Raw genomic sequence first — 109457 nt, forward strand, 5'->3', positions numbered from 1 at the left:
GAAACGCGTGTTTCCGGTCCATCTGCGTGCCCATGGCCATCACGACCAGCACCGGCACCGCCCAGATTGTCGACATGGCGTAGAAGAATTTGGTGAGGTAGGCGGGTGACACGATCACCGCGACCTGAACCGCCGCCACATTCAGCTGGAAGGCGGCGACGATGATCGGCCAACGCCGGCTGCTCAACATCGAAATGATGATCTTGAACAGCAGCGAGGCGCATTCGATCGCCAGGATCGTGCGGATCAGCACCGCCTCCGGCCGGATGGTCAGGACCGCCGTCTGGGCCAGGATGAACCCTGCCCAGACGCCGACGATGCTCCAGCGCCCGGTCGCGCCGCCATAGCGCACCACGAAGATCGAGGTGGCGATCAGCGCGATCGTATAAGCGAGGAAGATCTGCACGATCCTGCCTTCCGGTCCGGTCGCGTCAGGCGACCAGGCGCAGGGCGTCGGCCTGCTTTTCTTCCAGCGCGCTCCACGGGCTGTAGCAGCCGTCGGCGCGTTCGGCCTGGTTGGTCTTCATGCGGATCTTGGTCGCTTCCAGATGGGCGCCCAGCAGCTGCTCGCGGCTCTGCATCATCGTGTCGATGCAGCCATGGAAGCGCTTGAACAGCTTCTGTCCCTGTTCGGGGGCCAGGCCGATGGTGCGGGCGGTGTCGATCATGTCGGCGCTCATCCGCAGCGTATGGGCCAGAACATCGTCCAGCTTCACATAGGCATCGCGGACCTGGCCGCTCAGGTTGAAGAAGGTGTCGTCCGACATGTGCATTTCGCTCTTGGCGGCGCGCTCAGCGCGGCGGGCATTGGACATGGCAAGGCTCCCTTTTCAGGCCAGCGCTCGCTGGCCCATCAGATGGTTGGATTGTTGGAGACCGTCAGCCAAACAGATGATTGAGCCAATATCCCATCGTGATCAGCGCAGCCAGGGAACCCCCTGCCCATAACGCGACCCGGAAGATGGTCGTCAGGATCTGCCATCGATTCAGCCCATGCGGTTCCCCTCCCATGGTTGCCAGAATCCGGTTACCCAATTGGCGCAAGCGACCCTTTTCCTGCCGCTCTGCATCAGCCGGGATGTCGCCGGTCCGGGTCGGCCTGCTTGGTGCCGACGCCTCCTTCTCACCCGCCATCGCCGGTTCAACAAGCGGCTCCGGCTTTAATTCAAATTGCTTGAATTGCGCGTTTTTCTCGGCCTCCACCAATATCCGGGCGGCTTCGCGTCGATCCTTGGCGCCCAGCGCCACGGTCGCGCGATAGACATATTGGTCGACCGTGCCGGGGGTCAGCGATGTACGCTGCGCGATCTGCTTGGAGGTATAGCCCTGTGCCACCAGCCGCAGGCATGCCCGCTGATTATCGTCCAGACTGGCAACCGCATTCGACATTCCAACCCCTCTGATCGCCCACAGGGAATCATGCCCCGGAACGGATGTAAACTTCTTCTATGATCAATTTTTTATGATGCCGGCCAAGCCATTGATTTATATCAGATACACTTCATCCATATCGGTGAGACGAAAAAGGCGACGCCTGTGGGCATCGCCTGTTTCCGTTACGGAATCCAGTCATGACATGACTCGATCCGCAATAGCTGCAATCGGGAACCCGGATAGCGCCCCGAAAGGCGCCGTCTACAGTTCCAGGCCGATCAGCGTGCCGCTGCCGATCCGGTCGACATAGCGCTTGCCATCGACCTCCAGCCAGTCCGGCGTCACTTCCAGCCGGCGCCCGTTGATCGTAGTCCGCAGATGCTCGACCGCGATCCGGTTGCGCGCAACGATACGCAAAACGCACAATCCGTCGCCCCGCGCCGCCATCATCGAATAGCGGTCGCCGCGCAACAGGAAATGCCAGCTGCCGTCATGCGGCTTCCATTCATTGCCATCGATCACCTGCATCGGCGTGCCGTCGGCCGCGCCCAGCCTGACGCTGATCCGCGTCGCCCCCATGGATCGGCGCGGCGGCGCGAAGATCAGGATCGGTTCGCCGTCCAGAGTGATGGGAATCGGCGTATCGCGCAGCAGTCGCGATCCACCGACGATGAGTTGTGGCAATTCGTTAGAGAAAGGCAGGCGATCGCGCGCGAAATGGCGCTGGCGCACCACCGGATTGGCATGGAAGCTGTGGACCTGATTCGCGGTCAGCCGCCCCTCTTCCACCAGTCCATGACAGGTCGGGCAGAGCAGCGTCGCCCCCGGCCCGTCTGGCAGCCCCAGATAACGATAGATGGTGACCCCGCAGCGCACGCAGGCAAAGCCGCAGGACTGCCGAATCTCGGCCCGCTGATCGGCCGTCAGTTCCGGCAACAGCGGCATTACGCGCAAACCCACCATCAAGGCGCCCCCTTTTTCCCGCCGTCCGCCTGATGCGGATCGACGTTGCTTGTTCCTGGCGTCCTCGTGCGGGTGGAAAGCTCTGCCGGCCCCTGGGCTCCTATTGGTTAAAATAAATGCGCCCAAGTCAAGGGCCTAGACATTATGTTCGACAAGAAAATGGCAGATTTCGTGCGCTTTCCGTGCGCACCGCCCCTGCCCGAGCGTTCAGCGCTGGGGCAGCAGGTCCAGGTTGCGGGCTGCCGCAATCGCCCGAATCCGGCCCGGTCGCGGCATGTTGCGGATCGCGATTTCCGCTACGTCACCGGCGCTGAACAGCTCGACATTGCCGACGTCGAACAGCCGCTGGCCGAAGGTCTGCGTGATCCGCACGCTGCGGATGCTGGACAGCGCGATCTCGGTCCGCTGCTTGGCCAGCAAGCCACGTTCCAGCAGCACCTCGCGCTCGCTCAGCGCCAGCCGCTCGCCCTTGTGCATCACCCACCACACGCCGATCGCCAGGATACCGACCACCGAAACCAGCAGCAGCAGGAACAGGAAGGGATGCGCCCGGACCATCGCCGGATGCTCGTCATACAGCCATGCTTCGCTCACGCCGCCTCCTTCATCTGGCTTCCGCGGTTTTTCACCATGCCCCCGGCGCGGCGTCAAGGCGTCGTCCGCCGCCCCCTGCGCAACCACCATGGTTAACCAAAAATTTCCCAATATTTACTAGCGATAGCCTCCGATTGGGGATGAATCATGGCCTATAGCCTGCATGATATTGGTGACGAAGATCGGGATCGGTCCGGCCATTGGCTGAATGACAAGCAGGATCAGCGCCGCGCCATCGTGCCGCTGCGCCTCATCCTCATCGCCCTGTTGATGGGGGCACTGCTGCTGGTCCTGATGCGCCATGTGCTGCCCGCCACGTCGGCGCCAGCCACGCCGGCAGCCGAAGCTCCCGCCACCATTTCCGTCCGCTTTGCCGCCTGTGACGATCTGGATGGCCAGGCCTGCGTCCTTGCCACCGACGCCTATGCCTATCAGGGCCGCCGCTACCATCTCGCCGACATCAGCGCACCGCGACTCGAGGGCGCCACCTGCCCGCAGGAAGCCGCCCTTGCCCGCGCCGGCCGCACCGCGTTGCAGGGCATGATGAATGGCGGCAGCTTCGAAGCCCATGCCGATTCCGCCGACAGTGATCCGACCGCCCGCATCCTGCTCCGTGACGGCGTCTCGCTGGGCCAGCTCCTCATCCTCAAACGCTATGCCCGCCCCTGGTCGGCCAAGCCAATCAACTGGTGCGCGGCCGGCTAAGGCCGCGATCCCGCACGGGGGACAAAAGACGGGACGTTCCAGATTGGGACCGACAGCGCCCGTATCCGCCATTTGCGCATTGCGCGTTAACCAAGAAAATATCCCATTCGTTGCTCGATCATTGCTATGAAGCATCATGGTCGAAACGAAGCCGAAACGGACAAGGCTGAGGGAGCTGGACGCGTTGCGCGGCATCGGCGCCTTGTGCGTGCTGGTCTTCCATTATTCGACCCGCTTCCATGAGCTGTTCCCGCAGGCCAGCCATGTGCCCTTCAGCTTCCCCGGCGGCAATTACCGCGTGCTGCTGTTCTTCACCATTTCCGGCTTTGCGATCTTCTTCACGCTGGACCGGATTGGCACGGTCGCCGACTTCATCGTCAACCGCTTCGCCCGCCTCTATCCCGCCTATCTGGTGGCGATGCTGGTGACGCTGTCGATCGAATATCTGGCGCAGGCGACCCAGTTGCTGGTCGGCCCCTTTGCGATTCTCGCCAATCTGACGATGCTCCAGGGCTTTGCCTTCATTCCCGAAGTGGACGGCGCCTATTGGACGCTGACGGTGGAGATCGCCTTCTATTTCTGCATGGTCTCGATCTGGAAATGGATCGGCCTGCGGCATCTGGAACCGACGCTGGTGGTCTGGCTGATCCTGCGCTGGGTGATGCAGCTCTGGCCCGATATCGTGCCCGAACGGGTCGTGATGCTGCTGGTGCTGCGCTATACGCCCTTCTTCATCATCGGCATGCTGGCCTACCGCATCTGGGCGGGACAGCGCAGCTGGCAGCAACAGGCGCCCTATGCCGCGCTGGCGCTGCTATCGATCGCGACCATGGAAACATGGGACGTCACGATTGTCGGTCTTGTGCTGATGGCGACCTTCGCAGCGCTGATCCGCAACCATCTGCGCTTCCTGGCGATCCGGCCGCTCGTCTGGATGGGTGGAATCAGCTACAGCTTCTACCTGATCCACCAGCATGTCGGCTTCGTCGTCATGCTGGAAATCGCCAGGGCCGGCTATAGTCCCTGGATCGGCTTTGCCGCTGCCTTCCTCGTCGCGCTGACGCTCGGCACGCTCATCAACCGCCTGGTCGAGCGACCGGCGGGAGAGATCATCCTGCGCTGGTGGAAGAAGCGGCGACGGGAGCCAGGCCCGCTTGCGGAGATTGCGCCGAGCGGATGAGGGCGCTGCCGCAGCGGCAGCGCCCCCTCGTCATCAGGGCTGCGCGACCGGTGCCGCCGCCGCAGCATTGTCGGGCAGGCCGCCCAGCTGCGTCACCAGCTTTGTATAAGCGTCGAGATAGGCGAGCACGATCACCTGGCCGATCTCGGTATTCTGATAGCCACCGCCACCGGCGCCGGCAAAACCGCCCCACCAGCTCGACCCGCCGCTGGCGTTGAAGCTCAGGTCCGACTTGCGGGCATAGCCTTCGGTCAGCGCCTCTTCCTCGGTGGTGCGGGCATTGACGACCGAGAGGGTGACATTGGCCTCGCTCTTCTTGACGTTGATGCCGCCGGCGATCCGGCCCCAGGTGCTGCCACCCATGAAGCCGCCGAGCACGCCGCCCAGCGAATTGCCGCCGCTGTTGCGGTTGGAGGAGACGATATCCGGCTCCAGGAAATAATCCGCCGCCTTCACCTGGCCACGGCCCAGATTGCTGTTCGCCTGCAACTCGCCATTGTCAGCCATGGCGCGTTCCATGTTGCGGCTCGCCATCGACCGGCCGCGATTGACGAGGCCGAAGCAGCCCGACTGCTGCACGAAGATCTTCAGGATCGCCTCGGGGCTGCCCAGATTGAGTTCGCGCCACCACTGATTGTCGGGCTCGACGATCGCGACGGTGCCAAGGCGGCGGGTGCAGCGCGGGATCTCCGCCTGCTTTCGCGACTGTTCCTGACGGGCCGACGAACCCTTTTCGGCGGCCATCGCCATCGGCGCGGCCGAACCAAGGCAGACCGCAGCCGCAGTCAGCATCTTCAATACACGCATTTTCAAAAACCCCGTTTCCTGTCTGGTCGAGAGAAATTGGTGCGCCCCGGATATTTTTCTGGAACGTAACACAGCCGCAGGGGGCTTCCAAGCAAAGGGGGTTAATGACGATGCTTGTCATCGCACGGCAATTTCGCATGCCATGCACTACGTGATCCTGCTGACAGCGCCCGCAACTGCTGCTATCGGGCGCCGATGACCGACCTGTCCCATATCCGAAACTTTTCGATCATTGCGCATATCGACCATGGCAAGTCGACGCTGGCCGATCGCCTGATCCAGCGCACCGGCGGCCTGACCGACCGTGAGATGAGCGCGCAAGTCCTTGATAACATGGACATCGAAAAGGAGCGCGGGATCACCATCAAGGCGCAGACCGTGCGCCTGGACTATACCGCCAAGAATGGCGAGACCTATGAGCTCAATCTCATGGACACGCCGGGTCATGTCGACTTCGCCTATGAAGTGTCGCGGTCGCTGGCCGCGTGCGAGGGCGCGCTGCTGGTCGTCGACGCCGCGCAGGGCGTGGAAGCGCAGACGCTGGCCAACGTCTATCAGTCGATCGAGCATGATCATGAGATCGTGCCGGTGCTGAACAAGATCGACCTGCCCGCCGCCGAGCCGGAAAAGGTGCGCGCGGAAATCGAGGAAGTAATCGGTCTCGACGCGTCGGAAGCGGTGCTGGCGAGCGCCAAGTCCGGCATCGGCATCGACGACATCCTGGAAGCGATCGTCACCAAGATCCCGGCGCCCAAGGGCGACCGCAACGCCCCGCTGGAAGCGATGCTGGTCGACAGCTGGTACGACCCCTATCTGGGCGTCGTCATCCTGGTGCGCGTCGTCAACGGCGTGATCAAGAAGGGCCAGGCGATCAAGTTCATGATCGGCGGCACCGAACATCTGATCGACCGTGTCGGCTGCATGCGCCCCAAGATCGAGGCGCTGCCAGAACTCGCCGCCGGCGAGATCGGCTTCATCACCGCCCAGATCAAGGAAATCGCCCAGACCCGCGTCGGCGATACCATCACGACCGTGAAGAATGGCGCCGCCAAGCCACTGCCCGGCTTCAAGGAAGTGCAGCCGGTGGTATTCTGTGGCCTGTTCCCAGTCGACGCCAATGATTTCGAGAAGCTGCGCGAGTCGATCTCGAAGCTGCGTCTCAACGACGCCAGCTTCTCGTTCGAGATGGAAACTTCGGCCGCGCTCGGCTTCGGCTTCCGCTGCGGCTTCCTGGGCCTGCTGCATCTGGAAATCATCCAGGAGCGGCTGAGCCGCGAATATGATCTGGACCTGATCACGACGGCACCGTCGGTCGTCTATGACATGCACATGAAGGATGGTCGCACCCTTCACCTGCACAACCCGGCCGACATGCCCGATCCCAACCATATCGAGATGATCGAGGAGCCCTGGATCGAGGCCGTGATCTATTGCCCCGACGAGTATCTCGGTTCGATCCTGAAACTGTGCCAGGACCGTCGCGGTATCCAGAAGAACCTCACCTATGTCGGCGGCCGCGCCCAGGTGACCTATGAACTGCCGCTCAACGAAGTGGTGTTCGATTTCTATGATCGCCTGAAGAGCATCAGCCGTGGCTATGCCAGCTTCGACTATCACCAGATCGGCACGCGTGAGGGCGACCTCGTCAAGATGAGCATCCTCGTCAACAACGAGCCGGTCGATGCGCTGTCGATGATCGTCCACCGCTCGGCCGCCGAAGCGCGCGGCCGCCACATGTGCGAGCGCCTCAAGGATCTGATCCCGCGCCACCTGTTCAAGATCCCGATCCAGGCGGCGATCGGCGGCAAGGTGATCGCGCGCGAGACGATCGCAGCGATGCGCAAGGACGTCACGGCGAAATGCTATGGCGGCGACATCACCCGCAAGAAGAAGCTGCTGGAGAAGCAGAAGGAAGGCAAGAAGCGGATGCGCGAATATGGCAGCGTCCAGATTCCGCAGGAAGCCTTCATCGCCGCCCTGCGCATGGGCGACGAGAATTAGGATAGGCGCCGGCGGGCGGGATCGTCCGCTGCCCAAACATGACATCGCCCATGATCCGCTATGGGATCATGGGCGATTTTCGTTTCATTCTGCCTTGTACAGTGATCCTGTCAGTCGGCGACCTTGAACCGAGTGCCGACGAATAGCCCCACGGCGAAATGTGTATCCTCTCCGGCAAAGGCGCGGCCGAACAATTTTGCGCCGGCGTGCAGTCCCTCCGTGGCGCTGGTGACGAAACTGATCGGCACGTCATATTCCAGCCGGTCCCTGGAGAAATTCCAGCTCGCCTTCGGCGCGATGCCGAGCGGCAACTTGATATTGCTCATGTCCCAGCGGAATTCGGCGCCGAGCTTCACGAACCAGTTCTTGTCCAGCGGCGCGAGGTTGGTGGTAACGCAGTGCGTGGTTCGATCGTCCTGATCGGGAGTCGGGCAGACAATCTGATCTTTGTTGTCATCAGCGATGGATAGTTCCTCCCCCATTTCCAGCAAGGCGGCGAGCCGGAAGGGGCGGCGATTATCGACGCCCTCGGGCCGACGCTTGCCCAGCAGCACGCCGGCGCTCCCTCCGATCGACCAGGGCGTCCCATCGGTCTTTCGCGATTTTATCCCCAGGGGCTCGTCCGCCTTCAGATAATCGGGATCGAGGCTGGCGAGATCACGATATTCGTCCGATGCATGACCGATGCTCGCCGTGATGGTCCAGTCCCACAGCGGATCAGGTACACCCCATAGCGCATTGGACAAAGCTTCCATCCCGGCTGCCGACTTGACGCCTGTCAGCATCGATTGTGGGGACGTGCAGTTCGCCTTTGCCTGACTGAGATCCGTTTCGGCGTTGAGCCTGTCTGCGGCGTCGACCACTGCCGGCGGCGGCTGAAGTCGCTGGTCGTGTGTGTAAGCCGTGGCCGTGACTTCGCGCTGGCAGATGGCCGTTATGATGGCGGCCGCGTCATACAGGGCCTGATCCATTTCCGCGCGGCTGCGTCGGCGCGAATAGGCGCGGCTATAGGAAATCTTGAACTTGGCATCGTTGCCAAAGCCGTCGGACGATCGAAGGACGGCATCACCGTCCTTCAGCTTGGCTGACAGCTCGAACGCCAGTTGGTCCGTCATGGGCCGATCACCAACGATTTCGCCGTTCACCCGGAACAGCTTCTTAGCATTGATTGGCCAGCTATATTTCAGCGCAACGCGTGAACCGCCCTCTGCCATCGTGAGTTGCCCAGCTAAGCCGATGCTGCTGACGTCGCGCTCCAACGGTGCTGTTGGAATCGCTTCCAGGACCCGCACATCATATGCGCGCCGAGCCGCCAGGAAGTCGGCGCTAGCTTTATTGGGACGGTCAAAGAATCGCTCTGTATCGAACTGCGGTGCCGGTGGGATAATGGGCGGTGGCACGGGTATGAACGCAGCAAGCTCCTTGCGGGTCTTGGCCAGGGCGTCGCGTGCTGCAACCGCGTTTCGATCGGCGACGTCGGCTGCGGCCATGTCCTTTTTCAGTTGCGCCTCTACCTCATTCCGAAACTCGACGGATTGCGAGGACGCTGACTGCCCGGCTGCCTTCAACCGATCGTTCAGGATGTCCAGAAAGGCCTTTGTCGCTTCCGCCTTCTTGCGCGCTTCCAAGGCATCGGTTTCGGCCTTGGTGGCGGCCGTTTCCGCACGCGCTAACCCATCGGAGAGGTGGTCCTTGGATGGCCGCATATGGGATATGGCCTGTCCATATATGGGTGCTGCGGCCAGAGTTCCGGACAGTCCGGTAATGGCCAGTAAAAATTTCGTCCTCCGCATCGTCATCCCCCTGATAATATAACGATATCGAAACGATATATTCTTCCCTGTTCGAGGCAATCATTCTTAATGAGCGACCAACATCAGCCGGTGGGGCGATATATTGGGAACAATGGGCAAATCGCGCAGGATTTGCTTGCGGCGGGCGCGATATGTCCGGGGGCAGGTAGCGGGGGGCCGCTTAATTGCCCGCCAGCGCGCGCCGTCGCCGGATTTCCTCAAGGACGCGTTCAACCGCAGCGATGGCCGCGGGGCTGCCGGGGCCGCTATTGAGATCCGGCGTGGGGGCCTTGCGACCGGCATGCGCCGGCGACAATGGAGTGAAGCGGTCGGGCGCGCGGCACCGCAGCAGGAACATCAGCAACCGGTCATTATAGACCCGCCGGGTGCCGACCAGCTTGCCATAGCTGTAGACCGGTACTTCGACGCCATGGATGGCGCGCTCCATGGCGATATCCTCCAGTCGGCGCACGCCCTGGTCGAGTGCGGCCTGCCAGGCGGCGGCAAAGGAGTCCGCGTTGCGCGCGCGGCGCAACTGATAGGCGGAGACGGTCGATTTGCCGGCCTGGGCGGCGGCATGGGTGACCGAGCCGGAATCGGCCAGCGCTGCGATGAAGATATGTTGTCGCGCCACGGTCCAGCCATCGTGCCGACCGCGCCGGGGGACCGGCTGGAAATCGGTCAGGGCGTTGGCCTGGGTTGGGGCAGCGGCCGCAGCATCAGGCGATGGCGGCCAGGGCGGAGGGGGTGAGGGGATCGAGTTCATAGCGGCAAATATAACCTATATGGTTATATGTAGGACAGCCCTTAACGCGCGCCAGTCGATCGGCCGGTTCGACCAGGGCCGGGCATGATATTTGAGGATCGGACGCTGACCGAGCGAGACGCCGTCGCGGACAAGGATGCGGGCATCCGGATCGCTGTCGGCCGGGGCCAGATGGGCGACGAGAACCAAGCATCTTCCATCGGGTTGGAGGTCATCGGGCTTCCACTCCGATTTGCTATTGCCTGCCGGCGCGGTCGCGCGTCAGCCCTTGCTTTCGGCCGCCCGCTTATACCCGTCGAGTTGCTCCACCAGCACCTTGTCGACGATCGGTGCGATCGGCGCCAGGCCACCGCGCATATAACCGCCCACCGAATAGGTCAGCGTTACCTGGCTGCCGCCGGGTGCGGCCGCAATGGCGAAGTCCAGCACGCCGGTCACCGCTTCGCTCTGCAGTGGCCCCAGAGCCCCGCTCAGCCGCAATCGCTGGCCCGGCGCGGCGTAGATGACCCGCGCATGTTCGATGCTGCCAGAGACCCCCTTTCCGTTCTTGTCGGGAAGGGTCTCGCAGAAGCAGCCCCCGGCCTTCGCCTCCAGCACCATGTTGCGCGCATCGCCGCTATAGGTGTGTGCGCTGTTCCACCAGCGCCCCGGCTCCGCCAGCAGCGCATAGGCCGCGTCGGGCGCCAGCGCCACGTCCACGCTCGCCTGCACGACAAAGCCGGCATCGCTGCTGGCCACCACCCCACCCTGTCCGGGCGCGGCCGCCAGCGCCATGCCGGCGCCTGTCAGTATCGATTTGATTGGATAGGCCATGTCCCCTCCCCGCCTTGTCGCCGGGGAGGGAGAATAGCTCAGGCCGGAACGCCGTCCAAGATGGCGACGATCGCGCCGCTGACATCGTTCATGTCGGCCATGCCGTCGACGCGGCTGACGATGCCGCGCGCTTCGTAGATCGGCAGGATCGGTGCGGTCTTGGCGCGATATTCGGCCATGCGGGTCCGCACCGTTTCCTCATTGTCGTCGGGACGACGCTTGAATTCGTGCCCGCCGCACTTGTCGCACGTACCCTCGACCTTGGGCTGCTTGAAGGCATCATGATAGCCTTCGCCGCAGGTCGCGCAGGTGAAGCGGCCGGTAATGCGCTCGACCAGCGCATCCTCGTCCACTTCCAGCTCGATCACATGATCGAGCGTGCGGCCGCGATCGGCCAGGATGGTGTCGAGCGAATGGGCCTGGGCCTCGGTCCGCGGATAGCCGTCGAAGATCACGCCGGTATCGGCCGCCAGCGCATCAAGCGCTTCGCCGATGATGCCCGAGACGACCTCGTCCGGCACCAGCGAACCCGATTCCATCAGCGCCTTGGCCTGCAGGCCGACCGGAGTCCCCGCCTTGACCGCAGCCCGCAGCATGTCGCCGGTCGACAGCTGAACCATGCCACGGCTGTCGACGAGCCGCGTGGCCTGGGTGCCCTTGCCGGCACCCGGAGGACCAAGCAGAATGATATTCATTGCGCGCATTCTCCCCTTGTACTTGCGCTTGCCTGTCTGCGCCCCCTTAGCGCAGACGGCCCTTCAGCTTCGCCTTCTTGATCAGATCCCCATATTGATGGGCAAGCAGATGGCTCTGGATCTGGGTCACGGTATCGACCGTAACATTGACGACGATCAGCAGGCTAGTCCCACCAAGGTAGAAGGGAATTCCCGCCCGGGCGATGGCAAATTCCGGCACCAGACAGATGAAGGCCAGGTAGGCGGCGCCGATCACGGTGATCCGGGTCAGGACATAATCGAGATAATTCTCGGTATTCTTGCCCGGACGGATGCCCGGAATGAAGCCGCCATTGCGCTTCAGATTGTCGGCCGTCTCTTCCGGATTGAACACCACGGCGGTGTAGAAGAAGCAGAAGAAGACGATGCCCAGGCCATAAAGGCCCATATAGAAGGGGCTGCCGTGCGACAGATACTGGTTGATGGTCAGCACGATGCTGCTCCAGCGGCTGTCATCGTCCGCCTTCACGCCCATGAACTGCGAGATGGTCAGCGGCAGCAGCAGCAGCGAGCTGGCGAAGATCGGCGGGATCACGCCGGCGGTGTTGACCTTCAGCGGCAGATGGCTGCGATCGGCCTGCATCAGGCCCTGGCGCGTCTGGCGCTTGGGATACTGGATCAGCACCCGGCGCTGCGCCCGTTCCATGAAGCAGATGAAGGCAATCAGACCAAAGCCCAGCACCACGACCAGGAAAATGACCAGGCCCGAGATCGAGCCTTCGCTGCCCGACTTGAACAGGTTGCTCAGCGTCACCGGCAGCTGCGCGACGATACCGGCCATGATGATCAGCGAGGTGCCGTTGCCGATGCCGCGCGAGGTGATCTGCTCACCCAGCCACAGCAGGAACATGGTGCCGCCGATCAGCGAGATGATCGCCGAGACGACGAACAGCATGCCGGGGTCCACGACCACGCCCTGCGCCTGCCAGTTGGCGGCGGCGGCATAGCCCTGCACGGCGGTCAGGCCGACGGTGCCATAACGGGTATATTGGTTCAGCTTCTTGCGGCCGCTCTCGCCTTCCTTCTTGATCGCCGCGAGCTGCGGCGAGAGGGAGGCGGCCAGCTGCACCACGATCGACGCGGTGATATAGGGCATGATGCCGAGCGTGATGAGGCTCGCGCGCGACAACGCACCACCCGAGAAGGTGTTGAAGATGTCGAGGATGCCACCGGCCGACTTCTGCGACCAGGCCGCGAGCGCGGTGGGATCGATACCCGGCAGCGGCACGAAGCTGAGGAAGCGGAAGACGATCAGCGCGCCGAGGGTGAACCACAGGCGCTTCTTGAGGTCGGTCGCCTGGCTGAACTTCGCGAGGCTGAGATTGGATGCGAGCTGGTCGGCTCTCGATGCCATTGTGGCTGCCCTTCAAATCATTCTTGCCGGAGCCATCGGGCTCCGTGGCGGAATCGCTACCCCCTTAGCGGGGCGGGAAGACCATGTCGAACGGGAGTTGCCGCCGTTGCGACGAACATATGCTCCCCCCGATACACATAGCCCCGCCAACCCATATCGGGCAGCGGGGCCGTGCTTGCAAGTCTCGGGCGAGACTTAGGCCTTGGCGGCCTTCTTGGCGGCAAGGGCGGTGCCCTTCTTCGCCTTGGCCTTCTCGGCTGCCGGGACGACTTCGATCACGTCCAGCTTGCCACCGGCCTTGGCGACCGCTTCGACGGCGCTCTTCGAGGCACCGGCGACCAGGAAGCTGACCTTGGCGGTCAGTTCGCCCTTGGCGAGAACGCGGACGCCATCCTTGCCACCACGGGCCAGGTTGGCTGCCTTGAGCGCAGCATGGTCGATGACGGCAGCGGCGTCCAGCTTGCCGGCGTCGATCGCGGCCTGCACTTCACCCAGGTTCACGATCGCATAATCGTTGGCGAAGATGTTGTTGAAGCCGCGCTTCGGGATGCGCATGTGGAGCGGCATCTGGCCACCCTCGAAGCCGTTGATGCTGACGCCCGAGCGTGCCTTGGCACCCTTCTGGCCGCGACCGGCGGTCTTACCCTTGCCCGAGCCGATACCGCGGCCGACGCGCATACGACCCTTGCGGGCACCGGCATTGTCGTTGATTTCGTTCAGTTTCATGTTCGCACTCGCTTTCGCTTTTGTCGCGCTGATCCCGTGCGGGATCATCTAAAGGAAGCGCCCGGTAGCGCTTCCGCTGAAAAAACGAAAGAGGGGTTTCCCCCTCTTTCGCTTCATTTCGTCGGATCGAAACGGCTTAGCCCTCGACCACTTCCACCATGTGGGGGAGCTTCTTGATGGCACCGCGGACTTCCGCCGTGTCTTCCAGCTCGACCACGCGATGCATCTTGCCAAGGCCCAGGCCGATCAGAATCTTCTTCTGGCTTTCGGGGCGACGGATCGGCGAACCGATCTGCTTGATCTTGATCTTCGCCATGTCAGTTACTCCGCAATCGCTTCGGCGTCAGCCTGCGCGACTTCGGCCGAGGCACCACCGCGACGCAGAAGGTCAGCGACCTTCTTGCCACGACGCTGCGCCACCGACTTGGGGCTGGTCTGCTCGCCCAGCGCCGCGAAGGTCGCACGGATCATGTTGTAGGGGTTCGAGGTGCCGTTCGACTTGGTCACGACGTCAGCGACGCCGAGGCTTTCGAACACGGCGCGCATCGGACCGCCGGCGATGATGCCGGTACCGGCCGGAGCCGAACGGACAGTCACCTTGCCAGCACCGAAGTGGCCGAGGCCGTCATGGTGCAGGGTGCGGCCTTCCTTCAGCGGAACGCGAACCATGGCCTTCTTGGCCGAAGCGGTCGCCTTGCTGATGGCTTCAGGCACTTCGCGCGCCTTGCCATGACCGAAACCGGCGCGGCCCTTGCCGTCGCCGACGACGACCAGAGCAGCGAAACCGAAGCGCTTACCGCCCTTGACGGTCTTCGAGACGCGGTTGATGTGAACCAGCTTCTCGATCAGCTCTTCGCCCTGTTCCTCGTCACGGTTGCCGCCACGGCGGTCGTCGCGACGGCCACGGCCGCCACGCTCGCCACGGTTGCGGTCACCGCCACGGCCACGGCCACGGCCGGGACCACGACCTTCGGTCTGAGCCTCGGCACCCTCGACGGGCGCGACGACTTCGTTGGTGTTTTCGTCAGCCATGATCAGAACTCCAGCCCGCCTTCACGGGCGGCATCGGCCAGCGCCTTGACGCGGCCATGGAACAGGAAGCCACCGCGGTCGAACACGACCTTGGTGACGCCGGCCGCCGTAGCAGCGGCAGCGACGCGCTTGCCGACATCGGCAGCGGCTTCGGAAGAGGCGCCGGTCTTGCCCAGAGCCTTCGAGCCAACATCCTTGTCCAGGGTCGAAGCGGCGGCGACGGTGGTACCGGCGACGTCGTCGATGATCTGGGCGTAGATGTGACGGCCCGAACGATGGACGCTGAGGCGCGGGCGGGTGCCCGAAACAGCCTTGAGCGCGGTGCGAACGCGGCGACGACGCCGCGCGAAGAGGGAAAGCTTAGCCATCTTACTTCTTCTTCCCTTCCTTGCGGAAGATGAATTCGCCGGCGTACTTGATACCCTTGCCCTTATAGGGTTCGGGCTTGCGCCAGCGGCGGATCTCGGCGGCGACCTGGCCTACCTGCTGCTTGTCGATGCCGCTGATCTCGACCGTGGTGTTATCCGGGGTCTTGATCTCGATGCCTTCCGGAATCTCGAAATCGACGTCGTGGCTGTAGCCGAGCTGCAACTTCAGGGTCTTGCCCTGCGAGTTCGCACGGTAGCCGACACCGGTGATCAGCAGCTTCTTCGAGAAGCCCTGGGTCACGCCGGTGATCAGGTTCTGGATCAGGGTACGCTGCATGCCCCAGAAAGCGCGAGCGCGCTTGCCGTTGTTGGCGGGCTTTACAGCGATGCTGCCTTCTTCGACGGTGTAGGTCACTTCGTCGGCCAGCGGCATGGCGAGGGTGCCCTTGGGGCCCTTCACCGACAGCTGACCGTCAGCGATCGACGCGGTCACGCCCGCAGGCACGGTGACCGGCTTCTTGCCAGTGCGGCTCATCAGAACACCTCCGCCAGCACTTCGCCGCCGACATTCTGTTCACGCGCTTCGGCGTCGGACAGAACGCCCTTGGGCGTCGAGACAATGGTGATGCCCAGGCCGTTGCGGATCACCGGCAGTTCCTTGGAACCGGAATAGACGCGGCGACCAGGCTTGGACACGCGGGCAACATGCTTGATCGCAGGCTGGCCCTCGAAATACTTCAGCTCGATGCGCAGGCCGGGGTGATTGCCGAGGGTTTCCTCGGAATAACCACGGATATAGCCTTCGCGCTGCAGCACGTCGAGCACGCGGGCACGGAGCTTGCTGGCGGGGGACACAACGCTGTCCTTCTTCGCCTGCTGCCCGTTACGGATGCGGGTGAGCATATCACCCAGGGGATCGGTCAATGCCATCTCAAATGATCCTTACCAGCTCGACTTGGTGACGCCGGGGATCAGGCCCTTGTTGGCCAGATCACGCAGCTGCACGCGGCAGAGACGGAATTTGCGGTAGTAAGCGCGCGGGCGGCCCGTCAGTTCGCAGCGGTTGCGAATGCGGGTCGGGTTGCCGTTGCGGGGGACTTCCGCCATCTTCAGACGCGCAATCAGACGCTCGGTGTCGTCGAGAGCGGTATCGGCTGCGATCGCCTTGAGCTTCGCATAGCGGCCGGCATACTTCTTCACCAGCTTCTTGCGGCGCTCGTTCTTGTTGATCGAACTCAGTTTCGCCATGACTTAAGTTCTCTTCCTTAGCTTAAGCGTTGGGAGAGAAGCGGGGCCTGTTAGGCCGCCTGCTTCTCTTCAATCGGGAAGGGGAAGCCGAAGAGGCGCAGCAGTTCGCGCGCTTCGTCGTCAGTCTTCGCCGTGGTGGTCACGATGATGTCCATGCCACGCACCTTGTCGATGCGGTCATAGTTGATCTCGGGGAAGATGATCTGCTCCTTGATGCCGAAGGCATAGTTGCCACGGCCGTCGAAGCTCTTCGGGTTGAGACCACGGAAGTCGCGCACGCGCGGCAGGGCAATGTTGATCAGGCGATCAAGGAATTCATACATGCGCTCGCGGCGCAGCGTGACCTTGGCACCGATCGGCATGCCTTCACGCAGCTTGAACTGCGCGATCGACTTCTTCGCCTTGGTGATGACCGGCTTCTGGCCGGCGATCAGTTCCATTTCCTCGGCGGCCGAAGTGACCTTCTTCTTGTCCTGCGTGGCTTCACCGACGCCCATGTTGAGCGTGATCTTCTCGATCTTCGGGATTTCCATCACATTCTTGTAGCCGAACTTCTCGACCATCGCCTTCACGATGGCGTCGTCGTAGATCGACTTCGAGCGCGGAATATACTTGTCGGCCATTACAGCACCTCACCGGACTTGACGGCGACGCGGACCTTCTTGCCGTCGCGGTCCTCGAAACGGACGCGGGTCGGCTTGCCATCCTTGTCGGCGACAGCGACATTCGAAATGTGCATCGGGGCCGGCTTGCGGTCGATGCCACCCTGCGGGTTCGACTGGTCGGGCTTGCGATGCTTCGCATGCACGTTGATGCCTTCGACCAGGACCTTGTCGTCCTTGGGCATCACCTGGAGGACGGCGCCGGTACGGCCCTTGTCCTTGCCAGCCAGGACGACAACCTTGTCGCCCTTCTTGATCTTAGCAGCGCTCATTACAGCACCTCGGGAGCGAGCGAGATGATCTTCATGTGCTTCTTGGCGCGCAGCTCGCGAACGACCGGGCCAAAGATACGGGTGCCGATCGGCTCCTCGTTCTTGTTGATAAGCACAGCGGCATTGCCGTCGAAGCGAATCACGCTGCCATCAGCGCGACGCACGTCCTTGGCGGTGCGCACGATGACGGCGCGATGCACGTCACCCTTCTTCACCTTACCGCGCGGAGCAGCTTCCTTGACGGAGACGACAATGATGTCGCCCACGCCGGCGAAACGCCGCTTCGAGCCGCCCAGCACCTTGATGCACTGGACGCGCTTGGCGCCGCTGTTGTCCGCGACGTCAAGATTGGATTGCATCTGGATCATGGATCCGGTTCCTTCTTATTTGGCCTACCGGGACTATCCCGGCGGTTCCGAATTTCGTGAGTCGACCCGGTGAATCGAAATGCACGAAGCGCGGGCCTGTACCTCCTCCCGAAGGAAAAGGCCAGCCCCGCGTCCGAACTTTTTCGACTCTAGAGTCGGTGACTGCCCTTAGGCCGCCGATTCCGGCGACTTGTGGGTGTCCACACGCTCGATGACCTTCCAGGTCTTGAGCTTGGAAATCGGAGCGGTCTCTTCGATACGGACCGTTTCGCCTTCCTTGTAGACATTGCCCTCGTCATGGGCATGGTACTTCTTCGACCGGCGGATGATCTTGCCGTAGAGCGCATGCTTAACCTTGCGCTCCACGCGAACCACCACCGTCTTGTCGGTCTTGTCGGAAACCACCGTTCCCGTCAGCACGCGCTTGGGCATCGTGTGTTTCCTTTACTTCGCGGCCGAGCGCGAACGCTCGGTCTGCAGGGTCTTGATCTGCGCGATCGAACGACGGACTTCACGAACGCGGCTGGGCTTTTCCAGCTGGTTGGTGGCCGCCTGGAAACGCAGATTGAACTGCTCGCGCTTCAGGTTGTTCAGCTCGGTCGACAGCTCGTCGTCCGACTTGGTCTTGAGGTCTGCAACGTTGGCCACAGCTTAACCCTCCAGGTGCGAGGTGTCGCCGAGGCGGGCAACGACCTTCGTCTTGATGGGCAGCTTCATCGCGGCGCGCGAGAAGGCCTCTGCTGCGAGCGGACCGGGAACGCCGTCCAGTTCGAACAGGATACGGCCGGGAGCGACGCGAGCCGCCCAATATTCGACCGAACCCTTGCCCTTGCCCTGGCGGACTTCAGCCGGCTTCTTGGTGACCGGAACGTCGGGGAACACGCGGATCCACAGACGACCCTGACGGCGCAGGTGGCGCTGGATCGCGCGGCGAGCCGCTTCGATCTGGCGCGCGGTGATCCGCTCGGGCTCCAGAGCCTTGAGACCATAGGCGCCGAAGTTCAGCGCAGTGCCGCCCTTCGCATCGCCCTTGATCCGACCCTTGAAGGTCTTGCGGAACTTCATCTTCTTCGGTTGCAGCATGACGCTATTACCTTCTTATTCTCAGCGCGCCGGGCGCACGCCGGAGGTCTGAGCCTCCAGCATCAGCCGGTCGGTAGCCATCGGATCATGGCCGAGGATCTCGCCCTTGAAGATCCAGACCTTGATGCCGCAAACGCCATAGGCGGTGTGCGCCGTGGCTTCAGCATAGTCGACGTTCGCACGCAGGGTGTGCAGCGGAACGCGGCCTTCACGATACCATTCGACACGCGCGATCTCCGCGCCGCCCAGACGGCCGCCGCAGGTGATCTTGATGCCTTCGGCGCCCAGACGGAGAGCCGACTGCACCGCACGCTTCATGGCGCGACGGAAGGCAACGCGGCGTTCCAGCTGGTCGGCGATGCCCTGTGCGACGAGCTTCGAATCGATTTCCGGCTTGCGGATTTCGACGATGTTCAGCGACACGTCCGACGAGGTGAAGGCACCCAGCTTCTTGCGAAGCTTTTCGATGTCTGCACCCTTCTTGCCGATGATGACACCGGGACGGGCAGCGTAGATCGACACGCGGCACAGCTTGGCCGGACGCTCGATCACGACCTTCGAGATCGCGGCCTGCGGCAGGTTCTTCATGATGTACTGGCGGATCTTGAGATCTTCCAGCAGCAGGCGACCATAGTCGGCGCCTTCGGCGAACCAGCGGCTGTCCCAGGTACGGTTGATCTGCAGACGCAGACCGATCGGGTTGCTCTTGTGACCCATGTGCTTACGCCTCCGCTTCTTCGCCAGCTTCACGCACGACGATGCGCACGCGGCTGAAGGGCTTGAGGATCCGGGTCGACTTGCCGCGGCCGCGAGCGTGGAAGCGCTTCAGGGTGAAGCTCTTGCCCACCGATGCTTCCGCGACGACCAGGGCGTCGACGTCCAGATTGTGGTTGTTTTCCGCATTGGCGATGGCCGAAGCCAGCACCTTGCGCACGTCGACAGCCATCGCCTTCTTCGAGAAGGCGAGGATGTTGAGCGCGTCCTCGACCTTGCGGCCGCGGATCAGCGTGGCGACCAGGTTCAGCTTCTGGGCCGAACCACGGATCTGCGTGCCGACGGCGAGCGCTTCATTGTCGGCGACGCGACGGGGAGCCTTTTCCTTGCTCATTAGCGCTTGCCCTTCTTGTCGGCAGCGTGACCGGGGAAGAAGCGGGTCGGAGCGAATTCGCCCAGCTTGTGACCCACCATATCCTCGTTCACGAGAACCGGAACATGCTTGCGGCCGTTATAGACGTTGAACGTCAGGCCAACGAACTGCGGCAGGATGGTCGAACGGCGCGACCAGGTCTTGATCGGACCCGAGCGGCCATTGCTTTCCTGCGCGACTTCCGCCTTCTTCAGAAGGCTGAGGTCCACGAACGGACCTTTCCAGACGGAACGAGCCATCTCGCTTACCTCTTCTTCTTCGCGTGGCGGCTACGGATGATGAACTTGTCCGTTGCCTTGTTGTGACGGGTGCGCGCACCCTTGGTCGGCTTGCCCCACGGGGTGACCGGGTGACGGCCGCCCGAGGTCCGGCCTTCACCACCACCATGCGGGTGATCGACCGGGTTCTTCGCAACACCGCGCGTCAGAGGACGGATGCCGTTCCAACGGTTGCGGCCAGCCTTGGCAAGGTTGGTGTTGCCATTGTCGGGGTTCGACACGGCGCCAACGGTGCCCATGCAGTCCGAACGGATGTAGCGCTGCTCACCCGACGACAGACGCACCATGACCATGCCACGGTCGCGACCGACCAGCTGGGCATAGGTGCCTGCCGAACGGCAGAGCTGCGCGCCCTTGCCCGGCTTCATCTCGATGTTGTGGATGATCGTGCCGACCGGCATCTGACCCAGTTCCATCGCATTGCCCGGCTTCACGTCGGTCTTCTTGCCCGCGATGACCTTGTCACCGGGAGCCAGACGCTGCGGCGCAATGATGTACGCCTGCGTGCCGTCGGGATAGTTGACCAGCGCGATGAAGGCGGTGCGGTTGGGGTCATATTCCAGACGCTCGACCGTACCTTCAACGTCCCACAGGCGACGCTTGAAGTCGATGATACGATAGCGCTGCTTGTGACCGCCACCGATACCACGCGAAGTGACATGGCCCTTGTTGTTACGACCACCGGTCTTGCGCTTGCCTTCGGTCAGCGCCTTGACGGGCTTGCCCTTGTGCAGGCTCGACTTGTCGACGAGGATCAGGCCGCGCTGGGCCGGGCTCGTCGGATTATAGTGCTTGAGTGCCATCTATCTCGCCTCAAATACCGGTGGTGACGTCGATGGACTGACCTTCGGCCAGCGTGACGATCGCCTTCTTCACGTCGTTGCGCTTGTAGGGCTTGCCCTTCCAGCGCTTGACCTTGCCCTTCTGCACCAGCGTGTTGACCGCCTTGACGGTCACGCCGAACAGCGCCTCGACGGCAGCCTTGATCTCAGGCTTGGATGCGTCGTTGGCGACCTGGAAAACAACGGCGTTGTTTTCCGAGAGAAGGGTCGACTTCTCGGTGATGACCGGCGCAACAACGACGTCGAAGTGACGGTTGTCCACGGTCGCGGCTTCTTTCTTAGCCATTGAAACGGGCCTCCAGCTTTTCGACCGCGGCGCGGGTGAGCACCAGCGAGTCGGCCTTCAGGATGTCGTAGACGTTGGCACCAACGGCCGGCAGCAGGTTGACGCCGACGATGTTGGCCGAAGCCTTGGCGAAGCTGACGTTCACGGCGTCGCCGTCGATGAACAGAACCTTGTTCAGGTTCAGCTTGGCCAGGTTGGCGACCAGCGCCTTGGTCTTGCCTTCGGCAACGTCGAGATTGTCGAGAATGATCAGCGAACCATCCTTGACCTTCGACGACAGCGCCATCTTCAGACCCAGCGCGCGAACCTTCTTGTTCAGCGAGGGGTTGAAGTCGCGGACGCGGGCACCGTGAGCCTTACCACCGCCGATGAAGACGGGAGCGCGGCGATCGCCGTGACGAGCGGTACCGCCGCCCTTCTGGCGACCGAACTTCTTGCCGGTGCGGGCGACATCCGAACGCTCGCGCGTGCCGCGGGCAGTGCCACGACGCTTTTCGAGCTGCCAGGTGACGACGCGGTGCAGAATGTCGGCGCGGGGCTCGAGGCCGAAAACGGCATCGTTGAGCTCCAGCTCACCGGCAACTGCGGCGTCGAGGGTCTGTACATTGACCTTCATGGTTTAGCCCTCCTGGCCTTCGGTCGCTTCGGGAGCGGCCGCTTCCGCGGGCGTCTCGGCCGGCGCGGCATTGCTGTTTGCAGCCTGCTTCAGACTGGCGGGATAGGGCGCGTCGGCGTGACGGGGAACCTTCACGGCGTCGCTGACGGTCAGCCAGGTGCCCTTGGCGCCCGGAACCGAACCCTTGACGAACAGCAGACCACGCTCGACGTCCGTGCGGACGATCTCGAGATTCTGCTGGGTCCGCTCACGATCACCCATGTGACCGGCCATCTTCTTGTTCTTGAAGACGCGGCCCGGATCCTGACGGTTACCGGTCGAACCATGCGCACGGTGGCTGATCGACACGCCGTGGGTGGCGCGCATACCGCCGAAGCCCCAGCGCTTCATAGCACCGGCAAAGCCCTTACCCTGGGTGTGACCGGCAACGTCGACCAGCTGGCCAGCGACGAAGTGGTCAGCGGCGATTTCGGCGCCGACGTCGAGGAGCGCATCCTCGGCGACGCGGAATTCGACCAGACGCGCCTTGGGTTCAACTTCCGCCTTGGCGAAGTGACCGCGCTGCGGCTTGGCGACATTCTTGGCCTTGGCAACGCCAGCGCCCAGCTGAAGGGCGACATAACCGTCGCGCTCGACTTCCTTACGTGCGACGACCTGCGTACCCTCAAGGCTGAGGACCGTGACGGGGACGTGACGTCCGTCGTCCTGGAACAGGCGGGTCATCCCGACTTTCTTAGCGATCACGCCAGTGCGCATCACTGATTACTCCCATAGAGGCCCGCCATAGCAGCGGGCGTATCCAACGAAAAAACCGCTCAGCATCTCTGCTTCGCGGCCCAACCCAATGTATAGATCACCCCGTCCGGGTTGGATGCCGATCCCTCTCGGGAAAGGCGACGGGGGACCAGGACCACGCGCCTTGGCCGGTTCACCGGCGGGCCGTGCGGTATCCCTTGTGTCGTTTGAGCTTCCGCCTCTCCAGAGAAGAGGAACAGAATACCCGATACCCCGCCTACCTTGCGGAAGGCGGGGACTTGCCGACCTTAGGCCAGCTTGATTTCGACGTTCACGCCGGCAGCCAGGTCCAGCTTCATCAGCGCGTCGACCGTCTGCGGCGTCGGCTGCACAATGTCAAGCATACGCTTGTAGGTGCGGACTTCGAACTGCTCGCGCGACTTCTTGTCGATGTGCGGACCACGGTTGACCGTGAACTTTTCGATGCGCGTCGGAAGAGGAATCGGACCGCGAATGAGGGCGCCGGTGCGGCGGGCGGTTTCGGCGATGTCGCCGGTCGCCTGATCGAGCACGCGATGATCGAACGCCTTGAGGCGAATGCGGATGTTGCTGTCCATTGTTCCTGTACCGATGCGAAAGAGCCAATAACCAGCGCATTTTCATGAATCAGCCGGAGCAGCCGTTGATTTACAAAAACACGCCAACAAAAAAATATCCGCCCCGTTTTGCCCTTCTAGCTCATTCGAGCCGGAGAAAGGCGATCCGGGGCGGGTAAAAAACTTCAGCGGCGCGAATCGGGCGATTCGCGCCGCTGCGGTCCTATATTACTTCGAGATCGTGCCGACAACCCCTGCGCCGACGGTACGACCGCCTTCACGGATTGCGAAGCGCAGACCCGAGTCCATGGCGATCGGAGCGATCAGCTTGACGCCGAGCTTCACGTTGTCGCCAGGCATGACCATCTCGGTGCCCTCGGGGAGGATCACTTCGCCGGTCACGTCGGTGGTGCGGAAGTAGAACTGCGGACGATAGTTCGCGAAGAACGGGGTGTGACGGCCGCCTTCTTCCTTCGACAGCACGTAGACTTCGGCGTCGAATTCAGTGTGCGGGGTGACCGAACCGGGCTTGGCCAGAACCTGACCACGCTCAACTTCTTCACGGCCCACGCCACGGATCAGCGCACCGATGTTGTCGCCGGCCTGACCCTGGTCGAGCAGCTTGCGGAACATTTCGACGCCGGTGACGGTGGTCTTCTTGGTGGGCTTGATGCCGACGATTTCGACTTCTTCACCAACCTTGACGATGCCGGTTTCGACGCGGCCGGTCACGACGGTACCACGACCCGAGATCGAGAACACGTCTTCGATCGGCATCAGGAAGGGCTTGTCGACCGGACGGTCGGGCTGCGGGATCCAGCTGTCGACGGCAGCCATCAGCTTCAGAACGGCGTCGTGGCCGATTTCCGGGGTCTTGTCCTGCAGGGCAGCGACAGCCGAACCGGCGATGACGGGGATGTTGTCGCCATCGAAGTCGTACGAGCTCAGCAGCTCGCGGATTTCCAGCTCGACCAGCTCGAGGATTTCGGCGTCGTCGACCAGGTCAACCTTGTTCATGAACACGACGAGCTGCGGCACGCCGACCTGCTTGGCGAGCAGGATGTGCTCACGGGTCTGCGGCATCGGGCCGTCGGTGGCCGAAACGACCAGGATCGCGCCGTCCATCTGGGCGGCACCGGTGATCATGTTCTTGACGTAGTCAGCGTGACCCGGGCAGTCGACGTGCGCGTAGTGACGGGCTTCGGTCTCATATTCGACGTGGGCGGTCGAGATGGTGATGCCGCGCTCGCGCTCTTCGGGAGCCTTGTCGATGTTGTCGTACGAGGTGAAGGTCGCACCGCCGGTTTCGGCGAGAACCTTGGTGATCGCCGCGGTCAGCGAGGTCTTACCATGGTCAACGTGACCGATGGTGCCGATGTTGCAGTGCGGCTTATTCCGCTCAAACTTAGCCTTAGCCATTTTATCCTACCTTCTAATCAAAATCAGCTTGGGTCTGACCGCTCGGCCGCGCCTCGCGAAGGCGCGTCCATAGCAGCATATTCACAGATTACCAGCCCCTATCCGAGCCGATTGCACGGCCCGGACAGGGAAACTCGTCAGGCCATCTTCGCCTTGACTTCGTCCGCAACATTCTGCGGCACTTCGTCATAGTGCGAGAAGATCATCGAGTAGTTCGCGCGGCCCTGGGTGAAGGAACGCAGCGAGTTCACATAGCCGAACATGTTGGCCAGCGGGACCATCGCCTCGACCACCTGCGCGTTGCCGCGCGTATCGGTGCCCTGGATCTGACCACGACGGCTGTTCATGTCGCCGATGACGTCGCCCAGATATTCTTCCGGGGTCACGACTTCGACCTTCATGACCGGCTCGAGCAGGGTGATGCCCGACTTCTGCGCCGCTTCGCGCATTGCGGCGCGGCCGGTGATTTCGAACGCCAGCGCCGACGAGTCGACGTCATGGTACGCACCGTCATAGAGCAGCACTTCGAAGTCGATGATCGGGAAGCCGATCAGCGAACCGGTGGCAGCGGTTTCGCGCATGCCCTTTTCGATCGCGGGGATATATTCCTTGGGAATGTTACCGCCCTTGATCTCGTCCTTGAAGACGAAGCCCGAACCACGCTCGCCGGGGGTCAGCTTGACCTTGATACGGCCGAACTGACCGGTACCGCCCGACTGCTTCTTGTGGGTGTAGTCGACGTCGACGGCCTTCTTGAGATACTCGCGATAGGCCACCTGCGGCGCACCGACATTCGCCTCGACCTTGAACTCGCGCTTCATGCGGTCGACCAGGATTTCGAGGTGAAGTTCGCCCATGCCCTTGATGATGGTCTGACCCGATTCGTGATCGGTCGAGACGCGGAACGAGGGATCTTCGGCGGCCAGGCGGTTGAGGGCGACGCCCATCTTTTCCTGGTCGGCCTTGGTCTTGGGCTCCACCGACAGCTCGATGACCGGCTCGGGGAATTCCATCCGCTCCAGGATGATCGGCTGGCGCTCGGCGCACAGCGTATCACCGGTGGTGGTTTCCTTCATGCCGGCCAGCGCGACGATGTCGCCGGCATAGGCGGTGTCGATGTCTTCACGGCTGTTCGCATGCATGAGGAGCATACGGCCGATCTTTTCCTTCTTGTCCTTCACCGAGTTCAGGTAGGTGCCCTTGGTCAGGGTGCCCGAATAGATGCGCAGGAAGGTCAGCGAGCCGACGAACGGGTCGTTCATGATCTTGAACGCCAGGCCCGAGAAGGGCGCGTCGTCCGAGGTCGGACGGCTGTCGGGGGTTTCGCCATCCATCTTGACGCCCTGGACGTCTTCGATGTCGAGCGGGCTCGGCAGATAGTCGACGACGGCGTCGAGCAGCGGCTGAACGCCCTTGTTCTTGAACGCCGAACCGCACAGCACCGGCACGAAGGCGTGACCCAGCGTACCCTTGCGGATCAGCTTCTTGAGGGTCGCGGTGTCGGGCAGATTGCCTTCCAGATAGGCTTCCATCGCGGCATCGTCCTGCTCGACGGCAAGCTCGATCAGCTTTTCGCGATATTCGGCAGCCTTGTCGGCGAGGTCGGCCGGAATTTCTTCATAGTAGAATTCGGCGCCCAGGCTCTCATCCTTCCAGATGATCGCGCGGTTCTCGACCAGGTCGACCAGGCCCTTGAAGTCCGACTCTGCGCCGATGGGCAGATACAGGACGGCCGGGGTCGCGCCCAGACGGTCGATGATCGTCTGCACGCAATAATAGAAGTCGGCACCGGTGCGGTCGAGCTTGTTGATGAAGCACATCCGCGGAACCTTGTACTTGTCCGCCTGGCGCCACACGGTTTCCGACTGCGGCTCAACGCCGGCAACGCCGTCGAACGCGGCAACCGCACCGTCGAGCACGCGCAGCGAGCGTTCGACTTCGATGGTGAAGTCGACGTGGCCGGGGGTGTCGATGATGTTCAGGCGGTGGTCGTTCCAGATGCAGGTCGTTGCAGCCGAGGTGATGGTGATACCACGCTCCTGCTCCTGCTCCATCCAGTCCATGGTCGCGGCGCCGTCATGGACTTCGCCGATCTTGTAGGACTTGCCGGTGTAGTAAAGGATACGCTCGGTCGTGGTGGTCTTGCCGGCGTCGATATGCGCCATGATACCGAAATTGCGATAGCGTTCGAGCGGATGGCTGCGGGCCATGATGCTTCTCCGTTGCCGGCGCGCCGGCGGTTGGGGATTCGTTAATTCTGCGCGTGGCCCCTAAACCAATCCGTTCGCCATGGGTAGCCACCCACGGCGAACGGACCGATTTTGGAAACCAAATAACAAGGCGGGCACATAAGCGCCCGCCCTGCTGTTACCAGCGGTAGTGCGAGAAGGCGCGGTTCGCTTCCGCCATGCGGTGCGTATCTTCGCGCTTCTTGACGGCATTGCCGCGGTTGTTGGCAGCGTCCAGCAGCTCACCCGACAGACGGGCAGCCATGGTGGTTTCGCTGCGGTTGCGCGAAGCCGTGATCAGCCAGCGGATCGCCAGCGCCTGGGCGCGCTCGGGGCGCACTTCGACGGGGACCTGGTAAGTCGCACCGCCGACGCGGCGGCTGCGGACTTCGATGCCGGGCTTCACATTGTTCAGCGCGTCATGGAACATGCCGATCGGGTCCTTCTTGGACTTCGCTTCGACAGTATCGAGCGCACCGTAAACGATGGACTCGGCGACGGCCTTCTTGCCGTCCTGCATGATGCTGTTCATGAACTTCGACAGCACGATATCACCGAACTTGGGATCCGGCAGGATAACGCGCTTTTCGGGGCGACGACGACGTGACATATTACTGTTCTCCCCTTACTTCGGACGCTTGGCGCCGTACTTCGAACGGCTCTGCTTGCGATCCTTGACGCCCTGGGTATCCAGAACGCCGCGAAGAACGTGATAGCGCACGCCCGGAAGATCTCGCACACGGCCGCCACGGATCAGCACGACGCTGTGTTCCTGGAGGTTGTGGCCTTCACCCGGGATGTAGGTGATGACTTCGCGCTGGTTGACCAGACGCACCTTCGCCACCTTACGGAGAGCCGAGTTCGGCTTCTTCGGGGTCGTCGTGTAGACACGGGTGCAAACGCCACGCTTCTGCGGGTTCGCATCCATCGCAGGGACCTTGGACTTGGTCTTCTGCAGTTCGCGGCCCTTGCGGACCAGCTGGTTGATTGTTGGCATGAAGCCCTTCACCTTTTCAGTTACTTTACCGGACGCCACCTGCGTTCCTGACCGGCCGGAATCACGAAAATTCCGAACGGCAAAGGCCCCCGACGGACAAGATCCGCCCGGAGCCGCAGGGACAGCCGATAATGTTCAGCTCTAGTGCTTGCCCCGGAAAGCGGCGGGAAAACGAGTCTTCCAGACGCGTAGCGCGGGGCAGCGGCCCTATAGCGACGGGGGACGGAAGGGTCAAGCACGGCGCCCGAAGGCGCGCGGAGATGCACGCGCGACATAGTGAATGACATTTTATCATTTTGCTAACATGCTGCAGATTATGGGATCTTTCCCCGCAGCCCCCATATCCAGATGGACCAGTCGTGATTGCACTTTCCCGCATTAGCGGCGAATTCCACAGCCCGGAACGGGAGGCCGCCTTCCAGGCCGATCGACTACCCGAATCGCGGCGCCACGCCCATCTGCTCTTCGCCTTGTCGGCGCTGCTCAACACCCTCTTCCTGCTGAGCGACTGGCGCTTTGCCGGGACGCCCCATTTCTGGGTCGCGGTGCCCGCCCGACTGGTCGTGGTCTTCTGGTCGCTCGTCAGCCTGGGCCTGTGCCGCTACATGCACAGTTTCAAGGCAGTCGAACGCATCTGTTTCGTCTGGCAATGCATCACCGCCATCGGCGTCGCCTTCCTCGTCTCCTCGCGCAGCGACATCGCCATCTTCGTCCTGGTGATGCTGCCGCTCGTCTTCTACCTGGTGGTGCCGACCAGCTTCCGCGGCAATGTCGGCGGCGGCCTGGGCTGCGGCGTCGCGCTGCTGATCGGCTATCTGGCCCCCGCCCCTCTATCGCCGACCATGCCCGGCATGATCATGGCGGTGCTGATGCTTCATTGCGGCATGTGGATCGCGATCGCCCGCACCAACCGGCTGCAGCGGTTGGAATGGACCGCCAGCCAGGATGCGCAGGCCGCCCGCGTCGCGCTCGCTGCCAATGGCGAAGCGCTCGAACGGCTGTTCATGACGGTGCCGCTGCCGCTGATCGTCATCCGCGACGACGGCACCGTCCTGCGCATGAACGATTCCGCCGCACGCAATCTGGGCACCGCGGACGATGTCGCCCGGCTGGCGCTGATCGTCGACCATGCCCCGCCGCTGCGTCTGCTCGATCGGCTGACGCGGGGCGACAGCATCGACAATGACGAATGCTGCCTCGCCAATGACGAAGGCATCATCCGCGATGTCCTGCTGGGCGCCCGCCCGATCCTGCTCGCCGGCGAACAATGCATCCTTGCCAGCATCGTCGACATCACCGACCGCAAGCAGGCCGAACGCCATCTTGCCCATCTGGCGATGACCGACGCCCTTACCGGCCTCGCCAACCGATCCCATTTCATGGCCAGCCTGATGCAGGCGGCCCAATCGACCGAACGATCCGGCGGCCAGATGGCGGTCGTGCTGATCGACGTCGACGAATTCAAGCGGATCAACGACAGCGCCGGCCATGATGCCGGCGACGCTCTCCTCTGCGCCGTGGCGGAACGGCTGCGCGACTCGGTGCGCCCCGCCGACATGATCGCCCGCATGGGCGGCGACGAATTCGCCGTCATCCTCACCCGCCTGCGCGGCCTGGCCGACCTCGACACCATCCTCAGCCGCATGATCGCGCGCCTGCACATGCCGCTGCGCCATGGCGGGCGGGACATTGATTGCCGCGTCAGCATGGGCGTCGCCCTCTACCCCGACCATGCCGGCGACATGATCGACCTGATGAAGCATGCCGACATCGCCCTGTATGAGGCGAAGAATAGCGGGCGCGGACGCGCCTGCCTGTTCGAGCCCGGCCTGCTGGAAAGCTGGCAGACCGAGGCGCGGATGCTGGAGCGGGCACGCGATGCGCTCGCCCATGCCCAGCCCGTGCCCTGGTATCAGCCCAAGGTCGACCTGCAGGATGGCCGCGTCATCGGCTTCGAGGCGCTACTGCGCTGCGTCCGCCCGGACGGCACGCTGATGATGCCCGACCAGATATTGGCCGCCTTCGAACATCCCGAACTGGGCCGCAAGATCACCGAGCGGATGATCGACCAGGTGCTGGCCGATTGCCGGGCCTGGACCAGCGCCGGCATCGATTTTGGCCATGTCGCGGTCAATGTTCCCGGCGTCGAACTGCATGACCGCGCCTTCCCCGACCGGTTGCTCGCCCGCCTCGCCCATGCCGATGTCGAACCGCGCCGGATCGAGCTGGAAGTCACCGAATCCGTCTTCCTCGGCCGCAATGTCGATGTGGTGGAACGCAATCTTCAGCGCCTCAGCCAGGCGGGCATGGCCATCGCCCTCGACGATTTCGGCACCGGCTACGCCTCGCTGTCCCACCTCAAGCAGTTTCCGATCGACGTCATCAAGATCGACAAGGGCTTCGTGCGCGACCTGGAAACCGACCCGGATGATGCCGCAATCGTACGCACTGTGCTCAACCTCGCCTACAGCCTGGGCGTGAAGACCGTGGCCGAAGGCGTCGAAACGATTGAACAACTGGAATATTTGCGATCAGGTGGTTGCCATTATGGCCAGGGCTATTATTGGAGCGCTGCCGTTCCGGCATCGCAATTACCCAGCTTTCTTGAGCCCTCCCGCTTTGCCCGTCGAAGCTGAAGCGGATCGCGAAAAATATTTTCAAAGCCAGGGAACCAAATGGGACGAAGATCATTTCGTCCCGGTTTAGCTTCGACTCGTCACGAGTCCGCGGCTGTGGATTCGCGCGTCCGATCTTCTTTTGCTACCGGCCCGACTCACCGAAATAAATAGTTACGGGGTCGCAATTGTCGCAGCGCAAGAAGAAGGGGGTCGCCACCCTCTGGGCCAGGCTCAGTGCCTTGTGCCCGGAGCGGGAAATCTTCCTGCGCTCGGGCGGCCAGGTAAAGTTCATCCGCATTTCCAAGCGCGCCCAGCTCATGGCCCTCGGCATCCTGTCGACCGGCCTGGTCGGCTGGGGCGCGGTTACCGTATCGATGCTCGCCAGCAGCGCCGCCGTCGCCCATGACCGCGCGATGCTGGATGCCAAGGGTGCGGCCGTGGCCAGCAAGGCACGCAAGGTCGACGGCTATCGCAAGTCGGTGAACGACCTCGCCCATGACCTGGAAGCGCGCCAGGATTTCATCGACGATCTCTACAAGACCCATTTCGGCGAGTCTGGCGATGCCGCAGCCAATGCCCCGGTCGGCAAGGCGGACGCCGCCACCGAAAAGGGCGGCCAGGGCAAGCTCGACGCCAAGATCAGCATGGCGCCCGAAGCCGCACCGCTGATGCAGGTCGATGCCCGCCAGCGCCGCTTCGCCGCCCTGCTGACCAGCGCCGTGGAAGCCCGCACGCAAAAGGCCGCCGCCGCAATCCGCAGCTTCGGCCTCAATCCCGACGCGCTCGCCCGCAATGCGGCCCGCGCCCAGGGTGGCCCGTTCGTGCCCTGGCATGGCGACGAGGATGCGATGCCGGCCGAGCTGGAAAAGCTCGCCACCGCGCTTTCCCGCATGGAATTTCTGGAAACCAGCCTGCTGCGCATCCCGTCGGGCCAGCCGACCGGCACGCCGATGCTCAGCAGCTCCTATGGCTATCGCCGCGACCCGTTCAACGGTCACGCCGCCTTCCATGCCGGGCTCGACTTTCCCGGCCGCTATGGCCAGCCGATCCTGGCCGCCGCCCCCGGCAAGGTCAGCTATGTCGGCCAGCGCAGCGGCTATGGCAATGTCGTGGAGGTCACCCATGGCAATGGCATCATGACCCGCTACGCCCATCTGTCCGGCTTCAACGCCCGTGTCGGCCAGCAGGTCGCGCGCGGTGACCAGATCGCCCGCATGGGCTCCACCGGCCGCTCGACCGGCACGCATCTTCATTTCGAGGTGCGCGTCAACGGCGATCCCATCAATCCCCGCCGTTTCCTCGAGGCCCGCAAAGATGTTCTCCAAGTCCAGCAAATCGCCACGGCCCGTCTCGCCGATGTCGGCAACCGGGGCTAAGCACACCCCCTTCTCGCTGATCGGCAGCGACGTGACGATCACCGGCAATCTCGCCGCGACCGTCGACCTGCATGTCGACGGCGTGATCGACGGCGACATTCGCTGCGCCGCGCTGGTCCAGGGCCCCGACAGCCGCATCATCGGCCATGTCACCGCGCAGAGCGCGCGCTTGGCGGGCCTCGTCGACGGATCGATCAGCGCCGAGGAACTGGTGGTCGAAAGCACCGCCCGCATCACCGGCGACGTGACCTATGAGCGGATCACGATTGAGGCCGGCAGCCGGGTCGAGGGTCGCTTTGCCCATAAGGATAATGGCCCGGTCGCGGCCGCCGACCTCAAGCTCATTACCAGCGACAGCGCAGCCTAAGCACTCAGTTGACCGGCGCCCGCCGCCGGTAGCTCAGCGCCTCGGCCACATGCACCCGGCCGACCTGCTCCGCGCCGGCCAGGTCGGCGATCGTGCGCGCCACCCGCAACACCCGCGTATAGCCGCGCGCCGACAGCTTCATCGCGGCGGCGGCCTGTGCCAATAATTGCCGCCCGGCCTCGTCCGGCCCGGCCACATCCTCCAGCCGCTCGCCATCCACCTCGGCATTGGTCCGCACCTTGCTGCCGGCATAGCGCCGGGTCTGTAGCGTGCGCGCCGCCGCGACGCGCGCGGCCACCTCCGCCGATCCCTCGGCCGGCGGCGGCAGCACCAGGTCGGCCGCCGTCACCGCCTGCACCTCGACATGTAGGTCGATGCGATCGAGCAGCGGTCCGGACACCTTCGCCTGATAATCGCTGGCGCAGCGCGGCGCGCGCGAACAGGCCAGGGCCGGGTCGGACAGATGGCCACAGCGACAGGGATTCATCGCCGCGATCAACTGCACCCGCGCCGGGAAGGTCACATGCGCATTGGCGCGCGCCACGCTCACCTCGCCGCTCTCCAGCGGCTGACGCAGCGAATCGAGCACCACCCGCTGAAACTCCGGCAGTTCGTCCAGGAACAGCACGCCCAGATGGGCCATGCTGACCTCGCCCGGCCGCGCCTTGAGGCCGCCACCGACCAGGGCCGCCATCGACGCGCTATGATGCGGATTGCGGAACGGGCGGGCGCGGCTGATCCGTCCGCCCTCCAGCGTGCCGGCGACGCTCGCGACCATCGATGTCTCCAGCGCCTCGGTCGGCGTCAGTTCGGGCAATATGCCAGGCAGGCAACTCGCCATCAGCGACTTGCCCGCCCCTGGCGGCCCGACCATCAGCAGATTATGGCCGCCGGCCGCCGCGATCTCCAGCGCGCGCTTGGCGCTTTCCTGCCCCTTCACCTGGCGCAGATCGGCCGTGCGCAGCGGCGGCTCGACCGCGCCGGGCTGGGGCGGCGACAATACCGCCGTGCCCTTGAAATGATTGAGCAGGCTCAGAAGATCGGGCGTGGCCACGACCTCCACCTGCCCCGCCCATGCCGCTTCGCTCCCCTGCGCGGCGGGACAGACCAGCCCCAGATCCTGTTCGCCGGCATGCAGCGCCGCCAGCAGCACGCCGGGTGACGGCGCGGTGCGCCCGTCCAGCCCCAGTTCGCCGACGACGATATAGCCTGCCAGCGTCTCGGCATCGATCACCCCCATCGCGCCCAGCAGCGCGATCGCGATCGGCAGGTCGAAATGCGATCCTTCCTTGGGCAGGTCGGCAGGCGAGAGATTGACGGTGATCCGCTTGGGCGGCAGCGACAGGCCGATCGCGGCGATCGCATTGCGCACCCGCTCGCGGCTTTCGGCCACCGCCTTGTCGGGCAGGCCGACGACGATGAAGGCGGGCAATCCCGGAACAAGCTGGCACTGCACTTCGACCGTGCGCGCCTCCAGGCCCAGATAGGCCACCGTCGAAACCGTCGCTACCAAAGGCCCCGCCCCCTTCTTCCCCCATGAAGGCGGCCGATCGCTTGTCCCCGTTACTCTTGCGCGTCCGGCCGTCCCTTGAATCCCTGCGCCACGACATACCATTCGACGCTGCCCTTGCGGCTCGCCGGCGGCTTGGCATGCTTGATCGTGGTAAAATGCTTCTTGAGCACCGCCAGCAGCTCCGCATCGGTGCCACCGGCAAAGACCTTGGCGACGAAGGTGCCGCCCTTGCGCAGATTCTGCACGGCGAAATCCGCCGCCGCCTCGACCAGCCCCATGGTGCGCAGATGGTCGGTCTGGGCATGGCCCACCGTATTGGCCGCCATGTCGGAAATCACCAGATCCGGCTCCTGCCCCAGCGCCTCGCGCAGCAGGTCGGGCGCCTTGTCGTCCATGAAGTCCATTTCGAACAGGGTGACACCCGGAATCGGATCGACCGGCAGCAGGTCGATGCCGACCACCGCCGCCTTCGGCGCCATCTTGCGGATCACCTGTGCCCAGCCGCCCGGTGCCACGCCCAGGTCGACGACCGCGCGCGATCCCTTCACGAAATGGAACTTCTCGTCCAGCTCGATCAGCTTGAAGGCGGCGCGGCTGCGCCAGCCTTCCTGCTTGGCCTTGTGGACATAGGGGTCGTTGAGGTGCCGCTCCAGCCAGCGCACCGACTGCGCGGTGCGCCCCTTGGCGGATTTCACCCGCACCTTGCCTGCGCCAGAACCCCTCACGTCGTTGCTCCATGGCGGTCCATCAGACCGCGCAATATGCCCTCGCGAATGCCGCGGTCGGCGACGCCCAGTCGCTCGGCCGGCCAGATGTCGAGGATCGATTCCAAAATGGCACAGCCCGCGACCACCAGGTCGGCGCGCTCCGTGCCGATGCAGGGCAATCGCTGCCGATCCGCCAGCGCCATGGTCGACAGCCGTTCGGAAATCGCACGCATCGAACTGCTCGGCACGATCAACCCATCGATCGCCTGCCTGTCATAGCGCGGCAGGTCAAGGTGCAGGCTGGCCAAAGTGGTCACCGTGCCCGACGTGCCCAGCAGCCTGATGCCGGCTTCGCCCTGCGGCAGGCGCCGGGCAAGCGGCGCGAACGCCTCGGCCACGCGCGCGCGCATCCGGCCATAGGCGGCCAGCCGCTCGGCCGGATTGGCATGGTCGAACAATTCGCTCTCGGTCAGCGACACCACGCCCCAGGGCGCGCTCACCCAATCGACGATGCGCGGCGCGCCGTCGCAATGGGAATCGACCAGCACCAGTTCGGTCGATCCACCGCCAATGTCGAAGATCAGCGCCGGGCCATTGCCCTCTTCCAGCAGCGCATGGCATCCCAGCACCGCCAGCCGCGCCTCTTCCTGTGCGCTGATGATGTCGAGCGCGATCCCGGTCTCGCGATAGACGCGCTGGATGAACTCTGCGCCGTTGCTCGCCCGCCGACAGGCTTCGGTCGCGACCGACCGCGCCAGCGTCACATGGCGCCGCCGCAGCTTGTCGGCGCAGACCGACAGCGCAGCGATGGCCCGGTCGATCGCCGCATCGCTGATCCGACCGGTAGCCGCCAGCCCCTCGCCCAGACGCACGATCCGGGAAAAGGCATCGACCACGATGAACCCGTCCGCTGACGGCTTGGCGATCAGCAGACGACAATTATTGGTACCCAGATCGATTGCCGCATAGGATCGGCGGTCACGCGCCGTGTAGGGATAAAGGCCCCGTTGCTTCGACGGGGGCGTAATGGCCGCAGCCTTGCTCCCATTACCCGAACCGGAACGGGCGGACTTGCCCGAAACGCGGCCAACCGGGCCGGAACTCTGCGGCGATGGGCGGCTATGCTGCACCAAGGCCGTATCTCACTTCATCAATCGCCGATCGCGCAAATCCGATCGGAACTTGCCTTCATGCTTAAGCGGAACCGCCCGCTTCCGCAAGTGGGCGGGAAACAAGCCGAAAATCCCCGGCATTTCTTCAACCCATTACATTTGCATAAATTACATAAACGATACCGTTAACATAGAAAACGGCATGACCGCCGGATCAGTCAATCAACTCTGGATATTCATAACGCAAAGATAACATTGTGTCTTTTTGGATACATGACAGAAACTTTCATTTTTGGACAATTGTCTTGCGCCTGATAGCTGCATAGCCTCGCCAACGGTCTTTGGGGAGTTAACATCATGCGCATTCGTAAGAATGGCGCGGGCCTGTTGGCACGCGCCGGTCGTTCTGCCCTTTTGGCATCGGCCGCTCTGTCCGCTCTGAGCATCGCACCGGCAGCCCATGCCGTCGTGCCGAACGACAATAATACGCCGGCCGACATCGTCGATGGCACCGATGTGAACGGCGTCGGCATCATGTATCGCGCCGACGGCTATGTCTGCACCGGCACGCTGATCAATCCGCGCACCGTCATTTTCGCCGCCCACTGCGTCAATGATTATGACCCCAGCACCTACAGCACGGTGAATGACGGCATTCCGGTCGCCTTCGCCTTCCAGAGCAACGCCCGCCCCGGCCTCGTCAACTGGATCAACAACGGCTATCGCACCAACACCGCGCTCAGCGTCTACAACGTCAACAATATCGCCTATAATCCGGACTCGCTCGATCCGCCGGCGCTCAGCTTTCTCTATGGCGACACGGCGATGGCCACGCTCGACACGCCGGCCAGCGATGTGCCGACCTGGGCGATGCTCTTTTCCGCCCTGCCCGCGCCGGAAAGCATCAGCGACACGACCGGCACCGGCTATCATGTGACGATCACCGGCTATGGCCGCAGCGGCAGCGGCACCACCGGCAACAGCTATGGCATCGATTATCGCCGCAAGGTGGCCGAGAATTTCCTCGGCATGCTCGGCTCGCTCGACGATATCGACATTTTCCTGTTCGGCGAGGGCGGTGGCTATACCCAGAATCTCTACCAGACCGACTTCGACGATCCGACCCGGACCAACGAATTCGACTTCAATGTCTTCAAGGACGATGCGCTTCCCAATGAAGGCAATACCGCTGGCGGCGATTCCGGCGGCCCGCTGATCCTCGACCAGACCTTCGACCAGAAGGTGGTGCTGGGCGTCCTGTCGGGCGGCAGCCGCTACTTCCTGGAACAGCCGCAAAGCTCTTATGGCGGCTCCGCCTTCTATCAACCGCTCTACCTCTTCTGGGACTGGATCGCGCAGAATAATCCCTATCGCTACGCCACTGCCAAGGCCGGCGACGGCAAATGGAGCGACGCCAGCCACTGGGTGACGGCGCTCGATCCCAATTACATGATCATCGACAGCAACGGATCGCTGGTGAACGGCGTGCCGACCACGCCCGGCGCCGGCGCCTTTGGCGAGGATGATGCGCAGAAGTTCGGCCAGGTCTGCTACCAGCCCAATGATGGATCGGACGACGCCTGTTACGACGTCGGCACCGACACGCTGCTGATCAATGGCGAGCCGGTCGAGGCGACCGACGCGACCACCACCAGCGGCAGCAAGACCGTCGCCGACAACAAGGGCAAGGTCGAGATCGCCGAGCGCAGCCCGTCCGATGGTGCCGCCAGCCTGGCGGACGAGGCCATCGTCGAGGCCCAGGCGGAGGGCGATGCCGTCCTGCCCGCCGCGACCCTGACCAATGGCCTGCCCGGCGCCACCAATTTCGTGCCGAACAATATTGACCCGGTCGCCGCGCAGGGCGTCGTGGGTCGCTATTATGACGTCACGCTGAGCGCCGCCGGCAAGACCACGCTCGACATCGACGCCACCGTCGATCGCTTCACCATCTCGGGCACCGGCTCGACGCTCGACGTCACCAGCGCCGGGTCGCTGACCAGCCTGATGGACATCAACCATCTGGCCGGCGTGGTGAATGTCGACGGCACGGTCGAAACGCCGGGCGACTATCTGCTGCTCTCGGGCCTGCTCTCGGGCAAGGGCACGCTGCGGACCCCCTATTTCACGAACATCATGGGCGTGGTCGCGCCTGGCGGCATCGGCACGGTCGGCACGCTCACGGTCGAGGGTAATGCCATCCTGTCCTCAGGCAGCACGCTTCATGTCGACCTTGGCAGCAGCGGTTCCGATCTGCTCGCGGTCAAGGCCACCGATGATGTCGAAGGCGTCGCGGCGGTCGATGGCAAGGTCGTCTTCGGCGCGGCGACCGGCGCCAAGCTGCGCTATGGCAGCCGCTACACTTTCCTGAACGCGGAAGGCGGCGTCGAAGGCACGTTCGACACGCCGACCAACATCAGCGCCATCCTGAAGCCCGTCCTGACCTATGGCGCCAACAGTGTCAGCGTCACGATCGATGCCGGCACCTATGCCGGCGTCGTCAATGGCGGCTCGCAGGTGCAGACCAGCTTTGCCCGCCTGCTCGATCAGAACCGCGCCCTCTACGGCAATTATGCCACCCTCTATGGTGAGGCCGACCTGCTGAGCGTCGCCGCGATCCAGGCGTCGCTCGAAGCCATGGCACCGCGCACCGAAGCGCTCCGCACCTCCATGTCCGAAGTGCTGAACGACAATATGGCCCGCTTCTATCGCGATCGCCTGGCACGCGTCAGCGGCGGCAGCATGGGCGGCACGCTGACCATGACCGGGCAGCCGCTCCAGCTCGCCGCGCTCAGCATGAACAATCTGAACCTGGGCATGGATCAGGGCGGCGGCAACGAAACCGTCACCCAGGAAAATGCCCTGCCTGAAGACGTCAGCGCCTTCATCGCCGGCGGCTATATCGACGGCAAGAGCGATCCGATGCGGGGCGCCATCACCACCGGCCGCGACAAGTTCGACGGCTGGTATGGTGCGGCCGGCATCGAAAAGATGATCGGCGACGATGCCGTGATCGGCCTGGCCGCCTCCTTCAGCGAGCTCAAGGGCAATACCGGCATCGGCGACACCGCCCGTGCCCGCCTTTACCAGGCCACCGTCTATGGCAATTGGGATCTGGGCGGCGTGGTTCTGGATGGCGTCGGCAGCGCCGGCACCCTCACCAGCAAGACCAAGCGCGCCTTTGCGGTGGGCACCACCCCCTACACCCTGCGCGGCAGCGATCAGCAGCTGGCCCTGTCGGGTGAGATCGGCATCGGCGCGCCGCTGGGTGGCAACGCCTTCACCATCACGCCGCGCGCCTCGCTGCGTGGCGCCTATATCAGCGGCGGCAACCTCGCTGAATATGGCGGCGACACCGCGCTGGTGATCCATCGCCATGCGATCCAGAGCGCGCAGGGGCGCCTGGGGGCCACGGCGAAGATCGATGTCGGCGGGTTCAAGCCCTATCTGACCGCCAATTATGTCCATGAGTTCCGCGACCAGCCGGCCTATTTCCTGGCCAATTTCGTCGGCGGCACCGGATCGCTCGCGCCCTTCGCGCTGGGTGGCTCGGACAAGAATTGGGGCGAAGTGGGCGGCGGCCTGACCCTCAGCACGGGCAATGTCGACATCAGCCTGTCGGCCGACACCACCGCCTGGCGCGGCAACCTCAGCTATCAGAGCTATCGCGCCGCACTCAAATTCCGCTTCTGACAGCAGCTCCCCGGCAACAGAAGCATTGGGCCGTCCCGCATGGGGCGGCCTTTTTTTTTTGCGGGCAGCCCCCTCGGGCCAATTACCGATTGCCTCTGCGCCTCTCCGCTCGGACAAATGCAGCATGAAAGACCATGGCCCGCCCCTGTCCCGCCGGCACATGCTGTCGCTGACGGCGGGCGCCATCCCGGCCCTGTCCTGCGCGCCCGGCCTGGCCGTCGCGCCGCCTTCCGGACTCGACGCCATCGCCCGCAGCCGGGGCCTGCGCTTTGGCACCGCCGTATCGCCCACCCATCTGGACGATCCGGCCTTTGCCCAGTTGATCGTCCGGGAATGTTCGGTGCTGACCGCCGAGAATAATTTCAAATGGAAATATCTCGAAGCCAAGGAGGGTCAGCGCAACCCGGCGAAGGCGCTACGCGTCCTGCGCTTCGCCAGCCGCCATCGCATGTCGCCGCGGGGCCATACGTTCGTCTGGAACCAGGATGATCGGGTGCCCGGCTGGCTGATCGCCAATGAGGCAGCGCTGGCGCAGAAGGGAGGCGCGCCGCTCATCGCCCTGATGAACGATCATGCCCGCTATCTTGCGACCACCTTCCCCCAGATCGAATCATGGGACTGCGTGAACGAGGCGTTCGTCGTCCAGAGCGGACAATTGAAGAACTCGATCTACACCCGCATCCTTGGCCTGGGCTTCTTCGACCTCGCCTTTCAGTTGATGGCGCAATATGCCCCCCATGCGCAGCGCGTCTATAATGGCAATATGAGCTGGGAGCAGAATCCCGATCATCGCGACGCCGTGCTGCGCGTGCTGGAACAGGCGCTCAAGCGCGGCGTGCCGGTCGATGCCATCGGCATCCAGAGCCATCTGGGCAACACGCTCGGCCGCGGCCGCGACGAACGGGCCTGGAATCGCTTCCTTGCCGAACTGGACGCCATGGGCATGACGGTGCTGATCACCGAACTGGATTGCGCCGACCGCCATCTGAGCGACCAGGAGCCGGCCAGACGCGATGCCGAAATCGCCGCCTTTGTGAAGGGCTATCTCGACATCACGCTCAGCCATCGCAATGTTTCCCAGATCATCTGCTGGGGCCTCAGCGATCGCTATTCCAATCTCAATCGCGACAGCTATCCGACCAAGAGCCGCCGCCCGGATGGCCTGCCCATGCGCGGCAACCCCTTTGACGATGCGCTGCGGCCCAAACCCTTTTATGATGCCATCGCCACCGCCCTCGCCGCCTGTCCGGTGCGATGATCGGGCGGACCGCTGGACAGGATCGGCGCCCCTATTAGGGTAGGGCGATCGACAGACAGGGGCCAGGCCGATGCATCCGGTGGAATTGTTCGAACTGCTGGTGGCCATGCTGCTGGCGATCATCGCGCTTCATTATGCCGCGCATCGGCTGGGCCTGCCGCCGGCGGTCGCCTTGCTGACCGGCGGCACCTTGCTCGCCTTCGTGCCCGGCCTGCCGGTCATCTCGCTTGACCCCGAACTGGTCCTGGTCATCTTCCTGCCGCCGCTGTTGATGGACGGCGCCTGGTTCATTGCGCTGGGCCATCTGCGCCGCCACCTGATCGGCATCATGTCACTGGCGATCGGCGCGGTGATCTTCACCACGCTCGTGGTCGCCGCGGTCGCCCATGCCCTGATGCCGTCCCTGCCCTGGGCCGCCTGCGCCGCGCTGGGCGCGATCGTCTCGCCGCCCGACGCCATTGCCGCCCGCGCCGTGCTGCAACGCGTCCATCTCCCCCGCCGCCTGTCGGTCCTGCTGGAGGGCGAAAGCCTGTTCAACGACGCCAGCGGCCTAGTCCTCTTCCGCTTCGCCATCGCCGCCGTCGCCACCGGCAGCTTCAGCGCGGTCGCGGGCCTCGAAAGCTTCATCCTGCTCGCCGTCGGCGGCCTGATCGTCGGCGGCGCGATCGGCGCCATCTGGGTGCTGCTGGTCCGGCGGCTGGGCGACGATTATCTGATGATCGCCTCCTCCATGCTGGTTCCCTGGTCGGCCTATCTGCTGGGCGAAGCCTTCCATGTCTCCGGCGTCATGGCCACGGTGGCCGCCGGCCTCATCTGCGGCTGGTATCAGCATATCGTCTGGTCCGCCTCGGTGCGGATGCGCGGCACCGCCTTCTGGGCGGTGATGATCTTCCTCATGGAAGCGACCGTGTTCATGCTGATCGGCTCGTCGCTGCGCGGGGTGGTCGACCGGGTCGGCGGCTTTGCCGTCGTGCTCGACAATATGGCGGTGCCCGTGCTGCTCATCCTGCTCGCCCTCACCGCCGCCCGCTTCGTCTGGGTGTTCGGCTCGGACGCCATCATCCTGCTGCTGCGCGCAATGGGCCTGCGCCGTTACAGCCCGGTCGGCCCGCGCGGCGCCACCGTGCTCGGCTGGGCGGGGATGCGCGGTGTGGTGACACTGGCGGTCGCACTCTCCGTACCGGAGGGCTTTCCGGGGCGCGACTTCCTGCTGGTCGCCGCCTTTGGCGTGATCCTCGGCACCGTCCTGATCCAGGGCACGACGCTCGGCCTGCTGATCCGCTGGGCGGGCCTCTCCGACCCGATTCATGATCGCCCCCGCCTCAGCATGAGCGATGCCGAAGCCGTCATCGCCAGGGTCCAGGCGGTGCGCGTCGAACAGCTCGCCTATGATGCAGCCGGCGAACTCATCCACCCGCAACTGCTCGAACGCTATCAGCGGCGCGCGGTCCTTTCGAAAAACTATGCCGGACAGGAAGAGCAGTTCGCCGACCGGCTTCATGCCCATTTCGATCTGGTGCTGGAAGCGATCGCCGCCGGCCGCGCCGAACTGCTGCGCCTGCACCGCGCCGGCGACATCGACGAACATGTGCTGCAGGAACTGGAGCGTGACCTCGACCTGGAGGAGCTGACCGCCTGGTCGATGAAGTCGTAATCCGCATGGAAGCCCGGTTGCGCGACCTGCTGAACGCCGATCCCTGGCGCATGGCGATCCTGCATCGGCTCCGCGCGCTCGACCTGCCCGATGGCTGGGTCGCCGCCGGCTTCGTGCGCGATGCGGTCTGGGACCATCTCCACGGCCACGCCCCGTCGATACCCGTCGGCGATATCGACATCATCTGGTTCGATCCCAGCCGAACCGACCCCGCGCTCGACCGGCAGATCGAGGGGCAACTGGCCGCGCTGCGCCCGGACGTCGACTGGTCGGTCAAGAATCAGGCGCGGATGCACCTGCGCAATCGGGACGCCCCCTATGCCGATGCCGCCGATGCGATGCGCCACTGGACCGAGACGGCGACCGCCATCGGCGTCCGCCTGACGCCCGACGACCGGCTGGAGGTCAACGCCCCCTTCGGCCTTGATGATCTGTTCGGCTTGCGGCTGGTGCCCGGCCCGGCCTTTCTCGGCGCGAGGCGGGCGATCTTCGATGCGCGGGTCCGCACCAAGCGGTGGCTGACCCGTTATCCCCGACTCCAGCCCGACTGATCAGAGCGGCAGCAGCGCGGCCACGATCCAGCGTTCCTCGGCGCGCAGCACGCCCCAGGCACGGGCGGCGGCGCGGCTGTCCATCGCCTCGACGCCGATGCCGCGCGCTTCCAGTTCCCGCACGAAGGCGCGGGGCGGCTGTTGCAACCCGCTGCCCGTGCCCAGCAGCAGGAATTCGGGCTTCAGTTCCAGATGGTCGAACAAATCGCCCAGCGCCGCAACGCTCATCGCCGACACCGCCGGCGCCTGCATCCAGGCCAGTGCCCGGACGGGGCTGAGCAACAGCCCGTCCGGGAAGACATCGTCCTTCACCCGGAAGCCCCGGCCCTGAAAGCCGGTGACGATCGGACCCTGGCCGCTATCGTCGCGGCGCAGTTCGATTCCGGTTTGACGGTCGCTCAGGGCTGGGCTCCGTCACGCGGGCCCATGCGCTCCGCCTGGGCGGCGATGCCGCCCTTCTTCGCCTTCTTCTCGGACGTCTGCGGGCTCAGGCCCAGCGTGATCAGCAGCGAGGAGGAGACATAGACCGACGAATAGGTGCCGACGATGATGCCCAGCATCATGGCCGCGGTGAAGCCGCGCAGCACATGGCCGCCCAGCAGCAGCAGCGCGCCCAGCGCCAGCAGGATGGTGACCGAGGTCATGACCGTGCGCGGCAGCGTCTCGTTGACCGACAGGTCGATCAGCGACTTCATGTCCATCTTGCGGTATTTGCGCATATTTTCGCGGATGCGGTCGTCGATCACCATCTTGTCGTTGATCGAATAGCCCACGATGGTCAGCACGGCGGCGATGATGTTGAGGTCGAACTCCAGCTGGGTGATCGCGAAGAAGCCCAGCGTCATCAGCACGTCGTGGACGATCGCGACGAAGGTCGACACGCCGAACTGCCATTCGTAGCGGAACCAGGAGAAGATCGCGATGCCGATGATCGCTAGCACGACCGCCAGCACGCCATTCTGGATCAGTTCGCCCGACACCTTGCCCGACACCGTGTCATAGCGCGAGAAGGTGACGCCGGGGAACTGCGCCTCCATCGCCTTGCGGGTCTTTTCGACCACGGCATTGGCGGCGCCGGCGCCGCCCTGTTCGGGCAGCGGCAGGCGGATCTGCACCGTCTTGGGATCGCCGAACTGCTGCAGCGAGCTTTCGCCCACGCGCAGCCCCGCGATCGTGTCGCGGACCTTGTCGGTCTCGACCGCCTGCGGGAACTTCGCCTCGATCATCAGGCCGCCGACAAAGTCGACGCCCAGGTTCAGGCCCTTGTAGAAGGTCGCGCCGACCGCCAGCACGGTCAGCAGCAGCGTCAGGCCAAAGGCCCAGTGGCGCAGCTTGACGAAGCCGATATTGGTGTTGTCGGGGACGAGCTTGAGAAGTTTCATGGGTTGTTCCTCCCGCCCCTCTTAAATGTGGATGTCCGTGGGACGGGTGCGACGCACCCAGCCCGAGACGAGAACGCGCGTGAAGGTCACGGCGGTGAACACGCTGGTCGCGATACCGATCAACAGCACGATGGCGAAACCCTTGACCGGGCCGGAGCCCAGCGCGAGCATGATGCCACCGGCGATCGCGTGGGTCACGTTCGCTTCGAAGATGGTGCGGCTGGCTTCCTTATAGCCAAACTCGATCGCCTGCACGACCCCGCGCCCGCGTCGCCGCTCTTCACGGATACGCTCATAGATCAGCACGTTGGCGTCGACCGCGGTGCCGATCGTCAGCACGAAGCCGGCAATGCCCGGCAAGGTCAGCGTCGCGCCCAATATGCCCATCACGCCCAGGATCACCAGCACGTTGATGGCCACGGCCAGGTTCGCATACATGCCGAACCGGCCATAGCTCACGAACATGAAGGCAGCGACCGCGACGACCGCGACGATCGACGCGACCAGGCCGGCGCGGATCGAATCGGCGCCCAGGCCCGGACCGACGGTGCGTTCCTCGACCACGACGAAGTTGACCGGCAGCTTGCCCGACCGCAGCGCGATCGCCAGCTGGTTGGCACCCTCGACGGTGAAGCTGCCCGAAATCGTCGCCGACCCGCCCAGGATCGGCTCATTGATGTTCGGCGCCGACAGCACCTTGCCATCCAGGATGATGGCGAAGGGGCGGTTGACATTCTGCGACGTCACCTTGGCGAACTTGTTGCCGCCCGATCCGTTGAAGCGGATGGTGACATTGGGTTCGTTGGTCTGCTGGTCATAGGTCTGCTGCGCGTCGGTCAGCTCCTCGCCCGACACCATCACCTGGCGGTGGACGGCGATCATCGGCGGCCCGGCCGGATTGGTCGGATAGGGCAGGACTTCGCTACCCACCGGCGCGCGGCCCTGGGCCACCTCGCTCGGATTGGCACTCATGTCGACCAGCTTGAATTCCAGCTTCGCGGTCTGGCCCAGCAGCGCCTTCAGCGCCTTGGGATCCTGCAGGCCCGGCACCTGCACGACGATGCGGTTGGCGCCCTGCTGCTGGATGGTCGGCTCGCGCGTGCCCATTTCGTCGATGCGCTTGCGGATGACTTCGGTCGCGACCTGCATCGCGCTCTTGACCGCATTGTCGATTCCCGCCGGGGTCGGCGTGATGACGATGGTGGAGCTGTTGACCACCTCGACATTGAAGTCGCGCTGGCCGGTCAGGCCCGCACCCTGGGTCAGCGGGCGAATGCGCTCGACGGCGGCATCCACTTCGCTGGGGTTGCGGACCATGAAGCTGAGCTTCCCGTCACGGCTGGAGATATCGCCGATCGCGATCTTCGTCTCGCCCCGGCGCAGTTCCGTGCGGACCTGCTCCTCCATATTGGCGAGCCGCTGCTTGGCCACATCCTGGGTCGACGCTTCCAGCAGCAGATGGCTGCCGCCGGCAAGGTCGAGGCCCAGATTGACCCGCGTCTGCATGAAGGGGGGCAGCTTCGCCACCGTCGAATCGGGCAGGAAGCTCGGGACGGCGCAGAAGATGCCGATGATCAGCGGCAACAGGATGCCGGCGATGGCCCAGCGCGAGAAGTTCAGCATGGTTGGATCAGTCGTTCGCGGGCTTGGCGGTGGTCGGGTCGATCACGTCGGCCAGGGTCGACTTGACCGCCTTGACCTTCATGTTCGGCGCCAGCTCGATTTCGACATAGATGTCGTCGACGCGCGCGACCTTGCCGACCAGGCCACCGCCGGTCACGACCTGATCGCCCTTCTTCACGGCGTCGATCTTGCCCTTATGCTCCTTCATCTTCTTCTGCTGCGGACGGATCAGCAGGAAGTAGAAGACGACGAAGATGAGGACCAGCGGTGCCATCTGCACCAGGATACCGGCGCCGGAGGCTTGCCCGCCCGCGGTCTGGGCAAAGGCTGGAGTAATGAACATGGTGGGACTTTCGCCTTGTTTTTCGGTCTCCCCAACCCGCAGGGCGCGGGCATGGGATCAAGCGCGGGCGGCTAACACAGATGGCCGGGGCAAGGCAACATGCTTGGCTTTTCGCGCCCGGAATGGCGGGCTTTGAAAGCATCGGGCAACGGACGGGAAAGCCGGTGATTTGCACGCCCCGCAAAAAGCCTGCATCGAATCCCTTGCAACTTCCAATTCATCCCTCTATTGGGCGCCCTCCGGTCGGGACGTAGCGCAGCCTGGTAGCGCATCACACTGGGGGTGTGGGGGTCGGAGGTTCGAATCCTCTCGTCCCGACCAAGGAAAACCGCCGTTTCTTGCCAAGTGCAAGGAACGGCGTTTTCGTTTCAGCAATCACATAGCAAGCATCGCGATGTGATTCGATCATTCTGTGCGCGATCGGGAGGGAAGCTATATGCCCACTGATTGGACTGCTTTGGCGACGTGGAAGGACGTGGTATCCATCGTCGCAGCATTTGCCTCACCGTTCATCGGTGCGTGGTCAGCAGGACGCACGTTGAAGGCTCGCGATCAGGCTCGACTTCACGGCTACATAGATTGGGAAACTCGCTTCGACGAAGAAGGCGTGATCCAATACCCCTTCCTGGCGCTTCAAAATATCTCCAGCCGCAATGTCCTTGTCACCGCCATCGACCTGCGCAGCGACTTCTTCTTTTTGCACCGAGCCGGCATCGCACTCCGATATGACGATCCGTCGGATTTGCCTTTCCCTGCCGAGATCGAGGCTGGGAAAATGAGAGTTTTCGCGTTGGATGAAGAACGCGCCCAGGAGGTGGCTGAGAAGAGTTGGCGGATCAGCGCCATCCCTACCCTGCTGTTCAAGCGTCCGAGAATCAAAGTCAGGATCGAAACCTTAACTGGAGAACGGCTCGTCCTTCCTGCGGAGCGCGCAATCGAATGGCGCCACAGAACTTGGCGCTTTCGCCCATAGGTTGCGGATGAGCGAGCCCGCCGCAATTGGCGGGATATCTATGTCCCCGATCTTCGCGTGAAGCGAGCCGAGCAGATATTTTGGCTAGCATTTCGAGGCGTGGTCGACATCGACATGGCAGTCGGATGGATCGTTATGGTGCGCTAGCAGATTCAGCCTTCCTTACCCTTCGCCCAGATATAGGGTCGGGATCAACAAGGGAGGCGATATGAATTTCACAACGGTTGACCTAGAACTGGCGACGCTTTTCTATCCCTCGCTTGTCGAGCTTGTGCGACGCAACGAAACACGTTCATATAAGGCTTTCCTGACTGAGGTTCAGGCTCTGCATCCCGAAAATGAGACTTTGGCCCGCGCTGTGCCGTTGAACGTGGGGCGCCGATTGGACGTCATCCGCGTCTTCACCCGTTCAAAGAATTATCCCGATCTGGGTTGCCTGATAGTCAGCGGAGCGACCGGGGCGCCCGGCACCGGATATGACGGAAACGTCACCTTGGAACGTGAACGGGTCGCGAACTTCGACTGGTCTGGCGTTACCGATGAATTTAGCCTTGAAGTACAACGGCAAAAACAGGCGATCGCGAAAAAGCCCAAACGCGACCGCCAGGAAGCCATCAAACTCATGTCCGAATATTACCAGCAGAACCGATCCGCCTATGATGCCCGCATCGTTGAGCGCCGCGAAGACCTCATTGCGCTGCTGATGCAGGGCGAAGAAACGACTGACGCCTTTGAGATGGCGACCGGCGAGTTTCGCAAGGTCGCCTGACGGCGCAGCGGTGCCTTAGTAGCCGAGCGGTGCGATCGCCGCTTGGCTACCAACTCCAGCACCGAACATTCCCAGCCGCTTCGGGCGTGCGCGCGCTTGCCGCAATCACGACCGGCTTGCCGACGCTGGCCTATCCGCTTGATGCGGCGTTGAAGGGCACGATACCGGACACTTAGCCCGCCGCCCCTGCTGCCTCCTCCCTCTCCCCCGCCATCGCCAGCAGCAGATCGATCTTGTCGTGCAGGCTGGCAATCTGCGCCTCCGATCGCAGGTTGGTCTCATAGTCGAGCCGCGCCTCCAGCCGGTCCTTCGCCGCCTGGCGATTCTGGCTCATCATGATGATCGGCGCCTGCAGCGCGGCCAGCATCGACAGCATCAGGTTCAAAAAGATGAAGGGAAAGGGATCGAAGGCATGGCGCGCCAGCACCAGCGTGTTCAGCAGCGCCCAGGCGACCAGGAACAGGCTGAAGCCGATGATGAAGCGCCAGGAACCGCCGATCGCCGCGACGCGGTCGGCCAGTCGCTCGCCATAGGTCTGGCCGTCATCGAACAGGCGGTTGAGATCAGGGGCCTGTGGCCCGCGGCGCAGGGAGCCGACGAGAAAACGGATGGCTGCATTCATGGATCACCTCGTGCGACCGCGCCTTCGGGGCGGGCGGGTGATCCAAACCTGTCAGTTCGCCCCCATGCCCGAACGCGCGGTCTTTCGACTATGGTCGTTGTCGGACATGATTTCCTCGAAAGGATGGGCGGAATATTCCGGTTGGAACAGGGGCGCAGCTAGACCCGGCGCCGCGCCGGATCAATCCGCGCGATCATGAAATTTTGGTCATGTTGGGGTGGGGGGCGGACTGTCAGCCTACCCTCTCCCGTTCACGGGAGAGGGAGGGGCCCGCGCCGAAGGCGCGGGAGGGTGAGGGTCTTCCGAAACAAGCCGCCCTCATCCAACTTCGCCTAACCGGCTTTGCCGGCAAGGCTTCGTATCCTTCTCCCGCCAACGGGAGAAGGAATGAGCGCTCCTGCTCGCTTCGCGCCAGGCAGCTTTCCGCCCGGAAGCGGACCGAGCGCTATCCGAGCAGCGCCATGCTGGCCCCGCCCCGACATCCCCTTTCCTACGCCCCCTCTCCCTGCTCTACACTTGGTGATGCGACCGAATGCGCCCGCGCCAATCGACCGGCGCGTGCCGCGTGCAAGCAAGGCGCGTGGGTGTCGCGTCAGGGGCGCGGGCCGCGCGCGGCGTTGACGCGGCACGATGGCCCAGCCCCTGTTGGACGGGACGCGTTCCAGTGCATGACCGACGCGCAGCAGAGGCGTTGCCGACGCGTTTCAAGCGCGAACGACCCCAGAAGCCCGTTTACACTGTGAACTTCGACAGACGCGCCCATGCCATTGCCCCCTGTCCTACAGATAACCATATGGGATAAATGATTCGCCATCCACGAACCATGGAAGGGCCAATCATGGACATCGACACATTGCTGGACGAGCTGATCGCGCGGGAGGGTGGCTATGTCGACCATCCCGCCGATCGCGGCGGGCCGACCAATATGGGCATCACGCTGGGCGTCGCGCGGGCGAACGGCTTTGCCGGCGACATGCGGCGCCTGCCGGCCGCGACCGCGCGCACCATCTATCGCCAGCTTTACTGGGATCAGCCGGGCTATGCCGCGGTCGCGCAGCAGAGCATGGCGCTCGCCGCCGAACTGTTCGACACCGCCGTCAACATGGGGCCGGGGGTCGCCAGCACCTTTCTCCAGCGGGCGCTCAACGCCCTCAACCGCAACCAGCGCGACTATCCCGACCTGAAGGCCGATGGCGCGATCGGCGCCCGCACGCTCGGCGCGCTGCGCGCCTTCCGCACCCTGCGCGGCGCGGCTGGCGACGCCGTGCTGATCAAGGCGATCGAGGCGTTACAGGGCGAACGCTATCTGGCGCTGGCCGAAAGCCGCCCGGCCAACGAAGCCTTTCTCTATGGCTGGCTCGCCAACCGCATCGGTTGAAGGGAGACGCGATCATGATAAGGACCGACGATATTCCTCTCCCCACCGAGCCGACCGACCTGTGGACCCAGCGGTCGCGGCCGGCCTTTCTCTACGTCATCTATGCGCTGCTGCTGTGGTCGATCCCGATGGGGCTGATCTCTGGCTGGCAGCCGGAGGTGGCGGGTGCGATCATCGCGGGCATGCGCGCCTATCTCGACGCCCTGCCCGAGCCACTCTACGCGCTCTTCGGCACCGCCTATCTCGGCTATACCGCCGCCCATGCCTGGGGCAAGGCGAGGGGCACGGAGCGCTGACAGGAACGGGCGGGGCGCCAGCGCGCCCTGCCCCACTCAATTATTGACGTAGAAGTCGCGCAGTGCCCGCGCATCATGCAGGGCATTGTGCGGCACCCGGCTGTTCGCCGCCGCGCTGAAGCCCGCCGCATTGATCAGTTCCAGCCGCAGCCCATAGTCGACCGCCGCCATCTGCCCCGGCCCGGTGGTCAGCAGCGCGCAGAAATGGGCCAGATCCTCGGGCCAGTCGGCGATGATCACCGGATCGGAATCGCCATCCAGATAGGCGGCGATATGGTCGGCCGCCTCGATCCGGCTGAGTTCATGGTCCAGCCCCGGCGGCACATGGCGCAGATAGGGGATGACATGGCGCTCGACCCAGGGTTCGATCACATCGGGCAGCGGCAGCGACGCATAGAAATCATCGTCGCCATGTTCGGGCACCAGCGCCACGCTGATCAGCGCGCCGCCAAAGCCGTTGAATTCGGTATCGAGAAAATAACGCATGATGGGGGTGCCGATAGACCCCTGCGCCGCCGCTGGCCAGCCCATAGGCGGCGAACCGTCCATCGGGCCGCCATTGCGCAGCGGCGCGCGACCTGTCATGCGGCCGCTTTCCCCGCCCTGTTTGAGGACCATTGCCATGACACCGCGCGAATTGCTGGGCACCGCCGCCGTTCCGGGCGGACAGGAACTGCGCCTCTATCGCCGCGGCGGCGACTTCATGATCGTGCTCGACCGCAACGAGCTGATGAGCAGCCGGATGAGCGGGTCGGAAAAGGCGCTGGCGCTGATGACGCTGGAGCGGCTGGGCAAGCGCGCCGGCCTCCATATGCTGATCGGCGGCTATGGCATGGGCTTCACGCTGCGCGCCGCGCTCGCGGAAATGGACGCCAAGGCACAGATCACGCTCGCCGAACTGGTGCCGGAAATCATCGAATGGGCGCGCGGCCCGATGGTCGACCTGGCCGCCGGCTGCCTGGACGACCCGCGCGTGCGGCTGGTGATGGACGATGTCGCCCATGTGATCGCCGCCGGCCATGGCAGCTATGACGCGATCCTGCTCGACGTCGACAATGGCCCGGACGGCCTGACCGCCGACGCCAATGACCGGCTCTATACCAATGCGGGCCTCTCCAGCGCGATGCGCGCGCTCAAGCCTGGCGGCATATTGGCGATCTGGTCGGCGGGATCGGACGCCGCCTTCACCCGGCGGTTGCAGAATGCGGGCTTCTCGGTCGAGGAAGTCGCGGTCAAGGCGCGCGACAATGGCAAGGGCCCCCGCCACGTCATCTGGTTCGCAACCCGCCGGCGGTAAGAATCCTGTTTGAGAAAGCCGGTTCCAGCCCGCTCCCCCGCCCAACCGCCCGACAGGATGACACTGGATCGGGCGGTTGGGCGGGGGAGCGGGCCGGCACCGTACCGAGACATCGCCCTTTCGCGATGTCTCAAAAAAAGGCGCCACACCCCAGACATGAGAGGGGCCGCCGGGACGCAATGCCCGACGGCCCATCATGTGCATGGTCAGCGGCCGGAAACCGCCCAGAAGGAAGACTAGTTCGCGCTAAAGCCCCTGGCGGAGACGGCCTGTATGTCGGCGCTCTTGGTCTCTACACCATGAAGGGTTTGTACCGACGCTCCGGCGTCGTCAGCGGCGCGTTTCCCGAATGGACTTGACCGACCCCATTGCTGAACCATGAGACATCGGATCACCTCCTTTCGCTAATTAAGCCCGCGTGACCGGCTTTGAGCTACCCCTCGATCGGCCACGAGACGGACTGTGAATCAGACGGATTGCAGGATCAAGACTTGTAATATTCTTTTTTGGAATCATACTCGACCGTCGGCCCGAAAAGCCTGGGCCGGCCGATTTTCAGCCCCGACATTCCTCGATCACGCGCGATATTTCGGCCCAGGCCGGCACGATCAGCGTCTCCTGCCCCTGCACCTCGACCGCGAAACGGCCCCGGCTATAGGCGAGCTGGTCCAGCACCGCGTCGCTCGCGCCGCGCACGGCAGTCAGTTGCGGCACCTGCGTCCCCGCCATCACCGCCGGCCAGCTGCTCGCGCCATAGCTTGTCCGCACCGTGATCGCCCCCTGCCCGCCGCCGGCCCGGCTCAGGCTGATCCGCCGCGTCGCCCGGTCGCAGCGCAACGTCAGGCGCGGGGCAGAAGCCGACTCGCCAAACAGCGCGACCGGCCCGGCCGGATCGGCGCGATAGGTCCAGTTGCCCGGCGTCGCGGGGCGATATTGCCACTCGACTGCCGCAGGCGGTGCGGGCTGCGCCGGCGGCAAAGGCGCCGGCCGGGATGCGGGCGCCGGACGCGACGCCGCAGCCGAAGGCGGCGCGGAGGGCGGCGCGACGCAGCCGGCCACCAACAGGGTCAGCGGCGCTGCAAGGGCCGGGGCGGACACAAGAAATCGGGTCAGACGCATCGCGCTTCCATGCCCGAGCCGGCCGGAGCGCTCAACCCGAAAAGGGGCAAGGCGACGGCAGAGGCGGATGGCCGACCACGACCGCCGCCAGCCGCATGGATGGACCACCCTCCGTTCATCGCACGGAGAGCCTCAAACAAGCGCCGGATATTGACAGTTTTGGGGCGAATCGATAAAGGCCGCCGTTCCCTACACGCGTAACAGCGGCAGTGCTTCCTGCACTGGCCGTCTTTTTTGCGTCTCGGGAAGCAACATCATGGCCTGTTTTTCCTTGCCAGGAAAGAGGCCCGAACGCTTTGAGATGGGGCGGCGCCAACTGCCCCGTGGAGCAGGAGATTTAAGTACCATGGCACGTATTGCGGGTGTTAACATCCCGACCAACAAGCGCGTAATCATCGCGCTCACCTACATCCACGGCATCGGTCGCAAGACCGCCGTCGACCTCGCCGACAAGCTGGGCATCGACCATGCGCGCCGCGTTCAGGACCTGTCGGACGCCGAAGTCCTGCAGATCCGCGAAGCCATCGACGCCGACCTGACCGTCGAAGGCGATCTGCGTCGCGAAACCGCGATGAACATCAAGCGCCTGATGGATCTGGCCTGCTATCGCGGCCTGCGCCATCGCAAGGGCCTGCCGGTCCGCGGTCAGCGCACGCACACTAATGCGCGCACCCGCAAGGGCAAGGCGAAGCCGATCGCCGGCAAGAAGAAGTAATCGTCGAGGGTCATGTCCTCTGGACCGACCCTCCGGTGACTTCTGCTTTTGAACGATTTTTGTAGGATTAGAGCAAAATGGCACGCGAACCCCAGCGCATTAAGCGCCGCGAACGCAAGAACATCTCGGCCGGCGTCGCGCACGTCAACGCCAGCTTCAACAACACCATGGTGACCATCACCGACGCCCAGGGCAACGCGATCTCGTGGTCCTCGGCCGGCATGATGGGCTTCAAGGGCAGCCGCAAGTCGACCCCGTACGCCGCTCAGGTGTGCGCCGAAGACGCCGGCCGCAAGGCCGCCGAGCACGGCGTCCGCACCCTCGAAGTCGAAGTCAAGGGCCCCGGTTCGGGCCGTGAATCGGCTCTGCGCGCACTGCAGGCCGTCGGCTTCCACATCACCTCGATCCGCGACGTCACGCCGATCCCGCACAATGGTGTGCGTCCGTCGAAGCGCCGCCGCGTCTAATTAAGCTTCGCTAGAGGCTTGAAGGCGGGCGGCGGACGCGTCGCCCGCTTACCCGTTTGCATCGGCCGGAACGTCCTGATGGGTCCAGGATCTACCCGTTACGGCCACATCCCCAGGGGAAGTACATGACTGTCAACATGAAGAACTGGCAGGAATTGAAGAAGCCCAACGCCCTCGAGATCAAGCCGACCGGCGACGGCAAGCGCAAGGCGACCTTCGTTGCCGAACCGCTTGAGCGCGGTTTCGGCCTGACGCTCGGCAACGCGCTGCGCCGGGTTCTTCTCTCCTCGCTCCAGGGCGCGGCGGTCACCTCGATCAAGATCGAGAATGTCCTGCACGAATTCTCGTCGCTCGCCGGCGTGCGTGAGGACGTCACCGACATCGTCCTGAACATCAAGCAGGTCGCGCTGAAGATGGAAGGCGAAGGCCCCAAGCGTCTGCAGCTGTCCGCCACCGGCCCGGCCGTGGTGAAGGCAGGCGACATTGCCGTCGTCGGCGACATCGAAGTGATGAACCCCGATCTGGTGATCTGTCACCTCGATCAGGGCGCGACGCTGAACATGGAACTGACGGCTGACATCGGCAAGGGCTATGTCCCCGCCGTCGCCAACCGCCCGGCAGACGCACCGATCGGCCTGATCCCGGTCGACGCGCTCTACTCGCCGGTCCGCCAGGTCGCCTACAAGGTGGACAACACCCGCGTCGGCCAGGAACTGGACTATGACAAGCTGTCGCTGACGCTGGAAACCGACGGTACCGTAACGCCGGAAGATGCGATTGCCTATGCAGCCCGCATCCTGCAGGACCAGCTCCAGCTGTTCGTCCACTTCGAGGACGCGCTGCCCGCCGCTGCCCCGGCTGCCGGCCACGCCGCTGCCGCTGCGTCGGAAGGCGAAAGCGACACCAACCAGATCAACCGCTATCTGCTCAAGAAGGTGGACGAACTGGAACTGTCGGTCCGCTCGGCCAATTGCCTCAAGAACGACAACATCATCTATATCGGCGATCTGGTCCAGAAGACCGAAGCCGAGATGCTGCGCACCCCGAATTTCGGCCGCAAGTCGCTGAACGAAATCAAGGAAGTGCTGTCGTCCATGGGTCTGCGCCTGGGCATGGACATCCCCGGCTGGCCGCCGGAAAATATCGAGGAAATGGCCAAGAAGCTCGAACAGGAGCTGCTGGGCTAATCCTCCCCGAGCTTGCTCGGGGAGGGGGACCGCTCGCGAAGCGAGTGGTGGAGGGGCACGGGCCTCCAGGCGGAATGCCGGTCGAATCTTGCATTTGACGGCACCTGCCCCTCCACCGGCCGATGGCCGGTCCCCCTCCCCGTTCCGGGGAGGAACTGGGGCAATGGGCGGCGCCCCTTAATCGCTGCCTGGTCTGGGGTACCTCATCCGGCCCCTTAACGAACGAAGGAATGAGACATGCGTCATAAAGTTGGTCATCGTAAGCTTCAGCGCAGCACCGGTCATCGTACCGCCCTGCTTCGCAACCTGGCTGCCTCGCTCATCAAGCATGAGCAGATCCTGACCACCACGCCGAAGGCGAAGGAACTGCGTCCCTACGTCGAGAAGCTGATCACCCTCGCCAAGAAGGGTGGCCTGTCCAACCGTCGTCTGGCCGACGCCCGCCTGAAGGACGATGCGCAGCTGACCAAGCTGTTCGAAGTCCTGGCCGAGCGTTACAAGGATCGCAACGGTGGCTACACCCGCGTGATCAAGGCCGGTTTCCGCGCTTCGGACGCCGCGCCGATCGCGATCATCGAGCTGGTCGACCGTGACGTCGATGCCAAGGGCCAGGACTCCGGTCCGGTCAACACCGTCGACGAAGACGAATTCGAAGCCGCCTGATCGCGGTTCCACCGGTAACGGTGGATAGACGATAGTCGAACAGGCCGCGGCTTCATCCGAAGCCGCGGCCTGTTTTCTTTCAAGGATATAGGGTCGAGAGGATGCGCGCGCTTCGCCGCCTGATCTGGCCGCTGCCGGCCCTGCTGGCAGTGATCGCCGTCGCGCCGGCCTCTGCTGTGGCTGCCGCTGCCTCGGGCGATGCCACCCCCGCCGCGATCGACGCGACGCCGCCGGACAACGGCCTCCATTACCCGCTCACCCGCCGCCAGGATCTGGTCGAGGATCATTTCGGCGTGAAGGTGACCGATCCCTATCGCTGGCTGGAAAATGACGTCCGCACCGATCCCGCCGTGCGCGACTGGGTCGGCCGCGAAAATGACCTGACCCGCCGTTATATTGACGACCTGCCCGGTCGCGACGCGCTCAAGACGCGGATGCAGGCGCTCTTCGCCCATGGCCGCTTCACCGTGCCGCGCAAGGCCGGCACCCGCTATTTCTACGGCTATAACAAGGGACTGCAGAACCAGACGCCGCTCTACGTCCGCGAAGGACTGGCCGGTGAACAAAGGCTGCTGCTCGACCCCAATCGCTGGGCCAGGGACGGCGCGAGCGCGCTGGCCGAATGGACGCCCTCGCCCGACGGCCGCTTCCTCGCCTATGGCGTGCAGGATGCCGGCAGCGACTGGCGCACGCTGCGCGTGCTGGACGTCGACAGCGGCAAGATCCTCGACGACAAGGTCGAATGGGTCAAATTCTCGCAGACCGCCTGGGACGGCCGGGGCGAGGGCTTCTTCTACTCCCGCTATGCCGCGCCGGTCGACGGCGAAGCCTATCAGTCGACCAACAGCGACCAGCAGCTTTATTATCATCGCATCGGCACGCCCCAAGCGCAGGACCAGCTCATCTATGCGACGCCCGATCGCCCCGGCCTCAGCCACACCGCCCAGGTGACGAGCGATGGCCGCTGGCTGATCGTCAGCAGCTTTGCCGGCATGGACCCGCGCCGCGAACTGCATGTCGCCGCGCTCGACGGTGGCCCCGTCAAGCTGCGGACGCTGGTCAAGGGCCTCGCCAATGACTGGCGCCTGATCGGCAGCCGGGGATCGACCCTCTATTTCGTCACCGACCGCAAGGCCGCCCATATGCGGCTGGTGACGCTCGATGCCCTGCGGCCGGGGCGCAGCGAAAAGCCGCTGGTGGCCGAGCGCGCCGATACGCTGGCCGGCGGATCGCTGGTCGGCAACCGCTTCATCCTCGCTTACATGACCCAATCGGAAACCGTCGCCGAACTGGTCGAACTGGACGGGCGCAAGGTCGGCGACGTGCCGCTGCCGGGCATGGGTACCGCCGCCGGTTTCGGCGGGCGCGATGGCGACCCGGAAACCTTCTTCTCCTTCTCCGGCTTCGTGACCCCGGCCAGCATCTATCGCTTCGACACGGCGAGCCAACAGACCCAGCTCTTCGCCCAGCCCGACCTACCCTTCAATCCCGCCGATTATGGCGTCGAACAGGTCAGCTATCCCTCGAAGGATGGCACGCTGATCCCGATGACGATCCTGCGCAAGAAAGTGCTGGCCGACCATGCACAGGCGGTGCCGACCATCCTTTATGGCTATGGCGGCTTCAACATCGCGCTGACGCCCGGCTATTCGGCGACCCGCATGGCCTGGCTGGAACAGGGCGGCGCCTATGCCATCGCCAATCTGCGCGGCGGCGGCGAGTTCGGCAAGGCCTGGCACGACGCCGGGCGTGGCGCCAACAAGCAGAATGTGTTCGACGATTTCATCGCCGCCGCCGAATATCTCAAGGCCCAGGGCTATACCCCCAAGAATGGCCTGGCGATCGAGGGGCGCTCCAATGGCGGCCTGCTGGTCGGCGCGGTGGTCAACCAGCGGCCCGACCTGTTCGCCGCCGCCCTGCCCGCGGTCGGCGTCATGGACATGCTGCGCTTCGATCGCTTCACCGCCGGCCGCTATTGGGTCGACGATTATGGATCGCCCGACAATGAACGCGACTTCCCCCTGCTCTATGGCTATTCGCCCTATCACAACATCTTGAGTGGCAAGGAGTATCCGGCGATCCTGGTGACCACGGCGGATACCGACGACCGGGTCGTGCCGGCGCACAGCTTCAAATATGCCGCCGCGCTGCAGGCCGCGTCGATCGGCGACAAGCCGCATCTGTTGCGGGTGGAGAATCGTGCCGGCCATGGCGCAGGCAAGCCGATCGACAAGCTGATCGAGGAATATGCCGACAGCTATGCCTTCGCCGCCCATTTCACCGGGCTCGACATCCAGCGCAAGCCGGACTGAGCCCATTCAGCCTCTGGACAGCCCGACGCGGCTATGGCTCATTCCATCGCAGGAGACAGGCAGATGATCGGGAACAGGACGCGGTGGATGACGGGTGCGCTGGTTGGCGCAGGGCTGCTGCTGGGCAGCGTCGCCCCGGCACAGGCCCGGCCCCGCTATGACGATCGCTACTGGCATCACCGCCATGATCGCGGTAATGGCTTCGGCTTTGGCGACGCGGTCGGCATTGCCGCGCTGCTCGGCGCCGCCGTGGTGGTCGCCAATTCCGTCTCCAAGGACCGCAAGGACGCACGCGGCGCTGATACCGACAACCGCCCCTATGCCGACAATGACGCCCCGCCCCCGACCGGCGGCACCGATTATGGTGCGGATGCTGGCAACGCGGATGTCTACAGCCCCGAATCGCCCGCCCGCGCGGATGATTTTTCGGACGTCGCTGCCACCAACCAGAGCAATGACCAGCTGACCGACGCCTGCGCGCTGGCCGCGCGGGACGAGGCGCAGGGCCAGGCCGGCTATGCCGAAATCCGCCACATCGACGAGCCGCGCGCGACCGCCGACGGCTATAATATCGATGGCGAGGTCGAAACCCGCGCCAGCTATCGCGCCACCGAAGGCACCACCCGCCGCTTCACCTGCGCGATGAAGGACGGCCGCGTGGCAGAGGTCTATCTCAGCCGCGACGTGGCGATGCACTGACGCATAGCCACCGGATTGTCTCGCAACGCGAGACAGTCTGGTGCGCCGCCGCCGGCTTATCATGTCCGCCCATTTCCCTATTTCGAGCCCACCTCGAACAAATGGGAAAAGGGATAGACATGATGAGAAACATGATCGGCACAGCGGCAGCCATCGGCCTTGCCCTCGCCTGCGGCACCGCCCATGCCGAAAGCTTCCAGGGCCCCTATGTCGGCGTTCAGGCCGGCTGGAACCGCGACAGCATCGGCAGCGCCAACAGCGATGTCGGCCGTCTTGAGCTGCATGAATCGCGCGACGCCTTCTTCGGTGGCGGATTTGCCGGTTATGATCATCAGCTTACCGACAAGATCGTGGTCGGCGTGGAGGCCGGTTTCGACATCGCCGCCGATGACGCATCCCGCGTCGGCGGATCGCTGATCGATCCCAATTACAGCTTCGATATCGGCGCGCGCGCCGGCTATGTCGTCGGTGGCAACACCCTGCTCTATGTCCGGGGCAGCTACGAGAATATGCGCGCCCGTATCGCGCTCAGCGATGCCAGTGGCACCCTGTCGGGCCATGACAGTTTTGACGGCTGGGGCGTGGGTGCGGGCGTCGAGCGTTTCGTCGCCGACAAGGTCACCGCGCGTATCGAATATCGATATAGTGACCTTGGCGACGGCGGCAAGTTCGACCGGCACCAGACCCTGGTCGGCCTCGCCTATCATTTCTGATCGTCAGCCGGGACGGGCAGGCGCAAGATAGCGCTGCCCGTCCAGAGGCCAGAGCCATCCATTCCAGCGGATCAGCGCGCCACCAGATAATCGCCGCTGGTGATCACTCGATGTCCGGTAACGGACAGGGCGTACAGATAGACCCAGGCCGTGACAGGCCCATCGGGCGTTTCCACGATGCAGCGTTCGCGGCGATATTCATGGGGCAGCGGATCGTCGGACGTGCATTCTTCATAGGCGTCGAGCCGCGCCAGCAGCGCCTCCGCTTCGGACAGTGCGAACAGGTCGCCACGCACGCGCCCCGCCTCCCCCGGCACGAAACCGGGATAATCCGCCACCTGATAGAGTTTCCCGCCGGTCCAGCCCGCCCCGATCCACTCGGCGCGATCGGCAAGCCAATGCGCCATCGGCCCGTCAAAGCCCGGTCGCAGCGTGCCATAAACGAAAAGCAACGGCCTTTTCATTGCCAACCTGCAACTTTCACCGATTGACGGCAAATTTTCCCAATCATCGGATTTTTTCGCATAGCGAAAAAATCGGCGACTGAGGAAAACGCACCGATTTCCGCCAAAAATCGAAACTGGCACGCCGCCTGCAATATCGTCTGGCATCAAGGCCGGACGGTCCGGCCAGGAAATATCTAGGGAGTGAGTATCATGTCCATCGCCAAGTTTCAGAGCGTCGCCCTCGCCTTTGTCGGCGCCGTCATCTTCGCCAGCCTGTTCGTCGGCGCGGCGGTTCCGGTTGCCCCGATCGCCTGATCGGGCAACCGCCCTTTTCCCACCCCAAATAATATTGAAGGCCAGATCCATGAACAACAGCTTCACCCTCGACCGCCGCAACGCGAAGATCATGGGCGTGTGCGCCGGCATCGCCAACCGCACCGGGCTGGATGTCACGCTGATCCGCGTTGCCCTGGTGCTGCTGACCCTGTGCGCCCTGGGCCCGATCGGCGTCGTGGCCTATCTGCTCGCCGGCTGGCTGGCCGAGGGTTGATCCCTCGCCGCCACCGGAAGGCAGAGTTTCCGGATACAAAAGCGCCGCCCCGGCATATGCCCTGGGCGGCCTTTTTATGCCCCGCATTGGCGGGACAAGGATGAGCGCGATCTGCGCTTAAGCGTACAGCACCGAGTAGAAGGTCAGCATCTGGACGCTGACCGCAACCACCAGCGCAGTCGCCTGAAAGGCCTGACGCATATTGGACTCCATCATTGGAACGACATCCCGGATCGGGATGCAGCGCCATATGATGATTTCACATCATTGTAACAATCGCAAAGCCTGACATGCCAATTGCATCAAACGCAATTATGTCACAGCTGTTGCTCCAGAGCCATGATGGTCGCGCGCGCCGCCGCCGGGTTCCGGACCTTGGCGCCGCCAATGTAGAAGAGATAGGCGTCGCCCTGCGCCGCCTGCACCTTTGCGCGATCAGACCAGCCGGCGATGTCCGTCGCGGCATAGCCGGTCTCCTCGTCCTCCCGGCTGCGCATCAGTCGGCTGTAGGAAAAACCGACATCATGGCCGGTGATTGCCGGATAGTCGTCATGGTCGGCCAGCACCACCGCCGCCCCCGCGTCGCGTGCCAGCGCCAGGAAGGCCGGGTCATCGAAGCTCTCGTGCCGCACCTCCAGCGCATGGCGCAGCGCCACGCCATCGACGCTGGCCGGCAATAGTTTCAGGAAGGCGCCGAAATCATCGGGATCGAATGTCTTGGTCGGCATGAACTGCCACAGGATCGGCCCCAGCCGGTCGCCCAGTTCGACGATCCCCTGATGGACGAATTTCTGGATCGACTCGCCCGCCTCCGCCAGCACGCGGCGATTGGTGCAGAATCGTGACGCCTTGACCGCAAACTGGAAGCCGTCGGGCACGGCCTGCGCCCAGCCGGCAAAGGTCGCCGGCTTCTGTCTGCTATAATAGGTCGCGTTGATTTCCGTCGCGGTCAGTTGCACGCCGACATAGGCCAGTTCATCCTTCTGGCGCATGCCGGCGGGATAGAAACTGCCGCGCCAGGGTTCATAGACCCATCCGCCGATGCCGACCCTGATCCGTCCCGTCATGAAGATCCTCCCTGCGCCATATTGATCGCCCGGAACGATCAGAGCCAGCGGGAAAAGCCATTGGCGATTATTGCGAACAATTCTTAATTATCGAGCGACAGCTTTCAAAGGGGTTTCGCCATGTCGCTCGATCTCATCAAGACCGCCACCTATTTGTCGATCCACCTGACCGTGGGTTTCACCGTCGCCTATCTGATGACCGGATCGGTCGCGCTGGCCGGCGGCATCGCGCTGGTCGAACCGATGGTCAATGCGGTCGCCTTCTTCTTCCACGAACAGGCCTGGAAGCGCTTCGCCGCCCGGCCGCCGCGCAATGCCGGACGCGACTGGATGCGCGGTCAGGCAGCGATCGCCTGATCCCTCACTTCTTCGGGCGCGGCTTGGCGCGCGGAATCAGCCAGGGCTTCACCTTGCCGGTCGGCCGCGCCTGTCCGTCCAGCCGTCGCACATGCCGGATGGTGATCGGCTTGACGATCATCTGCCCGCGCATCGGCCCCGTGCCGCAACAGGTCGGCACCGCCAGGATGCGGCGCACCGCGTCCATGCCGGCCACCACATGGCCAAAGGCGGCATAGCCGATCGAACTGCCCTGCGCGTCCATCCTCGGCGTCGGCCCTACCGTGATGAAGAAATTGCCCGATGCAGAATTGGGCCTGTCGGGCCGGGCCATCGACAATGTCGCGTCGAGATGCCTGATCCCGGTCTGGCTGGTCGGCTCATGCCGGACCGGCGGCAAGGCCCGGCGCAGGTCGGTGTCGATCCCCCCCTGGATCAGGCCATATTTGGGATCACTCTTGCGCCGCGCCGCCCGGTAGAAGACCGTACCGTCGAGCCGCTGGTCATCGGCATAGGCCAGGAAATTGGCGCTGGTCAGCGGCGCCCGGCGCTGGTCGACCGCTACGATGATCGTGCCGACCGATGTATCGATCGCCACCCGCGTATAGCCGGGGGTCGGCCGATTGGCAGGCTGGGCATGGGCCAGACCGGGTAACAGGGCGAACAGGAAAACGGCAAGACGGCAGGCAACGGAACGCATCGACACGGGAACACTCGTGGGGAAGAGAGGATGCCGAGGCTATCGACCGCGCAGCGCCGACGCAACCGAACAACAGGGCACCTGCCCTTTGCCAATATGCCGCTTATGCTGTCCTACAGCATGTCACCGCCCTATATTGCCCGGCCTCGGCGATCGAACAGATTTGTAACGAAATTTCCCACATTTGAATGAAGATGACAAAATGTGCGGGAAATGTGCGAAGTTAAGCGCTTGCTTGCCCGGCTCGGGGTGGGGGCCTATAGCCCGCAGCCATGAGCAGCGAACCCTTCCGCACGCAACTCGCAGCGCTTGAATCGCGGGGGCGCCTGCGCCACCTGATCCCTCGCGCCGGGCGTGATTTTGCCTCCAACGATTATCTCGGCCTCGCGTCCGATCCGATGATCGGCCAGGCTGTTGCCGATGCCGTCGCGCGCGGCGTGCCGGTCGGCTCGGGCGGCTCGCGTCTGCTGCGCGGCAATGCCCCCGAACATGAAGGGCTGGAGGCCAAGGCTGCGGAATTTTTCCGCACCCAGGCGTCGCTGTTCCTGGCCAATGGCTTTCTCGCCAACATGGCGCTGTTCGCGACCCTGCCACAGCGCGGTGACCTGATCGTCGCGGACGAGCTGATCCATGCCAGCGTCCATGACGGCATCCGCCTGTCGAAGGCGACCGCGGTCTTCGCCCGTCACAATGACCTGCAGAGCTTTGCCGACCTCATCACCGCCTTCCGCGCCGAAGGGGGCAAGGGCCGGATCTGGATTGCGGTCGAAACGCTCTATTCGATGGACGGCGACATGGCGCCGCTCGGCGATCTCGCCAAGCTGGCCGCTACCCATGATGCGATGCTGTTGCTGGACGAAGCGCATGGCACCGGCGTCTTCGGCCCCGGCGGGCGTGGCCTGTCGGCCGGCCTCGACGGGCTGCACAATGTCATCACCCTCCACACCTGCGGCAAGGCGATGGGCGTGGAGGGCGCGCTGATCTGCGGCCCGCGCATCCATATTGACTATCTCATCAACCGCGCCCGGCCCTTCATCTTCTCGACCGCGCCCTCGCCGCTGATGGCGGTCGCCGCCTCCGCCGCGATCGACCGGATCGAGACCGCCGACAATCGCCGCGACCGGCTGGCCACATTGCGCCAGGATGCGGTCGAGGCGATCTGCGCGCCGCTCGGCCTGCCCCGTCCGCGCAGCCAGATCATCCCGCTGATCCTGGGCGAGGATGCGCGCACCATGGCCGCCGCCGCCGCCTTGCAGGAGGCCGGCTTCGACGTGCGTGGCATCCGCCCGCCGACCGTGCCCGCCGGCACCAGCCGCCTGCGCATCTCGCTCTCGCTCAATGTCGGGCGGGCTGATGTGATCGCGCTGGGCGACGTGCTGCGCCGGGTCGCCCGATGACCCGCCTGATCGTTACCGGCACCGATACCGACATCGGCAAGACCGTCTTCGCCGCCGGCCTCGCCGCGGCGCTCGGCGCCTATTATTGGAAGCCGATCCAGGCCGGCGTCGATCCGCAGGGCGACAAGGAACGGGTCGCCACCCTGTCCGGTCTGCCGACCGAACGCATCCTGCCCGAAGCCTATCGCCTTGCCACGCCCGCCTCGCCGCATCTTGCCGCGCGGATCGACGGCGTCGACATCTCGCTCGATCGCCTGGCGCTGCCCAGGGTCGACGGGCCGCTGGTGGTCGAAGGGGCCGGCGGCGTACTGGTGCCGGTCAGCGAAAGCCTGCTGATGGCGGACCTGTTCGCCTATTGGGGCCAGCCTGCGATCCTGTGCGCCCGCACCGGCCTTGGCACGATCAACCACAGCCTGCTCAGCATAGAGGCGCTGCGCGCGCGCGGCGTCCATGTCGTCGGCATCGCCTTCATCGGCGAAGCGCATGAGGAGAATGAGCGGATCATCCCGCACATCGCCGGCGTGCCCAGCCTGGGGCGCCTGCCGCTGCTCGATCCGCTCGACCGGGACAGTCTGGCGGCCGCCTTCAGGGCGCACATACACCTTCCCGATAATTTCAACGGCCGATAATTTTCGACCAACGACATGGACATGCCGCTTTGACGGGCGTTGAACTGCCCGCCAGAACGGACAGAGCGAATGACGTCCGATCCAGACGAAGCAAGGGAATAGCCTTCATGAAGTTCCTCCTGATGGGCGCTGCCGCCACCGGCCTCGCGCTCGCCGCGACCGTGGCCCATGCCGACCAGCCCGCCACCACGACCGCCGCTGCCCCGGCCGCCAAGCCGACCTATGGCACATACGGCTTCGACACCGCCGGCATGGACAGCTCGGTCAAGCCCGGCGACGATTTCTATGAATATGCCAATGGCACCTGGCTGAAGAACACGCCGATCCCGGCGGACAAGTCCAACTATGGCGCCTTCACCGTGCTGGATGAACTGTCGCAGAAGCGCACCCGCGAGATATTGGACGGCGCCAAGACCGATCCGAACAGCAAGATTGGCGTCGCCTATGCGACCTATCTGGACTCGGCGGCCGTCGAGGCGAAGGGCCTTGCCCCGATCAAGCCCTGGCTCGCCGAAATCGGCGCGGTCAAGGATCTGAAGGCCTATGCCGCCCTGTCCGGCAAGGCGGCGCGCGCCGGCGTGCGCGGCCCGTTCCGCTTCTATGTCGGCCAGGACGACAAGGATCCCGAAACCTACATCCTCTCGATGATGCAGGGTGGCCTGGGTCTGCCCGACCGCGACTATTATCTCGACCAGGGCGAGAAGATGGCGGCGATCCGTACCGCTTATGTCGCCCATCTCGAACAGATGCTGACCTTGCTGGGCGAACCCAATGCCAAGGCGCGCGCTGCCGCGCTGATGGCGTTCGAGACCGAGATCGCCAAGGTCCACTGGACCCAGGTCGACAGCCGCGACGCGGACAAGACCTATAACAAGATGAGCCTAGCCGCGCTGCAGAAGGCTGCGCCCGGTTTCGACTTCGCCGCCTATTTCGGCGCCGTCGGCCTCAAGCCCACCGACCTGCTGGTGGCCCAGCCGTCCGCCGTCACCGGCGAGGCCGCGCTGATCGCGAAGGCGCCGATCGGCGTGCTGAAGGACAGCCTGCTGCTGCGCAGTGTCCACAGCTATGCCGATTATCTGCCCGACAGCATCGCCAGCGCCGATTTCGCCTTTTTCGGCACCACCCTGTCGGGCACGCCCGAGCGCGAGGAACGCTGGAAGCGCGGCGTCACCTTCCTCAAGGAGTCGCTGGGCGAGGAAGTCGGCAAGGTCTATGTCGCCAAATATTTCCCGCCCGAAACCAAGGCGGCGATGGACCAGCTGGTCAAGAATGTCCTGTCGGCCATGGGCCGTCGCATCGATGGCCTGCCGTGGATGAGCGACGAGGCCAAGGCCCGCGCCCACAAGAAACTGGCCGCCTTCACGCCCAAGATCGGCTATCCCGATCGCTGGCGCGACTATAGCGGCCTGACCATCAAATCGGGCGACCTGTTCGGCAATGCGATGCGGTCGAACCAGTTCGACTTCGACTATAATATCGGCAAGCTGGGCAAGCCCATCTATCGCTGGGAATGGGGCATGACCCCGATGGAGATCAACGCCTATGCCAATTTCGGCATGGTCGAGATCGTCTTCCCGGCCGCCATCCTGCAGCCGCCCTTCTTCGATCCGCATGCCGATCCGGCGGTCAATTATGGCGGCATCGGCGCGGTGATCGGCCATGAACTCAGCCATCATTTCGACGACCAGGGCGCGAAATATGACGAGACCGGTAAGCTCAACCAGTGGTGGACCGATCAGGACGTCGCCAATTTCAAGGCACTGACCGCCAAGCTCGGCGCCCAATATGACGCCTATGAGCCCTTCCCCGGCGCGCATGTGAAGGGCGCCTTCACCATGGGCGAGAATATTGGCGATCTGGGCGGCCTGGCCGTCGCGCTCGACGCCTATCATGCCTCGCTGGGCGGCAAGGCCGCGCCGGTGATCGACGGCATGACCGGCGACCAGCGCTTCTTCCTGGGCTGGGCACAGGTGTGGCGTCGCAATTATCGCGAAGCCAATCTGCGCCAGCGCCTGGTCACCGATCCGCACGCGCCGTCGCAATATCGCGCCGACATCGTGCGCAATTTCGACGCTTGGTATGATGCGTTCAAGCCCGCGCCGGGCGGCAAGATCTATCTCGATCCCAAGGATCGCGTGAAGATCTGGTAAGCAGAATCGGAGAAGGGCCGCTCATCGGGCGGCCCTTTTTCGTTGCGGCATGGAAATGAGGGCCGCGACCGATCGTTTCCCCTTCGCGGCAGGCTGACGGGAACTTTTCCGCCATCTTTCTAATGCCACGCTTCATCCTGTCCGGACTTTTCCCGCGCCTGCTTTGTCCACAGCTTTGGCCGGTAGCAAAGCCAAGGAGAAGCACATGACGGGTCTCAACCTTTCGAACATCATCAAGACCGGTGTCGCGTCTGTCGCGCTGCTGGCAGCCTATTCCGTGTCGGCGCAGACGCCTGCCGCCCCCGCAGCATCGGCCCCCGCCGCTGGCGCCAGCAACTTCAGCGACGCCGACATTAAGCAGTTCGCGGCTGCCGCCGTAGAAGTAACCAAGATCCAGTCGGACAATGCGATTGCCGCCGCGGAAAAGCAGCCCAAGATGTTGGCTGCGCTGCAGTCGAAGGGCATTCCGCCTGAAAAGTTCAACGCCATCGGCCAAGCTGCCGCCGCCGACCCGGCCCTGCAGCAGCGGATTCAGGCCGCCGCCGGCACGCCGGCACCAGCCGCGCCCGCCAGCCCGGCGACCCCGGCTGATCCGGCAACCCCGCCGCAGCAATAAGCATATTTGCCATGGGAATGGCGGGTTCTCCCTTGCCCGCCATTCCCGTTCTGCGATCCGGTTCCCCAGATCGTTGAAAATAAAGGGGGTGACCATGGCGGCTTCGCCTGTCTATGGTCCCGGCCATGCATGAACAGGCCCTTGTAATCGCGCTGATCGGCATATTGGGCATCGGCGCCCAATGGATTGCCTGGCGCACCGGCTGGCCCGCCATCGCCCTGATGCTCGCCGCCGGCGTCATCGGTGGCCCGGTGACCGGCCTTATCGATCCCAAGCTCACTTTTGGCGAACTGCTTGAACCCATGGTGTCGGTGGCGGTCGCCCTGATCCTGTTTGAAGGCGGTCTCAGCCTCAATTTCCGCGAATTGCGCAAGACCGACGGCGCCGTCACCCGGCTGGTAGTGCTGGGCGCGCCGATCGGATGGATATTGGGCGCGCTCGCCCTTTATTATGTCGCGGGCCTCGTCTGGCCGGTTGCGATCCTGTTTGCGGGCATTCTTGTGGTGACCGGGCCGACCGTCGTGCTGCCGCTGCTGCGGCAATCCAACGTTGCCGCCCGGCCGCGCGCGATCCTCAAATGGGAAGCGATCGTCAACGATCCGGTTGGCGCGCTGCTCGGCCTTGCCACCTATGAATATCTGCGCCGGTCGAGCGAGGGCAGCACGCTGGCGGCCGTCATCCTGTCGCTGGTCGCTGCCGCGATCATCGCCGGCCTGATCGGCTGGCTCGCCGCCCGCGCGATCGGCTGGGCGTTCCAGCGCGGCCATGTGCCGGAATATCTGAAAGCGCCAATCCTGCTGGTCGCCGTGATCGGCGTGTTCGTTCTCTCCAACCTCATCCAGGCGGAAACTGGCCTTGTTACCGTGACGGTGATGGGTGTCGCGCTCGCTAACATGAAGTTCGATTCCCTGCGCGACATCCAGCCATTCAAGGAAAATGTGACCGTCCTGTTGATCTCGGGCGTGTTCGTGATCCTGTCGGCTTCACTCGACCTTGATGTGCTGCGCCAGTTCGAATGGCGCTTCCTGGCCTATCTGCTGGTGCTGCTGTTCGTCGTCCGCCCGGCGACGGTGCTGCTCAGCCTCGCTTTCTCGCCGGTGCCCTGGAACGAACGGCTGCTGGTCGCCTGGATCGCGCCACGCGGTATTGTCGCGGTCGCCATTTCCGGCCTGTTCGCGCTGCGTCTCGACCGGCTAGGCTATGGCGACGGCGCGATCCTGGTCACCCTGTCCTTCTCGATCGTGGTTGCGACCATCCTGTTCCATGGCTTCTCGATCAAGCCGGTCGCCCGGCTGCTCAAGGTTACCGGTGCGCAGGACAAGGGCCTGCTGCTGGTCGGCGCCACCCCCTTCAGCCTCAGCCTTGCCGCCCAGCTGCGCCAGCTGGAGGTGCCGGTGATGATCGCCGACAATAGCTGGCAGCGTCTGGCCCCCGCCCGCCATGGCGGCATCCCGACCTATCATGGCGAGATATTGGCGGAGGCGACCGAGGAGCGGCTGGACCTGGCCCAGTTCCAGGTGCTCGCCGCCACGTCGGAAAATGAGGCCTATAACGCGCTCGTCTGCAACGAGTTCGCGCCGGAAGTGGGGCGCGACAATGTCTATCAGCTGGGCGACGCCAGCGACGATCATGATCCGCGCGCGCTGCCGGAATCGCTGCGCGGCCGCGCGCTGTTCGACTCCGGCCTCGGCGTCGAGGAAATCATGATCCGCGAGGATGCCGGCTGGACCTTCCGCAAGACGCGGATCAGCGACCAGTTCGATTTCGAGGCGGCCAAGGCCGACCTGCCGGCCGATGCCGACATGCTGCTGCTGCTCCGCAAGAACGGCACGATGCGCTTCTTCACCCATGCGTCGCGACCGACGCCACAGCCGGGCGACACGATCCTGTCCTATGTGCCGCCCGCATCAAAGACCCGCAAGAAACCGGAAGGAGAGGAGGAATGAGGAAGCTCGCCCCCGCGCTGGCCCTGTGCGTCATGCTGGCTGCCTGTGATCGGCCCGCAGGCAATGCTGTCGACAATGCCGTCAACGCGGCCAATGCGTCCGATAATGAGATTGCGGCCAACGAATCTGGCAATGCCGCAGAGCCGGTCCGTTCGATCCTGCGCCCCGAAGTCGCCGAACCCGAAGTGCCGAAGATCGAACCGCTCGACGCCACCATCGCCTTTGGCACGTCCGGGCTGAAGCTGGACGATGCCGCCCGCGCCGCGCTCGATACGCTGGTCGAAACCCCGGCGATCAAGACCGGCGGGGCGATCACGCTGCGCGGCCATAGCGACAGCAAGGGCAATGACGGCGACAATCGCGTGGCATCGCGCATCCGGGCCGAGGCGATCGAGGCCTATCTTGTCGAAAAGGGCATCGCCAAGGATCGCATCAGCCTGATCGCGCTGGGGGAAGCCCGGCCGGTCGCCCCCAATGCCAAGGAAGATGGCAGCGACGATCCCGAAGGCCGAGCGAAGAATCGCCGGGTGGACATCCATGTCGCGGTGCCCACGGTCGTGGTGCCGACGGCGGCCGTGTTGCCCAGCATCTCGCCGGTGGATCGCAAGGACAAGCCATAGCCTTGGCCGCCGATCGGGCGTAGGGGACGCCGATGACCTCTCCTGTCTGGCACCCCTTCACCCAGCATGGCCTCAACGAGCCCATCCCCCATGTCGTCCGGGCGGAGGGCGCGACCCTCCATCTGGCCGATGGCAGCAGCCTGATTGATGGCATTTCCAGCTGGTGGGTGACGACCCATGGCCATTGCCATCCGCGCATCGCCGCCGCCATCGCGCGCCAGGCCGGACAGCTCGATCAGCTGATCTTCGCGGGCTATACCCATGAACCAGCCGAGGCGGTCGCGCGCGGCCTGGTCGATCTCATGCCACAGGCGCCGGGGCGCGATCGCCTCGCCCATGTCTTCTTTTCCGACAGCGGATCGACCGCAGTGGAAGTCGCGCTCAAGATGGCGCTCGGCTACTGGCATAATCGCGCGCTCGACGGGCTGGACGAGGCGCGCAGCCGCATCCTAGTGCTGGAACATAGCTATCATGGCGATACGATCGGGGCGATGTCGATCGGCGAGCGTGGTGTCTACAATGCCGCCTGGACGCCTCTGCTGTTCGATGTCGGCACCATCCCCTTCCCACATCCCGGTCGCGAGCAGGAGACGCTTGCCGCATTGGAGACGGCCTGCGCCGATCACCCGGCCGCCTTCATCGTCGAACCCCTTATCCTGGGAGCCGGGGGGATGCTGATCTATCCGCCCCATGTGCTGCGGGCGATGGCCGATATCTGCGCGCGCCACAATGTGCTGTTCATCGCGGACGAGGTGATGACCGGCTGGGGCCGCACCGGCACCCTGTTTGCCTGCGAGCAGGCCGGCGTGGTGCCCGACATCATGGCGGTGGCCAAGGGGATTACCGGCGGCGCCATCCCGCTCGCCGCGACGCTGGCGACCCCGCGCATCTTCGAGGCGCATCGCTCAACCGACCGGGCGCGTCTCTTCTACCATTCCTCCAGCTACACCGCGAACGCGATCGCCTGTGCCGCTGCTGCCGAAAATCTCGCCATCTGGGCCGAGGAGGATGTGCGCGGACGAATTGCTGCACTGGCGCAGGGCATCGCCGATCGGCTGTCCTCGCTGGCCGGCCACCCCGCCTTCGCCAACCCGCGCCAGATCGGCACGATCATGGCGATCGACCTGATTGCGGCCGACGCTGGCTATCTCTCCGACCTCGCGCCGCGCCTGCGTGCCTTCTTCCTGGAACGCGGCCTCTTGCTAAGGCCGCTGGGCAACACCATCTACCTCATGCCGCCCTATTGCATCGATGCGCAGCAGCTCGATGCCGTCTTCGCGGCCCTCGTCGCAGCCGGTGATTATTTCGGTTCTGCGTCCTGACTTCCATTTTCCACGTTTTGGCGCTATGGCGGCGCGATTTTTCGATTCTGGGATATTATGGCCAAAGAAGAACTGCTTGAAATGCGCGGACAGGTTGTGGAGCTTCTCCCCAACGCCATGTTCCGCGTGCGCCTTGAGAATGATCATGAAATTCTCGGCCACACCGCTGGCAAGATGCGCAAGAACCGCATCCGCGTGCTGGTCGGTGACGAAGTGCTGGTCGAACTGACCCCCTACGACCTGACCAAGGGTCGGATCACCTACCGCTTCAAATAAGCCGCATTTTCGATGCGACTCATTCTAGCTTCGGCTTCCCCCAGACGGCGTGACCTTCTGGGGCAGATTGGCGTGCTTCCTGATGCCGTCGATCCTGCGGACATTGACGAAACCCCGCGCAAGGCCGAACTGCCGGCCGCCTATGCTGCGCGTGTCGCCGCCGAAAAGGGCGCGCTGGTTGCCGCCCGTCATCCCGGCGCGCTGATCCTGTCGGGCGATACCGTGGTGGCCGCCGGCCGCCGCATCCTGCCCAAGGCGGAAAGCGAGGCGGAGGTCCGCGACTGCCTCGACCTGCTGTCGGGGCGCCGGCATCGCGTCTACAGCGCCATCACCGTGATCGACGCTGCGGGCGTGGCACGGCATCGCCTGTCGACCAGCATCGTTATCTTCAAGCGGCTGGAGCGTAGCGAGATCGATCGCTATATTGCCAGCGGCGAAGGGCTGGGCAAGGCGGGTGGCTATGCCATTCAGGGCCGTGCCGCGGGCCTCATCCGCAGCATCCAGGGTAGCCATAGCGCGATCATGGGCCTGCCGCTTTACGAAACCCGCACGCTGCTTGAGGCAGCGGGCTATCCACTGGACCGTCGGGATTTCGAGTGAGATGGTACATTTCACGGCTCGGAAATCACGACAAGTAGGTAACTGAACGATGGCCGAATGGCTTTATGAAGAAGGCATTGGCGAGGCCCGTGCCGCGCTGATCGAAAAAGGGCGCATCGTCGAGGCGCTGATCGAGCGCGAGGGCGAGGTTGCCCGTGCAGGTGCCATCCTTCAGGGCCGTCTGGTCCAGACCATCATTCCGCGCAAGCGGGGCGTCGTGCGCCTGATCTCGGGCGAGGAAGTGCTGATCGAGCCGATCCCGCCCAAGGTGGCCGAGGGCGCCAATGTGCTGGTCGAGATCTTCCGCGAGGCGATCGCCGAGGAAGGCCGGGGCAAGCGCGCCAAGGGCCGCATCGCCCCGGCCGGTTCCAAGGTGCATCCTGGTCCCAGCCTGCTGCAGCGGCTGCGCGCCACCGATGTCGCCATCCGCCCCTGTCCCGCGCATGAGGAGGACAGGCTCGAAGCCCTTGGCTGGAGCGAGCTGATGGAGGAAGCGGTGACCGGCGAAGTCGGTGCCGAGGATGCGGCGCTGCGCATCTTCCTGACCCCCGCGATGATCCTGATCGACATCGACGGCAGCCTGCCGCCGGCACAGCTCGGCCCCAAGGGCGCGAAGCTGTCGGCCCAGGCAATCCGCCGCATGGGGCTCGCCGGCTCAATCGGCATCGACCTGCCGACCATGAACAACAAGGATGAGCGCATCGTCGCGGCCGCGCAGATCGACAAATATCTGCCGCTGCCGTTCGAGCGGACGGCGGTCAACGGCTTCGGCTTCGTCCAGATCATCCGCCGCCGCGAACGCGCCAATCTGATGGAACTGCTGCGCGAGGATCCGGTGCTGACCGCCGCGCTGGCGCTGCTGCGCCGTGCCGAACGGCATGGCACCGGCGGCGCGGCGACGATCACCGCGGCGCCGGCGATCATCGACCTGCTGCACAAGCGCTCCGACTGGATCGAACAGCTCGCGCGCCGTCGTGGTGGCGAGGTCACGCTGCGCGCCGATTCCGCGCTGTCGCTGGCGGCCGGCCATGTCGCCTAAGGCTGGCGCCTGCCCGGTTTGCGGCCAGCCGGCACAGCCGGAAACCCGCCCCTTCTGCGGCAAGGGATGCCGCGATCGCGACCTGCTGCAATGGCTGGGCGAGGGCTATCGCGTGTCCGGCATGCCGGGCGACGAAGCCCTGCAAAAAAATGATAATTATGGGCTGGACAGCGAGCCGGATTGACGCCTATAGGCACGCCTCCATCCGGCGGTCACCTCCGCCGAGACCCGATGCCCGGGTAGCTCAGTTGGTAGAGCATGCGATTGAAAATCGCAGTGTCGGCGGTTCGAATCCGTCCCCGGGCACCATTTCCCTTGATTTTCCTGTCCATAGCCGTCCGGAATCGATGGTATATTTTGGCCGGTTTGTGGTATCTCGTCCACCGCTGTCCGGGCGTGTACCTTGCTACCCGGATGCGCGAACGGTAGTTTTCTCGGTATCGAAACCGGGAAAATCAACGTCATGCTTACCGATGCCGCCATCCGTAAAATCGGGCTCCGCGAGAAGCCGTTCAAGGTCGGCGACATGCACGGGCTCTATCTGCTCGTGATCCCGAACGGCGCCCGCTACTGGCGCTGGAATTTCTCGCATGGCGGCAAGAAGCAGACGCTATCGCTCGGGGTCTATCCCGAAGTCTCGCTCAAGGAGGCGCGCGAGAAGCGCACCGAGGCCAGCAAGCTGCTTGAGCGGGGAACGAACCCCACCACCCACAAAAGGCTTCAGCGCGCCTTGGCGCTCAACGGCGGGGACAGCTTCGGCGCAGTTGCCCAAGAGTGGCTTGCAAAGCTGGAGGCCGAGGGGCGTTCGGCCGCCACCATGGAAAAGATGCGCTGGCTTCTGCGCTACGCCGAGCCGATCATCGGCGAGCGGCCGATCGGCGAACTGACCGCCCCGGAGTTTCTTGCGGTCCTGCGCACGGTCGAGGTGAAAGGGCGTTACGAATCAGCGAGGCGGCTGCGGACGACATGCGGCAGCATCCTGCGTTACGCCATTGCGACCGGCCGCGCGCAGCGCGACGTCACCGCCGATCTGCAAGGCGCGCTCATCACGCCCAAGGTGACGCATCGCGCCGCGATCACTGATCCCGGCGGGGTCGGCGAGTTGCTGCGCGCTATGTGGGGCTATGAGGGCCAGCCGGCCGTCGAGATCGCCTTGAAGGTCGGCGTTCACACCTTCGTCCGGCCTGGCGAGCTGCGTCACGCGGAATGGTCGGAGTTCGATCCGGATCTGGCCATCTGGACCATTCCGGCCGAGAAGATGAAAATGGGGCGCGAGCATCGCGTGCCGCTGTCCACGCAGGTCATGGACTTGCTGGAGGCGCTCTACCCGATCAGCGGCCACTCGAAATATCTGTTCCCCAGCATTCGCGACCCGAGGCGGCCGATGTCCGAGAATACGGTCAACGCAGCGCTTCGGCGGTTGGGCTATGACAAGACGCAGATGACCGGACATGGCTTTCGCGCGACCGCCAGCACCCTGCTCAACGAGAGCCGCAAATGGCATCCCGACGCGATCGAACGCCAGCTGGCGCATGTCGAAGGCAACGATGTCCGGCGTGCCTATCTGCGCGGCGAGCATTGGAATGAGCGCGTCAAGATGATGCAATATTGGAGCGACTATCTCGATCAGCTTCGAGCTGCCGAGAAGGTGATCAAAGCGAGGTTTGGGCGGCGCTAAGGGGCAAAGCGGCGGCGCATCCTATGCGATTGAGCGCATAAACGATGTTTATGCGAAATAGAGCATAGGCGGCAGGTGAAATTTGCCATTTGGCAGTAAATCCTATATATCATGCCATATGGAGGCGCGTTATGGCTATGCTGCAGCCCATTGAGACGGTCCCAGCTCCGTTCCGGCCGGAACCCGTCACCCAGGAAGAAGGCGGTGCGATGTTTCGCGCGGCCCTCAATCTGTTCGCCAAATGGGGTGTCACGGACGAGCAGGCTGCTGTTCTAACAGATATGCCGGTTCGCAGCTTCCGTCGCTGGAAAGCAGAAGGGCCGGGCCGCATTTCGCGCGATGGGCTTGCCCGGCTCTCCAACCTCATGGGCATCCATAAGGCGCTCCGCATCATCTTTCAGGAGCCGCAGCGGGGCTATGACTGGATCAAGACACCCAATGCGGCCTTCGAGGGCGCAAGTGCGCTGGCGGTCATGCTGGGGGGCGAATTGACCGACATCATGCGGGTGCGGCGCTATCTCGACTCGGAGCGCGGTGGCTGGTGACGGGAATTGCGGTGCCGCCGGTCAACAGGGTCGAATGGGAAGGCGCGGTCAGGATCATCCGCAGCATTTATCCGCCCATCGATCTGTTCGAGGATATTGCAGACCCTGCCGATTGGCCTCTCCTCATATCGGCTGAGCAGAAGACGAACCCGCGCATCATGACGTCGATCGGGAACATCGAGCTTGTCCCTCCGGAGCGGCGGATCGGTGGCGTGGGCGCATCCTATCTGATGGCGTCGTTCACCCATGTAAGCCTCGATCGACCGAGCCGATTCTCGGACGGAAGCTATGGCGTTCTCTATGTCGCCCACAGCTATGAAACCGCTTTGTTCGAGACGATTCATCATCATGCCCGGTTCATGGCCAGGACGGGAGAGCCGGCCGGATGGACGTCACAATTCCGAGAAATTGTCCTGAAGGTCGATGCTGAGCTGCATGATCTTCGCGGCGGTGACGAGGATTTTGGTGCCTGTCTTGATCCGGAGAGCTATGGGGAGGCTCAGCACCTCGCTGCCAGCCTGCGTTTTTCAGGGTCGGATGGCATGGCCTATCCGAGCGTGCGACAGGCTGGCGGCGAATGTGTCGCGCTTTTTTATCCGGACTGCGCGTCCAATCCCATTCAGGGCCGGCACCTCGACTATCATTGGGACGGGCGGCGGGTCGATCTCGTTCGAGACGCAAGCAATGGGGCGGTTTTCAGGGTGGTAGAGGGTTGATGGCGAGGATCATCGCGAGATGAACACCATCATGCCCGATCGCCATTCGCAGGCGGCTGATTTCCTGAGCACGCACCCTGACTATCGCGTGCAGCGTCGTCTTGTGCCTGTGACTCATTTTCATGAAGCGGACCCGCTTGCCTCCAGCCGGATCGGCGTGGCGATCGATGTGGAGACGACCGGCCTCAATCGCGAAACCGATCGAATCATCGAATTGGCCGTTCAGCGTTTCCGGTTCGATGATCGCGGGCGGATCGTCCAGGTCGGGATGCCCCGGGTTTGGCGTGAAGACCCAGGAATTCCGATTGATCCAAAGATTACCAAGCTCACCGGCCTCGCGGTGGACGATGTCGCTGGACAGGCGATCGATGAAGTGATGGCTGTGGATATTCTATCGTCCGCCGACATCATCGTCGCCCACAATGCTGCCTTTGACAGGCCGTTTGTGGATCGGCGTCTCCCGGCCATTGCTGGCAAACCCTGGGCCTGCTCAATGGCCGAGCTGGACTGGCTTGAGCTGGGGTTCGAGGGGCGCGCGCTCGCGCACCTCGTCTCGCAATGCGGCTGGTTCTATGAGGGACACAGGGCCGAGAATGACATTCTTGCGCTGCTGTATCTGCTTTCCCACGGACTGCCGGATGGAGAGACGATCCTGGCAAAGCTCATCGCCTGTTCGGAGCGGCCGACATATCGCGTAAATGCCGTCGATGCGCCATTTGACGCCAAGGACCGGCTGAAATCTCGCGGCTATCATTGGGATGCCGCTCTACGTTTCTGGTGGAAAAGCATCGGCGAACAGGAGCACGACGCCGAGCGCTACGGGCTGCTGAGCGACATCTATGGCGGATATGGGGAGCCAGCCTTCATTCCTGTGACGGCCTGCGAGAGGCATCGCTGACCCCAACCAGACTCGATGATGGTACCATAGGCAGTCTCATCTGTTCTGACTGGGACCAGAAGATGTAGCAAAAGCTCAGTGATAGCCGTCAGCTGCCGTAGCTTTTGTCACATCTGGTCGGCCTTCTCAGCGCCCCCCCCATGCAGCGGCCCCATTCGGCTCTGGCATCCTGATGCATGGAAAGGAACAAGTCCTTCTGCAGCTTCAGAAGCTAGGCTTATGCGGGCCTTCAGCGACACGGTCAGCAAGAACGCGAGCCAAAGCCAATCGCTTTGTGTATGGTTCGAGAGTTTCACGCCATAACTTCTCAGCCTTAGATGAGAAAAACTCATGACGATCACAATGAACGACCAGAGTTCCGCGTAAACCGAATTCATCATCGACCACAGGCCAAATCACCGATGATTTTATCCTAGTCTTCTGGCCAGGATAAAGTTCCTTGTATCCGGTGCCATCTGTTGATTCGATAAATCGCGGTGTCCGGTTCACATCCTGATACAGGAGATCAGTTTCGGTGCCAGAGTAGGCCTTGGAATTCGCTTTGCGGCCTGCCAGACTTTTTGGCGCGCGACCATCACGATTTGCCCAAGCGGCAATGGTGATCTCGTCGTCCCCAAGAGAGCGGGTCATAAAGGTTACTTCGAACTCAACGTGGTCGCTGACACTCACCTTGAACCCGTATTCAGTCTCGAGCGTGTCGTAAAGGTCTTGGCAAGCGCTGAACATCATACTGATCACGGCCTGCGCCAATTCAGGGGCTCCCGGGCGTAATTGCCGTGCCAAGCTGATGTACTGGCCGATCTCACGGTTGAGAGTTTGATAGCCGCTGCGATGTGTCGCGTATTCCCGCTCAAGCCTGACGCGGTCCGCGCGACTAAGGGCATCGATCGCGGTCGCCACTAGTGCCATTATTACGCAGGCGACCAGCCCCCCGGAGACAAGTAACCAGAAACGTGCGTTACTGCTGGCGTCTGCGGTGACGAGGTTGACGATAACAGCGGAGGCGTAGCTAACCACTGCTACGACAACCGCTTGCCAGATCGCCGACCGCTCGCGAAACGCCTTAATTATCTTCCCACCCATCTACCGCCCCACGTCATTTTCGTTAGAGGATCAATCTGTTTGACAGCCGTCGTTAGCGTACCAATAGATTTAGCCGAGATAGTGGCGACACCTTGCAATGCTGCCATACCTTGGCCAAAGAAGCTGGTCGGATCTCGTGAGCTGAGCATGATCAAGCTCGGCTTGCCAAGGCCAAGAGCGTAGGCGAACTCCGCATGACTGCCGAAGCTCTCCGCGATCAAACCAATAAAGCAGTCCGAATCCTCCACCGCCGCCAAACACCTCCTTGCGACTTCACTGCTTGAAAGAGAGCGCTTTCCCCAGCGATTAATGTCGCGATGCGGCAGCAGCACTTCATGGCCATGGTCTTCGATCGCACGAGCGAGCGCGGTCAGTTTCCTGCGGTAGGCAACTGGGATGTCCTCGGTGGAACCATCTCCGTCGAAAAGATAGCCCTCATCAGACGATGCCCTCACCTTCATCGTGGCGCGTGCAGTGAAGGGCGCAGCAAGATATACTCGCCGCTTACGGAGCAAAGACGGTCGTGACGCAGCGTCCTCAAAATCTGGTTCGCCGTGTTCAGCGAACAGATCCAACTGGTTGGAGCGTGCGCGCGTCAATTCCTGATCGATCCGCCGAGCTAATTCTCTTGCATTTGCTTCGTCGCGGTAGTCGGTTTCTAGCGTGTTGATGACCAAAATCGGGATAGACTGTTTTCCAATCCATGCCCGGAGACGAGAATCAAGCTTTTCAAGATGGTCATCCGGATAAGATGCTTGATAACTACGAGGGCGCGCAGCTAATCGATCTCGACATGCGGTGACCGGACAATCGCATAATACAATTAACGATGGCTGCTCTAGTCGTTGCCGCAAGTCGGCCGCTAGTTGACGAAGCAATTCTATACTTCGGCTATCAATAGTTCCATCATCATGAAAACGCTCTGCAAATACTGCAATTTCTTCGTCAAATGAGCGGTCGAGAATAAATAGCTTGCCGCGTTCCATCCCTTGGCGCACCTCGTCGTGTTTGTGGACTATGAAAGAGATTTGCGCTTCTGTCGTCCACCTTTGCGGTTCGCGAAACAGGTCCTCGATATAACTCCTGTTATACGAACGACGAGGGTAGAGTTCGCAGGCGAATGCTTTGGCTAACCCTTGAGCAACAGTTGTTTTTCCGGATCCGAGATTGCCTGAGACCGCGATATGCATATATATCCCCCGCGACCTTGTAATCAGACGTTGATCAAAATGTCACGCAACTACATTTATATTTTCTGAGGCGGGTAATGAATCAATCGCAAGCCTTAGATCGAGTGGTTCAGGCCACGGAAGCAGCGCTTGCGCGCTTTCCAGCCATTTGGGCACCAGGCGCAACGCTCGCGTTTTCTGGCGGGAAGGATTCCATTGCCTTAGCAAGCGCCATGGCCGCCATGGGCCGCAAAGTCCGGTTGCGTGCCGTGGACATGGGTTACGCTAAGGACTGGAAATATCGCATTGAGCGATTGGCTGCTGCACTCGGTCAACCTGTTGACATCCTCACGGTCGCCGATTTGGTACACGATGATTTAACCGAACCCGGCATTAGACGCGACCTCGCTGTCAGGCGCGCCTTCCTTGATAGCTCTGATGCTTCCAGTTCTATAGTAACCCCTTGCACCAACTGCTACAATTGTAAAATCCTTTCGTTGGTCGATATTGCACGACACGAAGTACCTACGATTTTGTTCGCCCATCATGCCACCGACGCAGTATCATCATTTCTTAAGTCAGCTTTGATGCATATTGACCGATGGCAGGGTGACAATCTTGTCTTTGAGCGCAGCCGGTTTCGTGAGCTTGGGATGCGCATCGCTCTAGAGCTGCGCGGGGGCAGTCAGCTCCAAATAGACAGCCTCACCGACTTATTATTTCAAGGCAAAGCGCACACCTCCGAGCCTCCTGTCGAACGGCGTTCGTTACAAGGTCAATCCTACACCATTGGACGCCCTATGTTCTTCCTTGAGGAAGAGGCAACCACAGCTCTCGTCGGAGCACTTGGGATTCCCGCAGAAAGTTCAGGCTGCGGCCACAGCCTTTCGACTTCCACCCGGACGCCGCGAGAGATCGTGCATTACGAATTACTGCCGCTAATTGCTGAAACCGTGGCGGGTCGGCAGGCAATCCAACATCTCTTGGATATTCTGGCGGCGAAACTCAACAAAGATGGAACGACGCAGGCCGACGCTCGACAATCGCGGCATGTGACGCTTGGAACAGCCTACAAGGGTGGACCGGAGACTTTGGCGGATCGCCTCTAGCTTGATTGCTATGGTCGAGAAGAAATTCTTAGGGAGAGCGAGTCTCCGTGCAGCAATTGAGGCCAGACGATCTTGCGCCTGCCGCGAGGTAATGTAAGCTAGCCTAACTCTTGAGTTCCAAGGGGCAGACATGGTCGAAACCGCCGATCCAAGCGAACGCAGCCCTGACACCGTCGCTCTTATGGTTGCTGACGACGAAGATCGACTTCTCGTCTTTTGGCATACCAAATACCGTTTCTGGACGGTGCCTCTAGGCAAGGTTGAAATCGGCGAGGGCGACATACATGCTGCCAAGCGAGAAGCATACGAGGAACTAGGCATCATCTCGCAGAACATCGAACTATTCGATAAAATTCATAAGCCAGCTAACTTAGACGATTATTCGGATATAATGATAGCGCTATGCCGTGTTACTAACTATACTGGCAAAGTAGCCAATCTTGAACCTGACAAGCACGGCAGTCTTCAGTTTTTAAATCCATCAGATATCTTTAATCTGCACCCACTTTCCTATCCGACCAAAGTCATCGCTGCTCGACTCACAGAAACGCTATTCGATTGATTTTAAATATGCCGAACTGCAAGTTTATAATCCATGATTGATCCCTCCGATATTGCTCGGATGGTTTAAAGCTGCCTTAGTGTAATAAAGTTCATATTTGATGATGTGGCGCTTAACGTCCATTCCGGCACCCGCTGATCCTGTAAAAGACGCAATCTGCGCCAATCTAACGCTGAATAAATATCACCAAGGTTGCCGTGACCAGCGACCGGCAACGCGGCGGAAACTTCGCGCTCAAACCTCGCGCTCAAAGCATCGTCGGTGAGATAGGCCTCCTCCCACCAGCTGATGATCCGATCTCGACTGTCCGCAAAGATTGCTGCGGATGGCAGCCTGTCTCGCTTCTGGTGCTGATTTACCTTTCGGTCGCAAGGGCCGAGGTTCCAAAGATCGCTGCACGGCCATGCCGCCCAAGGCAGGCAATGGTCGATGTCCAACCGCGTCAGCGGCAGCTTCTGGCCGGTCCAGATGCATTCAAGCTGGCGATCGCTTCGAGAAATTCGTTCTGCGGCAAGGCGAGCGATCGACGTGCTGCGAACCGGCTCGCGCCATTCCAGGGCGGCTTCCGCCATTCCCGGCGGAACGGGAAGGCTCATCCGTTCGGCGTAGGTCCGCATGAGGCGGCTCCATTCGGCGACGAGCATCGGCTCGATCCAGGCGCCGAAACGGGACAGGGCACGCCAGAGATGGCCAGGCACAACCAGCGTCCCCCAAGCTTGGAGGCGTGTGAGATCAAGTTCCATCCCGGTTGCTTTCGTTCGGCGCTGCCGGGCAACTTCGAATACCCGCTGATCGCTGTTCGGGAACCGTGTGAAATTGGCCGGCATCGCTGCGATCGTGGATGCGGCCTCGTTCACCGCCGCAAGGATGGCTGTGGCACGATCGGGGTCGAAGACAGCGCCGACGCGCAATTCGGCTGGATCGGTGGCGTCCGCCAGCAGTCGGCGGAATCCTGCCTTGGCAAAGCCAAGGCGGTCTGGTCCACTATTCTTGGGCAGTTGCGGAAGGCCCAGCCTAACCAAGGGCAGGTACATCCGGACCCAATAGAGGGCGACCAAGCCGAGCGGCAGTTCAACGGCGTCCGGTTGATCGGGCGCGGGAAGTGCCGCCGCCGGCGACTGTTCGGCGACGCGGGCCACAGCGCGCAGCAGTCCAAGCTTATAGGTTGAGGATTTTTCATCGCCGAGAACGATGCCCCGGACGAGCGGTAGCGCGCCGGTCCCGTCATCGGGCATGCGAAGGGCAACGCCTGTCCAGCTGACGCCATCCCGCCCTTGCAGATCGTTCGATGCCTGAACTTTCAGCACTTCCATGCCATGCGCACGCGCCAGGCCTTCGATCTCTCCGCTTGAGGTCGGATGCATAGGGCGATCGGCAGGGGCAGGGCCAACGCGGAGCGTCATGGCGAGGACGCCGCCGGGCCGAAGGAGCGTCACCAGTTTGCGAAAGGCCCGCGCGCGATCGTCCGGAGCGATGTGCTGCCAAACCGCCGAAATCGTAATGAGGTCGAAGGATAGCGCCAGTCGGTGGACCTGATCGAGAGAGGGCAACCGATCGTCGAGCCACCGAATGCCGTCGGCTGGCTTGGTTGCGGCGTGAAGGCGAAATCCTTCCGCCGGTTCCACTGCAACGACATCGAAGCCAAGGCTCCGCAGCCATCTTGCATCTCGCCCTGAGCCTGCGCCGACGTCGAGCGCGAGGCCGGATGACGGAAAGAGAGGTTGGAGCGCGTGAAATGCCGCGCCAGACGGCAAAGCGTCATAGCGCTCTGCAAGTTCATGGGCCGCATCATGATAAGCGGCGATCGTCTGATCGTAGCTGTTCAGCGTCGTCCCCCGGTTCGGACTGCCTCAATAGCTTGAAGCGGTTCGTTGGCCAATCGTGATGTCCGTTTGACGATTGGGGGTTAGCGTTGCCCGCGATAGGGTTCGCACGCGATGCCGTCGCCATCGCCATCCATGTGCGGGCCATAGCCGGGCTGGCCGGCATAAAGCGGTGCGGCTCCGGCCGCACGGGCGGCGCGGCAGTTGGGATAGGACCAGCTGCTCCCGCTTGTCTTTGCTGGAGCGGCTTGTTGAGGAGCTACGGCGCCAGACGACGGCTGTTGAGCATCCAGCTCCGCCGCCGACATCATGTGCGGCGGGGTATAGGGAATCGCCTCGACCGATTGGCTTTGCTCCGTCATCACTGGAGCATCGCGATCCCGCATGAAGAATGATCCGGCCCCCACGGCGGCGACCAGCATGGTGCCAGCGGCCAATTTCGCGGCGAGCGCCTCTTGGCGGCGCTTGAGCCTCTGCGCAGCATAATGGCCGCCATGGCGAACGGGAACGGCGCGGAAGGGCTTCTTGAACGACATGGGGCGGCATCATGCCGCCCCATGGTGAAAATTCGGTTTCTCCGCGCGTCGTTCAGGCGAGTTCGGGTTCCGCCTTGGCTTTGTGCGTGCGGGCAGCCGGAGCCTTTGCGGCGGGTGCGGCTGCCTTGGGCTTGCGCCCCAGGCCGATCTTGTGGGCCAGTTCCTTGCGCGTGGCCGCATAGCTGGGCGCGACCATGGGGTAGTCGGCGGGGAGGCCCCATTTTGCGCGGTAGTCGGCCGGGGTCATCTGATAATGGGTCATCAGATGGCGCTTGAGCATCTTGAGCTTCTTACCGTCTTCCAGGCAAATGATGTAATCGGGCTTCACCGAGGCGCGGATCGAGACGGCGGGTTCGAGTTTGGGCGTTTCCGGCTCGTCCGAGCTGAGTCCGGTCAAAGCCTGATGCACATTGGCGATCAGCTGCGGCAGATCGCCGACGCTGACGCTGTTATTGGAAACATGCGCCGCGACGATGTCGGCGGTGAGGGTGATGAGCGTATCTTGTGCGACCGGCTGTTCGGACATTTTTGTTGCTCCTGAGTGGAGGGTAGGAAGATCGCCATTAGCTTCAGCGGATGGAGACAGGCGCGAGATAGAGCCCGTCAGGTGTAACATCAAATGACGCAGCTAATTTGATGATCCCGTTCCGCTCAGCTGATTGATGCAATTGGCGATTTTCTTCCACACCGCGACACCGTCGACGTCATCGATGGCGGCCAGCGCAGAAATTCTTTTGTCGGCATAGGCTGTGGCGTGGTCGCCATGGGTGCGGATGAGCATGGATGCCGCGCCCCACGGCACCTGGGTAAGCGTCATTTGGCGATGATCCTGTCGGCCGCGACAATGTCATGGCCCTCACGCGCGCCTTCGACGCGCACATGACGGCCGAGAAGATGGTCCTGCCTGCCGAGCGCCAGTAGACGCCATTGACCGCCATCCGCCATACGCAGGACAAGTTGGCGTCCGTCCTGCATCAGCAGTCCCTCCAATGTGATTGGGCGGTAGCGGGCCATCAGGTTTCTTCGCCTTGAATGTGGATTGAGCCGGGTCGAATTGTCTTGGATAGGCATGGGGTTGGCATTGGACAATGCCGGCTTGCATGATAGCGATCGTGTATGGCGGGAGCGGACAGCAGAGGATCGGACTGGACGGATCGGGAGATCGATCTGATCGTTGCGGATTATTTCGCGATGCTCCAGATGGAGCTGGCCGGGCAGTCCTTTGTGAAGTCCCATCGCAATATCGCGCTTCAGCAGCTCATCAATCGCTCCCATGCCTCGATCGAGTTCAAGCATGGCAATATCAGCGCGGTGCTGGAGCGGCTGGGGTTACCCATCATCAAAGGCTATAAGCCGCGCGAGAATTTTCAGGGTGCATTGATCGAAGGGGTTGGGCGCTATCTTGGTTCGCCGAGCCGGCCACCCTCTCTTGTGACGTTCGATGAAGCTGTCATCGGTGATAGCGCGGGCTTGGCTATCGTTGATCCGCCGATTCTTGTCGTCGGCGAGAAGACCAGCACACAGCCGCTTAAGCGGCTGGTGCGCAAATTCGATCCAGCGGCGCGCGATGCCCGCAATCGATCCTTGGGAATGCGCGGCGAAGAGCGAGCCTTTCATGCCGAGCGACTGCGGCTTTCGGCTGCCGGGCGGGAAGATCTGGCGCGCAAGGTGCGCTGGGTCGCGCAGGAGGATGGCGATGGCGCGGGTTATGATATCCGCTCCTATGGCTTGGATGGCGGCGAGCGGCTGCTGGAGGTCAAGACCACGCTTGGATATGCGCGGACGCCTTTCTACCTTTCGAGCAATGAGCTGGCCTTCTCGCAGGAGCGGCCGGATGCCTTTAGGCTGCTGCGGGTCTATGATTTTGCCCGGTCGGCCAAAGCGTTCGAGTTGGAGCCGCCGTTGACCGATCATGTCGGCTTGCTGCCTACGGCCTATCGGGCGAGTTTCTAAGCGAAGGCGCGGCCTAACGCGACCGACGGTTCCGGCTGACTCGGCGACGGATCGTCTGGCCCCTCTATTGCGGATCGCCATTTTTCGGGCTTGGCCGACCGCATCATAGAAGGTCGATATGCTCCTTCAGCATCGATGCCAGTTTGGGCAGGCCCTTGCGCTGAAGCTCGAAGATGAACTCGCCCGGTGAAAATGGCGGGTTTCGATAGTCTCGCCGCATAGCGCGCAGAGTGGAAAGGGCTTCGCCCGGATAAAGCTCGAAAGTGCTGCTCAGGAAATCATCAGGCGTCACGGCTGTGATGCCGAATGGCGCGAGCGCCTCATCCGGGAAATCCTTGAGATTTTCGGTGACGATATGTTCGGCGCCCGCGCGGATGGCTGTCGCCAGCACATGGCGATCGTTGGGGTCAGGGAGTTCGAGCGCGGGGATGAGGCCTTCCGCGCCGCTGACACAGCTCTCCGGGAAAGCGCGTTCCATCGCGGCGATCTGTGATCGGATGCTGGGCTCCATATCCGGTCGCTTGGCAAGCAGATTGCGTGTCCACTCGTCCATGATGGTCGGCGACCAGCGTGCGCGGAACAGCCCTGCTTCGGCGAAGCGAAGCAGGGTGTCCCTTACCCTGAATGGATAGAGGACATTGGCGTCGAGTATGACGACAAAGCGGTCTGCTATATCACTCAATCGGCGTCAAACTCCTGGCCAAGGCGCTGTAGCTCCGTCAGCGCGGCGCGGCGTTCCTCATCCCGCCTGGCTTTGTAGTCCAGCAGTTCGCTGGCGCGTATCCTGCGGTGAGAGCCGACCTTGTGATGGCCGATCACCCCTTCGTCGAGCAGCTTAACCAAGAAGGGGCGCGATACGTTCAGAAGATCGGCGGCCTCCTTGGTGGTCAGCTCCGCGCCATAGGGAACGAGGGTGATCATCTCGCCGCGTCCGACATGCGTCAGGACGTCAAGCATGAGTTGTCCCAGCGGAGCAGGTAGCTCGAGTTGGAACTGATCGCCATTTTTCTCGACGCTGATCGGTAAACCAGCCGGGGTCAGGGCCTTGGCCAGAAGACGTGCGGCTTCAGAGGCCGCGCGGACCTCGTTTTCCGTAGGCGGCCGCTCGGAAAGCGCTTGCTCGCTCATGTCAGTCTCCAATGGGCTTGGGGTGGATGTTATGCATATAGGGATTTCACTCTATAAACGCAATAAGTGCAATGAGTGAAATAACTGTAAACGGCTTCGTTCCGTCGAGGTGCATATCAAAGACCGGCAACATAGATCTTTAGGGCGTCCCCTCCGGGCCGCGCTCTATGCCGCTGTGCGCCACCGAGCCCGCGCTTTGCTTGTCTCGGCCCTGCCGGGTGACGATCGCTGACGCGCGATCCTGGCGGATCACTGGCGGACATCGCTGGCAAGCGATGGCGTTGGCCGGTCCCGGCCAAGCGGTGTGGGCGTCGCTTCCCTCTAGGCCCGTCGCGGCGGGCGGCAAGCCGGCCGATGGCGCGGCTCCTTCACTCGCGTTCCGGTCCTTCGGATGCAGCCCGCCGCTTTGTCGGGCCTGCCGGTACGCTCTTGCCGCCCACTCCGCTTTTCCGGGGTCCGGTGTGTGCAAGAGGAGTAAGGAAGATGGAACTCAAGCATATCGACATTGCCTGCCTCTCGATTTCGCCTGCGAACATGCGGGGCGTGAAGAAAGCGCCGGACCTGACGAATATCCTGCCGTCGGTTCGGGCGCGGGGAGTGCTGGTGCCGCTGATCGTGCGGCAGAACGGATCGCCCACCACCTATGAAATCGTCGCGGGCAAGCGCCGCTATCATGCCGCGCTGATCGTGGCGCAGGAGGAGGGGAGCGTCGATCCGCTGCCCTGTGCGATCATGGAAGCAGGAGACGATGCGGCGGCGCTGGAAGCCTCGCTCATCGAGAATATCGCCCGGCTCGATCCCGATGAGGTGACGCGCTGGGAGACGTTCACCCGGCTGGTGAAGGAAGGCCGATCGCCAGAGGATATTTCGCTGACCTTCGGTCTTACCGCCCTACAGGTGAAGCGGACGCTGGCCTTGGGCAATCTGCTGCCCCGCATCCGCAATCTCTATCGCGGTGACACGATCGATGCCGTGACCGTGCGGCATCTGACCTTGGCGTCCAAGGCGCGGCAGCGCGAATGGTTGGCGCTGCTGGACGATAAGGATGTTCGTCCGCCGATGGGGCATCATGTGAAGTCATGGCTACTGGGCGGTTCTGCCATTGCGACGGACAAAGCGCTGTTCGATCCGGCTGACTACAAGGGCGGGATCGTGGCTGACTTGTTCGGCGATCACAGCTATTTCGCCGATGCCGACCTCTTCTGGCAGATGCAGGAGGCGGCAGTTGCCGAGAAGGTTGAGACTCTGCGCGATGCCGGTTGGCAGGATGTTGCCGTCATGGCGCGGGGCGAGGCTTTTCATTCATGGGAGCATGAGCGTTGTCCCAAGGCCAAGGGTGGGCGCGTCTATGTGACGATGGGCCATGGCGGCGACGTCAGCTTTCATGAGGGCTATGTGACCCTCAAAGAGGCGCGGAAGCTGGAACAGGGCGGCAGCGTCGAGAAGGCGGTTCGACCCGAACTGTCTGCGCCGCTGGCTACCTATGTCGATCTGCATCGTCATGCCGCCGTCCGGGCCAAGGTCGGGACTGCGCCCGCCATCGCCCTGCGGCTGATGGTCGCCCATGTCATTGCCGGTTCCTCGCTTTGGCGGGTGGACGTTGCCTCGCAGCGTGGCGCGACCGACGCAATCAGCGAGAGCGTCGAGAATTGCATATCGGAAGCCGACTTCGACAGAGAGCGGCGGATTGCCCTCGACCTGCTTGGCCTCGATCCCGAAACGCCGACCGTGACCGGCCATGCCTATGATCGGGAGCTGATCCCGCTCTATCTGAGACTGCTCGATCTTGATGACGCCATGGTACTGGGCATCCTTGCCATTGTCATGGGTGAGACGCTGGAAGCCGGGTCGGCACTGATCGAACTGCTGGGCGTCCAGCTGGATATCGACGTGGCGTCATGCTGGCAGGCGGACGATGCGCTGCTCGATCTTGTCCGTGATCGGGAGGTGATGGGCCACGTCCTTGTCGATGTGGCGGGTAAGGAAGCTGCGGCGGGCAATGACGGGGCGACCGCGAAGGTGCAGCGCCAGATCGTGCGGGACTGCATTGCCGGGAACAACGGTCGGGAGAAGCGGGATACCTGGGTGCCGCGCTGGATGACCTTTCCGCCATCATCCTACACCGAACGGGGCGGGGTCGGCAGCGTCGAGCGGTGGAAGGCGGTGGCTCCGCTGCTTGAACGGCTGGATGGAGAGGAGCCAGAACCGGAAGCAGCAAACGCGCACGAGGAGGGCCTGATCGCCAGTGAGGAGGAACGGGTTCAGCAGGCAGCCTGATCCCAAATCTTGCAGGCGACGGTAATCTGTCGCCTGCCTTTCCGCTCTTGGAGACAGACGCAGCGGTCGTATTTTCGCGCCGGTCGGCTTCGCCGCCCGGCGGGGGTGCTTGCGAGAAGGTTTGGGGAACGCGGTGCGCTGCGAAAGGCAGCGCGAAGGGTCTGGCTTCGGACACCACGCAATGGGCGCAGTGACGTCTGGTCTTGGTCTGATCGGCCTGTCGGCGCGGCGGGGGTGGGCGTCGCTACCCTCTAGTCCCACCGCGGCGAGCCGCAAGTCGGGGCCATCCCCCACTCCTCCACTATCGTTGCGGCCCTTCGGGTGCTGCCCGCCTCGGTCGGTGGGCCTGCCGGTTCGCTCCTGCCGCCCACCCCCGCCACTCCGGCGGCCGGTGCGATGCGGGAAGGAGAAAGGACATGGGATATCAGGACAAGGCCGCGCGCTTGGGAGGAAGCCTCTACAGCGAGGTGACCGACCGGATCGTTGCGCAGATCGAGGAAGGCACCCTCCCATGGGTGCGGCCATGGGATGATGGCAAGGTGGCCTTGGGGCTGCCACGCAATGCGGGGACCGGCAGGCGCTATTCGGGGATCAATGTGCTGATCCTGTGGCACCGGCTGTTCGAGCAGGGCTATGGCTCGCAGCGCTGGCTCACCTACCGGCAGGCGCAGGCACTGGGCGGCAATGTCCGCAAAGGGGAGCAGGGCACGACCGTCTGTTACGCGGATCGGTTCACGCCCAAAGAGGACAACACTGTCCCGACCGGGCCGGATGGCGAGCCACGCCAGATTGCTTTCCTCAAGCGCTTTACCGTCTTCAACCTCGACCAGTGCGAAGGGCTGGAGGATGCGGCATCTTTGCCGGTCACGACATGGAACAAGGCCCTTATCATCCCACGCGCAAATGCGCTGATCGGCGCGACCGGCGCTGATATCCGGATCGGCGGCGGGGAAGCCTATTATGCCCCGCAGGACGATTACATTCGCGTGCCCCGGCCCGAACATTTCCACGAGCCTATCAACTGGTTTCGCACCGTCCTGCATGAGCTGGGGCACTGGACCGGGCATGCTTCCCGTCTCGACCGTCTTCCCTCTACCGGCTTTGGCAGCCCCGCCTATGCGCGCGAAGAACTGATTGCCGAAATGGCCAGCGCCTTCCTTTGCGCGGAACTCGGCATCGTGCCGACCGTCCGTCACGCCGACTATCTGGGCGCATGGCTGTCCGTTCTGCGCGAGGACAGCAAGGCGATCTTCCGCGCCGCCAGTCAGGCCAGCAAGGCTGCCGATTATCTGCTCGCATATCTTGGTGAGGGGGGAGAAGATCATGACTGACCATGATCCCGAACAGCTGGCCAAGACGGCAGCGGCGCTGCAAAAACTTTCTCCCGAGGCGCTTCAGGTGTTTCTCTGCAACCGGGTGGAGGGGATGACCTATGCCGAGATCGCCCGACAGGAGGGCATGACGCTCGAGCAGGTGCAGCAGCATATGCTCGAGGCCATCCGGACCATCGTCCGAGAGATGCGATAGACGCTAAATCGCCTTGCCGGCTTTCAGGGCTTGGCAAGGCGATGATTTGCCGCGATTCTGCGCGGCATCATGAGAGAGCTGGACGACCCTGCCGTAAATTTGCCCGCTGCCAAGCGGCGGGAGCTGGCGCATGTCGTCGAGATCATCCGCGAGGGCTTCGCGCGTGCCATCAAGCACCGCACCCAGCCGCGTTTCCGCAATGGCCATATCCTCAAGATCATCCTGTTCGGCAGCTATGCGCGCGGCGACTGGGTCGAGGATCCGGTTGGGCGCTATTTCTCCGACTATGACATCTTGGTGGTGGTCGATCATGAGGACCTCACCGACATTACGGAATTCTGGGCGAAGACCGAGGACCGGCTGCTGGAGGAGCTGACCGAGGGCAAGGCGCTGCGCACCCAGGTCAGTCTCGTCTATCACAGTCTGGACGATGTGAATGAGAAGCTGCGGCTCGGGCGCTACTTCTTCATGGACATCCTCAGGGACGGCATCCTCCTCCATGAGGAACCCGGCCATCCGTTCGTCGAACCGAAACAGCTATCGTCAGATGAGGCGTTGCGGGAGACGCGGGACTATTTTGAGGAATGGTTCGAAAGCGCCGAACAGTTCAACGTTCATGCTGACGACGCAACGAGACGAGGGTGGCTGAGCAAGGCGGCGTTCGAATTGCACCAAGCCACGGAGCGCCTCTATCACTGCATCTTTCTGGTGCGTACCCTTTATTCCCCCAAGACCCATAATCTGAACCGATTGCGGGCGCTGACCGAGCAGCTGGAACCCCGGCTCCGTTCGGTCTGGCCAACCGAAAGCAAGTTCGAGAAGCGCGCCTATAATCTGTTGCGGGAGGCCTATATCAAGGCGCGCTATTCCCGGGAATATGTCATCAGCGCGGACGAACTGGGCTGGCTCGCCGAACGGGTCGCGATGTTGCAGACGCTGGTTCGCGAGCTCTGCACCGCCCGGATTGCGGAACTAGAAACCGCGCTCAGCCCATCACATAGGTCTTGAGCGCCCGCAGATCGCGGGTGATCCATTTGGCGTCGCGCGCGAAATCCTCGTCGGTCATGCCAGGCTGATGAGACAGTGTCAGCATGACCTCCGCGCCCTCGCCATTGGCGATAACGCGCAGTGGAACATGGACCTCCTGCCCGTCCCCTGTCCCGACGAAATGGTCCATCACCCCATGGTCATTATGGGGCGTGAAGCGGATCGTCATCGGGCCTTCGGGACCATCGGCAAGCCATCCGGTCCCGCCCCGGCGAAGATCGGACTCAGTGAGGCGCGACGCCCCATTTGGGGAATATCTCCGGTTGCCAGATCGCCTCATAAAGCTGCTGCCAGTTGCGATCGATCGATATGCTGTAGGTGCGCGCGGGAAGCATGATGCTATCTCCTCTGTGGGACGGGCGCTTTAGCGCCTGGGTCGAACTCTGTCATCCGCAGCAGGCTGACCCCTCGCGGTAGATTCCGACCGATTCGCCGGGTGAGGCTGCTCAACATTGCATTGTCGGACAGGGCCGCCCTTCGGTCGATTTTTGCGGGCGCATTCGCAAAGCTCATGCGAAGCAGCGACGCACGCCCTTCTGGCGTTTTGTAATGCACCGTACGCACGGGTGCTGCGAGAATTTATCGTTCAATAACAGCGCCTTGTGTCGAAAATACGAGATGGGCCGAAATTTATCCTCTGCATACCTGTATTGCGCTGGTCGAGCGCATTGCAGACAAGATGCTGAATAGATGAGAGATTTATTTGAATACATGTAATCCGCAGTCCGAATACATGTATTTTTCTGACCTACAGAGCCAGCGCGACTGCGATCGTCAACTGTGTCGAAAACGTCACTGCACAGTTACGATTTTTCTCTAGGTCGCGATCTATTCAATTATCCTGTTTTCTTACATCCGCCTGGTGCTATCATCGTCCACGGCGGGCAGACCATATCCGATTTTGAAGGAATATGGTGTGGCCATAATAACTATCCGCCTCGATGAGGCATTGCACCGCCGCGTCAAACTTCGCGCGGCCAATGCGCAACTTTCGATCTCCGAATTTCTTCGTCCAGTCATTGAGGATGTTGCCTTTCCGGGAGGGCGATACGCCTATACCGGGCAGGACGAATTGCTCAGCGTCTCGATCCAGACCTTCGCCATTCTCGCCGCGCTCGCGTCGGAAACCTCCCCTCAGGTGGTCGAACGCGGCATGGCCGATGCCCGCCATCTTTTGCGCGAGCGCGGCCTGCTCGACCCTCACAAGGATGCCTTGAGCGAGGTCGGTAAAGTCACCCGTGATGATGTGGGAGATGGTCGATGAGCATCTTTCGCAATGATACGCTGGGATCCTGGACAAGGGGCGGTCAGGCGATCGTTCACAATGTCCGCATGACCACGCAGGTCTTCTTCCAGACCATGATGGCGGGGATGGCCATCTGGGTTCTGGGGACCGGCTGGTATGTGTTCGAGAAGCTCGGCAGCTATGAGCGGTTCGTGTTGCTCAAGATCGCCGAGGCATCGATCCGTAGCAATGTGCCGGGCGACGCGCCCCTCCTGTTCAGGACACCGGCAGGCAGAAGCTATTGGACCAGCGGTGACGCGCTCATGGGATCGGGGGTGGCCCGCAAGGCGCTTGGCGCGCTTGAGCACCATGCCGTCTGGGGGGCCGTGCTAGCGGGTGGGTTCACCCTTATCATGCTGCTGGTCGCCTGGTTCATCTTCACCCGAACGGGTCGGGGTCTGGGCTCCAACGAATATCTGCGCGGGGCGCGGCTGGCGAGCCGGTCAGACCTTCGGCGGCTGCTGTTCTGGCAGCGCAAGGGACCGCTGCGCATCGGCAAGGTGAAGATTCCCGCCGCGTTCGAAGCGGAGCATATATTGGTGAGCGGCGCGCCGGGTACGGGCAAAACCAACGTCCTAAACCGCATGTTGAGCGGCATCCGGGCGGAGGGCAAGCGGGCGATCGTCTATGATACCGCCGGCACCTTCGTCGAGCGCTTCTATCGGCCCGGCAAGGACATCATTCTCAATCCGCTCGATGAGAGATCGCACGCATGGACGCCCTGGGCCGATGTCCCGCGTGACTATCATTATGACCAGATGGCCGAGTCCACGATCCCCGATCAGGGCAAGGATCCCTTCTGGGCGCGCGCCGCGCGCGGCACGATGGTCGCGGTCATGCGCAAGCTGGTGACGCAAAAGCGGATGCTGGTGTCTGCCATGCTCGACATCCTCGTGCGCTCCGACCTGAAGGCGCTCGCTGCCTTTGTCGCGGGCACCAACGGCGCGGCCTTCGTGTCGGTCGAGGGGGAGCGGACGTCGGCGGGCATTCAGGCGGAACTGGCCTCGATGCTGCGCAGCTTCGCTTATCTTGATGACACCGAAAAGGGGCTGTCGATCCGCGACTGGGTGACAGACGAGGAGGATGACAGCTGGCTGTTCATCACCGTGAAGACAGACCAGCTGCCGACCTTGCGACCCCTTATCACCGTCTGGCTTGATATCGCCATCTCCGCGATCATGAGCATGGAGCCGGATCGCAAGCGGCGTCTCTATTGCGTGATCGACGAGCTGCCCTCGCTCCATAAACTGCCATCCTTGGGCGACTTTCTTGCCCGTGCCCGCAAATATGGCGGCTGCGGCATATTAGGGTTCCAGAGCTATCCGCAGCTCGAAGCCACCTATGGTGCGCAGGAGGCGGCGGCCATCACCGGTTACTGCTCCACCTGGGTTGCGCTGCGGGCCAATGATCGCGGCACGGCGCGGCTGATCTCTGAAAATCTGGGTCAGGTCGAGCAGATCGAGGCCAATGAGGGCATGTCCTATGGCGTCAATGACATGCGCGACGGGGTCAACCTGTCCCGGGTGCAGGTGACCCGGCCGCTGGTCATGCCGACCGAAGTCATGAACCTGCCCAACCTTACCGGCTATCTCCGGTTCGGACGCGATCTGCCGGTCATCCGCTTCAGGGATCGCTATCTCAAGGGGGAGATCGTCGCGACGGCATTTGTTGAACGCTGCACCCAGGCGGCCAGGCTTGATGGGAAGCAGGAAGATGAAGCTAACCCGGACGTCGGCGACGTCGATAAGTCAGACGCTGTCGAAACAGGTGATCCGCTCAAAGTTGCGGGAGGCACGCCACATCCTTCTGACAGGGCACCAGATGGCGATCGAGACCATCACCCGCGTGCGGCTCTGCCGCTAATCGGGATCAGCATCAACTCGGTCAGCAGGCCCGGCGGTCCCAGCAGGCCGGCCAACCCTGCCTGACATCTCCCAGCATCAAGGAATAGCATCATGGTACATGTGATCAGGACGCGGCGAGGACTGCCGCGCGATACCAAGGACGAAACTCAAACTGTTGCCAACAGCCAGCCCGAACCGCTGACGGTGCGGATACCCGCTGCCATCAGAATGACGGGCATCGGGCGATCGAAACTCTACGAACTGATCCAGTCGGGCGACGTCGAGATCGTGAAGATCGGATCGGCTACCCTCATACCCGTCGAAAGCCTGCGTCAGTTGATCAATCGATACAGGCGTTAGCCGGACGATCCGAGGTTAACCCACGCTGCAGCGGCGATGCGGCTCGTATCTTCGCCCGTGGTCGGATTTTGACCACCTTGGGATCGCGTTGAAGGTCTGATTTATGACAAGGTCTGGGACTTTCTGCTCGGTCAGCTCTGGAGCAGCACACGCTTGATGGCGGACATTCAGTGGGCGAACCGCCATGACCGCTTTGCGCCCTCACATCGGTCGTAGCTCGCCGCTCAGCTCGATCCTAAAACCGCACGTTCGTTCATCTCTCGATGATACCGATGGTTGGGCAGTCCGTCTCCGCATTGGAGTGGGGCGGCGCCTTCAACCGCGCTGTCCTTCACGGTTCAACGGTCGCTTTTCGCACGTTTTCGGTCGTTAAGCCGACGGTTGTCTGTCTCAAACCCGCTGCCGGTCCCAATGCCGGAAACCAGTTGGGGGGGGGCGCAGTGACACACTGGCCTACAAGCGACAGCACCAAAATGCACGCCGCGTTTGCCAGGGAGATGCGTGAAGCATCGATTCTGCATCCCATCTCCTATGGAACACAGTCACCATATCCTGATGTTGACATTTCGCGCAGATGGGCCATAATTTGTTGGAAATTCGAACATGAGGCAATCATGGCGGCTACCAAAGAAGAGCTCAAAGCGATCTTCGCCTCGAAGGCGAAGGAACTCGTGTCTGAGTTGGAAGCATGGTTCGAGGAAGAAACGGAATCAATCGACGGCTCGATTGCTGCGGCGGCGCCCTCGGGTAGCGGAGGTTCGATCATGGGGACCTGTCCGGCCATCGATTCCAAGCGAGTTGTGGACGCCACTGTTATCACCAAGAAGGTGCTCGACATCGAATTGCCGCCTGAAATCATCCAGCCTGGGGGCTATGCTAGCTGCGATGAGATGATTGCCGATCTGGTGCCGAAACTCGAGCGGGTCTTTATCGGCGACATTAAAGTGAAAAAAGCGAAGCCGGTCAAAGCATTAGAGCCGGCGTGAAGGGTCTGCAATGAGTGATGAATCCGACAAGTGGCGTGCAATCGGAGAGCGTTTGCGCCAAGCCCGCGAATATCTGGAGCTGAAGCAGGAGGAAGCTGCTGACGCGATCGGTATCTCTCGGTCGGCACTCTCGTTGGTTGAGAATGGCCGCCGAAAAGTCGATGCGGTCGAGTTGGGGCGGTTTGCTCAGGTTTACGGGCAATCTATCGAAGCGCTGACCGGCTCTGCCGAGACACCACCGCTTCCGGAGAGTGTTCAGGCCTTGGCGCGCGCGGCGACCGAGTTATCGTCGGACGATCGCGCGGAACTGCTTCGTTTCGCGGAATTCCTCCAGATGCGTGGGCCTCGGGGAGAAGATCGTGGCTAGGTCGGCGGCAGCGTCAGTCCGTCTCGACGCTGTTGCGGCGGCCAAGCGAGTTCATCGCGAACTCGATCTTAAGGAGCGCGTGACCGAGGCTGGCGGTCTCATCGATATCTTCGAAGTGATCGGAGATCTCGGCATCCCGTTGGTATTTAAGCCGCTGAACTCCGCTTTGGGACTATGCCTGCCTGCCCCTTTGCGCGGCATCATGGTAACGACCCGCCGCGGATTGCATATCCAGCGTTTCACAGCCGCCCATGAGTTGGGCCACGTCATTTTGGAACATGCTGGCAGCGTTGATCGGGTGATCCTAGAGCGAGCGCCGCAGCCCGAAGACGATGGCCGCGATCTTCAAGAGGTGGCGGCGGACGCGTTCGCCGCTGAAATGATGCTGCCGAGGTGGTTGTATCGGCACCATATTCGCGCTCAAGGTTGGACAGTAGCTTCCCACCTCCATGATCCAGATGTCGTCTATCAACTCGCTCTGCGGATGGGCACAAGCTATGAAGCCGCCTGCTGGGGGCTCTTGAGCCACCAGATCCTGAACTATGCCGACGTCACCCGTCTGCGAAATGCCCAGGTAGCCAAGCTAAAGCATCGCCTCGGCGAGGAGCATCGGCCGGAAAGTAGCTGGTCCAATGTTTGGCGGCTGACGCAACGGGACAACGGCGCGCGGCTGGTTGGCAACCCCGATGACCTACTGCGTATTGAGCTCGACGAAGCGGCAGGCAGCGGCCACCAGTGGCAGATCGAAGCCCTTCGCGAGGCAGGGTATTCTGTTCTTTCCGATCAATCAGACTTCTCCCGTGAACCACTGCATTATGGTGCGTCGTCGCGTCGAACCGTGATCGTCAGGCCACCCGAGAGCGGGATTGGCGACGTTACGATGCACGAGTCTCAGCCTTGGGCAGGGGCATTGCCGGATGACGCCACCTTTTCGATCGAGCTCGCGCTGGAAGGTCCAGAGGCGGGCGGAATGTCGCGTGCTGCCCGTCGCCGGTTTGGAGGGCAGTCTTGATCACTGCATCAATAGACTTGCGTTCCTTGTTGTTGCCCGTCCGTCAGCAAGGGCGGCGGCAGTCGTGCCTCGCATTTGCAAGCTCGGCTGCCCATGAGCATGGCGCGAACACCGGCGAGCATCTGTCGGTCGAATACCTGTTCTTCCATGCGGTAGCACGGACGCCGGGCCAGAACCCTGATGCTGGCACAACTATGGCAGCAACGGCCCAGGCGCTAGCTCAGGAGGGACAACCGGTCGAGCCAGCTTGGCCTTACTCGCCGATCCAGGCTCTCCCCTGGATGCCGCCCTCCTTCTCCAACCCGCTGTTCAAAACGACGATGGTGCCTGGCAAGCCGACGTTTGCCGATCTGGCAGCGACGCTAGACAACGAGGTGCCGGTGATCCTGGGGCTGGTGATAACTGACGCATTCTTTCGGCCCGACGCGCTGGGGATCGTTCCCGATGTAATGCTGGACACCGAGCGTGGCGGGCATGCAGTTCTAGCTGTCGGCCATGGTCTCGATCCCGCCGGTCAGGAAGCCGTACTTATTCGCAACAGTTGGGGCCCCGGCTGGGGGCTTGATGGCTATGCATGGCTTTCACGGTCTTACGTTGACCGCCAACTCCACGAGACCGCCAGCCTGATCTAGGAAAGCTCCATGGAATTGATCAAAGGTGAAACTTCTCCCGCAGTCTGGCTCGCGGCTGCGGAGCATTTGAATGGCCTGAAGAAGTCCGAAGATTTCGACGTGATACTCCATATCGCGCAGCCGACCGTGCTTTCGATAGAGGACCGTCGGGTGCATGACGAGGTCGACCGGTTCCTCCGGTCGCATGGTGCTTTTGGAATTCACACCGTGGCTGAGACGATTTTCCCTTTTGACGAGTATCAGAGGGCAGGAAAGGCCGGCCTATTCGGGCCTTTCCCGGAGAAGCTGAAAGCAATCCAGAAAGCCCGAAGCGACGGGAATTGGGGATCCTATGCCTATCGGATCCTGCGCCAGCGCGATGCGAAGGGAAATATCTTCAACCCACTCGAAGACATGCTTATCAAGATCAAAAAGCACGGAAAATACCGGGCATCGTTTGAGCTTGGCTCGGGTAGCCCCATGGAAGACGAGATCCAAATCTACGATCCGGCAACTGATCGTGGCCGTCTCTACGGGGGCCCGTGCCTCAGCCATCTCAGCATCAAGGTTCACGATGGGCAGGTTCGATTCAACGCCACCTACCGGTCACACTATTATGTGCGTCGGCTTCTCGGGAATCTTGTCGGATTGGGGCGGCTGCAGTTCTTCTTGGCCCATGAGGCCGGCTTGAAGGTTGGCCCCCTGACCGTCAACTCGACCTTCGCTCGCCTCGATACCGGGTCTGGTGAAGGGTCTGGCGGCCATTGGACGAAAGCAGAAGCGAAAGCTTTGATCGGCCGCTGCCGCGCAATCTACAACGAATCGGCCTTGGCGGCCTAACGAGGACGATGATGAGCGTATGCGATCACTTGCTGACCCTTCAGTGGGCTCAGCTTAAGCACGACGAAGCCTATCACAAAGATATTGTGATCCTTCCCCTCGCTCAGCGCATGAAGCACATGGCGCTGCATAACGCGAAATACACCGCGTACTTCCTTGCGGCCGTCGATGACGGTGATGAAGTGCGTTTCCAGCGAACGCTGACGGACGCTTTCATCATCTGCCTTGCCGTCGCCAACACGCTCAATCAGCATTTGGGTCGTGAGCTCACGGCTTCGAATCCGGACCGTTCGCTGCTTGAGCTTGGAAACGCGCTGGCGGGAACGCTTGGTCGCGACGACGATCCACTCTGGATCATGCGGCAGTATTGCAAACATAGCGGGCAACTGGCGAAGCTGTGCGAAGCCTGGGACCATCTTGAGGATCTGCAGTTTCGTAGCGGCATGCATCAGTGCAATCTCAGCCTCGTTTCCGCAGTGCTGGCGGAGGCAGCGGCGCGCGGCATAGACCTCGCTGCTGCTTATCGTGAACGCATCCGAGCAGTGGAAGCGCGGTCAATTTTCGACAGCTTCACGCGCGCAGGCGCAGGAGGGGAAGCCTAGTGTTCTGGGGCGGCGAACGGCTGAAGGATGAACTCGGAGCTCTGATCGACGACTATGATGTGAAGCGCGTCGACCGCGCTGCCTACCGGCTTCGTGTCGGCGGTGAGGTGTACGTGTCACCGACGGGTGAGCCGAACGATCCTCGCAACAAACCCAAGAAGCCTTTGGGCGAAGGTGAGAGTTTCACGATCCCAGCAGGTCAGTTTGGTTTTATCTTGACCGAGGAACGGATTCGCGTGCCGCAGCATGCGATTGCGTTCATTTCGATCCGAGCGACCTACAAGTTTCGCGGGCTGGTGAACGTGTCGGGATTCCATGTGGATCCCCGCTATGAGGGCAAACTGCTCTTTTCGGTGTTTAATGCTGGTCCCGGCGCGGTCCATCTCTCTCGTGGGGAGGAGTGCTTCTTGATCTGGTACGCCAGTCTCGACCGGCCCAGCGTCCTTCAGACTAAGATGGGATTCGAGGCAATCCCGTCTGATCTCCTCGGGCCCATAGCCACTGGCGTTGAATCCTTTGCCGGGCTGAAATCGAAGATCGACGAGAACGACAAGAAGCTGAGTGACCGAGTCACTACCGTCGAGCGTGAGCAGGCGGTCATGAAGTGGGCCAGCGCGCTCCTCATTGGCGCGATAATAACGTTCGGCTTGAAGGAGTGTTCTCTCTCACGGCCAGTAGCTGCCCCGGCTGCGGCAGTATCGAGCACGGTTCCATCGCCATCGCCGACCATTACTGCCTCGCCGAGCGCATCTCCATCGCCGGCTGTCATGCCAGCGCCAGCGGAAACACCGTCACCAAGTCCGGCGCCAACAACCCCATCTTCTGGTCCTTCGGGCAGATAGCCAAAGAACGTCGTTTTCGGCTGCGCCGATCTGCTCTAGGCAGTGGAAAGACTCACAATCGGCGTCGGTGCGGCCGGACGGCATGCTATGCATGCGCCCTGCTAATCCGCAGTCGCGCACGGAATGACATGGAAACAACGCTCGTTTTTGAAACCTACTGGCGATTCGCCGCTGAGCGTCAGGCACTCTATTTTCGGCGCCTTGCCGATCCGATCGGCCCTTGGACCAGCGATCCGGTTCTCGCGGCACATAGGTTCACGAATGCATACCGCGCGAGCGACCGGGTCAGTCAGTACCTGATCCGTGAAGTCCAATACCGTGAGGATCGCCCGCGCACGCCGCGGGAAATCTTCTTCCGCACCCTCCTCTTCAAGCTTTTCAACCGTATAGAGACCTGGGAACTGCTGGAAAGCGTCCTCGGCCCCTTGACATGGGAAGGAAGCGATCTGAACGAGATTGAGCGTACGCTCGATCGCGCGATGGCCGCTGGGCTCAAGCTCTACTCGCCGGCCTACATCATGCCAGCGCCAAAGCTCGGGCACGCGCGCAAACACGCCAACCATCTCGCCCTGCTGGAGAAGATGATCGAGGACAGGCTGCCGGAGCGTGTACGCCAGGCGCCGAACCTTCGGGCGATCTATGAACTTTTGCTCGGCTATCCGGGGCTTGGTCCCTTCCTGGCGTTCCAATATGCCATCGATCTTAACTACTCTGAGATGCTCGACCATGATGAAGGTGATTTCGTCATCGCGGGGCCTGGGGCCCTCGATGGGATTGCTAAGTGCTTTGTCGACACGAAAAAGCATTCGGCAGAGGAAGTGATCTTCTGGGTCTGCGAGCAGCAGGATCGCGCGTTCGCTAAGGCTGATATCAAGTTCCAAAATCTGTTTGGGAGGAAGCTGCAGCCCATCGACTGTCAGAATCTCTTTTGCGAAATATCCAAGTATGCGCGTGTCGTCCATCCAGATGTCAAAGGCCTTTCGGGCCGAACGCGCATCAAACAGGTCTATCGCAAGAGCCTGGGACCGATGCCTCAGCCAACCTTCCCGCCCAAATGGAATCTCGAGGTGCCGACCATCGCTGCTCCGTTCGAGCAACGGCCGATCGGGGATTTGATGGGTCTTATGGAATGAGCGAAAGGCTGCGAGAGAGGATGGCGAAGACGCTGCGTACATCGAAGGTCGTCTACACCTGCGTAGCGGTTGCAGGCCTCATCGCGTCCATCGCATTGGGCTGGAAGTCCCTCTGCGTGTTAGGCGGATCGCAAAGCCCGCGAGCGCTGGTTGATCATGCGCCAGCATTGTTCGGCATGCCGTTTGCTATCACGGCAGCATTGACATTGGTTTGCTGCGCCCGCGCGCTTGACCCCCAAGCGCATATCGATCTTCTTGGATTGCGCGTAAGGGGGGCAGCCGCGACGATCGTGTGCTGGATTGTCGTCTTCGCCGTCCTGACGATCGCCATCCGAGCGCTTTGGTAGCGCCGGTTGCTCCTTGGAGTTGGCCTTGACCTTTGCAGGATCGCACCAATTCGGCGATCCGTGAGCCGGCTCGGGAAGCCTTGGCTGGACGAGATCTTCACCGAGGTTGAGCAGGCCGAACTGGTGGGGTCGCCGGACTTGGCGGTGTCGGCTGCTCGAGGGTTTGCAGCGAAGGAGGCCAGCGCAAAAGCTTTGAGCACGGGGTTTGGAGATGGGGTGCATTGGCTGGATTTCGAAACTGGCCCAGCGGAAACCGCCAGACCGGTACGCCTTCACGGCGGCGCCCGTGATCATGCCCGCGCGCTTCTGCCCGCCAAAATACTTATCGAATGCCAGACCTGGCTTAGTCGGGACTGCGGATGGGCGGTAGCGGTCGCGCTCATGTCGGATCGAAGTTCCGGACTCGATCAAACTATAATTTGGAGCACGATATCTGAGGCCGTCATAAAGCCTTTATCATCAGGCTTGCTGCGCTTGAATGGCATTGGCAGATGTTATGCGTAAGCGCCATCACTGTAATGGCAACCGAGCGACCACTTTCGAATATGCCGTCCGAAAGCTGCCAGTCTGCGGCCGGCCCTTTTGAGCGTCGAATGACCTGCCAACACATGTCTGTTATGGGGAATTCCCAGTGAGATTCATCGCTCATTGGTATTAGGGCTCGCAGAGATCACGGATGAGTTCGACAAGGTAGCGCACGTCCTCGGGTATCTCTTCGGCTAACATCGCCTTGGCAATGTCGATCGGCCGGACACCAAGTTTAGCTTTCACGGAGTCAGGATGCTCGTGGGTAATCTCTTTACCGCGAGCATCGACCATTGCGTCGGCGACGTCCCGCGACGCAAAGTCGACCGGCACCACGAGAGCGTGGTCGGCCATCAACTGCACGACATCGTCCTCTGGTCGGCCGCTTGCCCGCGCGATCGCGGGGGGCCACAACAGGTAGTTCTCGATGTGGCGCCGCCGCCAAATTTTAAGGTGCAGGTTTGGATCGACGTTGTTCTGCGACCGGTCGGAGAGCGTGGCCTTGTCTATCTGGCCAATTGCCATGTCGTCACGGTCGCGCAGGCTGACCGCAACTAAGTCCGGTATCTCCGCCTTCAGCTGTAGGAATAGGTGCTTTCGCTCGGTCGCGCCGCCGGTCCACGGCCAGACCACAATCTTCTTAGGCCATTCGATGCCGAGCTGTGTAGCCCAGGTTTGGAGCATCCTGGCGTCGCTTGACGCCTCCACGATCAACATTCGCTTCGACTTGCGCAGAGGGTCTAGCTTCGGCGCGTATTCGCTGCCGAGGCCGATGAAGAGGCTGACTTTCCGCTCGTCCTGATCAAGGTATTTCGCCGATGCGCCTCTGAACTCCATGATCTGCGTGTGCTCGGCAGAGCGCAGGATTTCGGTGCTGTGGGTGGCGAGCAGCACCTGCTTGCCGGACGCGGCGACAATCTCGTCGAGGGCCTCAATTAGCTGGGCCTGGAGCGACGGGTGCAGGTGCGAGTCCGGCTCGTCGAGGAGCAGGGTGCAGGTGCTCGGGCTCAGCGCGAGCGCATAGACGCTAAGCCACTGTAGGAACCCGCTGCCCTCGGCCATGAGGTCGCGCCCATTAAAGTTTGCCAAGCGTTTGAAGGTGGTGCCCTCAAGTTTGCCCTTGACGCAGTTGACCCTGATGTAGCTGTGGAACAGGTCGTTGAACGGTTCGACGATGAGCTGCATGCCGAAGATGCGGCCCATCGTCGCTTGGAGAATTTCCCACGGATCCTCTTCGCGCAGCCGCCTGAGGTCGGACGACTTGATCTTTGTCCGACCCTCCTTAAGCCGGACGCGGGCCGCGAGGTTGGTCTCGTGCATGTCGAGCAGCAGGTTTCGGATGACGCCGCCGGCGAGGCCCCGTCCGATCAGTCCGCGTCGCTCGGCGCCCGACATTTTGTTCTCGCGTTGCGCGATACCGGCGAACGGCGGCAAGTAGGCAACCGCCGGTAGGGCGTCGTCGTTCGTCAAATTCGATGCCGCCGCCTTGACGAATAACCTGTCGTTGGTGAGTGCGAGCGACAGGCATAGGTGCTTCGCGACGCCGCCGGCCGTCCAGCCGCACTCGATCGAGAGCGAGTAGCCGTCGTGCCCAGGGATCTGGCTCTTGAGGTTGGTCCACAGGTGCTTAAGGCTGGCGACTGCGATTGGCGAGAACTCGTCATCCGATAGGCCCAGACCCTGTCCCCCATACCCGGCGCTTAGGCTCTCGCGGCCACGCTCGTTCTCGAGCACAAGGCGGCAGAACTCCCAAACGGCAATCGCCTGCAGCAACGTGGACTTGCCTGAGTTGTTTCCGCCCGCGAGAAATGAGATGCTGGTTGGGTGCAATACGAATGACGAATTTGTGAACCGCTTGAACCGGGTGAGCTTCACGCTCTCTATCATTCTCTGCCCCCTCAAATGTTCGATCGATCGTCGGCGTCAGTGTGCCGCGTGCCGACCCGCCTGACTAGGCTGATCACTGCGTTTCGGCAATGTCGGTCCCGCGCTGCCTCCGCTTTACATTTGCTCAACTAGCAAAATGAAGTTCCATTCTCACTTTTCAGTGCTGAAAGGCAGCCAGTCAGCTAACGGCTATATATTAGTCGTCCAGGGTGATGAAGCAGACCGACCGCTGGTGGGGACGGAAAATTGGCGGCTGAATGGCGGCAAAGGGTCGATACTCAATTCCATGCATTATTGCGAATTGTTCGCACGGACATTAAGTGCCCTTGTGATGCCCATCAACGTACCAGATTTCATCTGCCTGTCACGATTGGTGCAGCGCTTCATGGTCAGTCTGGCTACGACAGAAGCGGTGACGCAGAAGGCATGGCTTGGGGCGCTGGATATTGAGAATGATCCGCCCAATGCAAACGAGATTAGCGCTAGGGAGACCATGAGGTCGTGTTGGCTCGAAGAGACGTGTATCCCGACGGTGACAACCTGCCCCTCGAATTTTGAATTTCGAGATGAAGCAATCGATGGATAAGCATTTCGTCAACGGTGCCTTTGTCGCAGACGACCTTGTCCGGGACGCAGTCCATCAGGCCTTGGCGAGCGTTGAACCTCAGCAAAAGCAGCGCCAGCAGATGACCGGCACCTTCGAAGGCTGGTTCTGGGTCGAGGATGTCGCCCCGCACCTCTTTGCCTCTGCCTGCGAGCTTGAATGCCCGAGCGGCGCGGCGATCTCGCAACCGGTGGAACGCTCGGTCATGATCAGCCTCCTGCTGAAGGGAGAGAATGGTCAATTCGTGCCTGAAGGGGCCGAACCGGTAAGCAGCCATGTCGAACGCGCGCACATAGTGGCGCTTGGTGAACCTCGGCTATGTTCGCGCGTGCTGGCACCCGGTCAAGGCTGCCGTCGAGTGGAACTGGGGCTGCGGGCTCCTTTCCTTGACGCCAATGCGGATGCGCTGTCGGCCATGGACCTTGAAATGCTGGACTATCTGATGAGGCCGGGGTTTCGCAGTTACCATTTGCCGCGCACCCAGACGATAACCCACATGGCCTCCATGTTGGCCGAGGAGCACTATCACGGATCCCTTGGTCGGCTGTTCCGGGAGTCGATGACAGTGCAACTGATCCTGCAGTCGCTGCGGCTGTTTGCTCAAGAGCGAACATACAATGGCGGGGTGAAGTCGCGTGGCCGAGATGCGGTAATGGCGGCGCGCGACATTCTTGACGAGATGCTGCTGGCGCCACCTGGGACGATTGAGCTGGCACGCCGGGTTGGCCTCAATCGCAATGCCCTGCAGGCTGGTTTCCGCGACGCTTTCGGCACCACTGTCTTTGGATATGTGCGCGACCGGCGCATGGCGATGGCAAGGGTCATGATCGAGGAGCAGGGCCTGGGCGCCGCGGAAGCCGGATACAAGGTCGGCTTCGCGAGCCCCTCCGCCTTCACCGCGGCCTACCGCCGCACTTTCGGCAGTTCTCCCATTCGGGGCCAGCGGGCTGCCTGACGCGACAGTCTTCGTGCTTCGCCCGACAGTAATGGCGATTGGAGCAGCGAGCGGGCAGTCCTAATGAGAGCCAGTCGCATTTAGCGCGACGCGATCTCTCTTCGAGCGAGGACTGGAACAGCGGGTTTGCATAGGCAACCGCCGGGGACGGTGGATTCCGCAGCCACTCCGATCCTTACTCGAGACACGGCACGAACAGGGAATTCATGACCAGAATCTGCTTGCTCTCCGCAGCGCTGCTTGCGGGGACGTCCGCCATTGCCCACGCTCAGGCGGCCGATGACGCCGAGACCTCCGATCGGATCATCGTCGTAACGGCAACCGGCCAGTCGTCGGCGACTTCGACCACGAAGACCAGCACCCCGATCATTGAATCGCCGCAGTCGATCTCGATCGTGAGCCGCGAGGAAATGGACTTGCGCGCCTCGCCGACGATCTCGGATGCACTGGCCTATACGGCCGGTGTGCAGGCGGCGCCTTCCGGCCTTGATAGCCGTGTCGACGAGGTGACCGTGCGAGGCTTTGCAGCGGGCGGGTTCTCGTCGAACAACAATTTCGTCGATGGTATCCGCCTGCCCACCGGTGGGCAGTGGACCCGCACATCATTCGACACGTTCGCCATCCAGCAGGTCGAAGTGCTCAAAGGCCCATCCGGGACGCTTTACGGCCAGAGCGCGCCGGGCGGCATGGTCAATATCGTCACCAAGCGGCCGACTGAACAATTTCATGCAGAAATGATGCTGCAGGCGGTGGGCATGACCGACCTGGGCAAATGGAACACGCAAGCCGCAGTGGATGTCGGCGGACCAGTGAGTTCGACCCTGTCAGCCCGGGTGGTCGGCCTTGCCCGTTATGGCGACACGCAGGTCGATGACGTGAAGAACAGCCGTACCTACATCTCACCCAGCCTGACCTGGCGGCCGGATGACAACACGAGCTGGACCCTGCTTGGCCAGTATCAGCGCGATGAGGGTGGTGCGACCTTCCAATATCTTCCGGCGACGGGTGCGCTGCGCAAGAGCAATGGCCGCTACATCAAGCTGGGAGACAATCTGGGCGAACCTGACTGGAACACGTACGATCGCAACCAGTATCTTGCCGCCAGCTTCTTCGAGCACAAGTTCGGCGACACGGTCACGGTCCGCAACAACACGCGCTACACCCACCTCGACAGCCTCTACAAGGTCGTGGTCCTGACCGGCGACACCGTCACCAGCTGCACCGCGGCGATCGCTGGCTGCATTGCCGGCCAGACGATCCAGCGCCGTGCCGTGCAGGGTGACGGCAAGAGCGATGGCATTGCAACCGACACCCAGGTTGAGGCGCACTTCTCCACGGGCCCGGTAAAGCATGTGATGTTGGCAGGCTTCGACTATTTCCACACGAAGTGGGAGCATTATCGCTACTTCACCGCCACGCAGCCGCTACTGGACATCTTCGATCCAGCGCCACGAGGCGCCTCGACGATCGCGACCAGCCTTGCTCCGCAGAGCTTTGTGGAAACGGTGAGCACGCAGGCGGGTGTGTACTTGCAGGACCAGATCAGCCTCGATCGCCTGCGCGTGACGCTGAGCGGCCGCCAGGATTGGTACAAGGATGACCAATATAACCCGCGGACAGCCACCGGCTTTGTCTCGAAGAGCAACGCCTTCACCTGGCGGGCGGGGGCAGTCTATCTGTTCGACAATGGCCTGGCGCCATATTTCAGCTATGCCGAGAGCTTTCAGCCGCAGGTCAGCGACCCGGCTACAAATTTGACCGGCGAGATATTCAAGCCGACCACGGGACAGCAGTTCGAGGCAGGCCTGCGATACCAGCATGGCAACAGCATCTATCTGACCTTGGGCGCCTACCAGATCACCCAGCAGAACATCACCACCTCGGCCAGCACCGAGGAACTGGCTGCCTACCCCGACCATGGCTGCGACGACGCCAGCTGCCTCGTTCAGACCGGCGAGGTGCGCATTCGCGGCGTGGAGTTCGAAGCCAAGGCCTCGCTTCCCTGGGGCATGGCGGTGGTCGGCAGCGTCACCCGAAGCGATAGCGAGATCACCAAGACGAACACCGCCACGCAGGTCGGCAAGAAGCTGGCAGCGGTGCCGGACTGGATGGCATCCCTGTTCCTAAGCCAGAAGATGGAAAACGGGCTGAGCTTCGGCGGCGGCGCGCGCTATACCGGCAAGAGCTTCGGCGACAATAGCAACGCCGCCAACCTGGCGATCCCGGACTACACGCTGTTCGACCTGTTTGCGCGTTACGACATGGGCAAGCTCAGTTCGAAGCTGGAAGGCGCTTCCTTCTCGCTCAACGCCCGCAACGTCGCCAACAAGCGCTACGTTGCGACCTGCATCGCCCTGTCAGCCTGCTATTATGGCGAAGGGCGTACCCTGACGGCACGGCTCCAGTTCCGGTGGTGATCATTCCCATAGCCGGCGGCGCGGCGGTGGTCCTGGCCGCCGTCGCGCTATACCTCGCCACGCCGCACCAGTGCTGGGGGGAACTTCCCTTTGCGGCAGCGGCCTATGGTCGGAGCGGAGCGGCAATGCTCGTTGCCGGCCTGCTCATGCTATTGAGCTGGGCAGGCCCTGCGACCGCCCTCTTCATTGTCGCCACGCTGCTGATGACGATCTGGTCGGTCGTGCCCGTCGTGATCGCATGGTGGCGGAACAAGCGGAAGGGGGCAGCATGAACCGTCCGCTTTCGAGCCGCGACTGGCTTGGCAAGTCCTGCGCGGGCCTGGTGCTCGGGTTCACCTTCTCGCTGGCGCTCTCGGGGCTCTTCCGGCTCTGGACCGGCTACGGTGACGCCTATTTTTCGGCGAAGGGACAGCTGGGCATGTGGATCATGGCGCTCACCTGGCCACTGATCCTCGGCTTCGTCTTTCTTTTCCGCACGAGCTTGCGGGCCTGGCTCTGGCTGGCGCTCGCCAATCTTCTGACCTGGGTGCCGCTGGTGGCCCTGGGGGGACTGCATATATCATGAAACTGCCCACCGACCTCATACGCATGTACAAGGAGATCCACGGCTGGGTCGGCATCGTCGCTGGCCTCGCCTTGTTCATCGCCTTCTATGCTGGCGCGCTGACGATGTTCGAGGAACCTCTGCAGCGTTGGGCTTCTCCGCCCTCGACATTGGCGCCAGCCCCATCGCTGGAGCGTACCCCCGAACTCGTTGCCAAGGTGAAGGCAGCTTATCCCGAAGCTGCGCGCGGATATGAAGTAAATCTCGTCATCGACGCTGCTCATCCCGGTCGTGTCAGTTGGCGGGCACCGGGCGGCAAGCGGGGTGAACATGGCGGTGGCGCTACCTACTTTGCCTCACTCGCAAAGGATGGGGCGCTTCAGGTCGAGAAACAGCAGCGGTCCCAGGTGGCAAATTTCATCGACGTCCTTCACCAGCAGGTTGGCCTTCCGTTGCCGCATTGGCTGGCGATGCCGATCATGGGTGGAATTTCGCTGCTCTACGTGATCGCGATGATCTCCGGCATCGCCGTGTTGCTGCCGAGCCTCGTGAGCGATCTTTTTGCGCTGCGCATAGGGCGCAACGTCAAGCGTATGTGGCTCGACCTCCACAACCTCCTGGGTCTGATGAGCCTTCCGTTCCACATCATCATCGCGCTCACCGCAGTCGTGTTCGCCTTCCATGATGAATTCTACGGGGCGCAGCGCATGGCATTTTCGGACGCTGCGAACCGCGCACGACCGCTGACGCGAGCCGAAGCGTCTATCGATGGCACGCCGACGATCACGCCGATTGAGATCGTCCAACGCCTCAAGGAACAGGCGCCCGGCTTCACACCGCACCAGATCGTCTATGGCCAGGGCGGTGGCATTCTGCCTGCATTGCGCGTGCAGGGTAGCGATCCGCGTTATGGTCAGCGTGGGCCGACCTACGGGATCGCCGGGCTCGACCCGAACACCGCGCAAATCATCGATCGCAACTATATGCCCGGCATGCAGGACGGATGGGCGGCGACCACCACTGGCCTCTTCACGCTGCACTTCGGAAGCTTCGGTGGCTATCCGATCCGCTGGACTTATTTCTTCATGGGCCTGGCTGGAGCGTTCCTGTTCTACACCGGCAATCTGCTTTGGGTCGAAAGCCGGCGCAAGCGTGAGCGC

At 62.7% G+C, this 109457-nt stretch carries 126 protein-coding genes, 2 tRNA genes and 1 pseudogene (2 of these 129 cut by a window edge); 67 read left to right on the forward strand and 62 right to left on the reverse strand.

The genetic code is table 11. From position 1 onward, the window contains the following. The 5 genes from JQK15_RS11765 to JQK15_RS11785 all read right to left on the reverse strand — a co-directional run. On the reverse strand, positions 1-406 hold the 5' portion of the coding sequence (locus tag JQK15_RS11765; protein ID WP_004208689.1) for a hypothetical protein. It extends 8 nt beyond the left edge of the window; the window shows 406 of its 414 coding nt (coding positions 1-406); the start codon lies at positions 404-406; its stop codon lies beyond the left edge, outside the window. A gap of 25 nt (positions 407-431) precedes the next feature. Then, positions 432-815 (reverse strand): hypothetical protein, encoded by a 384-nt coding sequence (locus JQK15_RS11770; RefSeq protein WP_004208690.1) that lies wholly within the window; start codon positions 813-815, stop codon positions 432-434. A 64-nt stretch (positions 816-879) separates the two neighbouring features. After that, entirely contained in the window at positions 880-1389 is a 510-nt protein-coding gene (locus JQK15_RS11775; RefSeq protein ID WP_214865690.1) for a helix-turn-helix domain-containing protein, read from the reverse strand. 246 nt (positions 1390-1635) lie between these two features. Further along, positions 1636-2319 (reverse strand): hypothetical protein, encoded by a 684-nt coding sequence (locus JQK15_RS11780; protein WP_214865985.1) that lies wholly within the window; start codon positions 2317-2319, stop codon positions 1636-1638. A gap of 225 nt (positions 2320-2544) precedes the next feature. Next, on the reverse strand, positions 2545-2931 hold the full coding sequence (locus JQK15_RS11785; RefSeq protein ID WP_037510835.1) for a PH domain-containing protein: 387 nt from the start codon (positions 2929-2931) through the stop codon (positions 2545-2547). Between the two features lie 147 nt (positions 2932-3078). On the opposite strand from JQK15_RS11785, the gene JQK15_RS11790 reads away from it, so the two are divergent. Continuing rightward, positions 3079-3636 carry a nuclease gene (locus JQK15_RS11790; RefSeq protein WP_214865692.1) on the forward strand — a complete coding sequence of 186 codons (558 nt, stop codon included), beginning with the start codon at positions 3079-3081 and terminating at the stop codon, positions 3634-3636. A gap of 136 nt (positions 3637-3772) precedes the next feature. Then, on the forward strand, positions 3773-4816 hold the full coding sequence (locus tag JQK15_RS11795) for an acyltransferase family protein (RefSeq protein WP_214865694.1): 1044 nt from the start codon (positions 3773-3775) through the stop codon (positions 4814-4816). Positions 4817-4849: 33 nt separating this feature from the next. On the opposite strand, the gene JQK15_RS11800 is transcribed toward JQK15_RS11795, so the two are convergent. Then, positions 4850-5623 (reverse strand): CsgG/HfaB family protein, encoded by a 774-nt coding sequence (locus JQK15_RS11800; RefSeq protein ID WP_214865697.1) that lies wholly within the window; start codon positions 5621-5623, stop codon positions 4850-4852. Between the two features lie 195 nt (positions 5624-5818). Between JQK15_RS11800 and lepA the strand changes: the two genes are divergently transcribed. Continuing rightward, positions 5819-7624 carry a translation elongation factor 4 gene (gene lepA, locus JQK15_RS11805; protein WP_037510832.1) on the forward strand — a complete coding sequence of 602 codons (1806 nt, stop codon included), beginning with the start codon at positions 5819-5821 and terminating at the stop codon, positions 7622-7624. A gap of 110 nt (positions 7625-7734) precedes the next feature. Here lepA and JQK15_RS11810 read toward each other — a convergent pair whose 3' ends face one another. The 31 genes from JQK15_RS11810 to rpsL form a co-directional block, all read right to left on the reverse strand. Beyond that, entirely contained in the window at positions 7735-9417 is a 1683-nt protein-coding gene (locus tag JQK15_RS11810; protein WP_214865699.1) for a hypothetical protein, read from the reverse strand. A 181-nt stretch (positions 9418-9598) separates the two neighbouring features. Continuing rightward, positions 9599-10051, reverse strand: coding sequence for a hypothetical protein (locus tag JQK15_RS11815; RefSeq protein WP_251007716.1), 453 nt, complete (start codon positions 10049-10051; stop codon positions 9599-9601). Between the two features lie 147 nt (positions 10052-10198). Continuing rightward, entirely contained in the window at positions 10199-10372 is a 174-nt protein-coding gene (locus tag JQK15_RS11820; RefSeq protein WP_214866002.1) for a hypothetical protein, read from the reverse strand. A 72-nt stretch (positions 10373-10444) separates the two neighbouring features. After that, positions 10445-10996: an ATPase gene (locus JQK15_RS11825; RefSeq protein WP_214865701.1), complete on the reverse strand. Its 552-nt coding sequence runs from the start codon at positions 10994-10996 to the stop codon at positions 10445-10447. A gap of 38 nt (positions 10997-11034) precedes the next feature. Further along, complete coding sequence (locus tag JQK15_RS11830) at positions 11035-11691, reverse strand: adenylate kinase (protein WP_099231028.1); 657 nt, start codon at positions 11689-11691, stop codon at positions 11035-11037. Between the two features lie 46 nt (positions 11692-11737). After that, positions 11738-13084, reverse strand: a complete 1347-nt coding sequence (gene secY, locus JQK15_RS11835; protein ID WP_004208701.1) for a preprotein translocase subunit SecY — start codon at positions 13082-13084, stop codon at positions 11738-11740. A 195-nt stretch (positions 13085-13279) separates the two neighbouring features. Then, positions 13280-13810, reverse strand: a complete 531-nt coding sequence (gene rplO / locus JQK15_RS11840) for a 50S ribosomal protein L15 (protein ID WP_004208702.1) — start codon at positions 13808-13810, stop codon at positions 13280-13282. 136 nt (positions 13811-13946) lie between these two features. Next, positions 13947-14126, reverse strand: a complete 180-nt coding sequence (gene rpmD / locus JQK15_RS11845) for a 50S ribosomal protein L30 (protein WP_010337294.1) — start codon at positions 14124-14126, stop codon at positions 13947-13949. Between the two features lie 5 nt (positions 14127-14131). Then, on the reverse strand, positions 14132-14842 hold the full coding sequence (gene rpsE / locus JQK15_RS11850) for a 30S ribosomal protein S5 (RefSeq protein WP_004208704.1): 711 nt from the start codon (positions 14840-14842) through the stop codon (positions 14132-14134). 2 nt (positions 14843-14844) lie between these two features. Continuing rightward, positions 14845-15210 (reverse strand): 50S ribosomal protein L18, encoded by a 366-nt coding sequence (rplR, locus tag JQK15_RS11855; protein ID WP_004208705.1) that lies wholly within the window; start codon positions 15208-15210, stop codon positions 14845-14847. A gap of 1 nt (position 15211) precedes the next feature. Further along, a complete protein-coding gene (gene rplF / locus JQK15_RS11860; RefSeq protein WP_004208706.1) occupies positions 15212-15745 on the reverse strand; it encodes a 50S ribosomal protein L6 in 534 nt (177 codons plus the stop codon). Beyond that, entirely contained in the window at positions 15745-16140 is a 396-nt protein-coding gene (gene rpsH / locus JQK15_RS11865) for a 30S ribosomal protein S8 (RefSeq protein WP_004208707.1), read from the reverse strand. Before rpsH ends, rplF begins: the two co-directional genes overlap by 1 nt. A gap of 12 nt (positions 16141-16152) precedes the next feature. Next, positions 16153-16458, reverse strand: coding sequence for a 30S ribosomal protein S14 (gene rpsN / locus JQK15_RS11870; RefSeq protein WP_004208708.1), 306 nt, complete (start codon positions 16456-16458; stop codon positions 16153-16155). 50 nt (positions 16459-16508) lie between these two features. Beyond that, complete coding sequence (gene rplE / locus JQK15_RS11875; RefSeq protein ID WP_004208709.1) at positions 16509-17081, reverse strand: 50S ribosomal protein L5; 573 nt, start codon at positions 17079-17081, stop codon at positions 16509-16511. Next, a complete protein-coding gene (rplX, locus tag JQK15_RS11880) occupies positions 17081-17392 on the reverse strand; it encodes a 50S ribosomal protein L24 (protein ID WP_004208710.1) in 312 nt (103 codons plus the stop codon). The genes rplE and rplX overlap by 1 nt, the downstream gene beginning before the upstream one ends. Then, on the reverse strand, positions 17392-17760 hold the full coding sequence (gene rplN / locus JQK15_RS11885; protein WP_004208712.1) for a 50S ribosomal protein L14: 369 nt from the start codon (positions 17758-17760) through the stop codon (positions 17392-17394). Before rplN ends, rplX begins: the two co-directional genes overlap by 1 nt. 168 nt (positions 17761-17928) lie before the next feature. Further along, entirely contained in the window at positions 17929-18192 is a 264-nt protein-coding gene (gene rpsQ / locus JQK15_RS11890) for a 30S ribosomal protein S17 (RefSeq protein WP_004208713.1), read from the reverse strand. Positions 18193-18204: 12 nt separating this feature from the next. Continuing rightward, complete coding sequence (rpmC, locus tag JQK15_RS11895; RefSeq protein WP_004208714.1) at positions 18205-18408, reverse strand: 50S ribosomal protein L29; 204 nt, start codon at positions 18406-18408, stop codon at positions 18205-18207. Between the two features lie 3 nt (positions 18409-18411). Next, positions 18412-18843, reverse strand: a complete 432-nt coding sequence (gene rplP, locus JQK15_RS11900) for a 50S ribosomal protein L16 (RefSeq protein WP_004208715.1) — start codon at positions 18841-18843, stop codon at positions 18412-18414. 21 nt (positions 18844-18864) lie between these two features. Further along, a complete protein-coding gene (gene rpsC, locus JQK15_RS11905; protein ID WP_004208716.1) occupies positions 18865-19560 on the reverse strand; it encodes a 30S ribosomal protein S3 in 696 nt (231 codons plus the stop codon). A 4-nt stretch (positions 19561-19564) separates the two neighbouring features. Next, complete coding sequence (gene rplV / locus JQK15_RS11910; protein ID WP_004208717.1) at positions 19565-19951, reverse strand: 50S ribosomal protein L22; 387 nt, start codon at positions 19949-19951, stop codon at positions 19565-19567. Continuing rightward, complete coding sequence (rpsS, locus tag JQK15_RS11915; RefSeq protein ID WP_004208718.1) at positions 19951-20229, reverse strand: 30S ribosomal protein S19; 279 nt, start codon at positions 20227-20229, stop codon at positions 19951-19953. The genes rplV and rpsS overlap by 1 nt, the downstream gene beginning before the upstream one ends. A gap of 5 nt (positions 20230-20234) precedes the next feature. Further along, complete coding sequence (rplB, locus tag JQK15_RS11920) at positions 20235-21071, reverse strand: 50S ribosomal protein L2 (RefSeq protein WP_004208720.1); 837 nt, start codon at positions 21069-21071, stop codon at positions 20235-20237. 10 nt (positions 21072-21081) lie between these two features. Further along, positions 21082-21396 (reverse strand): 50S ribosomal protein L23, encoded by a 315-nt coding sequence (locus tag JQK15_RS11925; protein ID WP_004208721.1) that lies wholly within the window; start codon positions 21394-21396, stop codon positions 21082-21084. Next, positions 21389-22012, reverse strand: coding sequence for a 50S ribosomal protein L4 (gene rplD / locus JQK15_RS11930; RefSeq protein WP_214865703.1), 624 nt, complete (start codon positions 22010-22012; stop codon positions 21389-21391). Before rplD ends, JQK15_RS11925 begins: the two co-directional genes overlap by 8 nt. Before the next feature lie 3 nt (positions 22013-22015). Further along, the gene (rplC, locus tag JQK15_RS11935) at positions 22016-22768 is read right to left on the reverse strand and encodes a 50S ribosomal protein L3 (protein WP_004208723.1); all 753 of its coding nucleotides are present in this window, start codon (positions 22766-22768) and stop codon (positions 22016-22018) included. A gap of 287 nt (positions 22769-23055) precedes the next feature. Further along, the gene (gene rpsJ, locus JQK15_RS11940; protein ID WP_004208724.1) at positions 23056-23364 is read right to left on the reverse strand and encodes a 30S ribosomal protein S10; all 309 of its coding nucleotides are present in this window, start codon (positions 23362-23364) and stop codon (positions 23056-23058) included. A gap of 207 nt (positions 23365-23571) precedes the next feature. Beyond that, on the reverse strand, positions 23572-24762 hold the full coding sequence (tuf, locus tag JQK15_RS11945; RefSeq protein ID WP_004208725.1) for an elongation factor Tu: 1191 nt from the start codon (positions 24760-24762) through the stop codon (positions 23572-23574). 137 nt (positions 24763-24899) lie between these two features. Beyond that, positions 24900-26972: an elongation factor G gene (gene fusA, locus JQK15_RS11950; protein ID WP_004208726.1), complete on the reverse strand. Its 2073-nt coding sequence runs from the start codon at positions 26970-26972 to the stop codon at positions 24900-24902. Positions 26973-27129: 157 nt separating this feature from the next. Continuing rightward, the gene (gene rpsG / locus JQK15_RS11955; RefSeq protein ID WP_004208727.1) at positions 27130-27600 is read right to left on the reverse strand and encodes a 30S ribosomal protein S7; all 471 of its coding nucleotides are present in this window, start codon (positions 27598-27600) and stop codon (positions 27130-27132) included. Between the two features lie 15 nt (positions 27601-27615). After that, positions 27616-27987 carry a 30S ribosomal protein S12 gene (rpsL, locus tag JQK15_RS11960; RefSeq protein WP_004208728.1) on the reverse strand — a complete coding sequence of 124 codons (372 nt, stop codon included), beginning with the start codon at positions 27985-27987 and terminating at the stop codon, positions 27616-27618. A gap of 359 nt (positions 27988-28346) precedes the next feature. Here rpsL and JQK15_RS26855 point away from each other — a divergent pair, with 359 nt between their 5' ends. The 3 genes from JQK15_RS26855 to JQK15_RS11975 all read left to right on the forward strand — a co-directional run bounded on the left by JQK15_RS26855 (position 28347) and on the right by JQK15_RS11975 (position 32348). After that, entirely contained in the window at positions 28347-30623 is a 2277-nt protein-coding gene (locus tag JQK15_RS26855; RefSeq protein ID WP_214865705.1) for a putative bifunctional diguanylate cyclase/phosphodiesterase, read from the forward strand. A gap of 167 nt (positions 30624-30790) precedes the next feature. Continuing rightward, positions 30791-31981, forward strand: a complete 1191-nt coding sequence (locus JQK15_RS11970) for a M23 family metallopeptidase (RefSeq protein WP_125988494.1) — start codon at positions 30791-30793, stop codon at positions 31979-31981. Continuing rightward, positions 31962-32348: a bactofilin family protein gene (locus JQK15_RS11975; protein ID WP_010337288.1), complete on the forward strand. Its 387-nt coding sequence runs from the start codon at positions 31962-31964 to the stop codon at positions 32346-32348. The genes JQK15_RS11970 and JQK15_RS11975 overlap by 20 nt, the downstream gene beginning before the upstream one ends. A 4-nt stretch (positions 32349-32352) precedes the next feature. Here JQK15_RS11975 and JQK15_RS11980 read toward each other — a convergent pair whose 3' ends face one another. Genes JQK15_RS11980 through JQK15_RS11990 form a run of 3 tightly spaced genes read right to left on the reverse strand, consistent with a single transcriptional unit; the run spans position 32353 to position 35701 of the window. Further along, positions 32353-33861 carry a YifB family Mg chelatase-like AAA ATPase gene (locus tag JQK15_RS11980; protein ID WP_214865708.1) on the reverse strand — a complete coding sequence of 503 codons (1509 nt, stop codon included), beginning with the start codon at positions 33859-33861 and terminating at the stop codon, positions 32353-32355. Positions 33862-33911: 50 nt separating this feature from the next. Beyond that, positions 33912-34586, reverse strand: a complete 675-nt coding sequence (locus JQK15_RS11985; RefSeq protein WP_004208734.1) for an RlmE family RNA methyltransferase — start codon at positions 34584-34586, stop codon at positions 33912-33914. Then, a complete protein-coding gene (locus JQK15_RS11990; RefSeq protein WP_010337284.1) occupies positions 34583-35701 on the reverse strand; it encodes a Ppx/GppA phosphatase family protein in 1119 nt (372 codons plus the stop codon). Before JQK15_RS11990 ends, JQK15_RS11985 begins: the two co-directional genes overlap by 4 nt. Positions 35702-36037: 336 nt before the next feature. Here JQK15_RS11990 and JQK15_RS11995 point away from each other — a divergent pair, with 336 nt between their 5' ends. The 4 genes from JQK15_RS11995 to JQK15_RS12010 all read left to right on the forward strand — a co-directional run bounded on the left by JQK15_RS11995 (position 36038) and on the right by JQK15_RS12010 (position 42833). Next, positions 36038-39370 carry an autotransporter domain-containing protein gene (locus JQK15_RS11995; RefSeq protein WP_214865710.1) on the forward strand — a complete coding sequence of 1111 codons (3333 nt, stop codon included), beginning with the start codon at positions 36038-36040 and terminating at the stop codon, positions 39368-39370. Between the two features lie 124 nt (positions 39371-39494). Continuing rightward, positions 39495-40628 (forward strand): endo-1,4-beta-xylanase, encoded by a 1134-nt coding sequence (locus JQK15_RS12000; RefSeq protein ID WP_214865711.1) that lies wholly within the window; start codon positions 39495-39497, stop codon positions 40626-40628. A 70-nt stretch (positions 40629-40698) separates the two neighbouring features. Further along, positions 40699-42282 (forward strand): Na+/H+ antiporter, encoded by a 1584-nt coding sequence (locus tag JQK15_RS12005; protein WP_214865712.1) that lies wholly within the window; start codon positions 40699-40701, stop codon positions 42280-42282. Between the two features lie 5 nt (positions 42283-42287). Then, entirely contained in the window at positions 42288-42833 is a 546-nt protein-coding gene (locus tag JQK15_RS12010; RefSeq protein ID WP_214865713.1) for a nucleotidyltransferase family protein, read from the forward strand. Here JQK15_RS12010 and JQK15_RS12015 read toward each other — a convergent pair whose 3' ends face one another. The 4 genes from JQK15_RS12015 to yajC form a co-directional block, all read right to left on the reverse strand. Further along, positions 42834-43145 (reverse strand): MTH938/NDUFAF3 family protein, encoded by a 312-nt coding sequence (locus tag JQK15_RS12015; protein WP_502956815.1) that lies wholly within the window; start codon positions 43143-43145, stop codon positions 42834-42836. 86 nt (positions 43146-43231) lie between these two features. Further along, positions 43232-44215 carry a protein translocase subunit SecF gene (gene secF / locus JQK15_RS12020; RefSeq protein WP_017499640.1) on the reverse strand — a complete coding sequence of 328 codons (984 nt, stop codon included), beginning with the start codon at positions 44213-44215 and terminating at the stop codon, positions 43232-43234. A 21-nt stretch (positions 44216-44236) separates the two neighbouring features. Further along, complete coding sequence (secD, locus tag JQK15_RS12025; protein ID WP_214865714.1) at positions 44237-45838, reverse strand: protein translocase subunit SecD; 1602 nt, start codon at positions 45836-45838, stop codon at positions 44237-44239. Positions 45839-45845: 7 nt separating this feature from the next. Further along, on the reverse strand, positions 45846-46181 hold the full coding sequence (gene yajC, locus JQK15_RS12030; RefSeq protein WP_017499642.1) for a preprotein translocase subunit YajC: 336 nt from the start codon (positions 46179-46181) through the stop codon (positions 45846-45848). Between the two features lie 244 nt (positions 46182-46425). Here yajC and JQK15_RS12035 point away from each other — a divergent pair. The 3 genes from JQK15_RS12035 (at position 46426) to JQK15_RS12045 (ending at position 47923) form a co-directional block, all read left to right on the forward strand. Beyond that, positions 46426-46502: transfer RNA gene (locus JQK15_RS12035), tRNA-Pro, on the forward strand. Positions 46503-46617: 115 nt separating this feature from the next. Further along, complete coding sequence (locus tag JQK15_RS12040; RefSeq protein WP_214865715.1) at positions 46618-47154, forward strand: hypothetical protein; 537 nt, start codon at positions 46618-46620, stop codon at positions 47152-47154. A gap of 208 nt (positions 47155-47362) precedes the next feature. Continuing rightward, positions 47363-47923 (forward strand): hypothetical protein, encoded by a 561-nt coding sequence (locus JQK15_RS12045; protein ID WP_214865716.1) that lies wholly within the window; start codon positions 47363-47365, stop codon positions 47921-47923. A 172-nt stretch (positions 47924-48095) separates the two neighbouring features. Here the strand turns inward: JQK15_RS12045 and JQK15_RS12050 are convergent, their stop codons facing one another. Further along, positions 48096-48545: a DUF1003 domain-containing protein gene (locus tag JQK15_RS12050; RefSeq protein WP_214865718.1), complete on the reverse strand. Its 450-nt coding sequence runs from the start codon at positions 48543-48545 to the stop codon at positions 48096-48098. A gap of 838 nt (positions 48546-49383) precedes the next feature. Between JQK15_RS12050 and JQK15_RS12055 the strand changes: the two genes are divergently transcribed. Together JQK15_RS12055 and JQK15_RS12060 are read left to right on the forward strand one after the other, a co-directional pair. Beyond that, positions 49384-49923: a glycoside hydrolase family 108 protein gene (locus JQK15_RS12055; RefSeq protein WP_214865720.1), complete on the forward strand. Its 540-nt coding sequence runs from the start codon at positions 49384-49386 to the stop codon at positions 49921-49923. A 14-nt stretch (positions 49924-49937) separates the two neighbouring features. Then, entirely contained in the window at positions 49938-50219 is a 282-nt protein-coding gene (locus JQK15_RS12060; protein ID WP_136185652.1) for a 3TM-type holin, read from the forward strand. 36 nt (positions 50220-50255) lie between these two features. Here JQK15_RS12060 and JQK15_RS12065 read toward each other — a convergent pair whose 3' ends face one another. Continuing rightward, entirely contained in the window at positions 50256-50705 is a 450-nt protein-coding gene (locus JQK15_RS12065; RefSeq protein WP_026108855.1) for a hypothetical protein, read from the reverse strand. A 136-nt stretch (positions 50706-50841) separates the two neighbouring features. On the opposite strand from JQK15_RS12065, the gene JQK15_RS12070 reads away from it, so the two are divergent. Next, positions 50842-51516 carry a spermine/spermidine synthase domain-containing protein gene (locus JQK15_RS12070; RefSeq protein WP_214865722.1) on the forward strand — a complete coding sequence of 225 codons (675 nt, stop codon included), beginning with the start codon at positions 50842-50844 and terminating at the stop codon, positions 51514-51516. Positions 51517-52071: 555 nt separating this feature from the next. On the opposite strand, the gene JQK15_RS12075 is transcribed toward JQK15_RS12070, so the two are convergent. Next, positions 52072-52635, reverse strand: coding sequence for a hypothetical protein (locus JQK15_RS12075; RefSeq protein ID WP_026108856.1), 564 nt, complete (start codon positions 52633-52635; stop codon positions 52072-52074). Between the two features lie 346 nt (positions 52636-52981). Here JQK15_RS12075 and rpsM point away from each other — a divergent pair, with 346 nt between their 5' ends. The 7 genes from rpsM to JQK15_RS12110 all read left to right on the forward strand — a co-directional run bounded on the left by rpsM (position 52982) and on the right by JQK15_RS12110 (position 59391). Beyond that, the gene (gene rpsM, locus JQK15_RS12080; RefSeq protein WP_004208751.1) at positions 52982-53350 is read left to right on the forward strand and encodes a 30S ribosomal protein S13; all 369 of its coding nucleotides are present in this window, start codon (positions 52982-52984) and stop codon (positions 53348-53350) included. A gap of 77 nt (positions 53351-53427) precedes the next feature. Then, the gene (gene rpsK, locus JQK15_RS12085) at positions 53428-53817 is read left to right on the forward strand and encodes a 30S ribosomal protein S11 (RefSeq protein ID WP_004208752.1); all 390 of its coding nucleotides are present in this window, start codon (positions 53428-53430) and stop codon (positions 53815-53817) included. A 125-nt stretch (positions 53818-53942) separates the two neighbouring features. Beyond that, a complete protein-coding gene (locus JQK15_RS12090) occupies positions 53943-55004 on the forward strand; it encodes a DNA-directed RNA polymerase subunit alpha (protein WP_004208753.1) in 1062 nt (353 codons plus the stop codon). 237 nt (positions 55005-55241) lie between these two features. Then, on the forward strand, positions 55242-55667 hold the full coding sequence (rplQ, locus tag JQK15_RS12095) for a 50S ribosomal protein L17 (protein ID WP_004208754.1): 426 nt from the start codon (positions 55242-55244) through the stop codon (positions 55665-55667). Between the two features lie 101 nt (positions 55668-55768). Beyond that, positions 55769-57979 carry a prolyl oligopeptidase family serine peptidase gene (locus tag JQK15_RS12100; protein WP_214865723.1) on the forward strand — a complete coding sequence of 737 codons (2211 nt, stop codon included), beginning with the start codon at positions 55769-55771 and terminating at the stop codon, positions 57977-57979. A gap of 87 nt (positions 57980-58066) precedes the next feature. Next, complete coding sequence (locus JQK15_RS12105; RefSeq protein WP_251007717.1) at positions 58067-58678, forward strand: hypothetical protein; 612 nt, start codon at positions 58067-58069, stop codon at positions 58676-58678. A gap of 119 nt (positions 58679-58797) precedes the next feature. Continuing rightward, on the forward strand, positions 58798-59391 hold the full coding sequence (locus JQK15_RS12110) for an outer membrane protein (protein WP_214865727.1): 594 nt from the start codon (positions 58798-58800) through the stop codon (positions 59389-59391). A gap of 71 nt (positions 59392-59462) precedes the next feature. Here JQK15_RS12110 and JQK15_RS12115 read toward each other — a convergent pair whose 3' ends face one another. Beyond that, a complete protein-coding gene (locus JQK15_RS12115) occupies positions 59463-59855 on the reverse strand; it encodes a gamma-glutamylcyclotransferase family protein (protein WP_214865729.1) in 393 nt (130 codons plus the stop codon). 346 nt (positions 59856-60201) lie between these two features. Here JQK15_RS12115 and JQK15_RS12120 point away from each other — a divergent pair, with 346 nt between their 5' ends. Then, on the forward strand, positions 60202-60387 hold the full coding sequence (locus tag JQK15_RS12120; RefSeq protein WP_004208760.1) for a PspC domain-containing protein: 186 nt from the start codon (positions 60202-60204) through the stop codon (positions 60385-60387). Positions 60388-60704: 317 nt separating this feature from the next. On the opposite strand, the gene JQK15_RS12125 is transcribed toward JQK15_RS12120, so the two are convergent. Continuing rightward, the gene (locus tag JQK15_RS12125; RefSeq protein WP_214865731.1) at positions 60705-61454 is read right to left on the reverse strand and encodes a DUF72 domain-containing protein; all 750 of its coding nucleotides are present in this window, start codon (positions 61452-61454) and stop codon (positions 60705-60707) included. A gap of 120 nt (positions 61455-61574) precedes the next feature. Between JQK15_RS12125 and JQK15_RS12130 the strand changes: the two genes are divergently transcribed. Continuing rightward, positions 61575-61811, forward strand: a complete 237-nt coding sequence (locus JQK15_RS12130) for a DUF2061 domain-containing protein (RefSeq protein WP_214865733.1) — start codon at positions 61575-61577, stop codon at positions 61809-61811. A 4-nt stretch (positions 61812-61815) separates the two neighbouring features. Here JQK15_RS12130 and JQK15_RS12135 read toward each other — a convergent pair whose 3' ends face one another. Then, positions 61816-62490, reverse strand: a complete 675-nt coding sequence (locus JQK15_RS12135; protein ID WP_214865989.1) for a peptidylprolyl isomerase — start codon at positions 62488-62490, stop codon at positions 61816-61818. A gap of 272 nt (positions 62491-62762) precedes the next feature. On the opposite strand from JQK15_RS12135, the gene JQK15_RS12140 reads away from it, so the two are divergent. From JQK15_RS12140 to JQK15_RS12215, 16 genes are all read left to right on the forward strand, one after another. Then, positions 62763-63887 carry an 8-amino-7-oxononanoate synthase gene (locus JQK15_RS12140; RefSeq protein ID WP_017499660.1) on the forward strand — a complete coding sequence of 375 codons (1125 nt, stop codon included), beginning with the start codon at positions 62763-62765 and terminating at the stop codon, positions 63885-63887. Further along, positions 63884-64516 carry a dethiobiotin synthase gene (bioD, locus tag JQK15_RS12145; RefSeq protein ID WP_214865735.1) on the forward strand — a complete coding sequence of 211 codons (633 nt, stop codon included), beginning with the start codon at positions 63884-63886 and terminating at the stop codon, positions 64514-64516. Before JQK15_RS12140 ends, bioD begins: the two co-directional genes overlap by 4 nt. A 107-nt stretch (positions 64517-64623) precedes the next feature. Then, positions 64624-66666: a M13 family metallopeptidase gene (locus tag JQK15_RS12150; RefSeq protein ID WP_214865737.1), complete on the forward strand. Its 2043-nt coding sequence runs from the start codon at positions 64624-64626 to the stop codon at positions 66664-66666. A 205-nt stretch (positions 66667-66871) separates the two neighbouring features. Next, positions 66872-67282 carry a DUF4168 domain-containing protein gene (locus JQK15_RS12155; RefSeq protein ID WP_004208769.1) on the forward strand — a complete coding sequence of 137 codons (411 nt, stop codon included), beginning with the start codon at positions 66872-66874 and terminating at the stop codon, positions 67280-67282. Positions 67283-67395: 113 nt separating this feature from the next. Next, the gene (locus tag JQK15_RS12160; RefSeq protein ID WP_037513092.1) at positions 67396-69228 is read left to right on the forward strand and encodes a cation:proton antiporter; all 1833 of its coding nucleotides are present in this window, start codon (positions 67396-67398) and stop codon (positions 69226-69228) included. Further along, positions 69225-69848, forward strand: a complete 624-nt coding sequence (locus JQK15_RS12165) for an OmpA family protein (protein ID WP_214865739.1) — start codon at positions 69225-69227, stop codon at positions 69846-69848. Before JQK15_RS12160 ends, JQK15_RS12165 begins: the two co-directional genes overlap by 4 nt. Positions 69849-69880: 32 nt before the next feature. Further along, entirely contained in the window at positions 69881-71170 is a 1290-nt protein-coding gene (locus tag JQK15_RS12170) for an adenosylmethionine--8-amino-7-oxononanoate transaminase (RefSeq protein ID WP_214865741.1), read from the forward strand. A gap of 57 nt (positions 71171-71227) precedes the next feature. Next, positions 71228-71446: a translation initiation factor IF-1 gene (infA, locus tag JQK15_RS12175; RefSeq protein ID WP_003049127.1), complete on the forward strand. Its 219-nt coding sequence runs from the start codon at positions 71228-71230 to the stop codon at positions 71444-71446. A 12-nt stretch (positions 71447-71458) separates the two neighbouring features. Further along, positions 71459-72046 (forward strand): Maf family protein, encoded by a 588-nt coding sequence (locus JQK15_RS12180; protein ID WP_214865744.1) that lies wholly within the window; start codon positions 71459-71461, stop codon positions 72044-72046. Between the two features lie 49 nt (positions 72047-72095). Then, the gene (locus tag JQK15_RS12185; RefSeq protein ID WP_214865746.1) at positions 72096-73085 is read left to right on the forward strand and encodes a ribonuclease; all 990 of its coding nucleotides are present in this window, start codon (positions 72096-72098) and stop codon (positions 73083-73085) included. Next, entirely contained in the window at positions 73075-73269 is a 195-nt protein-coding gene (locus tag JQK15_RS12190) for a DNA gyrase inhibitor YacG (RefSeq protein ID WP_214865748.1), read from the forward strand. Before JQK15_RS12185 ends, JQK15_RS12190 begins: the two co-directional genes overlap by 11 nt. A gap of 49 nt (positions 73270-73318) precedes the next feature. Beyond that, positions 73319-73394: transfer RNA gene (locus JQK15_RS12195), tRNA-Phe, on the forward strand. Between the two features lie 154 nt (positions 73395-73548). Then, the gene (locus tag JQK15_RS12200; protein WP_214865750.1) at positions 73549-74763 is read left to right on the forward strand and encodes a tyrosine-type recombinase/integrase; all 1215 of its coding nucleotides are present in this window, start codon (positions 73549-73551) and stop codon (positions 74761-74763) included. Between the two features lie 131 nt (positions 74764-74894). Further along, positions 74895-75308, forward strand: a complete 414-nt coding sequence (locus JQK15_RS12205) for an MbcA/ParS/Xre antitoxin family protein (protein ID WP_214865752.1) — start codon at positions 74895-74897, stop codon at positions 75306-75308. After that, complete coding sequence (locus JQK15_RS12210; RefSeq protein WP_214865754.1) at positions 75305-76024, forward strand: RES family NAD+ phosphorylase; 720 nt, start codon at positions 75305-75307, stop codon at positions 76022-76024. The genes JQK15_RS12205 and JQK15_RS12210 overlap by 4 nt, the downstream gene beginning before the upstream one ends. A 19-nt stretch (positions 76025-76043) precedes the next feature. Next, complete coding sequence (locus JQK15_RS12215; RefSeq protein ID WP_214865756.1) at positions 76044-76922, forward strand: 3'-5' exonuclease; 879 nt, start codon at positions 76044-76046, stop codon at positions 76920-76922. Positions 76923-77126: 204 nt separating this feature from the next. Here the strand turns inward: JQK15_RS12215 and JQK15_RS12220 are convergent, their stop codons facing one another. Together JQK15_RS12220 and JQK15_RS12225 are read right to left on the reverse strand one after the other, a co-directional pair. After that, positions 77127-78005, reverse strand: coding sequence for a hypothetical protein (locus tag JQK15_RS12220; RefSeq protein WP_214865759.1), 879 nt, complete (start codon positions 78003-78005; stop codon positions 77127-77129). Beyond that, a complete protein-coding gene (locus tag JQK15_RS12225; RefSeq protein ID WP_214865761.1) occupies positions 77990-79195 on the reverse strand; it encodes a deoxynucleoside kinase in 1206 nt (401 codons plus the stop codon). Before JQK15_RS12225 ends, JQK15_RS12220 begins: the two co-directional genes overlap by 16 nt. A 77-nt stretch (positions 79196-79272) precedes the next feature. Here JQK15_RS12225 and JQK15_RS12230 point away from each other — a divergent pair, with 77 nt between their 5' ends. Continuing rightward, positions 79273-80283, forward strand: coding sequence for a tRNA lysidine(34) synthetase (locus tag JQK15_RS12230; RefSeq protein ID WP_214865763.1), 1011 nt, complete (start codon positions 79273-79275; stop codon positions 80281-80283). A 130-nt stretch (positions 80284-80413) separates the two neighbouring features. Then, complete coding sequence (locus tag JQK15_RS12235) at positions 80414-80845, forward strand: NUDIX hydrolase (RefSeq protein ID WP_214865765.1); 432 nt, start codon at positions 80414-80416, stop codon at positions 80843-80845. A gap of 65 nt (positions 80846-80910) precedes the next feature. Here JQK15_RS12235 and JQK15_RS12240 read toward each other — a convergent pair whose 3' ends face one another. The 6 genes and pseudogenes from JQK15_RS12240 to JQK15_RS12260 all read right to left on the reverse strand — a co-directional run bounded on the left by JQK15_RS12240 (position 80911) and on the right by JQK15_RS12260 (position 84218). Next, positions 80911-82158, reverse strand: a complete 1248-nt coding sequence (locus tag JQK15_RS12240) for a DUF8808 domain-containing protein (RefSeq protein WP_251007729.1) — start codon at positions 82156-82158, stop codon at positions 80911-80913. Positions 82159-82305: 147 nt separating this feature from the next. Then, positions 82306-82599 (reverse strand): annotated as a pseudogene (locus tag JQK15_RS26860) (class I SAM-dependent methyltransferase); the annotation flags it as partial. A gap of 152 nt (positions 82600-82751) precedes the next feature. Continuing rightward, positions 82752-83204, reverse strand: a complete 453-nt coding sequence (locus tag JQK15_RS26865; protein ID WP_251007718.1) for an excalibur calcium-binding domain-containing protein — start codon at positions 83202-83204, stop codon at positions 82752-82754. Positions 83205-83256: 52 nt separating this feature from the next. Next, positions 83257-83730, reverse strand: coding sequence for a Ros/MucR family transcriptional regulator (locus JQK15_RS12250; RefSeq protein ID WP_214865767.1), 474 nt, complete (start codon positions 83728-83730; stop codon positions 83257-83259). 102 nt (positions 83731-83832) lie between these two features. Further along, positions 83833-84021, reverse strand: coding sequence for a DUF6961 family protein (locus tag JQK15_RS12255; RefSeq protein WP_214865769.1), 189 nt, complete (start codon positions 84019-84021; stop codon positions 83833-83835). After that, the gene (locus tag JQK15_RS12260) at positions 84018-84218 is read right to left on the reverse strand and encodes a DUF5818 domain-containing protein (protein WP_214865771.1); all 201 of its coding nucleotides are present in this window, start codon (positions 84216-84218) and stop codon (positions 84018-84020) included. Before JQK15_RS12260 ends, JQK15_RS12255 begins: the two co-directional genes overlap by 4 nt. 102 nt (positions 84219-84320) lie before the next feature. Between JQK15_RS12260 and JQK15_RS12265 the strand changes: the two genes are divergently transcribed. Beyond that, positions 84321-85157 (forward strand): protein NO VEIN domain-containing protein, encoded by an 837-nt coding sequence (locus JQK15_RS12265; RefSeq protein ID WP_214865773.1) that lies wholly within the window; start codon positions 84321-84323, stop codon positions 85155-85157. Positions 85158-85260: 103 nt separating this feature from the next. Here JQK15_RS12265 and JQK15_RS12270 read toward each other — a convergent pair whose 3' ends face one another. Further along, positions 85261-85839, reverse strand: a complete 579-nt coding sequence (locus tag JQK15_RS12270; protein ID WP_214865775.1) for a PIN domain-containing protein — start codon at positions 85837-85839, stop codon at positions 85261-85263. Continuing rightward, positions 85836-86285, reverse strand: a complete 450-nt coding sequence (locus JQK15_RS26870; RefSeq protein ID WP_251007719.1) for a helix-turn-helix domain-containing protein — start codon at positions 86283-86285, stop codon at positions 85836-85838. The genes JQK15_RS12270 and JQK15_RS26870 overlap by 4 nt, the downstream gene beginning before the upstream one ends. Positions 86286-86768: 483 nt before the next feature. Here JQK15_RS26870 and JQK15_RS12280 point away from each other — a divergent pair, with 483 nt between their 5' ends. From JQK15_RS12280 to JQK15_RS12295, 4 genes are all read left to right on the forward strand, one after another. After that, positions 86769-88562, forward strand: coding sequence for a ParB/RepB/Spo0J family partition protein (locus JQK15_RS12280; protein ID WP_214865777.1), 1794 nt, complete (start codon positions 86769-86771; stop codon positions 88560-88562). Positions 88563-88978: 416 nt separating this feature from the next. Continuing rightward, positions 88979-89893, forward strand: a complete 915-nt coding sequence (locus tag JQK15_RS12285) for an ArdC family protein (protein WP_214865779.1) — start codon at positions 88979-88981, stop codon at positions 89891-89893. Next, on the forward strand, positions 89886-90089 hold the full coding sequence (locus JQK15_RS12290) for an RNA polymerase sigma factor (protein WP_214865781.1): 204 nt from the start codon (positions 89886-89888) through the stop codon (positions 90087-90089). The genes JQK15_RS12285 and JQK15_RS12290 overlap by 8 nt, the downstream gene beginning before the upstream one ends. 69 nt (positions 90090-90158) lie before the next feature. Beyond that, positions 90159-91097: a HEPN domain-containing protein gene (locus tag JQK15_RS12295; RefSeq protein WP_214865783.1), complete on the forward strand. Its 939-nt coding sequence runs from the start codon at positions 90159-90161 to the stop codon at positions 91095-91097. Here JQK15_RS12295 and JQK15_RS26875 read toward each other — a convergent pair. Next, complete coding sequence (locus tag JQK15_RS26875) at positions 91075-91305, reverse strand: hypothetical protein (RefSeq protein ID WP_251007720.1); 231 nt, start codon at positions 91303-91305, stop codon at positions 91075-91077. The genes JQK15_RS12295 and JQK15_RS26875 overlap by 23 nt on opposite strands. Before the next feature lie 732 nt (positions 91306-92037). On the opposite strand from JQK15_RS26875, the gene JQK15_RS12305 reads away from it, so the two are divergent. The 13 genes from JQK15_RS12305 (at position 92038) to JQK15_RS27440 (ending at position 101869) form a co-directional block, all read left to right on the forward strand. Then, positions 92038-92400 (forward strand): CopG family transcriptional regulator, encoded by a 363-nt coding sequence (locus tag JQK15_RS12305; protein ID WP_251007721.1) that lies wholly within the window; start codon positions 92038-92040, stop codon positions 92398-92400. After that, a complete protein-coding gene (locus JQK15_RS12310; protein ID WP_214865785.1) occupies positions 92397-94349 on the forward strand; it encodes a type IV secretion system DNA-binding domain-containing protein in 1953 nt (650 codons plus the stop codon). The genes JQK15_RS12305 and JQK15_RS12310 overlap by 4 nt, the downstream gene beginning before the upstream one ends. Before the next feature lie 27 nt (positions 94350-94376). Further along, positions 94377-94625: a helix-turn-helix domain-containing protein gene (locus JQK15_RS27435; protein WP_214865787.1), complete on the forward strand. Its 249-nt coding sequence runs from the start codon at positions 94377-94379 to the stop codon at positions 94623-94625. A 614-nt stretch (positions 94626-95239) separates the two neighbouring features. After that, on the forward strand, positions 95240-95611 hold the full coding sequence (locus JQK15_RS12320; protein ID WP_214865789.1) for a hypothetical protein: 372 nt from the start codon (positions 95240-95242) through the stop codon (positions 95609-95611). A 10-nt stretch (positions 95612-95621) separates the two neighbouring features. Further along, the gene (locus JQK15_RS12325; protein ID WP_175310825.1) at positions 95622-95978 is read left to right on the forward strand and encodes a helix-turn-helix domain-containing protein; all 357 of its coding nucleotides are present in this window, start codon (positions 95622-95624) and stop codon (positions 95976-95978) included. A gap of 79 nt (positions 95979-96057) precedes the next feature. After that, on the forward strand, positions 96058-96990 hold the full coding sequence (locus tag JQK15_RS12330; RefSeq protein ID WP_214865791.1) for an ImmA/IrrE family metallo-endopeptidase: 933 nt from the start codon (positions 96058-96060) through the stop codon (positions 96988-96990). A gap of 17 nt (positions 96991-97007) precedes the next feature. Next, entirely contained in the window at positions 97008-97622 is a 615-nt protein-coding gene (locus JQK15_RS12335; RefSeq protein ID WP_285236562.1) for a C1 family peptidase, read from the forward strand. A gap of 9 nt (positions 97623-97631) precedes the next feature. Beyond that, positions 97632-98441: a thymidylate synthase family protein gene (locus tag JQK15_RS12340; protein ID WP_214865795.1), complete on the forward strand. Its 810-nt coding sequence runs from the start codon at positions 97632-97634 to the stop codon at positions 98439-98441. Positions 98442-98470: 29 nt separating this feature from the next. Then, positions 98471-99043, forward strand: coding sequence for a hypothetical protein (locus tag JQK15_RS12345; RefSeq protein WP_214865797.1), 573 nt, complete (start codon positions 98471-98473; stop codon positions 99041-99043). After that, positions 99043-99885, forward strand: coding sequence for a dCTP deaminase domain-containing protein (locus JQK15_RS12350; protein ID WP_214865799.1), 843 nt, complete (start codon positions 99043-99045; stop codon positions 99883-99885). Before JQK15_RS12345 ends, JQK15_RS12350 begins: the two co-directional genes overlap by 1 nt. Positions 99886-100013: 128 nt before the next feature. Beyond that, entirely contained in the window at positions 100014-101018 is a 1005-nt protein-coding gene (locus tag JQK15_RS12355) for a nucleotide kinase domain-containing protein (RefSeq protein WP_214865801.1), read from the forward strand. A 20-nt stretch (positions 101019-101038) separates the two neighbouring features. Continuing rightward, positions 101039-101365, forward strand: a complete 327-nt coding sequence (locus tag JQK15_RS12360; RefSeq protein WP_214865803.1) for a hypothetical protein — start codon at positions 101039-101041, stop codon at positions 101363-101365. A gap of 6 nt (positions 101366-101371) precedes the next feature. Next, positions 101372-101869 carry a holo-ACP synthase gene (locus JQK15_RS27440; RefSeq protein WP_214865805.1) on the forward strand — a complete coding sequence of 166 codons (498 nt, stop codon included), beginning with the start codon at positions 101372-101374 and terminating at the stop codon, positions 101867-101869. Positions 101870-102019: 150 nt separating this feature from the next. Here JQK15_RS27440 and JQK15_RS12370 read toward each other — a convergent pair whose 3' ends face one another. Beyond that, positions 102020-103765, reverse strand: a complete 1746-nt coding sequence (locus JQK15_RS12370) for an ATP-dependent nuclease (RefSeq protein WP_214865807.1) — start codon at positions 103763-103765, stop codon at positions 102020-102022. 148 nt (positions 103766-103913) lie between these two features. Here JQK15_RS12370 and JQK15_RS12375 point away from each other — a divergent pair, with 148 nt between their 5' ends. The 6 genes from JQK15_RS12375 to JQK15_RS12400 form a co-directional block, all read left to right on the forward strand. Then, positions 103914-104363 carry a hypothetical protein gene (locus JQK15_RS12375; protein WP_214865809.1) on the forward strand — a complete coding sequence of 150 codons (450 nt, stop codon included), beginning with the start codon at positions 103914-103916 and terminating at the stop codon, positions 104361-104363. After that, positions 104356-105336 carry a helix-turn-helix transcriptional regulator gene (locus tag JQK15_RS12380; RefSeq protein ID WP_214865811.1) on the forward strand — a complete coding sequence of 327 codons (981 nt, stop codon included), beginning with the start codon at positions 104356-104358 and terminating at the stop codon, positions 105334-105336. Before JQK15_RS12375 ends, JQK15_RS12380 begins: the two co-directional genes overlap by 8 nt. Before the next feature lie 206 nt (positions 105337-105542). Beyond that, entirely contained in the window at positions 105543-107753 is a 2211-nt protein-coding gene (locus JQK15_RS12385) for a TonB-dependent siderophore receptor (protein ID WP_214865813.1), read from the forward strand. Then, a complete protein-coding gene (locus JQK15_RS12390) occupies positions 107750-108025 on the forward strand; it encodes a hypothetical protein (RefSeq protein ID WP_214865815.1) in 276 nt (91 codons plus the stop codon). The genes JQK15_RS12385 and JQK15_RS12390 overlap by 4 nt, the downstream gene beginning before the upstream one ends. Next, positions 108022-108318 (forward strand): hypothetical protein, encoded by a 297-nt coding sequence (locus JQK15_RS12395; RefSeq protein WP_214865817.1) that lies wholly within the window; start codon positions 108022-108024, stop codon positions 108316-108318. The genes JQK15_RS12390 and JQK15_RS12395 overlap by 4 nt, the downstream gene beginning before the upstream one ends. After that, a protein-coding gene (locus tag JQK15_RS12400) for a PepSY-associated TM helix domain-containing protein (RefSeq protein ID WP_214865819.1) crosses the window boundary here: on the forward strand, positions 108315-109457 show its 5' portion. It continues 453 nt past the right edge of the window; 1143 of the gene's 1596 nt are visible here — the first part of the coding sequence; its start codon is at positions 108315-108317; the stop codon falls past the right edge of the window. The genes JQK15_RS12395 and JQK15_RS12400 overlap by 4 nt, the downstream gene beginning before the upstream one ends.

Source organism: Sphingobium sp. BHU LFT2 (assembly GCF_018604485.1).
Classification (GTDB): domain Bacteria; phylum Pseudomonadota; class Alphaproteobacteria; order Sphingomonadales; family Sphingomonadaceae; genus Sphingobium; species Sphingobium yanoikuyae_A.

What these genes read in the sequence shown, in the direction of transcription:
- JQK15_RS11770 (WP_004208690.1), bottom strand. Translation starts at nt 815, where the DNA reads ATGTCCAATGCCCGCCGCGCTGAGCGCGCCGCCAAGAGCGAAATGCAC.
- JQK15_RS11775 (WP_214865690.1), bottom strand. Translation starts at nt 1,389, where the DNA reads ATGTCGAATGCGGTTGCCAGTCTGGACGATAATCAGCGGGCATGCCTG.
- JQK15_RS11780 (WP_214865985.1), bottom strand. Translation starts at nt 2,319, where the DNA reads ATGCCGCTGTTGCCGGAACTGACGGCCGATCAGCGGGCCGAGATTCGG.
- JQK15_RS11790 (WP_214865692.1), top strand. Translation starts at nt 3,079, where the DNA reads ATGGCCTATAGCCTGCATGATATTGGTGACGAAGATCGGGATCGGTCC.
- JQK15_RS11795 (WP_214865694.1), top strand. Translation starts at nt 3,773, where the DNA reads ATGGTCGAAACGAAGCCGAAACGGACAAGGCTGAGGGAGCTGGACGCG.
- JQK15_RS11800 (WP_214865697.1), bottom strand. Translation starts at nt 5,623, where the DNA reads ATGCGTGTATTGAAGATGCTGACTGCGGCTGCGGTCTGCCTTGGTTCG.
- lepA (WP_037510832.1), top strand. Translation starts at nt 5,819, where the DNA reads ATGACCGACCTGTCCCATATCCGAAACTTTTCGATCATTGCGCATATC.
- JQK15_RS11810 (WP_214865699.1), bottom strand. Translation starts at nt 9,417, where the DNA reads ATGCGGAGGACGAAATTTTTACTGGCCATTACCGGACTGTCCGGAACT.
- JQK15_RS11825 (WP_214865701.1), bottom strand. Translation starts at nt 10,996, where the DNA reads ATGGCCTATCCAATCAAATCGATACTGACAGGCGCCGGCATGGCGCTG.
- JQK15_RS11830 (WP_099231028.1), bottom strand. Translation starts at nt 11,691, where the DNA reads ATGAATATCATTCTGCTTGGTCCTCCGGGTGCCGGCAAGGGCACCCAG.
- secY (WP_004208701.1), bottom strand. Translation starts at nt 13,084, where the DNA reads ATGGCATCGAGAGCCGACCAGCTCGCATCCAATCTCAGCCTCGCGAAG.
- rplO (WP_004208702.1), bottom strand. Translation starts at nt 13,810, where the DNA reads ATGAAACTGAACGAAATCAACGACAATGCCGGTGCCCGCAAGGGTCGT.
- rpmD (WP_010337294.1), bottom strand. Translation starts at nt 14,126, where the DNA reads ATGGCGAAGATCAAGATCAAGCAGATCGGTTCGCCGATCCGTCGCCCC.
- rpsE (WP_004208704.1), bottom strand. Translation starts at nt 14,842, where the DNA reads ATGGCTGACGAAAACACCAACGAAGTCGTCGCGCCCGTCGAGGGTGCC.
- rplR (WP_004208705.1), bottom strand. Translation starts at nt 15,210, where the DNA reads ATGGCTAAGCTTTCCCTCTTCGCGCGGCGTCGTCGCCGCGTTCGCACC.
- rplF (WP_004208706.1), bottom strand. Translation starts at nt 15,745, where the DNA reads ATGAGCCGCACTGGCAAGAAGCCGGTCACCGTGCCTGCGGGCGTGACC.
- rpsH (WP_004208707.1), bottom strand. Translation starts at nt 16,140, where the DNA reads ATGGCATTGACCGATCCCCTGGGTGATATGCTCACCCGCATCCGTAAC.
- rpsN (WP_004208708.1), bottom strand. Translation starts at nt 16,458, where the DNA reads ATGGCGAAACTGAGTTCGATCAACAAGAACGAGCGCCGCAAGAAGCTG.
- rplE (WP_004208709.1), bottom strand. Translation starts at nt 17,081, where the DNA reads ATGGCCGACAAGTATATTCCGCGCTCGAAGTCGATCTACGACGACGCC.
- rplX (WP_004208710.1), bottom strand. Translation starts at nt 17,392, where the DNA reads ATGAGCGCTGCTAAGATCAAGAAGGGCGACAAGGTTGTCGTCCTGGCT.
- rplN (WP_004208712.1), bottom strand. Translation starts at nt 17,760, where the DNA reads ATGATCCAGATGCAATCCAATCTTGACGTCGCGGACAACAGCGGCGCC.
- rpsQ (WP_004208713.1), bottom strand. Translation starts at nt 18,192, where the DNA reads ATGCCCAAGCGCGTGCTGACGGGAACGGTGGTTTCCGACAAGACCGAC.
- rplP (WP_004208715.1), bottom strand. Translation starts at nt 18,843, where the DNA reads ATGCTGCAACCGAAGAAGATGAAGTTCCGCAAGACCTTCAAGGGTCGG.
- rpsC (WP_004208716.1), bottom strand. Translation starts at nt 19,560, where the DNA reads ATGGGTCACAAGAGCAACCCGATCGGTCTGCGTCTGCAGATCAACCGT.
- rplV (WP_004208717.1), bottom strand. Translation starts at nt 19,951, where the DNA reads ATGAGCAAGGAAAAGGCTCCCCGTCGCGTCGCCGACAATGAAGCGCTC.
- rpsS (WP_004208718.1), bottom strand. Translation starts at nt 20,229, where the DNA reads ATGGCTCGTTCCGTCTGGAAAGGTCCGTTCGTGGACCTCAGCCTTCTG.
- rplB (WP_004208720.1), bottom strand. Translation starts at nt 21,071, where the DNA reads ATGGCACTCAAGCACTATAATCCGACGAGCCCGGCCCAGCGCGGCCTG.
- JQK15_RS11925 (WP_004208721.1), bottom strand. Translation starts at nt 21,396, where the DNA reads ATGGCTAAGAAAGAAGCCGCGACCGTGGACAACCGTCACTTCGACGTC.
- rplD (WP_214865703.1), bottom strand. Translation starts at nt 22,012, where the DNA reads ATGAAGGTCAATGTACAGACCCTCGACGCCGCAGTTGCCGGTGAGCTG.
- rplC (WP_004208723.1), bottom strand. Translation starts at nt 22,768, where the DNA reads ATGCGCACTGGCGTGATCGCTAAGAAAGTCGGGATGACCCGCCTGTTC.
- rpsJ (WP_004208724.1), bottom strand. Translation starts at nt 23,364, where the DNA reads ATGGACAGCAACATCCGCATTCGCCTCAAGGCGTTCGATCATCGCGTG.
- tuf (WP_004208725.1), bottom strand. Translation starts at nt 24,762, where the DNA reads ATGGCTAAGGCTAAGTTTGAGCGGAATAAGCCGCACTGCAACATCGGC.
- fusA (WP_004208726.1), bottom strand. Translation starts at nt 26,972, where the DNA reads ATGGCCCGCAGCCATCCGCTCGAACGCTATCGCAATTTCGGTATCATG.
- rpsG (WP_004208727.1), bottom strand. Translation starts at nt 27,600, where the DNA reads ATGTCACGTCGTCGTCGCCCCGAAAAGCGCGTTATCCTGCCGGATCCC.
- rpsL (WP_004208728.1), bottom strand. Translation starts at nt 27,987, where the DNA reads ATGCCAACAATCAACCAGCTGGTCCGCAAGGGCCGCGAACTGCAGAAG.
- JQK15_RS11975 (WP_010337288.1), top strand. Translation starts at nt 31,962, where the DNA reads ATGTCGGCAACCGGGGCTAAGCACACCCCCTTCTCGCTGATCGGCAGC.
- JQK15_RS11995 (WP_214865710.1), top strand. Translation starts at nt 36,038, where the DNA reads ATGCGCATTCGTAAGAATGGCGCGGGCCTGTTGGCACGCGCCGGTCGT.
- JQK15_RS12000 (WP_214865711.1), top strand. Translation starts at nt 39,495, where the DNA reads ATGAAAGACCATGGCCCGCCCCTGTCCCGCCGGCACATGCTGTCGCTG.
- JQK15_RS12005 (WP_214865712.1), top strand. Translation starts at nt 40,699, where the DNA reads ATGCATCCGGTGGAATTGTTCGAACTGCTGGTGGCCATGCTGCTGGCG.
- JQK15_RS12010 (WP_214865713.1), top strand. Translation starts at nt 42,288, where the DNA reads ATGGAAGCCCGGTTGCGCGACCTGCTGAACGCCGATCCCTGGCGCATG.
- secF (WP_017499640.1), bottom strand. Translation starts at nt 44,215, where the DNA reads ATGAAACTTCTCAAGCTCGTCCCCGACAACACCAATATCGGCTTCGTC.
- secD (WP_214865714.1), bottom strand. Translation starts at nt 45,838, where the DNA reads ATGCTGAACTTCTCGCGCTGGGCCATCGCCGGCATCCTGTTGCCGCTG.
- yajC (WP_017499642.1), bottom strand. Translation starts at nt 46,181, where the DNA reads ATGTTCATTACTCCAGCCTTTGCCCAGACCGCGGGCGGGCAAGCCTCC.
- JQK15_RS12040 (WP_214865715.1), top strand. Translation starts at nt 46,618, where the DNA reads ATGCCCACTGATTGGACTGCTTTGGCGACGTGGAAGGACGTGGTATCC.
- JQK15_RS12045 (WP_214865716.1), top strand. Translation starts at nt 47,363, where the DNA reads ATGAATTTCACAACGGTTGACCTAGAACTGGCGACGCTTTTCTATCCC.
- JQK15_RS12050 (WP_214865718.1), bottom strand. Translation starts at nt 48,545, where the DNA reads ATGAATGCAGCCATCCGTTTTCTCGTCGGCTCCCTGCGCCGCGGGCCA.
- JQK15_RS12055 (WP_214865720.1), top strand. Translation starts at nt 49,384, where the DNA reads ATGGACATCGACACATTGCTGGACGAGCTGATCGCGCGGGAGGGTGGC.
- JQK15_RS12060 (WP_136185652.1), top strand. Translation starts at nt 49,938, where the DNA reads ATGATAAGGACCGACGATATTCCTCTCCCCACCGAGCCGACCGACCTG.
- JQK15_RS12065 (WP_026108855.1), bottom strand. Translation starts at nt 50,705, where the DNA reads ATGCGTTATTTTCTCGATACCGAATTCAACGGCTTTGGCGGCGCGCTG.
- JQK15_RS12070 (WP_214865722.1), top strand. Translation starts at nt 50,842, where the DNA reads ATGACACCGCGCGAATTGCTGGGCACCGCCGCCGTTCCGGGCGGACAG.
- JQK15_RS12075 (WP_026108856.1), bottom strand. Translation starts at nt 52,635, where the DNA reads ATGCGTCTGACCCGATTTCTTGTGTCCGCCCCGGCCCTTGCAGCGCCG.
- rpsM (WP_004208751.1), top strand. Translation starts at nt 52,982, where the DNA reads ATGGCACGTATTGCGGGTGTTAACATCCCGACCAACAAGCGCGTAATC.
- rpsK (WP_004208752.1), top strand. Translation starts at nt 53,428, where the DNA reads ATGGCACGCGAACCCCAGCGCATTAAGCGCCGCGAACGCAAGAACATC.
- JQK15_RS12090 (WP_004208753.1), top strand. Translation starts at nt 53,943, where the DNA reads ATGACTGTCAACATGAAGAACTGGCAGGAATTGAAGAAGCCCAACGCC.
- rplQ (WP_004208754.1), top strand. Translation starts at nt 55,242, where the DNA reads ATGCGTCATAAAGTTGGTCATCGTAAGCTTCAGCGCAGCACCGGTCAT.
- JQK15_RS12100 (WP_214865723.1), top strand. Translation starts at nt 55,769, where the DNA reads ATGCGCGCGCTTCGCCGCCTGATCTGGCCGCTGCCGGCCCTGCTGGCA.
- JQK15_RS12105 (WP_251007717.1), top strand. Translation starts at nt 58,067, where the DNA reads ATGACGGGTGCGCTGGTTGGCGCAGGGCTGCTGCTGGGCAGCGTCGCC.
- JQK15_RS12110 (WP_214865727.1), top strand. Translation starts at nt 58,798, where the DNA reads ATGATGAGAAACATGATCGGCACAGCGGCAGCCATCGGCCTTGCCCTC.
- JQK15_RS12115 (WP_214865729.1), bottom strand. Translation starts at nt 59,855, where the DNA reads ATGAAAAGGCCGTTGCTTTTCGTTTATGGCACGCTGCGACCGGGCTTT.
- JQK15_RS12120 (WP_004208760.1), top strand. Translation starts at nt 60,202, where the DNA reads ATGAACAACAGCTTCACCCTCGACCGCCGCAACGCGAAGATCATGGGC.
- JQK15_RS12125 (WP_214865731.1), bottom strand. Translation starts at nt 61,454, where the DNA reads ATGACGGGACGGATCAGGGTCGGCATCGGCGGATGGGTCTATGAACCC.
- JQK15_RS12130 (WP_214865733.1), top strand. Translation starts at nt 61,575, where the DNA reads ATGTCGCTCGATCTCATCAAGACCGCCACCTATTTGTCGATCCACCTG.
- JQK15_RS12135 (WP_214865989.1), bottom strand. Translation starts at nt 62,490, where the DNA reads ATGCGTTCCGTTGCCTGCCGTCTTGCCGTTTTCCTGTTCGCCCTGTTA.
- JQK15_RS12140 (WP_017499660.1), top strand. Translation starts at nt 62,763, where the DNA reads ATGAGCAGCGAACCCTTCCGCACGCAACTCGCAGCGCTTGAATCGCGG.
- bioD (WP_214865735.1), top strand. Translation starts at nt 63,884, where the DNA reads ATGACCCGCCTGATCGTTACCGGCACCGATACCGACATCGGCAAGACC.
- JQK15_RS12150 (WP_214865737.1), top strand. Translation starts at nt 64,624, where the DNA reads ATGAAGTTCCTCCTGATGGGCGCTGCCGCCACCGGCCTCGCGCTCGCC.
- JQK15_RS12155 (WP_004208769.1), top strand. Translation starts at nt 66,872, where the DNA reads ATGACGGGTCTCAACCTTTCGAACATCATCAAGACCGGTGTCGCGTCT.
- JQK15_RS12160 (WP_037513092.1), top strand. Translation starts at nt 67,396, where the DNA reads ATGGTCCCGGCCATGCATGAACAGGCCCTTGTAATCGCGCTGATCGGC.
- JQK15_RS12165 (WP_214865739.1), top strand. Translation starts at nt 69,225, where the DNA reads ATGAGGAAGCTCGCCCCCGCGCTGGCCCTGTGCGTCATGCTGGCTGCC.
- JQK15_RS12170 (WP_214865741.1), top strand. Translation starts at nt 69,881, where the DNA reads ATGACCTCTCCTGTCTGGCACCCCTTCACCCAGCATGGCCTCAACGAG.
- infA (WP_003049127.1), top strand. Translation starts at nt 71,228, where the DNA reads ATGGCCAAAGAAGAACTGCTTGAAATGCGCGGACAGGTTGTGGAGCTT.
- JQK15_RS12180 (WP_214865744.1), top strand. Translation starts at nt 71,459, where the DNA reads ATGCGACTCATTCTAGCTTCGGCTTCCCCCAGACGGCGTGACCTTCTG.
- JQK15_RS12185 (WP_214865746.1), top strand. Translation starts at nt 72,096, where the DNA reads ATGGCCGAATGGCTTTATGAAGAAGGCATTGGCGAGGCCCGTGCCGCG.
- JQK15_RS12190 (WP_214865748.1), top strand. Translation starts at nt 73,075, where the DNA reads ATGTCGCCTAAGGCTGGCGCCTGCCCGGTTTGCGGCCAGCCGGCACAG.
- JQK15_RS12200 (WP_214865750.1), top strand. Translation starts at nt 73,549, where the DNA reads ATGCTTACCGATGCCGCCATCCGTAAAATCGGGCTCCGCGAGAAGCCG.
- JQK15_RS12205 (WP_214865752.1), top strand. Translation starts at nt 74,895, where the DNA reads ATGGCTATGCTGCAGCCCATTGAGACGGTCCCAGCTCCGTTCCGGCCG.
- JQK15_RS12215 (WP_214865756.1), top strand. Translation starts at nt 76,044, where the DNA reads ATGAACACCATCATGCCCGATCGCCATTCGCAGGCGGCTGATTTCCTG.
- JQK15_RS12220 (WP_214865759.1), bottom strand. Translation starts at nt 78,005, where the DNA reads ATGGGTGGGAAGATAATTAAGGCGTTTCGCGAGCGGTCGGCGATCTGG.
- JQK15_RS12225 (WP_214865761.1), bottom strand. Translation starts at nt 79,195, where the DNA reads ATGCATATCGCGGTCTCAGGCAATCTCGGATCCGGAAAAACAACTGTT.
- JQK15_RS12230 (WP_214865763.1), top strand. Translation starts at nt 79,273, where the DNA reads ATGAATCAATCGCAAGCCTTAGATCGAGTGGTTCAGGCCACGGAAGCA.
- JQK15_RS12235 (WP_214865765.1), top strand. Translation starts at nt 80,414, where the DNA reads ATGGTCGAAACCGCCGATCCAAGCGAACGCAGCCCTGACACCGTCGCT.
- JQK15_RS12240 (WP_251007729.1), bottom strand. Translation starts at nt 82,158, where the DNA reads ATGGAAGTGCTGAAAGTTCAGGCATCGAACGATCTGCAAGGGCGGGAT.
- JQK15_RS26865 (WP_251007718.1), bottom strand. Translation starts at nt 83,204, where the DNA reads ATGTCGTTCAAGAAGCCCTTCCGCGCCGTTCCCGTTCGCCATGGCGGC.
- JQK15_RS12250 (WP_214865767.1), bottom strand. Translation starts at nt 83,730, where the DNA reads ATGTCCGAACAGCCGGTCGCACAAGATACGCTCATCACCCTCACCGCC.
- JQK15_RS12255 (WP_214865769.1), bottom strand. Translation starts at nt 84,021, where the DNA reads ATGACGCTTACCCAGGTGCCGTGGGGCGCGGCATCCATGCTCATCCGC.
- JQK15_RS12260 (WP_214865771.1), bottom strand. Translation starts at nt 84,218, where the DNA reads ATGGCCCGCTACCGCCCAATCACATTGGAGGGACTGCTGATGCAGGAC.
- JQK15_RS12265 (WP_214865773.1), top strand. Translation starts at nt 84,321, where the DNA reads ATGGCGGGAGCGGACAGCAGAGGATCGGACTGGACGGATCGGGAGATC.
- JQK15_RS26870 (WP_251007719.1), bottom strand. Translation starts at nt 86,285, where the DNA reads ATGAGCGAGCAAGCGCTTTCCGAGCGGCCGCCTACGGAAAACGAGGTC.
- JQK15_RS12280 (WP_214865777.1), top strand. Translation starts at nt 86,769, where the DNA reads ATGGAACTCAAGCATATCGACATTGCCTGCCTCTCGATTTCGCCTGCG.
- JQK15_RS12285 (WP_214865779.1), top strand. Translation starts at nt 88,979, where the DNA reads ATGGGATATCAGGACAAGGCCGCGCGCTTGGGAGGAAGCCTCTACAGC.
- JQK15_RS12290 (WP_214865781.1), top strand. Translation starts at nt 89,886, where the DNA reads ATGACTGACCATGATCCCGAACAGCTGGCCAAGACGGCAGCGGCGCTG.
- JQK15_RS12295 (WP_214865783.1), top strand. Translation starts at nt 90,159, where the DNA reads ATGAGAGAGCTGGACGACCCTGCCGTAAATTTGCCCGCTGCCAAGCGG.
- JQK15_RS26875 (WP_251007720.1), bottom strand. Translation starts at nt 91,305, where the DNA reads ATGACGATCCGCTTCACGCCCCATAATGACCATGGGGTGATGGACCAT.
- JQK15_RS12310 (WP_214865785.1), top strand. Translation starts at nt 92,397, where the DNA reads ATGAGCATCTTTCGCAATGATACGCTGGGATCCTGGACAAGGGGCGGT.
- JQK15_RS27435 (WP_214865787.1), top strand. Translation starts at nt 94,377, where the DNA reads ATGGTACATGTGATCAGGACGCGGCGAGGACTGCCGCGCGATACCAAG.
- JQK15_RS12320 (WP_214865789.1), top strand. Translation starts at nt 95,240, where the DNA reads ATGGCGGCTACCAAAGAAGAGCTCAAAGCGATCTTCGCCTCGAAGGCG.
- JQK15_RS12325 (WP_175310825.1), top strand. Translation starts at nt 95,622, where the DNA reads ATGAGTGATGAATCCGACAAGTGGCGTGCAATCGGAGAGCGTTTGCGC.
- JQK15_RS12340 (WP_214865795.1), top strand. Translation starts at nt 97,632, where the DNA reads ATGGAATTGATCAAAGGTGAAACTTCTCCCGCAGTCTGGCTCGCGGCT.
- JQK15_RS12355 (WP_214865801.1), top strand. Translation starts at nt 100,014, where the DNA reads ATGGAAACAACGCTCGTTTTTGAAACCTACTGGCGATTCGCCGCTGAG.
- JQK15_RS12360 (WP_214865803.1), top strand. Translation starts at nt 101,039, where the DNA reads ATGGCGAAGACGCTGCGTACATCGAAGGTCGTCTACACCTGCGTAGCG.
- JQK15_RS12375 (WP_214865809.1), top strand. Translation starts at nt 103,914, where the DNA reads ATGAAGTTCCATTCTCACTTTTCAGTGCTGAAAGGCAGCCAGTCAGCT.
- JQK15_RS12380 (WP_214865811.1), top strand. Translation starts at nt 104,356, where the DNA reads ATGGATAAGCATTTCGTCAACGGTGCCTTTGTCGCAGACGACCTTGTC.
- JQK15_RS12385 (WP_214865813.1), top strand. Translation starts at nt 105,543, where the DNA reads ATGACCAGAATCTGCTTGCTCTCCGCAGCGCTGCTTGCGGGGACGTCC.
- JQK15_RS12395 (WP_214865817.1), top strand. Translation starts at nt 108,022, where the DNA reads ATGAACCGTCCGCTTTCGAGCCGCGACTGGCTTGGCAAGTCCTGCGCG.